Raw genomic sequence first — 87094 nt, 5'->3', positions numbered from 1 at the left:
GCCCTTCGAGGCTCGTCGCTTGCGCTCCTCGCACCTCAGGGAGCAGGGGTTATGCGGTTCTTTCGGATTAGGGACCAGGGGTTATGCGGTTCTTTGGGCCCAAGGAGCACAAGGAACTCCATCGCTGCCGAGCTAGGTGACCGTGATTCCGCCGTCGACGGGGAGCGTCTGACCGGTGACGTATCCGGCGGCAGCCGAGGACAACCAGATCGCGGTGGCCGCGATCTCCTCGCCGTGTCCGGTCCGGCCGAGCAGGACCCGCGGCATCTGCGAGTCGAGGTATCCGGGCTGATACGTGTCGGTCATCTCGCTCTCGAAGAAGCCGGGGGCGATGGCATTGACCCGAATGCCCTTGCGCGCGCCCCATTGCTGGGCGAGGTCGCGGGTGAGGCCGATGACGCCGGCCTTGCTCGCGGCGTACGCCGCCTGCGGCAACCCGGCGGTGGTGATGCCGAGGATCGACGAGATGTTGATGATCGCGCTTCCCGGCTGCATGACCCGCCCGCAGGCCTGGGCCATCCAGTACGAGCCGTTCAGGTTGACGTCGATGACGCCTCGGAACTGTTCCGGGGTCTCGCGTGTCGCCGGGTAGGCGGTCCCGACGCCCGCGTTGTTGATGAGTACGTCGACTTTGCCGAACGTCTCCATGGCGGCGTCTACTACGCGCTGGCACTGTTCGGGTTCGGCGACGTCGGCGGGCACCACGAGTGCCTTACGGCCCAGGGCCTCGACGGCGGCCGCGGTGTCGGCGAGCTTCTCCGCCCGACGGGCGGCGAGGACCACGTCGGCGCCCGCCTCGGCGAAGCCGCGCGCGAACGAGACGCCCAGTCCGGACGACGCGCCGGTCACGATGACCACCTTGCCGGTGGTGTCGAACAGATCCATCACGGACATCGTTGTCTCCCTTGCATACTCGCCGATGGGCCGGCGCGGTGCGCCGGCCGTGGGGTGGAACTCGTCAGAACCAGGCCGGTTCGACGTCGAGTGTCGTGCTGTCGAGAGCCGTCAGCAGGTCGAGCTGCGGGCCGGTCTTGGGCAGTTCGTACCGGAAGAAGTACTGCGCCGCAGCGCGTTTGCCCTCGTAGAAGTCGCCGGTGCGGCCGTCGGCGGCCAGGAGTTGCTCCAGCCACACCCACGCCAGGACGATGTGCCCGGTGGTCTCGAGGTAGATCGTGGCGTTGGCCAGCGACAGCTTCGGGTCGCCGGCCGACCAGATGTGCGCGGTCACCTCCACCAGGCGGTCCACGGCGGACTGCAGGGTGTCGGCGTAACCGGAGGCCGCGTCGACCTCGCGTGCACGAGTGATCGTGGCGCCGATGGTCTCCGCGAGCGCGGCGAGTCCGGCCCCGCCCTGCATGATCACCTTGCGGCCGAGCAGGTCGAGCCCGTGGATGCCGTGTGCGCCTTCGTGGATCGGGTTCAGGCGGTTGTCTCGGTAGTACTGCTCGACGTCGAATTCGCGCGTGTACCCGTAGCCGCCGTGGACCTGGATCGCGAGGCTGTTGGCCTCGAGGCACCACTGCGAGGGCCAGCTCTTCGCGATCGGGGTGAGCACCTCGAGCAGCAGGTTCAACCGGTCGCGCTCATCGGGGTCGGTCGCGGTCGCGGCCTCGTCGACGAGGGTGCTGCAGTACAGACCGAACGCGAGCGAGCCCTCGACATAGGACTTCTGGGCGAGCAGCATGCGGCGCACGTCGGCGTGCTCGATGATCGGGACCGGCTTGGTCGACGGGTCCTTCTGGTCGACGGGCCGGCCCTGGGTGCGCACCGTGGCGTAGTCGACCGAGGCCCGGTAACCGGCGTAACCCAGTGCGGTGGCGAGGAATCCGACGCCGATACGGGCTTCGTTCATCATGTGGAACATGTAGGAGAGGCCGCGGTGTTCTTGGCCGACGAGGTAGCCGACAGCGCCGGGAGCGGGCTGGTCATCTACAGCGCCGGGAGCGGAGTCGGAGTCGAAGGTGCCGTCGCCGAAGTTGAGCAGGGTGTTGGTGGTGGCTCGGTTGCCCATCTTGTGGTTGAGGCCGACGAGTGCGACGTCGTTGCGGGTGCCGTCGGCGAGGTACTTGGGCACGATGAACAGCGAGATGCCCTTGACGCCGGGGCCGCCGCCGGGGATCTTCGCGAGCACGAGGTGGACGATGTTCTCGGTGAGTTCGTGGTCGCCGGCCGAGATCCACATCTTGGTGCCGGTGATCCGGTAGGTGCCGTCGCCGGCCGGTTCGGCTTTGGTGGTGATGTCGGCCAGCGACGAGCCGGCCTGCGGTTCGGACAGGCACATGGTGCCGGAGAAGCGGCCTTCGACGAGCGGACGGACCCAGGTGTCGCGTTGCTCGGGTGTGGCGTATTCGGCGAGCAGGTTGGCGTTGCCGACGGTGAGGAAGTTGTACGACGACATCGCGGCGTTGGCGGCCTGGAACCACACGGCGGAGGCCTGGCGGATGACCGTGGGCAGTTGCATGCCGCCGAGTTCTTCGTCGAAGGAGGCGGAGATCAGGCCCGCCTTGCGGTACTCGGCGAGTCCGGAGACCACCTCGTCGGGGAGGACGACCTTGCCGTCGTCACCGATGTAGGGCTCCTGGGCGTCGCCGATCTTGTTGGCCGGTGCGAAGCACTTCATGGCGATGTCGGCGCTGAGTTCGAGGACCGCGTCGAAGGTGTCGCGTGAGTGCGCGGAGAAACGGTCTCGTGAGGTCAGCGCCTCGACGTCGAGCCATTCGTACAGCAGGAATTCGAGGTCCCGCCGGGACATGGGTGTGGTCATCGCACTTCCTCGTCGATCGGGCGGACGGACGCTGGTCGCGGGTGGCCGTCGCCCGTCCATCATGCCCCGGCCCGACGCGACCGCTCGAGACACCCCGGCTGGTTCGTCACCCGTCGTCAGACGTCGATGCCGAACTCCTTGATCTTGCGGTAGATCGTCGCGCGGGAGATGCCCAACGCATGGGCGGCGGCCAGTTTGTTGTGACCGTTCTCTTCGAGGCTGCGCACGATGGCGTCGCGTTCGAGCGCCTCGATGCGGGTGAGGGTGTGCCGGCTCTGCGCCCGGTAGGTCGGGGGGAGTTGTTTGACGGTGATCGTTCCGGATCTGTGGTGCGTGACGACGTCGCGCAGGGCCTGCCGTAGTTCGGCGACGTTGCCCGGCCAGGTGTACTTGCTGAGCTGGCGCATCGCGTCGGGGGCGACCGGGAGTTCTTTGCCGCGGGTGAGCTGCCGCAGGATCGTCGGCACCAGGACCTGCAGGTCTTCGATGCGGTGCCGGAGCGGCGGCACCTCGACGGTGTGAGAGAAGAACGGCAGCAGTGTCGCGCCGAGGGCCGGTAGCGTGTCGACGGCGCTGAGTGTTATCCCCAGCCACCCCGCGTGCTCGCGACCCTGCAGTACATCGGCGACGTCGAAGAGCATGTCGTCGTCGAACTCGTCGATGTCGCGCAGGATGATGGCGAAGTCGTCGCGCTCGATCTCGGCGGTGAAACTGTCGAGCGTGTCGGCGTCGGAGAAGTCCTCGGCGGAGAAGACCCGGATGGTTCCGCGGAGGTACTGTCCGGCGGCTGCGCGCAACACCGCGGCCCGACCGCTTCCGCGCTCGCCCGACACCGCGATCCACCGGCCAGCGCCGACGTGCTGGGCGATGCGATCGCAGCACTCCCGCCACGACGAACTGCGGCCGACGATGCCGGGGAGCGTCGCCGCCGTCGCCGGTCGGCGTCGGGGCTCGGGAGACGGCCCCGGATCCATCAGGTGGACGTGGAAGACCGCGATGCCCGCGTCGGTGTCGGAGAACTCGGCGACCGGTGCGAGTCGGAGGGTGCGGCCGCTGGGCAGCGTGTTGACCCGGCGGGCGGCCGTGGCGTCGAGGGTCTGGTCGACCGCGTGCTCGAGCATCGACACCTGGTCCTGCGGGTCGATGCTCTGGCGCAGGCGCCGGTTCATCAATACGACGTCGGCGGCCAGCGCCAGGACCATCATCTGGGGCGCCCGTCGGCAGGTGGCGAGATAGGCTGCGAGAAGCCGGGATTCGCGCTCACTGGCATTTGCCAGCATCTGCTGCTCGATCTGGACGGTGGCCGATTTGGCCAGGGAGAGCAGCAGCGAACCGCCCTCTTCCACCCAGCCGGTGAGGTCGAGAGCGCCGACGATGCCGCCGGAGAACGGATTACGGATCGGGACCCCGGCACAACTCAGCTGGGCGAGGCAGCCGGCGTAGTGCTCGGCGCCGGTGACGAGTGTCGCCTGCCTGGTCTCGAGTGCGGTGCCGATCCCGTTGGTGCCGGCATGCTCTTCGCTGTAGCTGTACCCGGGAGCCAGGGATACGGCATCGAGTTGGCCGAGGAGTTCCCTGCTGCCGGCCGCACGGGACAGCACGACGCCGTCCGGGGAGGTGAGGATGATGCTCACCGGTTCCGTGGACAGGTCCACGGCGAGCTGGTCGAGCACCGGGCGGGCCGCGCTCATCAACGGGCTGTCGGTGTTCGGTTCACGGACGAAGGGGAGCTCGAGCCGATCCGCCTGCACCTTGAACGAGCGCGACCGCCGCCAGGAGGTGGAGATCGCGTCTCGGACGGTGCCGTCGACACGGTCGTCGGGCGTCCCGTCCTCGCTCAAGAACCGTTCGCGCGCTCGCGCGACGTAAGTGATCGAGTTCCGGGCCCGGGCTGTGGGCTGATGGTTCACCGGGGTGGACAACTCCCTACTGTGATGTACGTCTCACATCACCCGCAGTGTACAGAATAGGTGCTGGTGGCGGGTGTGAATCCGGTACCGAGTCGGTCGAAACCGGCCGGTGGGATCCACTCGGCAGTGGGCCGGCCGCGATCGACGCCGAGAACGAATTCCGATCGCGACCGGCCCCCGTCACCGTTGTGTGGTGACGTCCCCGCCGGGGTCGGTGGCCACCGGCCGGTGCGGGCCGGCCGGTGGCGGTGTGCGGGGTCGGTGTGCGGGTGGTGGCCGGCTAGTAGATGTTCGAGGGTCGGACCATCCCCTCGGCGAGGTCGCCGAAGCCGGGTGCCTCGATGGCGCCCGGGTGGGTGAGGACCTCCTCGACGACCGCGGTCTCGGTGGTGATCAGCAGGGCTGCGATGGACGCGGCGCTCTCCAGTGCCGCCTTCGTGACCTTCGCCGGGTCGATGACACCCTCGTCGAACATGTCGCCGTAGTCACCGGTCATCGCGTTGAAGCCGTGCCCCAATGGAAGGCCGCTGACGACGCGGACCACCTCGTCGCCGTCGAACCCGGCGTTGGTGGCGATCCAGAAGAGGGGTTCGGCCATCGATCGCCGGACCACGTCGACACCGACGCCCTCGTCGCCGGTCACGTCGGCGAGCGATTCCAGGGCCCGGTGTGCCTGGGCCAGGGCCGTGCCGCCGCCCGAGACGATGCCGTCCTCGACGGCCGCGCGCGTGGCGGCCAGTGCGTCCTCCACGCGGAGCATGCGCTCTTTGAGTTCGACGCTGGTGACCCCGCCGACCCGGATCACCGCCACCCGTCCGGTCAGCCGTGCGATCCGGAGTTCGAGGCTGTCGCGGTCGGCGTCGATGCGGGCGCGGGCGTGCTGTGCCTCGAGTTGAGCGACGCGCGCATCGACGAGACCCTGGTCGCCACGGGCGCCGACGATCGTCGTGGCGTCCTCGGTGATGGTGACCCGGTCGCACGTGCCGAGCTGTTCGACAGACACCTCCGACAGCTCCAGTCCGGTGTCCTTGGCGATCACCTGACCACCCAGGGCGACGGCGAGGTCCTCGAGTTCGGCGACGCGCCGGTGACCGAAGCCCGGGGCGCGGACCACCACCGACTGCATCGTCTTGTGCATGTTGCCGCCGACGAGAAGCTGCAGTGCCGGACCATCGACGTCCTCGGCGAGGACCAGCAGCGGCCGGTCGGCGCGCTTGGCCGCCTCGATGCTGGGCATGATCTCCTGGACCGTGGTGATCTTTTTGTTCGTGAGCAGCACGACCGGGTTCTCGAGGACGGCTTCCATGCGTTCGTGATTGGTGACCATGTAGCCCGAGATGTATCCGTGGTCGAACTCGATGCCGTCGACGACGTCGACCCCCAGCCCGAGGGTGTCGCTCTCCTCGGTCGTGATGACGCCGTTGCGCCCCACGTATTCGACGGCCGACGCGATCGCCGACCCGATCACCTCGTCGTCGCTGGCTGCCAGGGTGGCGATGCGCTCGAGGTCGCTGCGGCCGCCGAGCGCGACGGACTGATCCGACAGCGCCTCGATCACGGTGGCGATGGCACGCTCGATGCCGCGGCGCACCCGCATCGGGTTGGCGCCCTGCTCGACCGCGCGCAGACCTTCGCGAACCATCGCCTGCGCCAACACGGTTGCGGTGGTGGTGCCGTCGCCGACCACCCCGTTGGTCTTCATCGCCACTTCTTTGACCAGTTGGGCGCCCATGTTGGCGAACGGGTCGCGCAACTGGATCTCGCGGGCGATGGTCACCCCGTCGTTCGTGATGGTGGGAGGGCCGGTGAGCTTCTCCAGGACGGCGTTGCGTCCCTTCGGTCCCAGCGTCACCTTGACCGCGTCGGCGAGTGCATTGACCCCTCGCTCGAGCCGCAGCCGCGCTTCGGCGTTGTAGCGCAACTCCTTGGCCATGGTCGTCCTGCCTTTCGTTCGTGGTTCTCGGCTGTGTACTGCGTGAAAACGGTTGTGCTGGTTGCCCTTCGTGGCTCGCTGCGCTCGCACCTCAGGGAGCAGGGGCGAGTGGCTGCGCTCGCACCTCAGGGAGCATGGATTTCGGACACTCACGAGTGTTCTTTCGTGGTCCACGACGGCCGCCAGGCCGCAGAAACTGAGGTGCGATAGCGCCGCTCCTTCTTTGCTCCCTGAGGTGCGAGGAGCGATAGCGACGCTCCTTCTTTGCTCCCTGAGGTGCGAGGAGCGATAGCGACGAGCTCGAAGGGTCAGGGGACGAGGATCGCCCGCCCGCGGACCCGGCCGGCGTCGAGGTCGTCGAGGGCCTGCTGGAAGTCGTCGAGGGCGTAGGTGCTGGTGTGCAACGTGACCTTTCCCCGCGCGGCGAGGTCCATCAGTTCCCCGAGGTCGTTGTAGGAGCCGACGAGGTTGCCGATGTAGTTGATCTCGGTGGAGATCACGTCGATGGTCGGCACGTTGATGTTCTCGCCGTAACCGACGACGAAGAAACTGCCCGCGCGCCGCAGCATCGCGGTGCCCTCGGCGGTCGCGCCACCCTCGCCCACGAAGTCGAGCACGGCCTCGGCGCCGTGCCCGCCTGTCAGTTCGAGGACCTTCTCGACGTGCGAGCCGTCGGCGACGATCCCGACGTCGGCCCCGATCTGCTGGGCGAGTTCGACCGCATCGGGGTTGCGATCCACCACGACGATCCGGACCGCGGAGATGGCGGCGAGGACCTGGATTCCGATGTGGCCCAGACCTCCTGCGCCGATCACCACGCATGTGTCCCCGGGTCGCGTCATGCGCGCGCCCTTCGCGGCGGCGTGATAGGCGGTCAGTCCTGCGTCGGCGAGCGCGGCGACGTCGGCGGGTTCCAGCGAGTCGTCGATCCGTACGACGCTGCGGGCCGTGGTCTTCAGGTACTCGGCATACCCGCCGTTGGTGTCGATGCCCGGGAACTGGCTGTTCTCGCAGTGCACGTCGTCGCCGAACCGACAGGCTCGACAGAGCCCGCAGGTGATGAGCGGATGCAGGATCACCTTGTCGCCGACGGCGACATTCGTGACCGCGTCACCGATCGTGTCGACCCACCCGGCATTCTCGTGACCGATCGTGTACGGCAGTGCCACACCGGATTTCTCTTCCCACTGGCCCTCGAGGATGTGCAGGTCCGTGCGGCACACTCCGGCGCCACCGATCTTCACGATCACGTCGAGTGGGCCGGTCACAACCGGCGCGGGAACCTCGTTGAGTTGCAACTTGTCGTGGTACCCCACGACCTGGACTGCACGCATGGTCTACTCCTGTTCCGTTCGGGTGGTGCCGCCGCGGGTGGTCCGGATATCGGTGATGACGGGGCCGCTCCGGCCGTCGCAGGCGGTGTCGTCGGCGTAGCGGGTGGCGAGCAGGCCTCGGCAGAAGTGGCTGTTGCCCTCCATCGAGATCCGTACCGAGCGGGCGAAACGCAAACGCATCGGCACCTGTTCGGCCGGCAACGCCCGGCCCTCTTCGTCGACGACGACCAAGCTGTTGGGACAGACGCTGAGCCCTAGCTCCATCCGCCGGCGCAGCAGCGCCGACTTACGGTGACCGCGGGGGAGATCGCGCAGGGCGAGGCGATCGACCTCGGACACCAGGACGCGTCCCGCGGTGATCTCGGCAGCGACACAGCGTTCCATCGCGGCGGTGTGGGCCTTGCGCCGGAACGTCAGTCGCAACTCGTCGAGGCTCTCGAGCGCCTCCACTCCGAAAGTGCCCCTGTAGCCGGCGTGGGCGTCGAGCCCGGAGTTGATCTTGTCGCTGTCGTGGTGATCGTCGAGCAGGACCCGCACCTGACCGATCCCGTCGATGTCCTCGAGCGCGTCGAGGGCATCCGAACCCATCAGGTAGGCGAAGTTCGGTGAGCAGAACGACGTGGGCAGACGCAGGTGCACCGTCGTCCCGGCATCGTCGATCAGGATCGACCGGACGAAATTGAGATCGGTGATCGGCTCGTCGAGCTCGGGATCGAGGACCGTGTCCAGCGCGGCGAGTATGTCGTGCTCGAGTCGGATCGCGCGCCCGATGCCGGGCGCCGGGCGATGGTCGAGCGCGGTCATGCGTTCACCGCATCCTTTGCGCCGGCTGCCACCTCGGCATCCGGATCGGCTGCGCTGGTGGGCAATCGGAGTTCCTCGGGCACCTCGATGTGCGGGTAGAGCGCGGCCGCGTTGAGGCCGAGGATCTTCTTCTTCTGCTCGACGGTGATCGGCGCGTACTCGGTCATGTCCTCCGGGATCTGGAAGTCGACGAACTTCTCGACCAGCCACTGCGGGGTCCACAGGGCGTAGTCACTGGCGAAGAGGATCTTGTCCTCGCCGATCCAGTAGAGGAGCTCACCGATGATCTGGGCGAAGTACCGCGGGCGGGTGTGGATGAACGGGATGGCCACGGCCAGGCCGCCGAACACATTCGACTCCTGGGTAGCGATCCAGCAGAAGTCCTCGAGCCGTGGGAGACCGACGTGCTCGACGACGAAGTTCAGGTCCAGGTAGTCGGTTGCCACCTTGTCGACGTCGGCGACGTCGAAGGCGTCTCGGTCCAGCGGCCGGATGGTGGGGCCCTTGTGGATGTGGACGTTCTTGATGCCGAGTTTGATGCACTCCTCGAGGTAGCGGCGCGACCAGGCGTCGTCGAGCTTGTAACCGCGTGAGTCGCCGAACCATTCGGCGGTGTAGAGCTTGACCCCCTTGAGGTTCATCACCTCGGCGTCGCGGCGCAACTGTTCGAGACCCGCCTCGCCGTGCCGGGGATCGTAGGCGTGGTTGTAGGTCAGCAGACCGGGATTGTCCTCACACAGCTTCAGCGAGTCGTCGACCTGTGCGAAACCGTTGACGTAGAAGTCGCTCAGCATGGTGGCCTGGAAGATCGCGTGGTCGGCCGGGCCCTCCTCGAAGAGGTCACGCATCAGCCGCTCCGGGCCGTAGTAGGTGTAGGTGTCGTAGTCCCACACCTTGTCCTCGGGGCTGAGGTTGCGGTGATAGTCGTAGAAGCAGTCGATGAACTGCTTGCCGTGGATGTTCTTCTGGTTGGATTCGCGTCCGTCCCAGAGGTGGACGTGGGCGTCGACGATGAAGTACTGGTCGCCGTTCTTCTCGTACATCGTGTGCTCCTGACGATCGTGGGCTGTGGTCTCGGCTGCTGGGCTGGGCTGTGTCGAACGGGGCTGTCTCGGATGTGGCAGGCGGGGCGGGGAATCGGTGGGCGGGGAAACGGTGGGCTGGGACGGGGTGATGGGGTGGTGTACGTCGTGACCGCCGGGAGCGGTCCGCCGGCGGTCACGACGCGGGCCTGATGCGAGCTCTCAGCTCTGGGCGGTGAGGTCGAACCCGATGTACTCGGCGGCGTCCTCGGGGCTGGCGAACAGGAAGGTCCGGTCGTCGAGATGCACCATCCGCCCGTAGTGGGTCGAGCTGATCTCCTCGAAGATCGATCCGTCGAAATCCTGGCCGAGTGCGTCGGTCAGTTCGTCGTAGTCGAATTCGAGCCGGTTGACCCCGTCCACGCGGATCATCGACGGGTACTCGGTGAGTTCCACGCCGTCCTTCGCTCCCATGACGTCGGCGACGACGCGGCCGATCGGGGTGTTCATCAGGGTCACGCCGCACATGTTGGAGAACTCGGTCTCCGCACCGAATTGCATGGTCACTTGCTCAACTCCTCGGGGATGGCGACATCGATCGATGTCAGCAGGTCGGTGAACTTGGCGGTTGCCGCGTCCAGGCTGGTGGCGAACGTGATCGACTTGTCCGCCGGCTGCGACCAGATCGGCTGCAGCGCACGGGCCGCCTCCAGGCACCGGGGCACCCACACGGCGAGCCACTGCCCGAACAGCTCCTTGTTCTGGTCGCCGAATTCCTCGTCGCGCGTGAGGATTCGGAACAGGCTCCGCGTGTAGGCCAGGTCGCGGTCGTAGTCGTACTCACCGGTGCCGACGATGGTGGGGGTGATGTAATCGCCGTTGCGGGCGGCGACCTGCATGACCAGCTCGGAGCGGAACAGCGATCCGACGAGCTGCTCGAAGACGATGTTGGTGGCGAAGAGGAGCTCGCACCAGTCGCCGACCGCCGTCAGACGTTCGACCACCTCGCGGGTCGGCTGCCATTCCGGCGCCGCCTGCCACACCTCCTTGTGCGCCTCGCCGTCGAATTCCTCCTCGGCCTCGGAGAGGTCGAGGTTGAACAGAGCGAGATCCTGGGCGAACCGCATCTTGTGCGCGGCGTTCACCGCGACGGCGGTGTTGATCATGTTGGTCGGCCCGGACCGCTGGATGGAGGTGAACACATGCAGCGCCAGGCCGTTCTCGGCGTGCATCCAGGCACCGAGGTTGCGCTCGATGAACTTGAGCCACGGCGAGTTCCACGAATCGTAGGCGCGCGCCCGCTTGGCGTTCTGCAGGCACAGGTCGACTTGGTGGACGACCGCGGAGTTGTTCCGGTAGATCGTCTGGTCCCACTCCTCGTTCGGGTCGAGGAAGGCGTGCCAGTTGCCCGACTTCGCCGCCGTCCACTCCTGCGGGTAACCGCCCGGGCCGTTGCCGAACCCGTAGATCCAGCCCTGGCTCAGGTGCCGTTCGGGATCGGGCTGCACGTCGACGGTGACGTCCTCGTACATCGTCGCGCGCTTCTTGGCCGGTTGGTAGTAGCTGTACTTGCGGCTCTTGGAACTCGGGAAGTCCTTGGCGCCGGCCTCGGCGTCGGTGAACTCGATGGACGGGAAACTGCGTTCCCGCTGATTGGGTTTGGGTGCGGTGGGTGCGGACATACTGCGCGCTCCTCGGGGTTCGGCGGCTGTCAGGGTCTGGGTGGCTAGTCGAATGCCGGGCTGGTGAAACTGTCGTAGAAGATCTGGTCACGGGGCACCGAATGTTGTTCGGCGAGAGCCAACGCCGCGTCGACCATGGGTGGGGGTCCGCAGAAGTACACCTCCGTTCGGGACAGATCGGACTCGCATCCGTTGACGATGTCGGTGACGTTGCCCTCGGCCACCGAGACGCCTGCGGGTGCGTCGGCGGCGGACTCGGACAAGCATGCGGTGAAGCCGAAGTCGGTGATCTTCTCACCGAGAGAGGCGATCTCGTCGAGGCAGAAGAGGTCCGCCGCGGTGCGGGCGCCGTAGTAGAAGCGCACCGGACGTTGGATGCCGGCTTCGCTGATGTGCCGGAGGAGGGACAGCAGCGGTGCCATCCCGGCGCCGCCGCCGATGCAGACGAGCGGGAGCACGTGCCCGTTGCGGAGGGTGCATGACCCGTACGGACCGTTGACCATGATCTCGGTGCCCGGTTCGAGTCCGTTCTCGAGCATGCCGGCGAACACGCCGCCCGGGTACTTCTTGATGAGGAACTCGAGTTTGTCGGGGGTGGATTGTGTGGTGGCGATCGAGAACGACCGCTTCTCCTGCGTTCCGGGGATCGAGAGGTCCACGTACTGGCCGGGCTTGAACTCGAAGGTCGCCGGCTCCACGACATCGAGACGCAGGGAGACGATGTCCTTGGTCATCGACTCGACCGCGGCAACGCGGGTTCGGACATCCTGAATCGGTGCGCCGCCGAGCAATTCGTCTTCATCGAAGTTCAGCAATTCGATGTCGCAGTCGCTGTAGGCGTAGGTGCGGCAGAGCAGGACGTAACCCTCGGCCTCTTCGGCGTCGTTGCAGGCGAAGGTCGAATAGTCGTCCATCTGGACGTCGCCGTCGAGCATGTAGGACTTGCACGCCGAGCACCGGCCCTCCCGGCATCCGTGCATGAGGTGGATGCCCTGCCGGAATGCGGCGTCGAGGATGGTCTCGTCCTCGCCGACCTCCATCTCGATGTCGACGGGGGCGAAGTTGATGCGATGTGTGTCGGCCACTGTTTCTCCAGTTCGGACTTCGGGTGCGGGGTTGTCGAGACGCGTTGCCGACCCTTCGTGGCTCGTCGCCAGCGCTCCTCGCACCTCAGGGAGCAGGGGTGACGCTTCGTTCCTCAGGGAGCAGGGGTGACGCTTCGTTCCTCGGGGAGCAGGGGTGTCGCTCCTCAAGGAGCAGGGAATGGCTTGCGGGACATCACCCGCTCCCTGAGGAGCGCTCGGAGCTTGCGGAGAGCGCGTTCCCACCCGCTCCCTGAGGAGCGCTCGGAGCTTGCGGAGAGCGCGTCCCCACCCGCTCCCTGAGGAGCGCTCGGAGCTTGCGGAGAGCGCGTCACGAAGGGTCGACGCGACTCAGGCCGGCACGGCCCCGTTGGTGTTGGCGCGGTACGCCGCGACGTGGGCGTCCCGCTCCTCGTCGGACATCTGGTTGAGCAACACGTTCGGACTGTTGAAGACGTTGCCGCGGACATCGTCGAGCGTCCACATCTTCTTCGGGTCCAGATCGAGGTGCGGCTGCGGGATCAGCGTCTTGCCGTCATCCCGGACGTAACCGAGGTCGGTGATGATGTCGGCGAGGTCCTTGCCGTGGTGGAGTGTCTCCCATTCGCGGAAACCGGTGAGGCGACCCATGTTCGGGGTCTCGCGGCCCTCGTACTCGCCTCGGAACGCCACCGCGTCGGTCCAGTAGCAGGTCTCCGAGCAGTAGGTGCGCCACTGGTTGTCGACCTTCTCGGTGACCATGTCCTCGCGGATGAGGGCAGGCACCATGCAGGTCCAGCACCGGTGCGGGTACTCATAACCCACCTCTTCGAAGGCGATGGGCTTGTTGCGGCCGGGGTAGGCGAGCCGGTTGTAGTTCTCCCACCACTTGCCGAACTTGTTGTACCAGCCGGGGTACTTGTGTTCGAACCACTCGAAGTCCTTGTCGGTCATGGCGTCGATGCGCCAGTAGTTGACCGGCCAGCCGGTGGCGAAGAAGCGGGCGACCTCGTGCACATAGTGCTTGTTGGTGATCCGGTTCCACGCCTCCTCGACGAGATCGTGCGGGATGGTGAGCCCGTACTTCTCCAGCGGCAGAAGGTAACTGCGGTAGTAGTCGTCGTAGATCCAGCGACGCCACATCTCGGCGTAGCTCTCGCGGTCCTTGCGACGGTCCTTGGTGCCGTATTCGATGAAGGTCCCGATGGCGGCGTCGACGACACAGTGGTTGTTCCACCATGCGTAGCGCAGGTCGCGCTCCAGCAGCGGGCGATTGCGCTCGTCGGCGAGTGCCATGAGCAGGATCGAGTAGCCGTTGGAGATGTGTCGCGACTCGTCGGACTGGACGGAGTGGAACACGGTGGGCAGCAGGTAGTCGCCGTTGGCGGCGGCCTCGTCGGGCATGGCGACGAAAAGCGTGTTGGTGAAGGCTGTTTCGGCGACGACCGTCAGGTAGATGTTGGCTGCGGTGATGGCATCGCCGGTGATGAACCCCTCGCCGAACTGGCGGCCGATGGTGCCCGCGTAGTTGTTCGCGAACGCCTTCTCGGTGATGTCGAAGCCGGCGGGGTCGATGTAGTTGTTCATGTAGAGCTTCTTGAGGTTCATCTGGATCGTCGAATGACGAACCTCGTCGATCATCTGCACGGCCAGGCCGTTGTGGATCTCGGGGTTGGGGACGGCGTCGATGGCCATCGGCATCGCGCGGGCCGCGGAGATCTCGGGGAACGGGATGATCGACAGGAACAGCTTCTGCCATTCCAGCCAGCGTTCCTGCACCTGGCGGAACATGTTGCCGCGGATGGCGCCGTCCATGGCGCCGTACACGCGGTTGTCCTTCTCCTCCTCCATCGGGAAGTACGACCGCATGATCTGCTTGAGCGGATCCTTCTTGGGGGCCTTCTCGAATGTGTAGTCGGTACCGAACCGGGTGGCCGGGGTAGCGAAGGTGGGCTCCCAGGACAACTCGGTGATTTTCGCATGGGCTTTTGTCAAGCTCTGCCTGCTCAAAGTGCGCCTCCTCGGTGGAGAGCCGGCGGACTGCCGGCCCGCTTGGACTGGAGCGACTTCGATACAACCCTGTGACGTGGGTAACAAACGTCTCACTGTGAGACGACGGCGACGAACCCGCCGCGTGCATCGCGCACGGGGCGGGTTCGAAAGAGGAGAGCTGCTAGTGCGCGCTGTCAGAGGCGGCGAACGACCCGGACGGCAACACCGGATCGTTGAGACGCTGCGCGTACTGATCGAAGTAGATGCGGGCGATCAGCTCGCGCCTGCTGCGGACGCCGGCCTTGTCGAAGATGGATTTCAGGTGGTCCTGCACCGTGTAGGCCGACACATGCAGGGCCGTCGCGATGTCCTTGGTGGCCACACTCTGCAACACCATCTGGGTGACGTCACGTTCACGGGCGGTGAGCCCGAAGGCCTCGACGACGAGCGGGATGATCTCGGGCGGACGGGCCTCCTCGATCGTCACCACGACCTCACCCACCCGGCCGTCGGCCGACGACAGCGGCGAGGCGTGGATGACCAGCCACATGCCCGAGGCGCCGCGCACCCGGAGTCGCGGCGGGACCGTGGACTCGCCCGTCCCGTAACGCCGCGCCGCGCCGATGAGGCCGTAGATCGGGTTCATCACGGCCGCACCGTTCGGGCCGGACGACAGGTCGTCGATGCGTTCGCGGCTGCCGGCGCTCATCTGGACCACTTCGTTGTCCCGGTCGATGATCAGCACCGCCGGACCGTGCACCGCCGCCGGAACGGGAGCAGGCGCGTTCGGCATGTCGGCGACCACGCTGCTCAGCAGACCGACCCGGACGCCGTGCGCGAGTGTGCGCGACAGCGAGGCCAGGAACTCCACCTCGTCGGAATCGAACGGTCGGCATCCGGAGCCGCTGCGGAACAGCGAGATACCGGCCCACGCCCGGTCCCCGTCACGCAACACGAGCCTCGCCTCGTCGTGGAAGCAGTACTCCGGGATCATCAACTGCGACATTCGGTTCGACTGCTCTGCCGCACCTCGCTCCAGCAGCTTCATCCCCACGGCGTCGCGCCTCTCGGCGACCATCTGGCGAAACGCGGTCGGCTCCACCTGGCCGTATTCGAGGAGACCCCAGTCGGGGTCGCGGTGGTCCTGGCCGAGCAGCGCACCGTATTTGCGGGCGCTGGTCAGGAGCACGGTGTTGGGATCGAAGGTGCCGATGCAGAAGGCATCGGCGGGCACCGCGCGGCCGAGCGAGGCCACGGTCTCGGCGAAGAAATCGTCGAGCGTCAGGCCGGCGTGGGCCACGACCTCGATGTCGCGGCGCACACGCTCGGCGGTCAGACTCGATGTCATTCGACAATTGTCGGCGTGAGCTGCGGTGATGTCTATCCCACAATCGTGGGATCACTCGGTTGGAGGACACCGCTCGGGTCGTGGCGACGCCGGATGGTCTTCAGCCGCATCCGCTGATCGGCGGGCCACAGCGCGGCGCGTTCGGTGGCGGATCGTCCGGAGAAGTTCAGCAGCGCCCCGCACGCATGGTCGGCGAGCGCGTCGTTGACGGCGGCCAGGTGCGTGCCGACCTGGTCGCCGAGCGGCCCCGCGGGTACACCGATCGCGAGTGCGACGAACGCGGCGTCCCGGCCGGTGACTGCGTTGGGCACGCGCTGGGGCTGGCGCAACCGGCCTCCGAGCAGTCGGATCTCGACGATGGCGAGCGGGCTCGCCACGTGGGGCCCGGCGACGGCGATCAGGGAGTCGACAGCGGCGGCCGGGAGGTCGACGAGTGCACACCCGCGTTCGGCACTCGGCATCGGCCCGGGCGGATCCATGTGCACCGCGTCGAGCGCAGCCGTCGGCAGGACGTCGATGTTCTCCAGCAGGATCGGGCCCGCCGAGCGCATCGGCGCCAGCAGTGCGGCGGCTGTCGACGGGTCACCGGTGTGGGTGTACCGGAGGTGCACCGCGATCTGGCCCTGGAGCGGTGCGGGCAGGTTGGGGTCCGGGGGAAGTCGCAGGATCGCGATGGATGTCCCGGCCTCCTCGGGAAGGGTCGGCGCCCATTCCCGCCACGCGTGCAGAACGTCTGAGGCGGCGGAGCCGGCGAAGAAGATGCCGCCCCCGTAGAAGGTGGGGAGGTCGACGAGATCGAACTCGATGGCCGTGACGATGCCGAATCCGTCGCGGCCGCCCAGGAGTGCCCAGAACAGGTCGGACCCGGCAGATGCGTCGACCGTGCGGATGATGCCGTCCGCGGTGACGAGTTCGATGGAACGCACATGGTCTGCGGCATAACCGAATCGACGACCCAGTGGGCTGAGGCCGCCGCCGAGGGTGTAACCCACCACGCCCACCGAGGACGAGGAGCCGACCAATCCGGTGAGACCATGCGGCGCGGTCGCGGCGACCACGTCGCGCCAGCGCGCGCCTGCTTCCACCCGGGCCGTCCTGCCCGCCGGGTCCACCTCGACCGCGGTCATGCGTGACGTCGTCACGACGAGCGTGCCCCGTCCCTCGATCGGCATTCCGTGCCCGGTGGCCCGCGCACTGACGCGCAGTCCGTTGGAGCGCGCGTACCGCACCGCGGCAGCGACGTCGGTGGCGTTGGTAGCGCCGACGACCACGTCGGCGGCCGGGATCGCCGCGAGGTTGAAGCCGGAGAGTTCGCCGGTGTAGCCCTCGTCGGCCGGCGTGAGGACGGGGCCGGTGACCGCGGACAGCAGGGCGTCGAAGTCGGTGGAGTCGACGGGTTCGGAGGTGATGGACACGATGATTCCTTCGGGGTGGGGGAGTGCTGGGTGGTGGTGCGCCGGAACCGGCTGCTCCATGTGACTCAGAGTGGCTGAGACCCTTTTGTTCCCGCCATCCCTCGAACGCGGGAAATGCCCGCGCCAGAATTCTGGAGTGTTGTCGTCCCAGAAGTCTGGGGGTGTGTCGGGCCGCGACGGTCTCCGCTGAGAACCGCCCCCGAAAACCGCCCCTGGGAGGGGTGCCGTCGACTATTTGTCGGAGGTGACGTTCTGACGGGTGGTTTTCAGAGGGGGCGGTTCAGGCCAGAAGGGCCCGGTACGTGGCGGTTTCGAAGTCGAGGTAGCCGTCGACCGACGCGGGGTCGACGAACGGGAAGATCTGGGTCGCCCAGAAACCGCCGACGCGAGTGTGGGGGTCGATCCAGAAGTAGAGGTTGGCCAGGCCTGCCCATGATTGCGATCCGGCCCGACGGCCGGTGGGCGCGTCGGCGTCGTTGACCATGAACGGGTACGACCACGACTTCGGTGTGCCCGGGAAGAATTCGACGTCGTGACTCAGCGGCGGGATCACCCCGGGCAGCCGCCGCACCACGAGGCCCCCGATCTGGTTGCGCAACGCGGCGTCAACGGTGTCCGGCCGCAGGATCTGCTCGCCACTATCGGAACGTCCGCCGCGCAACCACATTCGCAGGAACGTCAGGTAGTCGGGGACCGTGGACCAGAGTCCCTGTCCGCCCATGTCGATCTCGGGATCAACGGGCTGTTCCCAACGGTGATTGGGTACGAGCTCGCCACGCTTGCGCATGTGCAGGACGGCGCGCCTGCTCCGGGCGTCATCGGACAGCGCGAATCCGGTGTCGCACATGCCCAGGGGGTCCAACACCCGATCGGCCATCACCTGACGGAGACGACGACCGGTGACGGCCTCGATGACCTGCCCTACCCAGTCGAGTCCGGAACCGTACTCCCAGTCCGTGCCGGGATCGAAGAGCAGCGGGGTCCGCAACGACGCCCTGGTCGCTGTGGCGACGGGAGGCACGCCGTGGTCGGCGGTCAGACGCCGGTAGGTCTCGTTGAAGAAGTCATATCCGAAACCAGCGGTGTGCGTGAGCAACTGATGTGTCGTGACATCGGAGGCGGGCGGCCGCAGGCGCGGCCGGCCGTCGTCGTCGAAGCCCTCGATCACCTGGAGCTCGCCGAGGGCAGGTACGTAGGACCGCGCCGGCGCGTGTAGGTCGAGGTCCCCGTCCTCGACGAGCTGCAGCGCTACCGTCGCGGTGACCGCCTTGGTCGCGGAGAACAGCGCGAAGACCGAGTCGACGGTCATCGGCTGCGGGTCGTCGAGGGCACGTACCCCCGCGGCGCCCAGGAACACGGTCTCCTCGTCGGTCGTGACACCCGCGACCACGCCCGGCACCCGTGGATCGCCCTCGGTGCGTGCGGTCAGGATCGGGCCCAGCCCGGCGGCGAGGCGGTCGGAACGGACGGTACCGGCGGCACGGGAGCTCATGAGAGCGTTCTCCTCATCGAAGTGGGGGTCGACCGGCGCCGACGAACGAGCGAAGTCGTTCGATGGCAAGGGTGAGGTCGTCGGTGGATGCGGCATAGGACAGGCGGACGTATCGGTCGGCGCCCGCGACCCCGAAGTCATTGCCCGGGGTCAGGGCGACGTGGGCGTCGGCGAGCACCCGGTCGCAGAACTCGGCCGACGTCAGCCCGGTGGAGCCGACGTCGAGGTAGACGTAGAACGCGCCGTCGGGAATGACCGGCACGTCGAGTCCGATACCGGCGAGCCCGTCGACGACGAGTTGCCGGCGCCGGGCGAACTCGAGGCGGTTGCGTTCGGCGACCGCGAGGGAGTCCGGCGTGAAGCAGGCCAGCGCCGCGTACTGCGACGGTGTGGGTGGGCACACGTAGAAGTTCTGCGCGAGCCGTTCGAGCACGCCGATCAGTTCGTCGGGGACGATGCACCATCCCAGCCGCCAGCCGGTCATCCCGAAGTACTTGGAGAAGCTGTTGATCACCACGGTCTCGGCGACGCCCGGCGAATCGGCGGCCAGGACGCTACGCGGCGGCCGACCGTCGGGTCCGGGATCGGACAGTCCGAGGTAGATCTCGTCCACGATCGACCATCCGCCGCGCGCGGCCACCAGGTCACACATGGCCACGAGTTCCTCGTAGCGCATCGACGTGCCGGTCGGGTTCGACGGGGTGGCCACGATGACCCCGCGCGTGGAGTCCGTCCACGCGTCGGCGACCTCGGCGGTGGTGAGTTGGAACCGGTTGTGCGGGGTGGTCGGCAGGAGTCTGACCCGCGCGCCGAAGGCGTGTGCGAACTGGCGGTTGCACGGGTAGGAGGGGTCGCCGATGAGGACCTCGTCGTCCGGGTCGATCAATGCCGCGCAGGCCATCAGAAGCGCGGCCGATGCGCCGGCGGTGACCGCCACCCGAGCCGGATCCACCGAGGCCCCGAAATGGTGGCCGTAGAAGTCGGCGATGGCCTCGCGCAGTTCCGGGAGACCGAGGGCGCCGGTGTAGGCGAGGGGTCGTCCGGTCGCCTCGCGGGCGGCGGCGAGGACCGCCGGCGGCGCGCCGAAGTCGGGTTCGCCGATGTTCAGCTTCACGACGGAATGGCCCGCAGCCTCGAGTTCGGCGGCCCGCTTCGCGAACTCCATCGCCTGGAACGGCGCGATCCCTTCGGCGCGTCGGGAGATCCTCATGGGTCACATTGTGCGCGGCGCGGGATTCCGCGCCCGACCCGCACCTCCCGACGATCCCGGACCCCTACGGGCAGGATGTGGGGGTGCCCATCCCCGAATTCATCCGCGATCTGCGAGCCCAGGTCGGTCACCGCGAACTCTGGCTGTCCGGCGTCAGCGTCGTCGTCCTCGATGACTCCGGCCGGGTGCTGCTGACCCGGCGCGTCGACAACGGACAGTGGGCCGTCGTGTCCGGCGTCCTCGAACCCGGGGAGGAGCCGGCGCGGGCCGCCCTGCGCGAGGTGCGCGAGGAGACCGCGGTGGGCGCGGAGATCGTGCGCCTGACCAGTATCGACGTCACACCGCTGATCACCTACCCGAACGGCGACCAGACCCGCTACCTCGATGTCTGCTTCCTCGCGCGGTACGTCGACGGCGATCCCCGGGCCGCCGACGACGAGAACTCCGACGTGGGTTGGTTCGCCACCGACGCACTGCCGTCCGATCTGACGGACACGTCCGCGTTGCGAATCGAGAAGGCGCTCAGCGGCAACGCCGAGGCCTGGTTCAGGCGGTAGGGGCTCTCTCAGGGAAGTCCCTGAAGTTCGCCCCAGAAGTGCCGTCGACCATCGCTTTTCGGCTTCGTCGGGCGCAGACTGGGCGCATGAGCACATCGACGAACCCCACCGGCATGACCTTCTGGAAGGTCCTGGGCGTCATCGCGGTCGCGCTGATCGCGCTGGCCGTCCTCGGCCCGCTACTCGAGGGACTCTTCTGGATCGCTCTCATCGCACTCGCCCTCTACGGCGGCTACATGCTGTTCCGTTCGAACAAGAAGGGCACACCGCCGACCAGTTACTGATCCCTGCCCACCGATCCGGCGGTGCTATCCGCCGAACAGCAGGTACAGGCCGAGGAACGTGTAGCAGACCATCGTCACCATCATGGTGAGCTGTCCGGTCAGCTGGTGCCTTCGGGGTAGGAGCCGCAGCGACGCGTCGTGGGCGGCGGCGACACCCAGCAGGTGTCCGCCGAGCACGAACGCCACCTTGAGGGTCACGGTGACCGTCGGATGGTCCGACATCACGTAGACCGGGTGAGCATTGCTGAGCCACAACACGTTCCATCCCCGCCCCAGAGGATCGCCCAGCGCGAGCACGGTCTCCTGGCCCTGCTCGACCAGCGACTGCAGATAGTGGGCCATTATGTAGCCGATCACGATCGGGACGAGCGAGTGCGCCATCAGTCCCGGCAGGCGGCGCCGGAGGTCCGGTTGCACGCCGCCGACCGCGCGGGCGGCAGTCCAGAAGGTCAGGGCGACAACGCCGATGAACACGAGTAGACCCGCGGTCGAGGCCAGCGTGGCGATGGCTTCACTGCCGTCCGCGTGCTCGGCGACGAGGTCCCGCCACAACGGAATCGCCGAGAAGCTGTCGAAGGCGGTGGAGCCGAGCAGGATCGCCAGGACGGTGACGGTGCCCGGCAGCACCGGTAGCGTCGTCAGCGAGTTCATCGGACTCCGGGCGATCACCCGGCCCGCGGTGTTCCGTGCGAACGGGGAGAGTCGCGAGGCCACCGTGCTGTAGACCGCGAACGGGTCGGCGTCCTCGGTCCAGCGCAGCCCGTAGACCACGCCGCCGACGAGGGTGATCACGAGGTAGCAGAGCAACCAGACCCGCACCGACGACAGCGAACTCGGGTCGGGCGATGCCAGTTCGAGCCAGACGAAGGCGAACAGTCCCACCGCCGCCGGCCACCACCCCAGACGGCGGGGGTAATCCCGCCGGCCGACGATCCGCGGGCCGGTGAGCCGCCGAATCATCCGGAGGACGGTCCGGACCGGCGACAGCAGCCGCCAGACCGGTCCGAGAAGCGCCGACAGTACGGGCAAGCCAACCCAGAGCAGCACATAGAACGCGCCGGGTAGGGGATTCTCGTCGGTGTCGGGGCCGAAGGCGGCCGCGATCAGCCACGCCGTCAGGGCCACTGCGATACCGCTGAGCACACCGCGAACCCACCGGTTGTCCACGGTCGACGTCACCCATGAGGGGAGCTGGCGACCGGCGTCGGCTCTCCCGTAACGCGGTGTGCGCCAAGCGAAGGCGATCACCGCGAATGAGATCGTCAACGCCCAGGCGCCGCCGATCAACACCGCGGTCAGCGGGACGGGGAGATACTCCGAACCACCGAGCCCGTGGGCGAGCAGAGCGTCAGTCGGCCTCACGGGCGGGGTCATCGGCCTCGTTTCGGGTCGGGGGAGCGGTGTTGCCGAGTTCGCCGGAGCCGTCGTCTCCGTCGTCGCCGTCGTCTCCGTCGGAATCGTTGTCTCCGTCGGAATCGTTGTCTCCGTCGGAATCGTCGTCTCCGCGACGGCGGTCGGCGATGGCGATCGCCACGACCACGCCCACCACGAGGAACGCGGGGATCACCGCGGGCAGCGCCAGGATGAGCGGGTGCGTCGCCAGGTGTTGGACGGCGGGGGCCGCAGCGAGACCGATCATTGCTGCGGCTGGAGTTCGGGCTCCCGCGCGCCGGAGGTCGCCTCGCGGGCGTTCACCCGGCCGGCTCCCCACGACAGCGCGGCGATCAGCAGCAGGGAACACACGAGCACCACCAGTGATGCGGCGCCGAACAGCCAGGCCGGATGGTCGAAGCTGCGCTCACGCTGCAGGATCGAGATCTCGGCGACGAACGGCTTGGTCGATGACTGTTGCGCAGGTTCGCCCTCCGCACCGATCGCGGGGTCTGCCGGGAGGTACACCGGCACGCCCGCCATCGTGGTGCCGTCCTGCACGCGCAGGATGGTCTTCCACGAACCCGACACCGGCATCGGTGCGGTGGATCGGAAGTGGTTCGGTCCGACCCGGTCCAGTCGGTCGATGACGATGCCGCGATCGTTGTCGATGCCGCCCTGCCAGGACATCAACGTGACCCACTCGGGGTCGTCGCTGAGCGTGTCGGCGGGGTCGAGGAAGACCTCGGCCGTGACGTTCTGCTCGGCGGCCTCGTTCGGGCCCGCCGGCGTCAGCACGATGCGTGCGGTGGTGTCCGCGGGCACGGAGACACGCAGACCGTTGGCGACGGCGCCGCCGATCACCAGGACGGAGAGCACGACAGCGGTGACGCTGATCCAGCGGCTGGGGAGTCGTTCGCCGACGCTGACGATTCCGAGCAGTCCGCCGCACACACCGGCGACGACGCCCACCGGGATGGCCATGGTCAGTGCCTCGACCCACATGCCGGTGACCCACGGGAAGGGGTAGGCCGCGGCGATCCACCAGGACTCGATCCAGAGTCCGAGCGTGGCCACACCCAGACCGGCCACCGCACCGAAGAGAACGCGGCGTCTGAGGAGCGGGGTCAGCGCCAGCAGTTCGATGACCACCGCAGCGCCCAGGTAGAGCGGGAACACGTTGATCGGTGCGCCCAGTGCCGGCCCGACGACGACGGCGACGACGCCGCGCAACAGGAGCGCGAACACCGCCGCGACGAGTGCGGCGCCCGGCCCGAGGCTGATCCGGGCGGCGACGAGGGCGAATGCCCCGGCGCCGGCGATCATCATGGGCTGCAGCACGAGTCGGAACTGCTCGACGCCGAAGTCGTATTCGATCTGGAAGACCGACATGCCGATCACGAGTCCACCGAAGGCCAGGCAACGCACGAGCCACTGACTCCGTCCGTCCTGCGGGGCGTCGGGACCCATCGCGGCCCGGCCCTCGCGGTCGAGGATCACGACTGCGATGAGCGACAGGCCGGCGCCGCCGATCAACATCAGGTGCGTCGGTCCCCACAGGGTGACGTCCTGACCGAAGATGCGATGCCAGACGTCATCCAGCGGGAAGCCCAGCAGTGCGTAGAAACCACACCCGGCCAACAGGATTCCACCGACCGGTGCGTACCAGTGGCGGGTGATCCGGACTGCCGAGCGGCCGGGTTTGTCGAACGGCAGGAACACCGACAGCATGCCGGAGATGAACAGCAGGAACAGGCCCACCAGGATGAAGTAGTGGGCGGGATTCGCCAGCGGACCTTCGTCGCGGCCGTCGCCGATGTGCAGGCTCACGTCCCAGAGAAAGCCGAAGAGGGCGCAGATGATGGTGCTGGTGAACAGGAAGATCGGCAGGGCCGCCCACGGCGGGCGGTTCACGCGGCGCGCGGCCCACTCGGACAAGGTGGTCAGCCAGGTGATCTTGCGCGTGCGATGCAGGTAGCCGATCCAGAGCAGGCCGACCGACACGACGGCGGCCACCGCGGACATCAGGAAGACCTGGTCGAGCGCCGCTCCGCCACCTTCGGCGGCCAGATGAAGAGGCGTGACATCGGTTGTTGGCATGGTCGAAGTATGCACAACCGCACCCGGGTCTCGTAAGGGCATTGCCCAAACCGGCGATCTCGCGTCTCGCCGGGCGGTGGCGTCGTAGGCGACGGAATGCCGGTTCGAGGGCCCGATGACGATTTCCGGCATCGTGGCGAGGTCGACGGAATCGATCCCGGTCGTCGTGCATGGAATTCGTATTCCGGGTCAGCGGGTCGGCACGGTGTGATTGTCGGTCGCCTCTACCGGGCCCGTTTCTCCCGGTCGGCCGTGATTGTCGAGAACCGCGCCGACGGTGTGACCGCATACTGCGCGGTCACACCCGTCGGGTCATCCGATGGGCACGCAGGACGACGTCGTACAGATCTCGTCCGGCAATTCGATGGCCGGGAGTCCGGGGATGTTCGGCAGTCCCGGGATGCTGGGCAGGCCGGGAGCCGCCGGGGCGTCAGGTCCCGGGGCGGGGGGTGTTGCCGCCCCACCCGGCACGGTCACCCGGAGCGGCTCGGCGACCGTGGGGGTCGTACCCCTCAGCGGCGGATTGGTGCCCCAGAACTCCTCGGCCGCCCCGGTGCCCGGTGGCAGCGTGATGGTGGTGCAGCCCCAGTAGATGTCGTAGGTGCCGTCCGGGATCGTCGTCGTTCCGGTGGGGGCCGGCGGCGTACCTTGAGAGATCTTCAGCGGCAACGACTTCGACGAACCCGGAGCGATGAGTGCGCCGAGCTCCTCGGGTGTCTGATAGCCGAAGACGACGTTGGTCGGGGCTCCTCCGGCCGGGACGCCGACGATCTCGCAACCGATGCGCTTCGCTGCCTTGTTCGTGACCGTCAGGGTGACGGTGCTCCCGGACACGGACGGGGTCGCGGTGACATCGGCGGGTGCGGCGTCGGCGACGGGGGCGAGGGCGGCGCCGAATGCCGCCGCGGCGCAGACCGCCAGGCCGGCGGTGGCCTTCCGGACTCGGGTGCTCATACGGTGTCCTTCCACGTGGTTGTCTCGGGGCCGGGCCGGAGCGCGGCACGGCCCTGGGCGGGAGTAATCGAGGTGCATGGTCGGCGGAATTCGTGGATATCGCATTCCGGCGAATTCGCGCCGACTTTTGTTGAGTCGTTGTGCCCGGTCTTCGAACCAGCTGGTCGGATTCACGGAAATCGCCGATCAATGCCCGACTCGGCCATTGTTACAGATTCCAGGAATAGCTGCAGAATGAGGTCGGAAATCGATGCTCTCGCCGGGTCGGCCGTCGAGGGCGAAGTGCGCGGGTGCCGCGAGGACCTGAACATCCGGTGGCGTCGGCGCCGGCTCGGTAATCTGACTCGCGACGCAGACGACCGAACAGACCGGGGACACATGCCGACGGTGATCGCGACCATCAGCCTCAAGGGCGGGGTCGGGAAAACCACGCTCACGGGAGGTCTTGCCGACTTCCTCGCCGGTGTCTTCGGCAAGAAGGTGTTGCTCGTCGACCTCGACGCGCAGACCAACCTGACGACCATGATGATCGGACAGGAGCACTGGCTGGCGTGCAATGCCAGACGGCACACCGTCGCCACCCTGTTCGCCGACGTGCTCGACGGCACGCGGTCATTCGATCTCGAGGGCAGCATCCAGCGCGACGTCTCGACCGTGGACGGGGTCACGGGTATCGACCTGTTGCCGTCGTCGCTGGACCTCATCGAGCTGGCCGAGGAGCTGAGTGCACACCGGGTCGCCGCCGACGACCACCTGGCCGCCGTCGAGGTCCTGACGAACGCGCTGACCCCGGTCGCCGCGAGATACGACTACATCCTCATCGACTGCCCACCCAATGTCGGGCCGTTCAGCCTCAACGGTCTGGCCATGGCCACCGGGTATCTGATCCCGACCATCCCGGATGTGCTGTCCACCTACGCGATCCCGCACATCCAGCGGCAGGTCGCCGATTTCGGTGCCGAATTGGGGCGCGACATCGTCGAATTGGGGGTCGTGATCACCAAGTACCGTGCGGCATCGGCACTCCATCAGGACACGGTGCGGCGGCTGCGGAGGGATGCCACGATCCAGAACGTCCTGCCGACCTACCTCCACGAGGCCAACGCGATCGGAGCGGCCGCCGACTACGCATCCTGGCCGAGCCTGCACGCGAAGTACGGGTACCACGGGCATTACGAGCAGTTCCGCGATCTCACCCGCTCGGTCATGGTCGAGGCCGATGCCAAACTCCCCGCGACCCTTCCGGGTTCCCGCGCCCCATTCGATCAACCGACGCCGAAGCGCAGCTCAGGGGTCTAAATTCATCTCAGCCGCCGACCGGTGGCACCTCGTCGACTCCTCAGGAGCTCACATCATGCGCAAAGTGCACATCACCTCGGTTCTCGGCGCCGCGGCACTGGCCGTCGCCCTCACCGCCTGCGGTTCCGACGACTCGGCGTCGGGTGGCACCGACGCGGAGGCCACGGTGACCGTCGACGGTCAGGAACTGGAACTGGCGGACAAGACGGTCGGGTGCACGGACACCGCAGGCAAGGTGACCATCGGGATCGGATCGGGTTCGGGCACCTCGGGAATCGGCGTCGTGCTCACCTCGGGCGATTCGCCCGAGGTCGAGTCGGTGGGTCTCGGCTCACTGGACGGCGTGACCTTGGGTTATCAGAAGGGTGCCGGTGGGGGTAGTGCCGACGTCACCAAGGACGGCGACACCTACACGGTGAGCGGCGAGGCCTCCGGAATCGACCTGGCCAACCCGACCGAGCAGGTGACCAAGTCCTACGAGATCAAGGTGACCTGTCCCTGAGTCGGTCCCTCTCCGCCCTGGTCTCGGTCTGTCCTGGTCTCGGTCCGGTGACCGGACCGGTATCGATGTGTACACATTTTGTGCGGGGACTGTTTGACGGGGTGCCGAGCTGGGTACGTTGCGCTTTGTAGCGATCCGGGAAATTGCTATCCGATCGGATCGCACACCGGATCAACGACGACCCTAGGAGGCAGACATGCTGGGACTTGGCATCATCGCGTGGATCATCATCGGCGGACTGGCCGGCTGGATCGCCAGCAAGCTCATGAAGACCGACGCGCAGCAGGGCATCATCCTCAACATCGTGGTCGGTGTCATCGGCGGCCTCCTCGGCGGCTGGTTGCTGACACTGTTCGGGGTCGACGTCGAAGGCGCCGGCTGGATCTTCAGCTTCATCACCTGTGTGGCGGGTGCGTGCATCCTGCTGTTCCTCGTCAAGCTGGTGACCGGACGCGGCCGTACCCGCGTCTGAGGTCGCTACCCGCACCGCTCGACTCCGCCCCGGCTCGCGTTCGCATCGAACGTCGACGCCGGGGCGGAGTCGTGTCCGGGTGCGGTGCATGTGCGTACGTTGGATTGGGTACGAGGACATGACTGCCCGCACAAGTGAGCAACCGAAAGTGAGCATCCAGTGACTCGAGTGGCGATCATCGGCGGACACGGCAAGATCGCGTTGCGACTGGCCCGCATATTGACGGCCCGCGGGGACGAGGTGACCTCGATCATCCGCAACCCCGAACACGCTGAGGACGTCGCGGACACCGGCGCCGTACCCGTGGTCGCCGACGTCGAGACCCTCGACACCACCGGTATCGCCACCGCGATCTCGGGCCACGACGCGGTGGTCTGGACCGCGGGCGCCGGCGGCGGTGAGCCGGCACGGACCTACGCCGTCGATCGCGATGCCGCGATCCGGTCCATGGACGCCGCCGTGCGCGCGGGAGTCCGTCGGTACGTGATGGTGTCCTACTTCGGCGCCGGTCCCGACCACGGTGTGCCCGAGGACAACTCGTTCCATGCCTATGCCGAGGCCAAGGCAGCGGCGGACACGTACCTGAAGTCCACCGATCTCGACTGGACGATCCTCGGACCCAGCAAGCTGACCGACGGTCCCGGAAGCGGCAGCATCGTGCTGGGCGGCGATCGGGTCGAGGGTGACGAGGTCAGCCGGGACAACGTCGCCCAGGTGGCGGCAGCCGTCCTCGAACGGCCCGCGACCGTGCACGAGGTGGTCGAGTTCAACGACGGCGACACCCCGATCCCCGATGCGCTCCCCTCGTCCTGAGGATTCCGATCGTCCATCGGCCGAGCCGGGACCGAACCGTTCCCCGGACGTCGACGGCCTTCTGCCCTCGCTGCGCGGGATCGTCGGCGAGGCGCATGTCCTGACCGACCCGGATGCGATGGCCGGTTTCCTCACCGATTGGACCGGCCGATACCGCGGTGACGCCGAGGCGGTGGTGCGCCCCCGGACCACCGACGAGGTCTCGCGAGTGGTCGCCGAGTGCGCCCGCTCGGACATCCGGATCTGTGTGCAGGGCGGTAACACCGGGCTCGTCGGCGGCTCGGTCCCACCGGCGCGCGCCGAGGCGGCCGACCCCCGGATCGTGTTGTCGACGGTGCGCATGACCGACGTCGACGAGGTGGACACGATCGGTCGTTGCGTCGGAGCCCAGGCCGGCGCCACCGTCGAGTCCATGGACCGCCACGCGGGTGCAATCGGTCTGTCGCTCGGCATCGACCTCGCCTCTCGGGAGAGCGCGACGGCAGGCGGGGTCGTGTCGACCAACGCCGGCGGGACGCGGATGATCCGCCGGGGCAACGCCAGGTCGCAGATCCTGGGGATCGAGGCGGTCCTCGCCGACGGCAGTGTCCTCCGCCGGTGGACCTCGCTGGTCAAAGACAATGTGGGATACGACCTCCCGTCCCTCCTCGCCGGCAGCGAGGGGACTCTGGCGGTGATCACCCGCGTCCTGTTCAGGCTCGTCGTCCCACCGTCGGCCGCCACCGTCGCTGTCGCATCGGTCGAGCGTGTCGAGAACGCGATCGACCTGATCGGCGCCGCGCCGTCGGCCGGACTGACCATCGAGGCCGCCGAGTTGATGACCGAGGCCGGGGTCGCGCTCGTGGCCGACCACGGGCACCGCCGACCGACCGCGACGCCGGGCCCGTTCTACGTTCTCCTCGAAGTGTCGGGGACCGGCGACATCGAGTCCGCGGCGGCCGAGCTCCTCGGCTCCGCGCCCGGGATCGTCGACGCGGTACTCGAACCGGCGCCGGCACGCGCGCTCTGGGCCGGGCGTGAAGGCCACACCGAGGCCATCGCCCGCTCGAGTTCGACACCCGTCGTCAAACTCGACATCTCCGTGCCCATCCGGGCCCTGCCCGAGGCGTTCGCGGAGTTGTCCCGAGTGGGTTCGGAATGCGACTTCCCCTGCCGGCCGATTCTTTTCGGTCACGTCGGGGACGGCAACATCCACGTCAACCTGCTCGACGTCCCCACGGAGCACTCGAGCACGGTGACCGATCACGTCTTCGGGATCGTGGCTGCCAACGGAGGCAGCATCAGTGCCGAGCACGGGATCGGGCGCGCGAAAGTCGCCTGGATGCATCTCGGCCGCGATCCCGCCGACCTCGCGACCATGCGCGCGATCAAATCGGCTCTCGACCCGCGAGGTCTGCTGAATCCAGGGGTGATCTTCGGGTGGCGAAGCCTTCGATGACGCCGCGAAAGCCCTCGATGACCTGAGGGCCCGACGCGCCGAGGCCGAGGTTGAAGCGGCCGTCGGACACGAAGTCCAAGCCGGCCGCCGTCACCGCGGTACGCGACGGGTCCGCGCGTGGCGACACCGGCTAGTCACCGAGCTCGGCGAGGATCTCCTCAGAATGCTGTCCCGGCGCGGGTGGTGGGGAACCCAGCGCCGTCGGCGTCCGAGAGAACCTGGGGGCTGGTGCCGCCTGAAGGCGACCGTCCCTCTCGACGAGCGTCCTGCGAGCCGCCACGTGTGGGTGGTGCTGGGCGTCGAGCAGGCTCAGAACCGGGGAGGTGCAGGCCATGGAGTTCCCGAACACGTCCTCCCACTCTCTGCGGGTCCGAGTTGCGAAAATCGCCGCCATGCTGTCGCGAAGCGCCGGCCAACCCTCTCGGTCATTCCGCTCTTCCGGGTCAGCGTCCAGTCCCAACCGATCGAGCAGCTCTCGATAGAACTGTGGCTCGCCCGCACCGACGGCCATGTACTTGCCGTCCGCGGTCTCATAGACGTTGTAATGAGGCGCGGCGCCATCCAGGATGTTCTGACCCCGCTCGTGGACCCATGCTCCTGCAGCAATCATTGCGTGGGTACCAGTGAGCAGATGCGCAGCACCGTCGACGATGGCCGCATCCACGACCTGACCCGCTCCGGTTGAGGCCACCTCCACGAGTGCGGCCAGGACACCGGCCACCAGGTACATGCCGCCACCGCCGTAATCCCCCACCAGGTTCAGCGGAATGGTCGGCCCCTCACCGGCGTGACCGATGGCGTCGAGCGCACCGGTCACAGCGATGTAATTGATGTCGTGGCCAACCTGCTGCGCCCACGGGCCCTCCTGACCCCAACCCGTCATACGCCCGTACACCAGTCGAGGATTGCGCTCCAAGCACGTCTCGGGCCCAATGCCCAGTCTCTCGACGACACCCGGCCGGAACCCCTCGACCACCACGTCCGCGCGGTCGATGAGTCGTAGCGCAACTTCGACATCGTCCGGAGACTTGAGGTCCAGCTCGATCGACCGCTTGCCCCGGTTGAGGAGGTCGTCACGCGGATCACCGGGGAACTCACCTCGATGGTTACGCCGATCGATACGGATGACATCCGCTCCCATGTCGGCCAACGTCATCGTCGCAAACGGTCCCGGACCGATTCCTCCGATCTCCACGACCTTGACAGTGCGCAGCGGCCCGGTTCGAACCGCGCGCTGACCCATTTCAACCACAGTGCGCTCCCGCATTTTTATTCGCTGTTCAGATATCTCAGCGAGGTCGCACCGCCGACAAGACCGCCCGCGGAAGTGCCGGAGGCGCTCATGTCGACCCTCAGCCTGCGTAGAGTGCTTCGATGGCTTCCGCATATCGCTCGGCGATGGGCTTGCGCTTGAGCTTCATCGTCGGTGTCATCGTGTGACTGTCGGGAGTCCACTCATCGGGCAGGATCGTGAACTTCTTGATGTTCTCGACGCGCGAAAGGTTGCGGTTCGCCTCGTCGACTGCCGCCTGGAACTCGGACCGAACCGCAGGGTGCTGGGACACGGCGGCGACCGTCACGTCCTCGATGCCATGCTTGGCAGCGAGAGCAGCCGCGCCCTCCGTGTCGATGGTCAGTAGCGCAACGAGGTAAGGCCGGCCGTCGCCGACGGCCACGACCTGGGCGATGTGAGTATTGGCCTTCTTGACCTCCGCCTCGATGTTCGAGGGCGACATGTTCTTGCCCGTCGCGGTGATCAAGAGTTCCTTCTTCCGGTCGATGACCTTGAGGAACCCGTCCTCGTCAAGCCAACCGACATCTCCGGTGTGGAGCCAGTTGTCCTCGTCGAGAGTCGTCGCCGAAGCATCCGGTTCTTTGCGGTAGCCGACCATGTTCATCGGGCTGCGCAGTAGGACCTCGCCGTCCTCGGCGATGCGCACTTCCACTCCCGGCAAGGGCTTTCCGACCGTTCCGATCTTGAAGTCGTTCAAACGTGGCCAGCAGGCTCCGAAGGCTGTCGCCTCGGTCAGGCCGTAGGCCTCGAGCAGGGGAACACCCATCGCCAGGAAGAAGACGATCACGTCCTGCGGCGGCGGAGCGCTGCCGATGAACGCCGCCTTCAGGTTGTCGAGGCCCCAGGGCGCAAGGATCTTTTCGTTCAGTAGTCGCTTGGCGGCCTCATGGCGCTCGACCAGCTCACCACTCGGCGCCTCGCCTCGCTGATCGAGTCCGACACGTTCCAAGCCGACAGCCAGCGCGTTCTGCACGGCCTCGCGTTCTCCGGCGTCCTCGATACCGTCGATCTGCGCCTGGATCGCGCTCCGCAGCTTGACCCAGGTTCGCGGCACCGTTGCCAGAAAGTCTGGGTGGGACTCCTGGACGTGAGCCAGAACTTCCTGATAGCTGGGACATGTTGTCACCGTTGCTCCGCGTCCCAGCGGCATGTAGTGGGTCAGCATGCGCTCACCGGCGTGCGCCATCGGCAGATACGACACCGCCCGAGTCGGCAACGGAATCACTTGAGCCCAGCTCCGAAGCATGGACATGACGCCGTTGTGCGACCACTGGGCGCCCTTGGGCGGACCGGTGGTGCCGGACGTGTAGATCACGGTGACGAGGTCGTCTGGCATCACCGACCGCCAGGCGGCATCGAACGAGAAGTCCTCGGACGCGGCAGCGATGACGTCCTCGGTGGAGAGGACTCCCTCCTCATGACTGTCGATCACGATCAGGTGGCGGATACCGTCATAGTGGTTCAACGCGTCGCGCACGGCGGGCAAGAACTGCTGCTCGGTGATCAACACGGCACAGTCGGCGTTTGTGAGGCGGTCCACGATCTGGGCCGGGCTCGACGTGTTGTAGATGCCGAACGGTACTGCCCCGATGTGCACCGCCGCCATGTCGTACTCAAAGAACTCGATGCAATTGTGCAACTGCGTGGCGATCGTGTCTCCCGGCTTGACACCAAGGCCGGCGAGTCCTGCGGCAAGCTGTTCGACCCGTTGGCCGTACTCGTGCCATGTGACGACGCGACCGTCGCCTCGTGTCCGGAAGGCGGTCCGGTCGGCATGAAGCTCGACGGTCCGCTGGAACGCCGCGCAGACGGTCGGCGCCATTTCCGGGGCCTCAGCGGGGGTGAAGTCGACTACTGCCTGTTCTGTCATTGAACGCTCCTGGGATTGTTGGGGTGAGCGGTGGCGCACGGACAAAGCGCTGGAAGCGCGAGATGTGAGTCCGCCCGGCTGACGCCACAGCCGCCGCGAAGAATGCCGGCGATTTCCTCCGGCGCCGGCAGCGTGTCGTCGCCCCGGCACTGCTGTTCTCGATGACGGCCGGGTCAACCTGGCCGTCAACGGACCTGCGCTGATCAGTCGAACTGCGCGGTTGCCTCGAAGCCAAGCTTCGCTACCCAGTCATCGCAGTAGTCGCGCCACTCGGCGATCTTGCCGTCGCGGAGGACAACGACGCCCACGACTGGAACCGCAGCGAGCAGCGAGCCGTCGCCGAGATAGCTGTCGTCAGACCGTTCGATCACCACGAGATCATTGCCGTCTGAGACGATCGACTTGATGGGCACCAGAACGTGATCCACGTTAAGAGCCTGGTAGAACCCCCGAATCGCCTCGAGGCAGGCATCCAGACCCTCGACTGCTCCACGCGCGCTGTTCCACCACACGAGATCGGGGGCGGCGTGGTCGCGCCATGAAGCGATGGTCTGCTCGAGACCACCCGCCCACATGCCGACGACCGTCTTCACAAGTTCCTCTTGCTGAGTCATCAGAAACTCCGTCGTCTCGGGGACCCGGGGCCGACACGAACAGCGGCCAAGGGGGTCCAAGGTTGCTCGCCGGTGCGAGCGCCACACGCGCCAGACCGGCGACCTTTTCTACGTTAGTTTAAAAATGTGATGGGCGCAACGGTCGGGTTCCTCCGAACGGCCTCCGTCCAGGGTTCTTCTCCTCGACATCTGCACCCCTCACTGCGAGCCGGCGCGACGCCGGCCCTGCGCGGCTCACGCGTACCAGGCCGTACTGCTCTTCCCGGCGGTCTCGCCCCGCGTCACCACGGTGATGTCCAACCGAGATGTCCATGCACTGGGTAGGCCTGGGCCGTCAATGCCTCGAGGACCAATGCGAGTCGGCGAGGTTGGTCGTAGGACGGGAGCGCAACACTCACCAGCGGCGTCGACGAGGTGTCGACGACGAGGTCCCAACGGCTGTCGGACACAATGCTCCGTCCGCCGTCGAGTCTGATGAGTCTTGACTGCCGGTGGCGCGCACGGCAAAGGCACCGAAATGCTGCGATCATGCACGGGTGGCTGATGTGAACCCCGACCGGTTGTCCGCACTGGCGCATCGCTACGGCGTCGCCACCAGCTATGTCGGCTGGGGCGAGAAGCGTCACGACGTTGCTCCCGAGACCCTGGTCGCGGTCCTGCGGGCGCTCGAGGTGCCGGCGGGGTCGTCCGACGAGATCGAGGAGTCCATCCGCGAGATCGACGAACAGCCGTGGCGCGAATTCGTTCCCGCGGTGACGGTCGTGACCGAGGGCTCGGGCGACACGTTCGCCGTCCACGTCCCGCACGGTCATCTCGTCAAGGTGTGGATCGTCAGTGAGACCGGCGACGACGTGGCGGCCCCGCAACTCGACGTCTGGGTCGAACCGCGCGAGGTCGACGACGTGCTCGTCGGACGCGCGACGTTCGCCGTGCCCGCCGACCTGCCGCCCGGGTACCACCAGATCAAGGCGCTCGACCTCGACGATTCGTCGGCGTCCAGTGCACCCCTGATCGTGACGCCCCGTCGCCTGCACACCGCGGACCGGCTGATCGGACGCAAGCGGTGGGGACTCGCCGCGCAGCTGTACTCGATCCGGTCGGCGGACTCGTGGGGCGTGGGCGACTTCGCCGATCTCGCGGGGATCTGTGAGGTGGCCGCGAGCGCGTACGGCGCCGACTTCGTCCAGGTCAACCCCTTGCATGCAGCCCAGCCGCAGGCACCGATCGAGGCGTCGCCGTATCTGCCCGTGACGAGACGTTTCGTCAATCCGCTCTACATCCGGATCACCGACATCCCCGAACTGGACGCGCTGCCGAAGTCGCAGCGCAAGTGGGTCAAGGCCACGGGACGCAGCTTCCTCACCGAGAACACCTCCACCGACAAGATCCGGCGCAACAAGGCCTTTCGCGCCAAGATGGAAGCGCTCGACCTGATCTTCGAGGCCCCGCTCGCCCCGGCGCGTGCTGGTGCCTACCGAGCGTTCCGGCGTCGGGAGGGTAAGGGCCTCAAACGATTTGCGACGTGGTGCGCGCTTGCCGAGCGCTACGACGCCGACGACCCGCGCTGGGGTGGCAAGTTCCTGGACCCGGCGTACATGAAGAAGAAGCGCCGGAAGTTGGCCCGTCGCATCGACTTCTACATGTGGCTGCAGTGGATCTGCGACGAGCAACTCGCCACTGCCGCACACGCGGCGCGATCCGCCGGGATGGAGGTCGGCGTGATGGCCGACCTCGCCGTAGGGGTCGCGCGCCACAGTGCCGACGCGTGGGCACTCGGCGATGTACTCGCCTCCGGTGCGACCGTGGGAGCGCCGCCGGACGGCTTCAACCAGCAGGGCCAGAACTGGGACCAGCCGCCGTGGCATCCCCGACACCTCGCCGAGGCCGGGTACGAGCCGTACCGCGACATGATCCGCACCGTTCTGCGCCATGCGGGTGGTGTTCGTGTCGACCACATCCTGGGACTGTTCCGGCTCTGGTGGATTCCCGACGGGAGCAGCCCGGCGCACGGAACCTATGTGCACTACGACAGCGAGGCGTTGATCGGCATCCTGGCGCTCGAAGCGGAACGTGCCGACGCAGTGGTCGTCGGCGAGGACCTCGGGGTGTTCGAACCGTCCGTGCAGGAGTCGCTGCGCGAGCGCGGGATCCTCGGCACCTCGATCCTCTGGTTCGAGCAGGGCCCCGACGGGGCGATCCCGCCCGAGGACTACCGCGAGCTGTGCCTGACGTCGGTGACCACGCACGATCTGCCCCCGACCGTGGGGTATCTGGCGGGCGACCACATCACGCTGCGGTCGCGCCTCGGTCTGCTCGCCTCCGGTGAGGACGCCGAACGTGCGCGCGACGCGCGCGAACGCGACGCCGTCCTCGAGCTCGCCTACGAACGCGGACTGCTGTCCCGGGACACCCCACTGAGCGACCCGAAGGTCGTCGACGCCCTCTACGCGGTGATCGCGCGCAGCCCGTCGGTGCTGTTGAGCGTCGCACTCGTGGACGCGGTGGGGGAGCGGCGGATCCAGAACCAGCCGGGCACCGACAGCAGTCAGTATCCGAACTGGTGTGTCCCGCTGGCCAACTCCGAAGGTGACGTCGTGCTCGTCGAGGATCTCGTCAGCAGCGTCCGGTTCCGGCGGCTCGTGTCGGTACTCAACGGATCCGGGTTCAACGGGTCGGGCGGGCCAGGTTCCTGACGGACACGATGGTCAGCACGAGTGCGATGAGGGCCAGCACGGCGACACCGCAGTTGAAGGCGATGCCGGCCGGCCGGAGGCCCCAGTGCTGTGCGGTGATCCCCTGGCCGACGATCGGGATCGAGATCGCGACGTAGGCGACGACGAAGTAGGTGGAGGTGACCTCGGCCTTGCGGCCCGCGGGAGTCGCCGCGACCACCGACGCCAGGCCCTTGCTGAAGGACATGCCCTGCCCCACACCGCAGATCACCGCACCGCCGAGCAGCGCGGGGGTCGACGCGGCGACCAGTCCCAGGATCGACAGGCCCGAACCGAGGATGAGGGTGGCGCAGCCGGCGATCAGGGCCGGTTCGGTGGCCATACGGCGCACGACGATCTGGGTGACCGCCGACGAGGCGAACAGCACGAACACCAGGAATCCGGTGAACGCATGGTCGTCGATGCCGAGGATGTTCGTGACGAACGAGGGCATCACACCGGTGAAGGTGCCCATCACCGCGAACCCGGCGAACGCCGCGATCGACGCGCGGACGAAGACGCCACGGATGTCGGCCGGGACCGAGAGTCTCTGCACGCTCAGCCGGGCGCCCGGGACGACATCCACCGTCTCGGGCAATCGCCAGATGCCGATGAAGACGAGTACCAGCAGCGCGAGGTCGAGGATGAACGGGGTGTGCAGCGGGGACGGTGCGTACTCGGCGAGGATTCCGGCGATCAACGGGCCCAGTCCCAGTCCGCCGATGTTGGCGGCGGTCGCGACCGCCGGCGCGCGCCCCCGCCACGAGGCGGGCGCGAGTTCGATGACCGCGGTGGTGGCGGCGCCGGCGTAGATGCCGGCGGACAGGCCGGACAGGACGCGGCCCAGCAGCAGCTGCCAGACCGGGCCGGCGGTCAGGAACACGACGGCGCTGACCGCCGACAGGATCGCGCCGGCGATGAGCATCTTGCGCCGGCCGATGACGTCGGACCAGCGCCCGAAACCGATCAGGGCGCCGATCACACCTGCCGCGTACACGGCGAAGATCACGGTGGTGGTCGTGACGCCGAACCCGAGCTCCTCGCCATAGATCGCGTAGAGCGGGGTGGGCAGCGTGGTGCCCAGCATGATCACCGCGAACGCGTAGACGGCCGCGGCGAAGGACGCGCCGGTCGGGGCGGGGGTGACGGGGGAGTTCGCACGGTCGGTCATGGCAGCTGACACGCTACCGCCGCGGTCCGGGTGGCTCGGGCCTGGTCCAGCCCTGTGTGCTGAGTTACAGTAACTGTTGGTAACAGTAAAAGTTCGGGAACAGCAAGGTGGGGTGGCGGATGCAACCAGAACTCGACGTCGTGATCGTGGGTGCCGGCTTCGGTGGAATGGGTGCCGCGATCGAACTCAAGCGTCAGGGCTTGGACAACATCGCGATCCTCGAGCGGGAAGACGACCTGGGCGGGACGTGGCACGTGAACCACTACCCCGGACTGGCAGTCGACATCGCCTCGGTCACCTACAGCTATTCCTTCGAACCCAATCCGTATTGGTCCCGGCTGTTCGCGCCCGGTGCGGAGCTCAAGCGTTACGCCCACCACGTCGCGGACAAATACGACCTCAAGCGGCACATGGAGTTCGGCACGGTCGTCGAGTCCACCTCGTGGGACCCCGACGACCAGCTGTGGCGTGTCCGCACCGGCGACGGCGGCGAGCGCACCGCCCGCTATCTGGTGACCGCGACGGGATTCCTCTCACAACCGCACGTCCCCGATTTCCCCGGGATCAAGAACTTCGCGGGCACCATCCTGCACACCGCTGCCTGGGAAGACGGATTCGACTTCACGGGTAAGAAGGTCGCCGTGATCGGTACCGGCGCCACCGCGGTGCAGCTCATCCCGGAGATCGCCGCTCGTGCCGACGCCCTGACCGTCTTCCAGCGCACCGCGATCTGGGTGGTCCCCAAGGTGGACTTCGCGATCCCGTCCGCCGTGCAACAGCTCTTCCGACGGATTCCGCTCACGCAACGGGCTGCCCGGCTGGTCAATTCGTCGCTGCTGGAGCTGCTGATGGTGTTCGGCGTGCTGCACTTCAAGCAGGTCAAACCGGGCAACCGGCTGGCCGCGGGCCTGGCCAAGGCACATCTCCGACGGCAGATCGACGATCCGGAACTGCGGCGAGAGCTCACGCCGGACTACGACTTCGGGTGCAAACGCCCGACCTTCTCCAACACCTACTTCGCGAGCTTCACCAAGCCGAATGTGACCCTGCAGACCAGCGGCATCGCCCGCCTCGAAGCCGATGCGATCCTTGCGGCCGACGGCACCCGGACCGAGATCGACACCCTCGTCCTCGCCACCGGGTTCAACCTCTGGGACGTCAACTTCCCGGCCTTCGACATCGTCGGCCGGGATGGCCGCAACCTCGGAAAGTTCTGGCGCGAGAACCGCTTCCAGGCGTACGAGGGCGTGACGGTCCCCAAGTTCCCGAATCTGCTGTCCCTCAACAGTCCCTACTCCTACAGCGGGTTGTCGTACTTCACGACCATCGAGGGACAGATGAAGCACATCGCCCGGCTTTTCGGCGAGATGCGACGCCGCGGGCAACACACCTTCGAGGTGACCGAGGCGGCGAACGAGGCCTTCCTCGACGAGGTCACCGATCGCCTGCAGTCCTCGGTGTTCTACAACGGAGACTGCGCGACCTCACGCAGCTACTACTTCAACCAGCACGGCGAGGCGACGCTCCTGCGGCCGGCCTCGACGTTGCGGACCCTGCGCGAGATGAACTCGTTCCCGTTGCGCGATTACGAGTTCAGCTGAGCCCATCGGGTACGCCGGGGAGACTGCTTGTCTCACAACGGGTTCAGCAATTCCGGACCGTTGTTGGCCACGCGGTTGACCAGTGGCGCGACCTCACGGATCGCGATGGCGTCGACCAGTGACCGAGCGGGCGGGGCGAACAGTTCGTCGGGGGCACGGCCATCCGGATCGAGCCAGGCATCCCAGCTGTCGTACGGCATGATCAGCGGCATCCGGTCGTGGACGCCTTGCAGGTCACCGACCGCATCGGTGGTGAGTATGGAGCAGCTCAGCAACGGCGGGGCCTGGTCTGGCGTGTCGCGGTCGGCCCTGGGGTGCCACACCGACCACAGGCCGGCCATGAAGAGTCGGGTTCCGTCCTGCGGGGACATGAAGAACGGGATCTTGGTGGGTTTGCCCTTGCTGTCGGCCGGACCCTTCTTCCACTCGTACCAACCGTCCATCGGCACGAGGCACCGCCGGGACTTGACCGACGAACGGAACGAACTCTTCTCCGCGGCACTCTCGGCGCGTGCGTTGAACAGCAGTGGACCCTTGCCGACCTCCTTGGCCCATGGCGGGACCAGTCCCCAGCGCATCGCCCGGATGCGCAGCAACGGGTCGTCGTCGGGGTCGTCGGGCGAGTGTCGCTTCACGACGGTCATCACGGTCGTCGTCGGCGCGACGTTGTAGTTCACCCCCGGCGAGCGCGGGGCGGCGTCGAGATCGGTGGAGTCCTCACCCGCCGGCTCGGGAACCTCGTTGACGGCTTCGATCTCGGCTGCCAGCTTCGCCGGGTCGGTGGTCACCGCATAGCGTCCGCACATGGTGTCCATGCTGCCCTAGTGGTCCGACAGGGGCTGCCAGACCGCGGCGATGGGCTAGCCGACGGCGATGTCGGCGACCACGGCCTCGGTGACAGACACCAGATCGGCCGGGGCCAGTTCGATCTCGAGCCCGCGCTTGCCCGCGCTGCAGAGCACCCGCTCGAAGTCCATTGCCGAGGTGTCGATCACCGTCGGCAGCAGAGTCCGCTGGCCGATGGGCGAGACGCCGCCGAGAACGTAGCCGGTGGTCCGGGTGACCGCCTTGGCCTCGGCCATCCTCGCCTTCGACGCACCGAGAGCAGCCGCAGCCGACTTCAGCGACAGTTTGCCCGGCACCGGGACCACCGCTACCGCCAGACCGGACCGATCCCCGCCGATGAGTTCGATGACCAGGGTCTTGAAGATCTGCTCGGCGCGTACACCGAGGGTCTCGGCCAGGGCGGCGACGGCCCCGGCGCCATAGGCCTCCGAACGCGGGTCGTGCGCGTAGCGGTGGACGGAGTGGGGGATCCGTGCGCGTTCGAGCGCGGCGATCGCCGGGGTGGACGCCATGATCGATTACCTCCTGGTGGTGAGCAGGCTCGTACGGGTGACGTGGGACGCAGGACGGTATCGGCCCGCCACGATCGCAATGCCGACCCGGGAACAAACCGCCCGTCGTGCTCTGTTGGGACTGTTCGGACAACGGACGTAGGAAACGGACACGAAGGAGGTCGGGAGGCATATGAGCACAGCGGCCGTGATGGAGTTCCCGCAGCGCATCGAACCGAGGCCTCTCTCGGTGGGGGACGGGTCGGTAAGCTTGATCGACAACATCTCCGTGATGCCTCCCATCGAAGGGATCGTAGTGTCCGACACAGAAGCATCCGACGCAGAGTCATCCGACGCAGCGCAGTCGGGGGCCGGACGGTCCGGGTCCGCCAAGGCGCCTCGCCGGGCCGACCCGAACGAGTCGCCGGAGCAGCTGACCGAGCGATTCGAGCGCGACGCGCTGCCGCTGCTCGACCAGATGTACGGCGCCGCACTGCGGATGACCCGCAACCCCGCCGATGCCGAGGACCTGGTCCAGGAGACCTACATCAAAGCGTTCACCGCATTCGCCTCGTTCCGGGAGGGCACCAACCTCAAGGCCTGGCTCTACCGGATTCTCACCAACACCTACATCAACGGCTATCGCAAGAAGCAGCGTCAGCCGGCGCAGTATCCGACCGACGAGATCACCGACTGGCAGATCGCCGCGACCGCCGAACACACCTCACAGGGGTTGCGATCGGCGGAGATCGAGGCGCTCGACGCCCTTCCCGACGACGAGATCAAGGCTGCGCTGCAGGAACTGCCGGAAGACTTCCGGATGGCCGTCTACTACGCCGATGTGGAAGGCCTGCCGTACAAGGAGATCGCCGAGATCATGGACACCCCGATCGGTACCGTCATGTCCCGCCTGCACCGCGGACGCCGACAGCTGCGTGAGCTGCTGGCCGATGTCGCGCGTGAGCGCGGGTTCAATCGTTCTGCACGCGTGACCGATGCGGAGGTGGCCCGATGAGCGACGTCGATCCGGAGCTCACCCAGCTCGACTGCTCCGCCGTCATCGCCGACGTCTGGCTCCTGCTGGACAACGAGTGCGACCAGAACGCCCGCGAACGCCTCCAGGGTCATCTTGACTCCTGCCCGTCCTGCCTGGCGCACTACGGCATCGAGCAGCAGCTCAAAGCGCTCGTCAACCGCAAGTGCGGCGGCGATCAGGCGCCGCAGAGCCTGCGCGACCGGTTGCGCATCGAGATCCGCAAGACCGTCATCGTGCACGAGGTCTCCGAGTCCGATCGCTGACCGCGTCGTCGAGAACACACGAGAAAGCCCGGGCGGCCTGATGGCCGTACCCGGGCTTTTTTCGGCTGCTCGCTCGCCGAGACCGCGTTGTGCGGTGATCAGGCGTTGGGGCGCTTGCCGTGGTTGGCAGCACTCTTCTTACGAGCACGCTTCTTGCGTCCGCGCTTTCCCATGACGCATCTCCTTCATTGCGGGGCGGGCGCGGTGAGACCGGCCCGCCGTGTACTGGTTTCAGCCGTGTGCTGAGACAACCCTGGTGTCACCCGGGGAAGACATCCCTGGTGATCGGGACATCACAGTGTCTCAGGGATTCTCCCACGCGCCAAAAACGGTCTGCCGCACGCCCCGGCACCCGGCCTTCTGCGTACGACCGCGTGGGCTAATTTAGGTGCATGGCAGAAGACGTGGTGGCAGAGATCGTCGCGAGTGTCCTCGAGGTGCGCGTCGCCTCGGGCGAGCAGATCGAGGTCGGCGACACCCTTGTCCTGCTCGAGTCGATGAAGATGGAGATCCCCGTGCTGGCCGAGGAGCCGGGCACGATCGCCGAGGTCAAGGTCGAGGTCGGCGATGTCATCCAGGCCGGCGACGTGATCGCCGTCTTCGAAGAGTGATCCGCCCACGCCGGTCCGTCGACGCCTCCGTGTCCTGAGATGTCGACCCTCTCCGACCTTCTCGCCGAACACACCACCCTGTCCGACTCGGCCGCGGCGCACCTGCAACGACTCGTCGCCGAATGGCAGCTCCTCGCCGATCTCTCGTTCGCCGACCTCCTGCTGTCGGTGCGGACGGAGTCCGGGGCGGTGGTCACAGTCGCTCAGTGCCGTCCCAATACGGCCTCGACGGTCTTCCCGACCGACGAGGTCGGCCGCGTCATCGACACCGAGGCACATCCGCAGGTGCTGCGCGCCTTCACCTCCACCCGCATCCTGCGCGACGAGGACCCGACCTGGTTCGGCGCGACGGCCATGCGCCAGGAGGCGGTCCCGGTCGGATACGACGGCGAGGTGATCGCGGTCGCGACCCGCGCTGTCGATCTCACCCACCCGCGCCTGCCGTCGCCGCTCGAACTCGCGTACCAGGACTCCGCCGACGACCTGTGCCAGATGGTCGCCGACGGGAGCTTTCCGCATGAGGAGGGCAATCCGCGCGGGTTGTCGACACCGCGGGCGGGCGACGGCTTCGTCCGTCTCGACGGTGAGGGCATGGTGATCTACACCAGCCCGAACGCGCTCTCGGCATTCCACCGGATGGGGTGGACCGCCGAGCTCAACCACACGCGCCTGTCCGACGTCGTCAAGCAGCTCATCACCGAGCCGTTCGAAGCCGACGACGTGGCCCTGATGCTCGACATCGCGGCCGGCGTGACCGAGGTCCCGACCGGTCCCTATCGCGATATCGGGATGCGCGTGGAGGCCGACGCCCGCCGCGCGACTGCCCTGATCCGCGCGGTGCCGCTTCGGCCGCGGGGCGAGACGACCGGGACCGTGGTCCTCATCCGGGACGTCACCGAGGTCAAGCGGCGCGATCGCGCACTGATCAGCAAGGACGCCACGATCCGCGAGATCCACCACCGGGTCAAGAACAATCTGCAGTCGGTGTCGGCACTGCTGCGGTTGCAGGCGCGACGCACGTCCAATTCCGACGCACGCGAGGCGCTCAACGAGGCCGTGCGACGCGTGGCCTCCATCGCGCTCGTCCACGAACTGCTGTCGGGCAGTGTCGACGAAGAGGTCGACCTCGACGAGGTGGTCGACCGGCTCGTCCCCATCCTGGTCGATGTCGCGTCCGGGGAGGCGAGGGTGGCTGTGCGCCACCGTGATCGACTGGGGGTGTTGACCGCCGAACTCGCGATGCCGCTGGTGATGGTCCTCACCGAACTCATCCAGAACGCGATCGAACACGGCTTCGACGGGGCGCCGCACGACGACGCCGAGATCGCGGTCGTCGCCGAACGCGATGTCCGTGGTCTACGAATAGCTGTCCGCGACAACGGTTCCGGGCTTCCGGAGCAGTTCGACCTGTCCACCTCGGATCACCTCGGTCTGCAGATCGTGAAGACCCTGGTGTCGATCGAGCTCGGCGGCGAACTCGAGGTCCGTGCCAATCCGGGGGGAGTGGGAACCGAAGTGGGTGTTTACATTCCGCTGCGCTCGTGAGTGACGGACGCCAACCAGGTTGAGCGGCAGTGGCTTCCGACTGCCGGCGTGACCGCGGGCACGAAAAAACCCGGCCGTGGCCGGGTTTCTTCGAATCCGGAACAGTGCCGGCCGGCGAGGGCCTAGACGCTGCTCCGGGTACGCGTACGGGCGGTACGGCGCTTGAGTGCGCGTCGCTCGTCCTCGCTCATGCCGCCCCAGACGCCGGCATCCTGGCCGGACTCGAGCGCCCACGACAGGCAGTCGGCGGTGACGGGGCACCGGGCGCAGACGAGCTTCGCATCGGCGACCTGTGCGATGGCCGGGCCGCTGGTCCCCACGGGGAAGAACAGTTCCGGATCCTCGTCGCGACAGATGGCCTTGTGACGCCAGTCCATTCCTCTACTCCTTCGGGCGCGTTTGCACCACTCGATCGTCTTGCTGGTGATTGTTGGCTGTAACTCTCAGTTCACGCGGGGCACCAAATGTTTCCGCGTTGTTGCTTGTGAATACTTTCACGAATCGAGCCGAAGTCAATGGGTTTGCTTCACACGTGGGCAACATCACGTCGCCCGCCTAGCACTTCGGTACCGATCCCCCCGATGGGGGTGCGGGCACAGTGTTTCATGCCCGTGTAGTACCCTACTCGTTCCGCCGCGGTGCTGTCGATGACTTTCCGCAGGTCGCGACGCCGCGGTAGAGCAAAATTGCTCGTGACGTGGACGGATGCTCCGGGGTATTCTTCACCACATGCGCCGACGATGTTGATCCACACCGCCTGAGCGGTCCCACCGAAGGCTGACAGCCGCGGCGGTGGGTGCGGCTCTCCTCGAAGACCTCATTCCGCTCTATCCGTTGTACGCCGTCCTCTTCGCCGACCCCGGAATCCCGGGCGCCGGCCTCGGGCCCGCCGAGATCTCGGCGCTGTTCGTCATCTGGTCGGTGTCGGCGGTGATCGTCGAGGTCCCCACCGGTGTGCTGGCCGACCGCCTGTCCCGGCGGAAGTTGCTGATCGCCGGTCCGCTGCTCACCGCGTCCGGTTTCGCTCTCTGGACGGCGGCGCCCTCGTTCGTCTCCTTCGCCGTCGGATTCGTGCTGTGGGCACTCGGCGGTTCCCTGCGGTCGGGTACGACCCAGGCGCTGGTCTACGACGAACTGGTCCATCTCGGGCGTTCGCAGGACTACGCACGTCTGTCCGGTGCCATGAGGGCGGCCGCGGCCGTCGGGGTGATCGGTGGCACCGCCCTGGCCGCGCCCTTGTTCTCCTGGGGCGGTTACGACGCGGTGGGCCTCGCCAGCGTCATCGTGTGTGCGCTGTGCTCGCTGGTGTCGGCAATGCTGCCCGAGACGCGCGTGGGCCGGGGCACCGACGATCGGGGCCGGGCAGACCCCGACGACCTCGGGTCTGCTGACGCCGACTCGGCGCCGGGCTGGCTCGGAATCGTCCGGAGCGGCTGGATCTCGCTGCGGACCCAACCGGTTGCGCGGCGGCTGCTGCTGTTGGGCGTGGCCCTGACCTGGGTCGCGGCACTCGACGAGTACCTCCCGTTGCTGATCGGGTCGTTCGTGGGCGAGGCCGCGTCCACCGGCTCGGGTGGCACCTCCGGCGCCGATCCACGGGCGATCGCGCTGCTGATGATCGTGGTGTCGATGGGCGACATCGGCGGCGCACTCGCGGCCGGACGGTTCCGGTCGGTCGCCGCGATCGGGCCGGCCGTGGGGCTCGGCGCGATCGTGCTCATCGGGGCGGCGTTGTGGGGACATCCGGCAGGCGCGTTGGGCGTTGCGGTCGCGTTCGGGATCCTGGGCTGGGCGCGGGTCATCGCCGACGCCGCGCTGCAGGACCACCTGAGTTCAGCGTCGCGGGCCACCGTCACGTCGCTGGCCGGGATGGGGGAGGAACTGGTCGCGATCCTGGCCTTCGCGGGCTGGGCGTTGGGATCGGCGTGGTTCGGGCCGGCCGGACTGTTCGCCGTCGCCGCGCTGCCCTATGTTGGTGTGTCGGCGCTGCTGATCGGCGGTGCGATCACGGTCAGGGCCTCGCGGCGATGACGGAACCGCAGGTCGCGGAACGCCCCGATGTAGTCGCCGTCCATCTGCACATCGATCGGCGCCTCGGCGTGGAAGCGCACCTCGTCGACGTCGTCGTCGCGAAAGAGGTGACGGGCCTTGGGATCTGCCTGGGACAGGAGCCGGGTCGCCAGCGGGAGGTTGCGGAGCACGCCGGTGGAGGTCGCCACGAACACGCCGAGGCCGGTGTGGAATCCGGTGTCGGGGTTGGTGCGGATCTCGCGTGGTCCGAGATAGGTCCAGGGGCTCGTGTTCGACACGAAACCGAAACGGGCGCCGGTGATCCGGTCGCGACCGGGGATGTCGACGTCGAAGGTCGCCGACGAACCGGACTGCTTCAGAAAGCTGCTGATCGTGGTCCACAGGTACCGCGCCGGTGTCGCGGTCTTGCCCGCGTGGCGTTTGTCCTCCATCGCATGGATCACGACCGCGTCCATGCCCATGCCCGTGTTGAACAGGAACCACCGGTCGTCGGTGTGGCCGAGCCCGATCCGGCGGCTCTGTCCCGCGTCGAGGAGGCTGATGATCTGCTGGGTCGCCAGCAGGGGGTCCGGGTCGATCCCCAGTGTGCGGGCGAACACGTTCGCGCTGCCGCCGGGGATCACGGCGAGGGCGGGGCGCCCCTGGCCGGGGTCGCTGCTCGACGGGGGGCCGAGGAGTCCGTTGGCGGCCTCGTTCACCGATCCGTCCCCACCGTGCACGATGACGGTGTCGAAGCCCTCGGCGGCGGCGCGAGCGGCCAGTTCGAACGCGTGACCACGGTGGGTGGTGAGCTCGACGTCGAGGTGGAAGTGCGCGCTGAGGGTGTGCGCCAGCGCGTCGCGCCCAGCAGGACTGGTCGCGGTGGCGAACGGGTTGACGATGAGCATGACGCGCACGACACCCGAGGATATGGGGTCGGCCCCGCCCGCGCGTAATCGCGCCGGTGCGGGGACCGGGATTCCAGCGGCGCGGGCACCGTGGCCGTGGCCGTGTGCCCACCCGCGGGGAGGTTCGCGGTGGCACCAAATATCCTGGGGCGGTGAGCACCGAGAACGGCCGTCCGGAGTCCGACACCGATCCGCCGGTGACCCCGCGCCAGATCAAGATCGCGGGTGTGGTGACCACGCTCCAGGGTCTGGCCGGTGTTGCGGTCGCGGTGATCCTGGTGGTGCGCGGCCTGGCCGGGCACGAGGAGACCACGATCAGTGGTTACGGCACCGCGGCCTGGTTCGGCATCATCGGCGGCGGAGTGCTCGTCGGCGGACTCGCCCTGCTCTCAGGACGGCGTTGGGGCCGGTCGATCGCCATGGTGGCGCAGATCCTGTTGCTGCCGGTCGCGTATTACCTGTTCACGAGCGGGTGGCCGGTGTTCGGGGTGCCGCTGGGGCTCGCGGCGCTCGCGGTACTGGTGATGCTGTTCAGTCCGGCGTCCATGCGGTGGCTCGTCGACGAGCTCGAGCCCGAGCGCTGACGGACTCTCCCGGGCCGCGGTCGGTGGTTCTCGACCGGCCGTACCCTGCGAGAGTTCGCCGCGCCACCGAGGTGGACTCTCATCCGAGGCGTCCCCGCCCGGGCGGTCGTACAGTGGGGCGCATGACGCGCATCCTGGCGATTGCCAACCAGAAGGGTGGGGTCGCCAAGACCACCACGGTGGAGTCCCTGGGGGCCGCCCTCGCAGACCTCGACGTCTCGGTGCTCGTCGTCGATCTCGACCCGCAAGGCTGTCTCACCTTCTCGCTCGGGCACGATCCCGACCAGCTCACTTCCTCGGTCCACGACGTGCTGCTCGGCGACGAGGAGATCGCCGACGTGCTGCTCGACACCGAGGACAAGGTCACCCTGCTGCCGGCGACCATCGACCTGGCCGGCGCCGAGGCGCTGCTGCTGATGCGTCCGGGGCGGGAGTACGCGCTCAAGCGGGCGCTCGCGGAGGTGAGCGAGGATTTCGATGTCGTCATCGTCGACTGCCCGCCGTCACTCGGTGTGCTCACTCTGAACGGGCTGACCGCGGCCGACGAGGTGATCGTGCCGCTGCAGTGTGAGACCCTCGCCCATCGCGGCGTCGGACAACTGCTGCGCACCGTCCGAGAGGTCCAGCAGATCACCAACCCGAATCTCACGATGCTGGGCACGGTGGCCACCCTGTTCGACGCCCGGACCACCCACAGTCGAGACGTACTCGCAGACGTGTCCGATCGCTACGACCTGCCGGTGCTCGACCCGCCGATCCCGCGCACCGTGCGTTTCGCGGAGGCCTCAGCTTCCGGGACATCGGTCATGCGGGGTCGAAAGAACAAGGGCGCCACAGCTTATCGCGCCCTCGCCGAGAATCTGTGGAAGCACTGGGAGGCGGGCGAGAAGGTGGGCACCTTCGAGGTCTGACGTCGCCGGTCAGCCCGGACCGAACGCCTCGATCCGCGGTCCGTGCTGTTCGATCACGACGTCACCGAGGACGCGCAGGCTCACCATCGGGGCGGGTGTCGCACTCCGGGTCAGCGGTACGGACCGGATCTCTCGTCCGGTCGCGACGTCCCGGACACTGATCCCGGTCGTACTCGGTAACAGGAGTTGTCCCGCCATCACCTGGCCGGGTCCCAGCGTGCCGGGGACCTGATAGATCGGGTTGAGCGTCTGTGCGTTGAGGACGACCGTCGCCTTGCCGGTCCAGTAGGTCACGATCCCGTCCGAGGAGATCGGGACGCTACCCGCCGGCGGTGTCGCATCGCCGGCGACCGTGTTGGTCCCGGCCGCGATGCCGTCGGTGTCGAAGCGGCGGATCGCCGGCCCACTCTCGGCGCCGATCGTCGGGGGTTCGGCCGGTGCGGCGCCACCGTCGTAGACGGCGATTCCCGACGACGACATCGCGATCAGCACCGGCGGAGGTCCGCTCACGTCGCCGGTGATGAGGCTCGACCCGTACTGCTCGACGTTCTCGTCACTCCCGAGCACCGCCCCGAGAACGGTGAGCCGGTACCCGGGATCGTCTGCGCAGCGTTCGACAACGGCGACGCGATCCCCGGACACCGCCGACGAGAACAATTCGCAGTCGGCACGGTCGGGCGCGTCCTCCGGGCGGACCGCCGCCTCTACCCGCCCGTACTCGATGCCGCGGACGAGATTGGAACCCCAGGTCTCCATCCGTCGCGACCCCTGCGCGACGACATAGCCCGAGTCCGTCGCGAGTCGGATCTCCGGATCGGCGTCGCTGGTGCGGGCACCCTTGCGACCACCGGTACCCGCGTCGAGGGCCGTCACCTCCGAGCATCCCCGGCTGTTGCGGTACACGGCCAGCGCCAGGTCCGAACTCGCGGTCCACGCGGTGCCGACGGTGCACAGGTCGAGATCGCGCTCGTAGGACCAGAGTTCACGGCCGGTCGCCGGATCGTGCCCGACGACCCGCCCGCCGTCGCCGGTGACGACGACAGAGGTGCCGACGGCCGGGGTGCTGGTGGCATCGGAGTCGGCCTGCCACCGGGCGACGAAGCGCTCCGGGACGACCTGTGCCTGTTCGACCACGGCGGGCTCGTCGTCGGCCTGGACGCTCGTCGTGTTGCGGACCGGGCTGAGGGCCCAGGCGGTGACGCACAATGCTGCGACGACGACCACGATGGCCGCGGTCACCGCGAGATCGATCGGGCGGCGCCGCTCGGGCCTGACTCGTGCCACGCGGGTCAGCCGATGGTCAGTCGGCGACGGCTGCCGTGGAATCCGACGCGCCCGCGTCGGACGCGGTGGTCTGATCGCCGGCGGGCTTGCGGTTGGCGCCACCACGACGGCGACGACGGCGACGCGGCTTCCCGGTACCATCACCGGCCGGTGTGTCGCCGCCGGCGGCGGTCTCGTCGGCGGTGGTCTCGGCGGCGGCCGAGGAGGACTCGGAAGCGGACTCCGCGGTCGTCGTGTTGCCGTCCGTGGAACCACCCCGGGTGCGACGGCGGGTGCGGGTCGAGCGCTTGCGGGGCTCACGGTCCGCGCGGGTCTCGCGCTTCTCGTCCGGGTCGCGCGCCGGCTTCGGCGCGGCGATGCGTCCCGTCTTCGACTCCGGGATCGACATGTCCTCGCGGAGGTTCTCCGAGGTCGAGTAGGTCTCCGGGGGCTCGGGGATGTTCAGGCCGAGTGCGTTGTTGATGAGCTCCCAGCGATGCAGCTCATCCCAGTCGACCAGGGTCACCGCGATGCCGGTGCGTCCGGCGCGGCCCGTCCGGCCGATGCGATGCACGTAGGTCTTGTCGTCGTCCGGGCACTGGTAGTTGATGACATGGGTGACGTCGTCGATGTCGATGCCGCGCGCGGCGACATCGGTCGCGACGAGTACGTCGATGGTGCCCTCGCGGAACTTGTTGAGGGCCTTCTCACGGGCGACCTGGCCCAGGTCGCCGTGGACCGCGCCCACCTTGAATCCGCGTTCGGCGAGGTCGTCGGCGACCTTCTGCGCGGTGCGCTTGGTGCGGGTGAAGATCATCGTCGCGCCGCGACCGTCGGCCTGCAGGATGCGGGCGACGAGTTCGGCCTTGTCGAGTGCGTGCGCGCGGTAGGCGTACTGCTTGGTGCGGTCGTGGACCGCGGAGTCGTTGGCGTTCTCCGCCCGGATGTGCGTCGGGCGGTTCAGGAAGGTGCGGGCCAGGGTGACGATCGGCCCGGGCATGGTCGCCGAGAAGAGCATGGTCTGGCGGGGGGTGGGCAGCGCGGCCATGATGCGCTCGATGTCGGGCAGGAAGCCCAGGTCGAGCATCTCGTCGGCCTCGTCGAGGACCAGGATCGACACCTTGCCGAGGACGAGGTGGCCCTGCTGGGCCAGATCGAGGAGCCGACCGGGGGTGCCGACGACGACGTCGACGCCGGACTGCAGTTCGGCGATCTGCGCCTCGTAGGGGCGGCCGCCGTAGATCGAGGTGATCTTGAGCGGGCGGGTGGTGCCGGCGTCATCGGCCAGGGTGACCTCGAGCGAGGGCGCGATGACCTGGAGGTCACCGGTCACCTGCACGCACAGCTCCCGAGTCGGCACGATGATCAGCGCACGTGGGGTGTTGTCCAGGGGACGCACGCCGGAGGTGTCGGCGTGGGCGAGGCGGTGTACCAGCGGAATGCCGAAGCCGAAGGTCTTGCCCATGCCGGTCCGGGCCTGACCGATGAGGTCGTGGCCTTCCAGCGCGAGCGGCAGGGTGAGTTCCTGGATTGCGAAGGTGTGGGTCTTGCCGTCTGCGGCGAGAGCCGAGACGATACGCTCGTCGACGCCGAGTTCGGCGAACGTGGGCGCGGTGTGGGTCTCGTCGACGATGGTCGTCTGCACGGCGGAATCGCTCATGTGCGGTTGTGTGCCTTTCTGGCCGGTTCTGCGCGCGATGTGTTTCGGTGCGCGCACGAAGAAGGCTCGAAAGTGCACGCGCAAATGTCGTAGTGGCACCGGGGATGTGACCGGGTATCGCGAGGAACTCGCAGGTCCCGCGAGGCAACTCGCGAGCAACGCCGTCGCCACATCCACACGCTCGCGCCGGCGAGCACGCGCGGGCGCGCAGCTCAGCGGGCAAGCGACGGGGGGTCCCGTCGGAGTGCACCGACGTCGAGTGTACTTGGTGCTCGTGGGCGGCCCGCTACCATCACCTCATGGCGCCTCCATCCGACCCCTCCGAGTCGATTCCGTCACCCTCGACGTCCACCTCGGTGGTGTCGGTCGAGATGCGCGATTCGGCGATAGGGAAGTTGTTCGCCGTGCTGCTCGCCGGTGAGTTCGCCGCATTCCACCGCCTGATCGAGGAATCGGCGATGGCGCCGGATGTGGCCAGTCGGATCGCGATCGCCCGGATGGCGGCCTCCGAGGTCGGACACTTCGATCGGCTCGCCGAACGGGTGGAGTCGATGACCGGACTCGGGGCTGCCGAGGCCGTCGAGCGCTACCGATCGGTGTTCGATCAGTACCACCGCGCGACCACACCGAAGACCTGGTACGAGGCGCTGGTGAAGGCGTATGTCGGCGACGGACTCGCCGCCGACTTCTACGCGGAGCTTTCCGACATGCTGCCGACGGACTCTCAGTCGGTCATGGCCGACGTGATGTCGGAGACCGCCAACTCGCAGTTCGCGCGAGACCAGGTCCGTGCGGCGGTGGAGGCCGATCCGTCGATCAAGTCGGCTCTCGTCCTGTGGGGCCGCCGGCTGCTGGGCGAGGCCATCACACACGCGCAGTGGGTCCTCGCCGCCGAGGAGGAGGTCACCGACCTGCTCTTCGCCGGAGCGAGCTCGCTCACGGGTGTCGCGGGATTCTTCGATGTCGTCGCGGCCAAACACGCCGAGCGGATGGCCGACCTGGGGCTCGCCTGAGTCACGCCTGACCTCCGTGGTTACCGCCGGTGTGTTTCGCTCTCAGCGGAGTGCCTGTTCGGCTGTACCCCGGCTGCACTAGCCTTGTGCGGCAAGCGTTTGTCAGACACCGAGGAGGGCGGCACATGGCCGTGGAAGTGAAGATCGGCATCACCGACAGCCCGCGGGAGCTGACCATCGCGTCGACCCTGACCAGCGACAAGGCCTTCGCCGAGGTCGAGGCGGCTCTGGGTGGCAAGCAGCAATTGCTGTCGCTCGTGGATGACAAGGGTGCCCGCTACCTCATCCCGGTCACCAAGATCGCCTATGTCGAGGTCGGGGCGTCGGAGAATCGCCGGGTCGGGTTCGGCTCCTGACCCGCCGGGGCCGGACGTAGATCGACGGTAGATCTACGACGAGGGGCCTGCACGCCGGATGGTGTGCAGGCCCCTCGTCGTCTGTCGAGCGCCGTGCCCGTTCAGGTGGCGGCGTTTACATTCGGCCCGCTCGCTCCGCTCCCGGCACCGCCGGCCTCGGGGTCGGCGATCGTGGGCTGCGCGTCGGTCGGCGTGGTCTGGCGCGGGACATGCGACAGGCCGCCCCACAACAGGGCGACCGTGGTGTCGACCGCGGTCTGCTTGTCGACGGGCCGCTTGGCCTCCAGCCAGTAGCGGGCGTTGACCTGGCTGGCGCCCACGAGACCCGAGGCGAGCATGCGCGAGCGGTACGGGTCGAGTCCGGAGTCGTGCATGACCAGCCCGTACACCGCGTCGACACACGCCTCGGTGGCGCCCTCCACGCGCCGGATGACGGCGGGGTCGGAGGCGTCGGAGGAGAAGATCAGCCGGTATCCGGAGTTGTCCTGGTCGATGAAATCGAAGAAGGCCTGCACCGCTGCACGTACGCGACGACGGTTGTCGGTGGTGGTCCGCAGGGCTGTGTTGACGTCGCTGACGAGCTTCTCGGCGTGCGATTCCACGACCGCGATGTACAGATCCAGTTTAGATGGGAAGTGTTGGTAGAGAACGGGTTTGCTCACTCCCGCGTGCACGGCGATCTCATCCATGCCCGCAGCGTGATAGCCGCGTTCGACGAAGATCTCACTGGCCGCGTCGAGCAACTGCATACGTCGTGCGCTGCGCGGCAGGCGGGTGCTGCGTCCAGGCACGGCGGATGCGTTGGTTGCGGTCGACATGCCCAAGAGAGTACTCGGGGGAGCTTCCTGCGCAGTATCGGTGGTCTGCTGTGAGAAAGTTGACCGGTGAGCCGCACAGAGGACGGTGGCCCCGGACCCGAACGCGGCCGGGTGCGTGCCAAGGATGTCGGCCCGAGATCGTCGGGACGCCCCAGACCGGACCAGCCGCTTCGAGCGCGCTGGGACCCGACCGACGACAGCGGACGGCCTCGCGTCGACCGCGATGCGCAGCCGGAGTACAAGAAACAGTCGGCGCTCGGCCGGTTCGTCTCGACCTACGGTTGGCGTGCCTATGCCATCCCGGTCCTCACGATCCTGACCATTGCGCTGATCGTCGTCACCATCCGGGACGGCCGCACCGATGCGCTCGAGCCGACCGCGGCCGCCAGCCCCGACTCCGCGGCCCGCAACACCGACATCAGCAAGGAGACTCGTCCGATCGGTGCGCCCACCGGCGACATCCAGGCGGCGGCGTTGCCCGCCGGGACGCTGCCGCAGGGCGGCCCGTTCACCGAGCGGGCCCGTAAGACGTTCCGGGTGCTGCGCGGCGGCGGTCCCCCGGTCGGCACCGGCGGTCAGGTGTACACCTACACGGTCGAGGTCGAGAACGGGCTCGACCCGCAGGACTACGGTGGCGACCCGACCTTCGCCAAGATGGTCGACACGACGCTGGCCAACCCACGCAGCTGGATCGGCGACGGCCGCGTGTCCTTCCGGCGGGTCGACCGCGGGGAACCCGATCTACGCATCACCCTCACCTCCACCGGCACCACCCGCGAACTGTGCGGTTATCAGATCCGACTGGAGACCTCCTGCTATTACCCGCCGCAGGCTCGCGTGACACTCAACGAGGCCCGCTGGGTGCGCGGCGCCCTGTCGTACCAGGGTGATGACGTGGCCTACCGGCAGTATCTGATCAACCACGAGGTCGGCCACGGCATCGGCTACGAGTCCCACGAGGCATGCCGCGAAGACGGTGCGCTCGCGCCGATCATGATGCAGCAGTCCTTCGGCGTCGCGAACTCCGAGATCATGGCTCTCGATCCACAGATGAAGGCCAACCGCACCTTCGTGTGCCGCCCCAACCCGTGGCCGTTCCCCACTCGCTGACCGGGGAATGTCGCCACGAGCCGATCCGTTGTGCCTTGAGTCAGTGATAAGCCTGAACAATGGAGGCGTTCGTGTCGCAAGGGTTGGCCACAGGGTCGCTGCCGCCGCTGGTGGAACCGGCCGCGGAACTGAGCAACGAAGAGGTGGCCCGCTACAGCCGTCACCTGATCATCCCCGACGTGGGAATGGACGGTCAGAAGCGGCTGAAGAACGCCAGGGTGCTGGTGATCGGTGCCGGTGGCCTCGGCTCGCCCACCTTGCTGTACCTCGCTGCGGCGGGGGTCGGCACGATCGGCATCGTCGAGTTCGACATCGTCGACGAATCCAACCTGCAGCGCCAGGTCATCCACGGCCAGTCCGACATCGGACGGCCCAAGGCCGAGAGCGCGCGGGACTCCATCCTGGAGATCAACCCGTTCGTCACCGTCAACCTGCACGACCAGCGACTGGAGCCCGAGGGCGCGATCGAACTGTTCGCGCAGTACGACCTCATCCTCGACGGCACCGACAACTTCGCGACCCGGTACCTGGTGAACGACGCCGCTGTGCTCGCGCACAAGCCCTACGTGTGGGGTTCGATCTACCGATTCGAGGGTCAGGCGTCGGTCTTCTGGGAGGACGCCCCCGACGGTCGCGGACTGAACTATCGCGACCTGTATCCGCAGGCGCCGCCGCCGGGAATGGTGCCGTCGTGCGCTGAGGGCGGGGTTCTCGGCATCCTCTGCGCCTCGATCGGTTCCATCATGGGTACCGAGGCGATCAAACTGATCTGCGGCATCGGCGAACCACTGCTCGGCCGTCTCATGGTGTACGACGCGCTGGACATGACCTACCGGACGATCAAGATCCGCAAGGACCCGGAGGGTGAGCGCATCGCCGGCCTCATCGACTACGACGACTTCTGCGGGGTCGTCTCCTCGGAGGCGTCCGATGCCGCGGCGGGCTCGACGCTGACGGCCGTCGAACTCAAGCAGAAGATCGACGCGGGGGAGAAACTGGCGATCATCGATGTCCGGGAGCCGGTCGAATGGGACATCGTCCGCATCGACGGTGCCACGCTCGTCCCCAAGGGCGACATCCTCTCCGGCGAGGGTCTCGCGCAGGTTCCGCACGACCGTCCCACCGTCCTGTACTGCAAGACCGGTATCCGGTCCGCGGAGGCCCTCGCCGCGCTCAAGCGAGCCGGCTTCGCCGATGCGACCCACCTGCAGGGCGGCGTGACCGCGTGGGCCAACCAGGTCGACAAGACGCTCCCGGTCTACTGATCTCGGCCATCGTTCGGGGCCACTGCACGCCGTGACTGCCGCGTGCCTTCCCGAAGCGGACAACCGCGCTCGGTAATCTGGCCGACGTGAACACCGTCGAGCCGCCCGAACATGTGTTGAACACATTCGGGCTCACCGCCCACCCGCCCATCGCGATGGGGGAATCGTGGGTCGGCGGGTGGCGGGTCGGCGAAGTCGTGCTGTCTCTGGTGCCCGATCACGCGCGTGCCGCATGGTCGGCGTCGGTGCGGGAGTCGCTGTTCGTCGAGGGAATGCGCATCGCGCGCCCGTTCCGCGCCACCGACGGCCGTTACGTGGTGTCCGGCTGGCGGGCGGACACCTATATCGCGGGGACTCCCGAACCGCGGCACGACGAGGTCGTCCTCGTCGCCGACCGTCTGCACGAGGCGACCGCCTCGCTCGAACGTCCCCGGTTCCTACTGCAGCCACCGGCCCCGCCGCACACCGACGTCGATGTCTTCACCGCTGCCGATCGCGCGGCCTGGGAGGACGTACCGCTGCGCTCGGCCCGCGCCGCGGGGATGGCCGAGCCGACCGCGCCGGACGCCGTGCAGAGCGTCGAGATGTTGAGAACCCTTGCGAAACTTCGCAAACCGGTGAATCTGCCGTCTCAGGTCGTGCACGGCGACCTCTTCGGCACCGTCCTGTTCGCGGGGGCTGCCGCGCCCGGCATCACCGACATCGTCCCGTACTGGCGTCCGGCTCCGTGGGCGGCGGCAGTGGCGGTGGTCGACGCCCTCGCGTGGGGCGGCGCGGACACCGAACTCATCCAGCGGTGGTCCGATCAGCCGGAGTGGCCGCAGATGATGCTGCGGGCGACGATGTTCCGGCTGGCCGTCCACGCCCTGCACCCGCGGTCGACCTCGGGCGCACTGCCCGGGTTGCAGCGAGTCGTCGAACATGTACGTTTACTCGTATAACCGCAGTTCACAGCCCTGATTGACCTCCGACAGGGTTCTCACAACGCCTGTGTGACGGAGTGAGGACAACGTGACCATGCGGTCACCTCGCGGAAAATCCGCGCAACACGCCCCCTCCACACTTGGTCTCGAGTCGCACGACATCGGTGTCGGCGTCCCACACGACAGCCACCACTGCACATACAGCCCCACAGTGCATGGCAGTGACACCACGTAGACCACCGAGCATCGGAGGCGGAGCCTTGGCATTCGCAGACCTCACCGCGAACCTGAAACGAGACCACACCATCACCGACTGGGATCCCGAGGATCGGGAGGCCTGGGACAACGGCAACGCCGCGATCGCCAAACGCAACCTGATCTGGTCGGTGATCTGCGAACACGTCGGCTTCTCGATCTGGTCGCTGTTCTCGGTGATGGCCCTGTTCATGGGTCCCGAATACGGCATCAGCATGGACCAGAAGTTCATCATCGCCGCGACCGCGACCCTGGTCGGCTCGTGCCTGCGCATTCCCTACACCCAGGCCACCGCCCGCTTCGGCGGCCGCAACTGGGCGATCTTCTCCGCCGTCGTGCTGCTCATCCCGACCGGGCTGACGATGATGCTGATGATGAACCCGGGTGAGTTCGGGTTTGGCTGGTTCCTCGCGGTCGCGGCGATCACCGGTTTCGGTGGCGGCAACTTCGCGTCGTCGATGACCAACATCAACGCCTTCTACCCCCAGCGCCTGAAGGGCTGGGCGCTCGGACTCAACGCCGGCGGCGGCAACATCGGCGTGCCGGTCGTGCAGGTCATCGGTCTGGTGGTCATCTGGCTGGCGGCGGACAACCCGGAAATCGTCTGCGCCATCTATCTCGTGGCTCTCGCGGTGGCCGGGATCGGCGCCGCCGTCTACATGGACAACCTGGACCACCAGACGGCGAGCGGGCGGGCCATGATCGACTGCCTCAAACACCGTGACACCTGGCTGATCTGCCTGCTCTACATCGGTACGTTCGGTTCCTTCATCGGCTTCGGGTTCGCGTTCGGTCAGGTCCTCAACATCAGCTTCACCGAGGCGGGGGTCGCCAAACCGGCGCTGGCGGCAGCACAGATCGTCTGGATCGGTCCGTTGCTGGGATCGGTCATCCGTCCCTACGGCGGCAAACTGGCGGATCGCGTCGGCGGCGGCAAGGTGACGCTGTACACCTTCATCGCGATGGTGTTCTCCGCGGCGATCCTCGTCGTCGCCGGCACGATCGCCGACAACAACGGCAAGACGATCACCGGTGCCACGTTGACGGCCTTCATCATCGGGTTCATCCTGCTGTTCCTGCTGTCGGGCCTGGCCAACGGGTCGGTGTACAAGATCATCCCGACCATCTGGGAGCACAAGGCGCAGTCCTTGAGCGGACTCAACTCGCACGGCAAGACCAAGTGGTCACGCAGCATGTCCGGTGCGCTCATCGGGATCGCCGGTGCGGCAGGCGGTCTCGGCGGTGTGGGCATCAACCTGGTCTTGCGCGCGAGCTATCAGTCCAACAAGTCGGCGACGATGGCCTTCTGGGTGTTCATGCTCTTCTACATCCTGGCCGCGGTCGTGACCTGGTGGTTCTATGCCCGCCGCCCGATCGTCATCGCGGAGACCACGGATCTGTCGGTGGCAGGCACCCCGCAGGGTGTCGCTGCGGCCGGCACCGAGGCACCGGGTGGTGTCGAACCCGAGGGCACCGACAAGCAGGCAATCAAACAAGCGCTGGCCTGATCGACGTGAGGACACCGGCGAGGCAAGGGAGTCAAGAGCAGTGAACAGCGAAACCGCAACGCGCACCACGAAAACGGTCGTGGTGGTGGGCCACGGTATGGTCGGCCATCGCTTCGTTCAGGCGCTCCGCGAGCGCGACGTGACCGACCGGTGGCGGATCGAGATCGTCAGCGAGGAGATCGACCCGGCCTATGACCGAGTCGGACTGTCCTCGTATGTCGGTGCCTGGCAGCGTGATTCGCTCGCATTGGAGGGCAACACGTATGCCGGCGACGATCGGGTCGTCACGCATCTGGGCGAGATCGTCACCGGCATCGATCGCGACGCCCGCCGCGTCGTCACCTCGAGTGGTCGCGAGATCGACTACGACGCGGTGGTTCTCGCCACCGGCTCGTATGCCTTCGTCCCGCCGGTTCCCGGCCATGACAACGATCGGTGCTTCGTCTACCGCACCCTCGACGACCTCGACGACATCCGGGCCGCGGCGCAGGCCGCCGGTCCGGGTGCGACGGGCGTCGTGGTCGGCGGCGGTCTCCTCGGACTCGAGGCCGCCAACGCGCTCAAGCTGATGGGGGTGACCCCGCACGTGGTGGAGTTCGCACCGCGCCTGATGCCGATGCAGGTCGACGAGGGCGGCGGCGCGATCCTGAAGAACCTCGTGACCGATCTCGGACTCGAGGTCCACACCGGGGTCGGGACGTCGGAGATCGCCGACGCCGAGGACGGCGGCCTGCGGGTGACGCTGTCCGACGAGTCGTCGATCGAGGCATCCCTGGTCGTCTTCTCCGCGGGTGTCCGGCCGCGCGATCAGCTGGCGCGGGAGTCGGGACTCGCGGTCGGCGAGCGCGGTGGCGTGCTGGTCGACGCCGGTTGTGTCACCGACGACGAGAACATCTACGCCATCGGCGAGGTCGCGGCCGTCGAGGGCCGCTGCTACGGGCTCGTCGCCCCCGGATATTCGACTGCCGAGGTGGTCGCGGATCGTCTCCTCGGCGGCGCGTCGGAGTTCCCCGGTGCCGACCTGTCCACGAAGCTGAAGCTCCTCGGCGTCGACGTCGCCAGTTTCGGCGACGCGTTCGGCGCCACCGAGAACGCGCTAGAGATCACCTACCACGACGCCGTCGCCGGCCGGTACGCCAAGATCGTCGTCAGCGACGATGCGAAGACGCTGCTCGGCGGAATCCTGGTCGGCGACGCGTCGGCCTACGCGATGCTCAAGCCGATGGTCGGCCGGGAGATCCCGGGTGACCCGGCAGCGCTGATCGCGCCCGAGGGCGGCGCCGCGGTGGGTATGGACGCGCTTCCCGACGACGCCGAGATCTGCTCGTGCAACGGAGTCTCGAAGGGCACGATCTGTTCGGCGATCGCCGCGGGCGCGTGCGAGATCGCCGACATCAAGAAGGAGACCTGCGCCGGTACCACCTGCGGGGGATGTCTGCCGAGCATCAAGCAGCTGCTCGCCGCCTCCGGGGTGGAGCTGAGCAAGTCGCTCTGCGATCACTTCGCCCAGTCCCGTGCGGAACTGTTCGAGATCGTCGCGGTCACGGGCATCCGGACGTTCTCCGAACTCATCGAACGGCATGGCACCGGTCAGGGATGTGAGATCTGCAAGCCGACGGTCGCGTCGATCCTGGCCTCGACCTCCAGCGAGCACATCCTCGACGGTGAGCAGGCCGCGCTGCAGGACACCAACGATCACTTCCTGGCCAACATGCAGAAGAACGGGTCGTACTCCGTCGTACCGCGGATGCCCGGCGGCGAGGTCACGCCCGAACAGCTGATCGTCATCGGTGAGATCGCCCGCGACTTCGGGCTGTACACCAAGGTCACCGGTGGCCAGCGCATAGATCTGTTCGGTGCGCGCGTCGACCAGCTGCCCGAGATCTGGCGGCGTCTGGTCGACGCGGGCATGGAGTCGGGGCAGGCGTACGGCAAGAGTCTGCGGACGGTGAAGAGTTGCGTCGGTTCGACGTGGTGCCGCTATGGCGTGCAGGACTCGGTTGGGATGGCCGTCCTGCTGGAGAAGCGCTACCGCGGGCTGCGCTCACCCCACAAGATCAAGTTCGGCGTGTCGGGGTGTGCCCGCGAGTGCGCCGAGGCCAGGGGCAAGGACGTCGGCGTGATCGCCACCGAGCACGGCTGGAACCTCTACGTCGGCGGCAACGGCGGCCAGAGCCCGAAGCACGCGGTGCTGCTCGCCAGCGGAGTGGATGACGAGACCCTCGTCGCCTACATTGATCGGTACCTCATGTTCTACATCCGAACCGCCGATCGACTGCAGCGCACAGCGCCGTGGCTGGAGTCGCTCGAAGGTGGTCTCGACCATCTGAAGGACGTCGTCTGCGAGGACAGTCTGGGACTCGCCGCCGAACTCGAGGGCGCGATGGCCCGCCACGTCGGCGGCTACCAGGACGAGTGGGCGGCGGTGCTCGCGGACGAGGACAAGCTGAAGCGGTTCGTCTCGTTCGTGAACGCGCCGGACGTCGTCGACCCGACCATCCGGTTCTCCGACTACGAACGGAAGGCGCCGGTGCTGCTCGATCTGCCCACGGTGCGGTCCGGTCAGGACGATCCGATCTCCGAACCGGTGAAAGAAGGAGTGCCGACATGACCATCGCACCAGAAGAGGCCGGTCTCGTGGCCGAGGCCCGGGACGGTTCCTGGGTCCGTGCCTGCCCGCTCGACGACCTGATCATCGGCCGTGGCGTGGCCGTGCTCGGCCCCGTCGGCGTCCAGGCGGCGCTGTTCCGGCTGCCCGCCGCCGAGACCGACCGCGAGGCCGCTCCCGGGCGTTCGCGCCTGTACGCCATCGGCAACATCGACCCCTTCGGGCGCGCGGCGGTGATGTCGCGCGGACTCACCGGCGACCGCGGGGGCGAGCCCACCGTGGCGTCGCCGCTCGGCAAGCAGGTCTTCGCGCTGCGCACCGGGGTGTGCCTCGACGACGAGTCCGTGTCGGTGCCGAGCTTCGGGGTGCGCGTCGTGAACCGGATGGTCGAGGTGTTCTTTCCCGCGTGAACACCACAGACCCCACCGGTGCAGAAACAGCCGGTGCGTCATCCACAGAGCCCGATGCCCTGCCGTTGGCCGGGTTCACCATCGGGATCACCGCGGCACGTCGTGCCGAGGAGTTCGCCGTGCTCCTGGAACGGCGTGGAGCGCAGGTCATGCAGGCGCCGACGATCCGCATCCTGCCGCTCGTCGACGACACCGAACTCGAGCGGGTGACCGAGGAGCTCATCGCCTCGCCCCCGGAGGTCATGGTCGCCACGACCGGGATCGGCTTCCGCGGCTGGGTCGAAGCGGCCGACGGGTGGGGTAATGCCGAGGACGTCATCCAGGCTTTGTCGAAGAGCCGACTGATCGCGCGCGGGCCCAAGGCGAAGGGTGCCATCCGCGCCGCCGGTCTGCGTGAGGAGTGGTCCCCCGAGAGCGAGTCCTCCTCGGAGGTCCTGGACAAGTTGCTCGAGGAGGGTGTCGAGGGTGTGCGGATCGCGGTCCAGCTGCACGGTGCAACGAGCGAATGGGAACCGCTGCCGGACTTCTGCACCGTGCTGCGCGCCGCCGGCGCGCAGGTGGTGCCGATCCCGGTGTACCGCTGGAACATGCACCCCGACGTGGCGCGTATCGACAAGATGATCGCCGCGGTGGTCCGCGGGGACCTGGACGCGATCACCTTCACCAGCGCCCCCGCCGCGGCGTCGATCCTCACGCGTGCCAAAGAACTCGGCAAGCTGCAACAGTTCATCCACGCGTTACGGACCGCCGTGCCGGTCATGTGCGTGGGTTCGGTCACCGCGAGTCCGCTGGAGGCGTTGCAGATCCCCACGATCTACCCGCGCCGGTTCCGGCTCGGTGCGCTCGCGCGACTGATCACCGACGAACTGCCGCGGCGCAGCCATCTGCTGCGGGTCGCCGGTCACGACACCGCGATCCGCGGGCAGGCCGTCGTGGTCGACGGTGAGCTGCGCGAGATGTCGGCGACGAGTCTGCTCCTGCTCAAACTGCTGGCCCGCAATCCCGGGCGGGTGGTCTCGCGGCAGGAGCTGCTCGCGGGATTGCCCGGTGACAGCTCGGACACCCATGCGGTCGAGGTCGCCGTCGCGCGACTGCGTGCCGCACTGGGGGATTCGAAGATGGTGCAGACGGTGGTCAAACGAGGGTACCGGCTGGCCGTCGACCTCGAGTACGACGCCGAAGTCGAGTGAGAAGGAAGCGAGAACACATGAACGACAACCATGTACGGCTTCCGCACGGTGACCGGTTACAGGGGTACAGCCCCGTCCTGGTCGCACATGGGACCCGCAACCCGCACGGGGTCAACGTGATCGCCCAGATCGCGGAGGCGGTCAGCGATCGGATCGGGCTCACCCGCACCGCATTCGTCGACGTTCTCGGGCCGACGCCGAGCGAGGTCATTGCCGACCTGGACCGTCCGGCCGTGCTGGTGCCGGCGTTCCTCGCTTCGGGATACCACGTCCGCAAGGACCTACCCGAACACGTCGCGGCCGCCGGCCGAGAGGACACCGTGGTCACCCGGGCGCTGGGGCCCGATCCGGCCATCGCCTCGGTCGCGCGACTCCGCCTGGCCGAAGCGGGCTGGGAACCGGGCGACGCGGTGGTTCTCGCCGCCGCCGGATCGTCGGATGAGAGTGCCTGTGGCCAAGTGCATCTGGCTGCGCGGCAGCTGGAATCGCTCATCGGTGGACGGGTCGAGGTCGGGTTCATCACCACCGCGACGCCCACGGTGCCCGAGGCGCTCGAGCGGGCCCGACGATCGGGTCGGCGCGTGGTCATCGCCAGCCACCTTCTCGCCCCGGGGCTGTTCCATCAGCGTCTGAGCACCTACGGCGCGGACGCGGTCGCCGCACCGCTGGGACCGGACCCGCGGATCGTCGACCTGATCGTCACCCGGATGCGTGCGGCCATCAGTCCGTATCGGCGGACCGCCGCATCCCGACGGGCTTAGTGGTGTCAGGCGGAAGTGTCCCAGCGGCATCCACGCAGCTGAACCCGTCCGTCGGTGATCGGAACACCCTCCGCGCGTAGGCGTTCCAGTTGTCGGGTGGCGAGATGTGGTGCCGGCCGGCCACTGGCGGGCACCACCCGGTGCCAGGGCAGATCCGCGGTGTCGGTCCGCATGATCCAGCCGACGATCCGAGGGCTGGACAATCCGGCCGCCGTGGCCAGGTCGCCGTAAGTGCTCACCTGGCCGGCGGGGATCGCCGCCACGAGTCCGCGGACCCGTTCGACCTGTTCCTCGGTGATGGCGGCCATCGGCGTAAACCCCTTCGTCTCGCGAGGTCGTCTCGAGAAGCGCTGTGTCAGAGCAGTGATCGGATGAGCGTGGCAGCGAGCTCGGGTTCGAGGAACGGCACCATGTGTTCGCAGTCGGCATGGTGGACGCTGACCTCGGCTCCGCGTTCGCTCGCGCACGCATCCAGGAAGGCCGGCCGCACGAACGGCGGCTGCACCTGACCGGCGACCACCACGTGGGTCGGCACCCCGGGTGGCGGAAGCACTGCGGGTCTTGCCATCTCGCTCCACGACGCCGCTGCGGCGGGGGCACTGACCCGCCAGCCGACCCGGCCGCGAGGCCGGGGGGTCAGGTGCTCGGCGAGTTCGGCCTCCATGAGCGCATCGGGAACCGCAGCCCAGCCCTCGGCGCGTTTCGCCGAGCGGGCGGCGTCGGCGTCGGCGTAATCCCAGTTGTCGAGACTGTCGGTCGCCACCTGGAGTGCGAAGTCGGGGTCGAGGCCCTGCGCGGGGTCGAGCAGAACCAGGCCCCGGACCGCGTCCGGGCGGCGGTTGGCCAGGTGCAACGCCAGCGCGCCGCCGAACGAGTGACCCACGACGACCACCGGCTGCTCGTCGGCGGGGATGTGGTCGTCGATCACCGCGGACAGCGCGCGGACCTGGTGTTCGATGCTCCACGGCGGGCGCCACGGCGAACGGCCGTGACCGATCAGATCCGGTGCGACGAGGCGGACGCCGGGCAGGTGATCGGTCAGTGCCGCCCAGCGACGGCCGTGGCCGGTGAGTCCGTGAACGGCGAGAACCGCAGGACCGCTGCCGAAGACATGGGTGTTGAGAGCTGCCACCCGTCCATCCTGCCGTACGGCGGACGACGGGAAGCGACGCAGGTGGCGGGCGCGGTCGACAAGACCGTCGGTGGACCATGATTCGATGGGGGCATGAGTCGGAAGTCGGGTGCCCAGACCCCGCGCAGCGCGCTGCGTGCGCGGCTGGTCGCGGCCCCCGACCCGGCCGACCGGCCCCGGCACTGGCCGCGCTCGGTGGCGCAGGTGATCGACCCGCCGACGAGCCGGCCGGCAGACGAGGAGCAGGCGTGGCGTCCGGTGCGGGTGCACGGCGGTCCGGGCAGCGGGAAGACGGCGTTGATCGTCGACGCCGCGGTCGCCCGCCTGCTCGACCCGGCCACCGATCCCGAATCCGTCCTCGTATTGGCGTCGAGCCGACGCGCAGCCGTCGCGCTGCGCGAGGAGATCACCCGGCGCGTCCTGTCTGCCGGGTCGAGCGGTCGCCGGGTCCTCGGCGGAGCGTTGCGCGAGCCTCTCGTGCGTACCGTGCACTCCTACGCGTTCGCGATCCTGCGCCTGCAGGCCCAGGCCCACAACAATCCGCCGCCACGCCTCATCACCGGATCCGAACAGGACGTCGTCCTGCGCGAACTCCTCGCCGGCGACATCGAGGACGGCGCCGAATACTGGCCGAAGCACCTGCGGCCCGCACTGGGCACCGACGGTTTCGCCCAGGCGTTGCGTGACCTGATGATGCGCGCCGCCGAACGCGGGGTGGGTCCCGAAGAGCTTGCTGCGCTGGGGCGTACACACAAGCGCCCGGAGTGGACCGCGGCTGCCCGGGCGTACGCGCAGTACGAGCAGAACATGCTGCTGCGCGGGGCCGTCGGTCTCGAGACCCCGGGTGCCTCGGCGCCCGCGGTCGATGCGGCGGAGCTGATCGGCTCGGCCCTGTCGGCGTTCGCCACCGATCCCGACCTGTTGAGCGGGGAGCGCCGCCGCATCCGACATCTACTGGTCGATGACGCGCAACATCTCGATCCCCAAGCTGCGCAACTCATCACGCTGGTCGGCACCGGCACGCTATCCACGATCGTCGCGGCCGACACCGATCAGTCCGTGTTCGGCTTCCGGGGTGCGAGTCCGCGCTTCGCCGACGGGTTGGCCGAACCGGGCAGCCCGCTCGACATCCGCTTGGAGCATGATTTCCGCGCCCGTCCCGAACTGTCCCGGCTCGGGCGTGCGATCGCCGCCCGGTTGCCCGGCGCCCGCCCGCACCCCTATCCCGAGCCCGTCTCGGATCCGGGAGCGCCCGACCGGCCATCGGACGGTGGAGGCGGTGCGGCCGCGGTGCGGGTGTACGGGTCGGCGGCCAAGGAGGCCACCGCCATCGCCGACCTCCTGCGTCGTGCTCATCTCTTCGACGGTGTCCCGTGGTCGCAGATGTCGGTCGTCGTACGGTCGGTGTCCCTGGCGTTGCCGCCGTTGCGCCGAGCCTTCCGTTCCGCGGGGGTACCCCTGACGACACCGGCAAGCGACCTGCCCCTGCATCGGCAACGCGCGGTCATCGGGTTGATGCTGGTGCTCCGCGCGGTCGCTGCGCGCGCGTCGGCTCCTGCGGGCCCCACGGACACGTCCACCCCTGATGGGACCACCCCCGACCCGCTCCCCGATGCACCATCGGACCCCGCGCGGTTCGCCACCGACCTGTTCACCACCGACCTGTTCACGACCGACCTGTTCACGACCGAGGACACGCTCACATTGCTGTCCGGTCCGATCGGAGCCGCCGATCCGGGTTCGATGCGTCGACTCCGGCGTGGTGTACGGCGCCTCGACGACGCCGATGATCCGGCGGGACAACCGGATTCACTCACGTCGCTGACCCGCGCCATTCTCGATCCGGAGGTCGGCGCGCGATATCGTCGCAGACTCACCGAGACCGAGGCGACGCCACTGGCCCGCGTGCTCGACGTCGTCGCCGCAGCCCAGCGAGTACACGACGCGCGCCGTGGGATCGAGGAGACCTTGTGGGCGGCGTGGCAGGCCACCGGGCTCGAACGGCGCTGGGCGGCATCGGCGGTTCGCGGAGGCCCGGCCGGCGAGCAGGCCGACCGCGACCTCGACGCGGTCATGGCGATGTTCGAGTCCGCCGCTGACTTCGCCGACACCTTGCCCGCGGCCGGACCCGCCGGGTTCGTGCACTACCTGTCCCAGTTGCAGATTCCGCGTGACACCCGAACAGCCGCCGCGGCAACCGAATCGGTGTCGATACTCTCTGCGCACGCCGCGGTGGGGCGAGAATGGGACGTCGTGGCCGTCGCCGGCGTCCAGGACGGGTTGTGGCCGTCGTTGCGCAGCCGCGGCGGTGTTCTCGCCACCGGGCAACTCGTCGACATCCTCGACGGCATGGACGCCGATGCCGTGGACACCGTCGCCCGCGGGGCGACCGCCCTCGCCGACGAGCGCCGGCTGTTCCTCGTCGCCTGCACCCGGGCCCGCAGCCGGCTTCTCGTGACCGCCGTCGAGGACGGCAGCGGGGACTCCTCGCCGTCGCGCTTCATCACCGAACTCGCGGATCTGGTGGAGGATCCCGATGATCCGGCCGAATCGGCCCGCGCCGAGGTCCGGCTCGATCCCGGCGTCGACCGGGTGCTGTCCCTGCCCTCTCTGGTCGCGACCCTGCGATCGGCGGTCATCGCCGGTGCCGACGAACCCGAGGCCCCCCGCGCGAGAGCCGCGGCGCGCCTGCTGGCCGAGCTCGCCGACTCCGACATCCCGGGCGCGCATCCGCGCGACTGGTTCGGGCTCGCCGCACCCAGCACCGACGCTCCGCTGTGGACGCCGGACTCGGGCGCGTTGACGCTCTCGCCATCCAATGTCGATGCGCTGACCCGCTGTTCGCTGCGATGGGTGCTCGAACGCAACGGTGGACGCGATGGCGACGGCACGCCGGCACTGACCGGCAGCCTCGTGCACACCCTGGTCCAGGCGGTCGCCGGGCAACTCGACCCGGCCGAGGTGACGGCGGCACTGCGCGGCATCTGGGAGCGTGTCGACACCGGGGCGGGCTGGTACTCGGCCCGCGAGCTCGAACGGGCCGAGGGCATGCTCGGGCACTTCCGGGAGTGGCTGCGCATCTCGCGCGCCGAACTCGAGGAGGTCGGGGTCGAATTGCCGATCGACGCGACCATTCCGGCCGAGTCCGGGTCTGAGTCCGACGAGCCCGCGGTCCGGCTACGGGGGCGCGTCGACCGCCTCGAGACCGATGCCGATGGCCGACCCGTCGTCGTCGACGTGAAGACGTCCAAGAACCCCATCACCAAGGCCGACGCCGACGAGCACGCCCAGATGGCGGCGTATCAGGTGGCGCTGGCGCACGGTGGGGTGCCGCAGTTCGGCGACGCCGCGCCCGGTGGTGCCCGACTGGTGTACGTGTCGGCTGCGAACCGGAATTCCGGTGCCGCCGAACGGGTTCAGTCGCCGCTCACACCGGAGTTGCTCGACGAATGGATCGGTGTGGTGCGTCGTGCGGCACGGGCGAGTATCGGTCCGACGTACCACGCGACACCCAACCCCGGCTGTGTGCACTGCAACCTCACCACGAGTTGCCCCGCCCAGATCCCGGGGAAGGCGGTGACCGATGACTGACCCGAACCCGGCCGGACGGCCGATCGTCGGGGCGAAGTCGCTGTCGGCCGCGTTGGGACTGCCTGATCCCACGCCCGAACAGGTCGCGGTGATCGAGGCGCCGATGGAACCGATGCTCGTCGTTGCCGGTGCCGGTGCCGGCAAGACCGAGACGATGGCCTCGCGTGTGGTGTGGCTGGTGGCCAACCAGCTCGTGGGCCCCGACGAGATCCTCGGACTGACGTTCACGCGCAAGGCCGCGAGCGAACTCGGCGCCCGAATCCGTCGTCGGCTCTCGATGCTCGCCGGGTCCCCGGCGCTGCGGAACTGGGATCCCGACGGCGCGTTGGCCGCCCGGCTGCGCGGCGCCGACCCGGAGGTGAGCACCTACCACGCCTACGCCGGCCGGTTGATCGCGGACTACGGGCTGCTCCTCCCGGTGGAACCGTCGTCGACACTGCTCACCGAGACCGAGCTCTGGCAGCTCGCCTTCTCGCTGGTCTCCGCATGGCCGGGCGAACTGAACACCAAGAAGGTCCCGGCCAGTGTCACCGAGGCGGTGCTCAAGCTGTACGGCGAGATGTCGGAGCACCTCGTCGACATCGCCGACCTCGCGCGGGCGGGATCGACGCTGTACGACCTCGTCGACACACTTCCGAAAGGTCCCAAGCAGCGCGACAAACCGACTCAGGCGCTGCTGAAGGTCCAAGAGGTCATCGACGAACGCCGGGAGCTGATCCCGATGGTGATCGCGCTGGGGGAGACGATGCGCTCGCAGTCCGCGCTCGACTTCGGCAGCCAGATGTCGCTCGCGGCCCGGTTGGTGGCGTCCAATCCCGAAGTCGTGGCGGCCGAACGCACCGCCTTCCGGGCGGTTCTGCTGGACGAGTACCAGGACACCGGTCACTCGCAGCGGGTGTTGCTGTCGACGCTGTTCGGCGGACACGGGCGCGTGCCGGTCGCGGTCACCTCCGTCGGCGATCCCATCCAGTCCATCTACGGGTGGCGCGGCGCCTCGGCGGCCAACCTGCCGCGGTTCGCACGCGACTTCCCACGACCCGATGGGACGCCGGCCCAGCGCCTGGAACTCCTGACCAGCTGGCGTAATGCGGCGCAGGGCCTTCGGTTGGCCAACCAGATGTCCGAAGAGCTCCGCCGCCGCGGTATCCCGGTCAGCGTGCTCCGACCCCGTCCCGACGCCCCGCACGGAACGGCGACGATCGCCCTGACCGAGACGGTCGTCGACGAACGGAACTTCATCGCCGACGCGATCGAGGAACGGTACCGGGCGGCCGAGACCGCGGACGAGGCGCCGCCGACGACCGCGATCCTCGTGCGGCGCAACGAGGATTCGGCGCCGCTGGCCGCCGAACTGGAGAGTCGGGGCATCCCCACCGAGGTGGTCGGCATCGGCGGGCTCCTGCACGTCCCCGAGATCGAGGACATCGTCGCGACCCTGCGTGTGATGGCCGACCCGATGGCCGGGACCGCGGTCATGCGCCTTCTCACCGGGGCCCGCTGGCGTCTGGGTGCCAAGGATCTCGCCGCGCTGTGGCGCCGGGCCACCAACCTGGCCGCGGAGAGTTTCGCCGAGGCGGGCGGTGTGGTCACCAGCAGAGAAGCGCTCGACGCAGCACTCGACGCGGTGCTGCCCACCGAGATCGTCGACCGGGCGGGTATCGCCGACGCCGTCGTCGACCCCGGCGACCCGACGGACTACAGCCCGGAGGGTTACGCCCGCATCCGGGCGTTCGGTGCGCAGCTGGAGTCACTACGTCGCCGCATCGGGCAGCCGCTGCCCGAACTCGTCGCCGACGTGGAGAACACGATCGGCGTCGGCGTCGAGGCACAGATCCGGGCGCGCCGGATGCGTGGCGCGATCACCGGCCGCGAGCACCTCGACGCCTTCGCCGACTACGTCAGTCACTATGCCGATCGCCAGGGTGCGAATCTGCCGGGCCTGCTGGCCTTTCTGGACGCCGCCGAGACCATCGAGAAAGGTCTCGAACCGGGACGCATCGAGGTGGCCGAACAGCGCGTGCAGATCCTCACCGTGCACGCGGCCAAGGGACTCGAATGGGATGTCGTGGCGATCCCACACCTGGCGAGGGGGATCTTCCCCAGCGCGAAGGCCGACACCACGTGGCTGGGCAGCGCGCGCGAGCTCCCGGCCGACCTGCGCGGCGATCTGGCCATCCCGGCCGAGGCGGCCGACGCTGCGCCCGAGGGTTTTCCGCTGCTGAAGATCGACACGGTCGCCGACCGGAAACAACTCGAGGACGCGTTGACCGATCACAAGGCCGCGATCGGCGAGCGTCGCCTCGAAGAGGACCGACGGCTGCTGTACGTGGCCCTCACCCGCGCTCGGCACGATCTGCTGATCTCGGCGCACCACTGGTCGGAGACCGGTGACAAGCCGCGCGGCGGTTCGGATTTCTTCGACGAGCTGATGGTCGGAATCGACGAGGCGATCACCGATCCGAGCGTCGACTCGACCGGTCTGTCGATCGCGGTGCGTACCCCGCCGCCCGAGCCGGACAGCCCGAACCCGTTGGCCGAGCGTGCGATCGCGGCGCCCTGGCCGCGCGATCCGCTCGCCGGACGCCGCGACCCGGTGCAGCGGGCGGCCGACCTGGTCACCGGCGCGATCACCGCCCGCGCGGCGCCCGCGCTGTTCGATGCCCCGGCCGACCCGTCCGGTTCCGCCACAGCGCCGCCGGCTGATCCGGCGGACGAGATCGGCGCGTGGGAGGCAGAGGTGTCGGCCCTGCTCGCCGAACATCACCAGGCCAATCAGGCGCTCGTCGAGGTGTCCCTGCCGACGCACCTGTCTGTCAGCCAACTGGTCGAACTCGACGCCGACGAGGCCGAGTTCGCCCGCAGGCTCCGTCGTCCGACACCGTTTCGTCCGAACCCGATGGCCCGGCGCGGCACCGCCTTTCACGCCTGGGTGGAACGCTGGTTCGGGGCGACACGTCTGCTCGACATCGACGAGTTGCCCGGTGCCGCCGACGCGACCGCGAGTCCGGACGCCGATCTCGAGGCCCTGCGCGCGGCGTTCCTCGCCTCGCCCTGGGCCAATCGCAGTCCCACCGAGGTGGAGGTGCCCTTCGAGACCGTCATCGGCGGGATCGTGGTGCGGGGACGGATCGACGCGGTCTTCGCCGAGAAAGACGGTTCGTGGACGGTCGTGGACTGGAAGACCGGTGTCGTGCCCGAACCCGCCCGCCGGGAATCGCTGTTCATCCAGCTGGCCGCCTACCGCTTGGCGTGGGCGCAACTGGCCGGGGTGGAGCCGACCGAGGTGCGAGCCGCGTTCCACTACGTGCGCGACGGGCACACCCTGGAGGCCGACGACCTGCCCGACGAGGCGACCCTCGCCGCCAAGCTCGCCAGATGAGCAGTCCCGCGACGGGGGCGGAGTCCCGCCAGATGCGTTGCGATGCCCCGCGGTGGGCTACATTGCAGCGTGTGAGCGAACTCCACGAGCGCGAGCGCGCCGGTGGCTAACCGCCTGCGCCGACGTTTCGCCGGTACCGAGCTGGCCAACCGGCCCGACCATGCACTGGTCGGCGTCGTCCGCATCCCCGAACTCCAGCAGAGTCCGAGCCGAGCGATCGGCCGACGCGTGTTCTGGGCGACGCTCGCGCTGCTGTTCACCTCGGTCGTGGTCTGGCTGGATCGTGCCGGATACCGCGACGCCCAGGACAACGAGCTGTCGTATCTGGATGCGCTGTACTACTCGGCGGTGACCCTCTCCACGACCGGCTACGGCGACATCACGCCGATCACCCCGTTCGCTCGTTTCATCAACCTCGTCATCATCACGCCGTTGCGTGTGCTGTTCCTGATCGTGCTGATCGGTACCACCCTCGAGGTGCTCACCGAGCGGTCCCGGCAGGCGCTCAAGATCCAGCGTTGGAGGAATACCGTGCGCAATCACACCGTGGTCATCGGCTATGGCACCAAGGGCCGGACCGCGGTGGACGCGATGCGGGGTGACGGCATCAAGCCCTCCGAGATCGTCGTCGTCGACGCCGACGCCACGGTGCTCGAGGCAGCCGCCTCCGACGGACTGGTGACCGTGCGCGGTGACGCCACCAAGTCGGACGTGCTCCGACTCGCCGGCGTCGCCCACGCCGCGAGCATCGTCGTGGCCACCAGCCGCGACGACACGGCGGTCCTCGCCACGCTCACCGCCCGCGAACTCAACCCGCGGGCGAAGATCGTCGCGTCGATCCGTGAGTCGGAGAACACCCACCTGATGCGCCAGTCCGGCGCCAACTCGGTGGTGGTCTCGTCGGAGACAGCCGGCCGCCTGCTCGGGATCGCGACGATGACCCCGTCGGTGGTCGAGGTGATCGAGGACCTCCTCACCCCGGATGCCGGTTACGCCATCGCCGAACGCGAGGTCGACCCGACCGAGACGGGCGGTTCGCCCTCGCACACCCGCGACATCGTTCTCGGCGTGGTCCGCAACGGCGTACTGCACCGCGTCGACGACAGCAAGGTCGAGCAGATCGAGGTCGGTGACCGCCTGCTGTACGTCCGCAAGAGCCCCAACGACGACTGACCCATCCGCCGTATCCGAGAAAGGCCAGTGCGACAGTGCATTTCGAGTTGCCTCAACCGCCGCTGCTGTCGCGTGCGGTGTTCGACCGCGCGGATGCGATCCGCGACGACACCGACCGGATGGCCGCCGGTTGGCCGACGGCGAAGGTGTTGCTTATCGACGCGGCCGGTCGGTACCCGGTCACCGATGCCGGTGCGTTGCACTGGGTCCCGGCGACGACCGTCGACCAGGCGCCGCCTGCGGACGCGGTCATCCTCGGTTTCGACGGGGCGGACGGCGACGGGGGAGCAGACCTGTGGACGCGGCGGGTGCACCACATCGACGGACCGACCGATGACGCCCGACGCGGTGCGACGCGGCTGTCCGCCGACGAGGCGGGCCTGCTAGCCACCGCGTTGGGAATACTGAACTGGCACGAGACCGCGCGTCATTCACCGGTCGACGGATCGGTCACGCAACCTGCACGTGGCGGCTGGGTCCGGCGCAGTGTCGACTCCGGACGAGACGAGTTCCCGCGTACCGACCCGGCGATCATCACCGTCGTCCACGACGGCGCCGACCGCATCCTGCTCGGTCGTCAGGCGGTGTGGCCGGACGGCTGGTATTCGACGCTGGCCGGTTTCGTCGAGCCGGGCGAGTCGCTCGAACAGTGCGTGCTGCGGGAGGTGCACGAGGAGGTCGGGATCGTGGTGCGCGAGCCGCGCTACCTGGGCAGTCAGCCGTGGCCGTTCCCGCGGTCGTTGATGCTGGGTTTCGCGGCGATCGGCGACCCGGCCGACGAACTGGCATTCCTCGACGGCGAGATCGGTGACGCGCAGTGGTTCCATCGCGACGAGGTCCGCGAGGCGCTCGCCCGTGGCGACGGCTGGTCGCGCGCCGAGGCGCCGGGTTCCGCCGATGCCGACCGCTTGCGTCTTCCCGGGTCGATCTCCATCGCGCGTTCGATGATCGAGGCCTGGGCGGCCGGATAGGCCGGCCCGCCTGGCCGATGGACTCAGACGGCCCGATGGACTCAGACGGCCCGATGGACTCAGACGGCCCGATGGACTCAGACGGCCCGATGGACTCAGACGAAGCCGGCCGGACTCAGACGCCCAGCTTGGCCTTGACGTCGGCGATCGACGGATTGGTGGCGGTCGTGCCGTCGGCGTAGAGAACGGTGGGGACGACGTGATTGCCGCCGTTGACGCTGCCCACGAACTCGGCGGCGTCCGGGTTCAGCTCGATGTCGATCTCCTGCCAGCTGATGCCGCTGGTCTTGAGTCCGCGCTTGAGGCGGGCGCAGAATCCGCACCACGACGTCGTGTACATGGTCAGTTCACCGGAGTCGGAGGTGCGGGCGCCGGCCTCGTCGTCGATCACGTTGCTCATGGGTCCCATAACACCATGTCCGGGCGCGCTGTTCCCGGCTGCGTCGTTCTCCTCTGCGGGCGGCGTCGGTGGTTGGTGACATAGTGGACGCCGTGCCTCGCCCGACTTCTGCCGTGAACCCCGAGTCCTCGCCGCGTGCCTCGGTGCCGGTGAGTCGTGGCGCGGTCGAGGGACTGGACCCCGAGCAGAGCGCCGCCGTACTCGCCCCGCGCGGACCGGTATGTGTGCTGGCCGGGGCGGGTACGGGCAAGACCCGGACCATCACCAGGCGCATCGCCCACCTCATCGACACCGGTCAGGTGAACCCCGGTCAGGTCCTCGCGGTCACGTTCACCGCCCGGGCGGCCGGGGAGATGCGCACCCGGTTGCGCAGCCTCGGTGTCGGTGGCGGTGCGGGTGGCAGCGTCGCGGCGCAGACCTTCCATGCCGCCGCGATGCGCCAGCTGCGCTACTTCTGGCCGCGTGCCTTCGGTGACGCGCGGTGGGAACTCCTCGACAACAAGTTCCCCCTCATCTCGCGGGCGGCCCGCCGCTCCGGTCTCGACACCGCGACCGACACTCTTCGGGATCTGTCGTCGGAGATCGAGTGGGCCAAGGCCTCGTTGATCTCGCCGGAGAACTACGTCGAGGCCGTCGGTCGGCTCGGCCGTGAGTCCCCGGCACCACCGTCGAAGGTCGCGGCGGTGTACGGGCACTACGAGGACGCCAAGGTCTCGCCCGACGGCGATCGGCTGCTCGACTTCGACGACATGCTCATCTACATGACCCAGATCCTCACCGCCGAACCCGGCGCGGCGGATGAATTCCGTTCGCGATACCGGTGTTTCGTCGTCGACGAGTATCAGGACGTCACCCCGGTGCAGCAGGGTCTGCTCGACGCCTGGCTCGGCGAACGCGATGATCTGACGGTCGTCGGTGACGCCAACCAGACGATCTACACCTTCACCGGCGCCTCCCCGAACCACCTGCTCGATTTCAGCCGCCGATTCCCGGAGGCGACAGTCGTCCGGCTGGAACGCGACTACCGCTCCACCCCGCAGGTCGTCGACCTCGCCAACCGGGTGATCGGTGCCGCCCGCGGACGGATCGCCGGCACCCGGTTGCGGCTCATCGGGCAGCGACCGGCCGGTCCGGCGCCCCAGTTCGCCGAGTACGACGACGAACCCGCCGGCGCGACCGCTGTCGCCATCGAGATCAAACACCTCATCAGAGCCGGGGTTGCGCCCGCGGAGATCGCGATCCTGTATCGCGTCAACGCACAGTCGGAGAACTACGAGCAGGCGCTGACCGAGGCGGGCATCCCGTACCAGGTCCGTGGGGGTGAGGCGTTCTTCTCGCGCACAGAGGTCCGCCAGGCCATGCGGCAACTCGCCACGGTCGCCGGCCGCGAGGTCCGACCCGACGTGGAGATCCTCGACGTCGTGCGGGCCGTTCTCGGCGAACTCGGGCTCTCCGAGGAGGAGCCGTCGGGTGCCCAGGCGCGTAGCCGCTGGGAGTCGTTGAAGGCACTCGTCCAACTGACCGAGGACATGGTGGCCGAGAACCCCGAACTGACGCTGCCGCAGCTGTCCGCCGAACTCGCGTCCCGCGCCGAGTCGCGTCACCCCCCGACCGTGCAGGGCGTGACGCTGTCGTCGCTGCACGCGGCCAAGGGACTCGAATGGGATGCGGTGTTCCTCGTCGGACTCACCGACGGGTCACTGCCGATCAGCCAGGCGATCAAGGGGTCCTGGGAAGAGGTCGAGGAGGAGCGCCGACTGTTCTACGTCGGCGTCACCCGCGCCCGCGAGCACTTGCACCTGTCCTGGGCGCTGGCCCGCAACGAGGGCGGGCGTGCCCGTAGGCGCTCGCGATTTCTCGCCGACCTCGTTCCCGACGACTCGCCGGCCTCGCCGATCGCGAAGGAGCGGACACCGCGCCGCGGACCGACGTGCCGCGTCTGCGGTTCCCGGCTGATGGATTCGACCGCGACACTGCTCGGCCGCTGCGCCGGGTGTCCCTCGGATCTCGACGAGGGGCTGCTGGTCGCCCTCAAGGAGTGGCGTCGCGAGCGGGCCCTCGAGAAAAAAGTGCCGGCTTTCGTCGTCTTCTCCGACAAGACCCTGACCGCCATCGCCGAACAGCGACCCACCGATACCGCTGCGCTGGTGGCCATCTCGGGGATCGGGGCGAAGAAGGTCGACGAGTACGGCGAGGACGTCCTCGACCTCGTCAAAACTGCAGGTCAAAAATAGGTTGTGCGGGTTTCGGCCCAACGTCTAATCTGATTCCCGTCAGTACGGGGATGGGTCGAGTGCGTCCGTCACGCGGCCCCTGCACAGTCACCGACGACCGACGACAACGCGGAAAGCCACGAGACCAGAAGGGAGTGGATCAGTGAACGGAATCATCGTGCGCCAGGCCGGCACCTGCCAGTCTGCGGCGAACCTGAGTGCGGCGACCACGTATGCGACGTCATCGCATGCGGCGAAGCCGAACCAGTCGACCATCGCGCGTACCGGTCGCACCCGCTCCTGGATGCCGGTCGCCCGAGCGTGCACGAGCTTCGCACGCCCGGTCGCCCACCCGCCGGCGGCTCTGCATCTGGCAGCCGAGGCGCGCGTAGCGCGAATCGCCCCGCCCGCAGCAGCAGTAGCACCCGCGCCGCGTCGGTTCCCCGTTCTGTTCCGAAGTTCCCGGAGTTAGATCTCCGAGACAATCCGGGCCACGGGCGAATCGCAGAGGCGACACCCGTGGCCCTCTTTTTTCTGTCATCCCGATAGCCGCCCCGTCGAGGCGTTTCGGATACAGAGCCACATCGAGGACTCGGGTTCAACACCCCAAACGAGCAGATGTGGAGAATCCAATGACTGTCGAATGCGTACTCGAGTCCTGTCTGTCGGCGGACCGCGCAGCGACCGCCCGGCTCGACCTGCCCTGCCAGGTCGCCGACGCAGATCTGTGGTTCGCCGAAGACCCCCGTGATCTCGAGCGTGCCAAGGCCATGTGTGCCGAGTGCCCGCTGCGGAGCCAGTGCCTGCAAGCAGCACTCGACCGGTCCGAGCCCTGGGGGGTCTGGGGCGGTGAGATCTTCGAACGCGGCGCCGTCATCGCGCGCAAGCGTCCCCGTGGCCGGCCGCGCAAGAACGTTGCGTGACAAAGACCGACGCCGCGAGCAGAACTGCTCGCGGCGTCGGTGTCGTGTCTGCGGAGAGGGGTCAGTCGCCCAGACCGGGGACCCACTCCTCCATGATGGCGCGGTAGGGGGCGTGCGCCTCGAGCTGGGAGGCGATGCCGACACAGCCGCCGAGGACGCGGAAAACCATCACGAAACGCTTGGGCACGTTCAGGTTTCGTGAGGTCTTGTACACCTCACCCCGGACGTCGGTGGCCTTGCCCGCGGCCCGCTGCATCCACTTGCGCGTGAAGTGGAACGACTCGGAGTACAGCGGGTCGACGTACGGACGGAGATAGGCCTCGATGTCGGCGCCCGTCACCTTGTTCGCGTGGGACGGGCGGATGAACTCCGCCTCGATCATGAGCTCTTTGAGTTCGTCGTACTTCTTGTCCCGTGCGAGCCGCAGGATCGGGCCGGTCTCGGGCGGGAGACCATCCGGGTAATGACCCACCGCGCCGAAGTCGAGCACGCCGAAGCGTCCGTCGGTGGCCACGAAGAAATTGCCTGGGTGCGGGTCGCCGTGGAGGAGCCCGACCCGATACGGGGAGCTGACCTCGAACTCGGCCATCTTCGCGGCGGCGGCGTCGCGGGTCTTCTGGTCGCCGGTGGTGATGATCTTCGACAGCGGGACGCCGTCCACCCACTCCGAGACGACGACCTTGGGCGCGCTCGCGACGACCTTGGGGATGAGGAAGTCGGGGTGTCCGTCGTAGGCCTTGGCGAAGGCACGCTGGTTGTCGGCCTCGCCGAGATAGTCGAGTTCGGCCTCGGTGCGGTCGATGAGCTCGTCCATCATCGCCTTGACATCGGTCCCGGGGGACAGGCGCTGCAGGAGTCCGGACATGCGGGACAGGGTCTTCAGATCGGCTTTCAGGGCGTGATCGGCGCCGGGATACTGCACCTTGACCGCGACCTCGCGCCCGTCGGACCAGACTCCCTTGTGGACCTGTCCGATCGATGCCGAGGCCGCCGGCTCGTCGGAGAATTCCTGGAAGCGCTCACGCCAGCGGGTACCGAGCTGCTGATCGAGCACTTTGTGAACCTTGTCGGCCGGCATCGGCGGAGCGTCGGCCTGCAGCTTGGTGAGTGCTTCGCGGAAGGGCTCGCCGAACTCGTCCGGGATGGCGGCTTCCATGATCGAGAGCGCCTGGCCGACCTTCATGGCTCCGCCCTTGAGCTCGCCGAGAACGGCGAACAGCTGTTCGGCGGACTTCTCCAGAAGCTCCTGGTTGACCTCGTCCTTGTCCCGGCCGACCATGCGCTTGCCGAAACCGGCAGCAGCCCGGCCGGCCATACCGATCGGAAGAGAAGCCAGTTTCGCGTTGCGGCGACCCTGTCCTTTGGTGATGTCGGTCATAGCATCCTTTCCGCGTCACACAATAGACGAACTGTCTCGTGAATCCCGTGCGGGACGACAATCGCAGTCCGGGTGCGGCAACCACCGCTTGATGTCCAGTCGAGTCGGGTCATCGTGAAACTCCAGCACGCGATCCAGCAGCTGCGGATCGGGCGGGGCACCCGAGTGCGATGCCCGGTTGTGCACCGCTGCCACCAGACGCTCGGTCTGTGCGTGGGCGATCGCGGTGGTCATCGCCAGAACGGTCGGACTCGCCTGTCCCGACGTGCGGATCAGCTGGACGGCCAGCGCGGGCCACCCCGGGTCCGCGTCGGAACGGTGACGGTCGGCGCACATCAGGCAACTCGTCAGTCCGGGCAGAACCAGCGGCCCGACGATCCCCACTCCGTCGCGCACCCGGACCAGAAGGTGGGGGATACGGGCTCGGGTCAGCGCGAACACGACGCGGGGGTCGTGGACGACGAAGTCGGTCAGGATCACCAGGTCGGTGTCGATGGCGTCGAGCGTCCCATCGGGCAACCGGCGCATGGTCCGGTGAGCCGACAATCCGGAACCACACAGCGAACTCGTCAACTGCTCGCTGATCGGTCCCTGTCCGTGGATCAGGATGCGGAACGGGTCGGTGCGGCGATCGGCATCGACGACCGTGCGACCGGCGGCGACCAGACTGCTCAAGACGAGGTCGAGGTCGTCGTCGTGCAGACCGACCCGGCGGGCGCGGCGCGAGAGGGTGTCCGCCGTGCACGGATCCTCCAGCGAGCGCAGCAGGACGGCGACGGAGTGCGCCGACACCGACGCGTCGAAGTCGAGGAGCACGCTGTCGGCGGGATCTATCCCGACGCGGACCGAGTTGCCGTGGACGAGAACCGGTGTACCCGGACGCAGCCGGGGCACCTGGGGCCGACCCCCGACCGGAGTCGCGCGGGTGGAAGCCGAGAGGGCGCTGGAACTCGTCCGGGCTGGCGACATGCGGCAACTCTGCCAGCCGGCGACCGTCGCGGACGGTCGGCGAGCAGGTTATCCACAGCATGACCGGATCCTCCGGGTATCCCGGAGTTCTACGATCCGCCTCGCGGGGAGTCGTCACCGTCGCCCTCGTCGGTCCGCCGGTCGGAGTTCTGGGGATCTGAAGTCTGGGGGTCTGGGCCGGTGCCGCGCGCGCGTTCCTCGGCGATCGTCTTCTCCAGCTGCGCCATCGGGTCGTCGAGGTCGTCGCCGCCCAGGAGTCGGTCGATGAAACCGGCGGGATTGTCGAGGTCGTCGGAATCCGGCAGCAGATCCGGGTGGGCCCACACGCCATCCCGGGTCGCGACATCGGTGGCCTCCAGCGCACGGCGCCACAACTCCGACGCCTCGCGGACCTTGCGGGGTCGTAGCTCGAGACCGACGAGGGTCGCGAAGGTCTGCTCGGCCGGCCCGCCCGAGGCGCGGCGCCGCCGCATGGTCTCGGTGAGTGCCCCGGTGCTCGGGATCCGATCGCCGAGTGCCCGGGTCACGACCTGCTCCACCCAGCCCTCGATGAGCGCGAGGAGTGTCTCGAGACGCCCGAGCGCGGCCTTCTGCTCGGGCGTCGTCGTCGGCTCGAACGACGTCGAGGAATTGATGATCTCCTCGAGTTTCGAAGGGTCGGAGAGCAATTGGGCCGGATCGATTCCAGCGGTGGCGTCCGTGATCCCGCTGAAGTCGATACTGATCCCGCGCGCGTACTCCTCCACGGTGGTGAGCAGTCGCTGACGCAACCAGCCGACGTGGGTGAACAGGCGCACGTGCGCGGCCTCACGCGCGGCGAGGAAGACGATGATCTCCTGTGCCGGCTGTTCGAGGCCCTCGGCGAATTTCGCGATCGCTTCCGGGAGCAGGACTGCGATGCCCTCGGGGGCCAGCGGCAGTCCGACGTCGGTCGAGGTCAGCACTTCTTTGGCGAGCTGTCCGAGGCCCTGGCCGAGCTGCGTGCCGAACGCCATGCCGCTCATCTGGGTCAGCATCCCGATCATCGGGCCGGCGAACTGCGCGGCCTCCGCGGGGAGGTTGTTCTGCCAGGTCCGGGCCAGCTGCTCGGCAACCGGATCGCACAGACCCTTCCAGGTGTCCATCGACTCCTCGAGCCACTGGACCGGAGTCCACGCCACCGTCTGGGTGACCCCGCTGGGGAAATCCGTCGCATCGTCGAGCCAGACGTCGGCGAGCCGGACCGCGTCCGCGGATGCGGTGTTCTCCTTCTCGAGGATCGGGGTGAACGAACCGATCTGCTGCCGTGCGAGATTCGTCGCCACCTGATAGTTGACCGGGCCGTCCCCGCCACCGGCCATCCCCGCACCCATGCCGCTGAACATGCTGCCCAGTTGCGAGAACATCTGACCGATCATGTTGGGATCGAACTTCGACGGGTCGAAGTCGCCGCCCGGTCCGCCTCCGAATCCCTGACCCCCGCCGAATCCGAACGGGTTGGACCCGCCGAACGGGTTGCCGCCGGGATTGTTCCTGTCGCCGCTGTTCTTGTCGCGGTCGTCGTCGTCGGAAGACGAGAAGCCGAAGGGCAGATCACTCATGGGTTCCACCGTACCGCCCGGTGAGGCGCGGTTACGGCGTCGACTGTTCGCCCTGCGCGTAGTCGGCTCATGGTCGGGTTCGTCGTCCCCGGCGCGGCCTGCTTCTCGTGTCCGCGGGGCACTATCGTGTGCGGAATGAGTTCGAGCCCCCGCTTCCGGAGAATCGCCGCGGCCGCGGTCTCCACCGTGGTCCTGCTGGCGTTGCTGGTGCTGGGCACACAGGTGCAGGTGCCCTACGCCGCGCTCGGACCCGGCCCCACGCTGAACACCCTCGGCACGACGAAGGTGGAGGACGACGGCGCGGTCGTCGAGCGCAAGGTGGTTCAGATCGACGGGGCGGCAATCGATCCCACGACCGGTCACCTGAACCTCACCACCGTCTCGGTCCGGGACGGGATCTCGCTCTTCGACGCTCTCGGTATGTGGTTGTCTGGCACGTATTCCCTCACCCCCCGTGACCAGGTCTATCCGCCCGACCGCACCACCGAGGAGGTGCAGCAGGAGAACGCCCAGCAGATGACGGGCTCGGAGGAGAATGCGACGGTCGCCGCCCTTCGCCACCTGGACCGTCCGACGGCCCTGCGCATCGCGAGCGTCGGACCCGAGGGCCCCGCGGTCGGCGTGCTGCGTGCCGGTGACGATGTCGTCGCGGCGGGCGGCGTCCCGGTGGAGACGGGCGAGCAACTGAGGAAGGTCGTCGGCGACAATCCGCCCGGCACCGAGTTGCCGCTCGAGATCATCCGTGCCGGCACCCGGCAGACCGTCTCGGTCACGCTCGGCGAGCACCCCGCCGAGGCCGGAGCCGGTTATCTCGGCGTCGTCCCCGAGGTCGTCAACGCCGATCCGCGGCTCGAGGTGACGTACACCGTGGGGGACATCGGTGGACCCTCGGCCGGGATGATGCTGGCGCTGGCGGTCATCGACCAACTGAGTCCCGGGGAACTGACCTCCGGCAAGTTCATCGCCGGTACCGGCACGATCACCGACGAGGGGACGGTCGGACCCATCGGCGGCATCACCCACAAGACCCGCGCCGCCCGCGACGCGGGTGCGACGGTGTTCCTCGTCCCGGCTCGCAACTGCGCGGAAGCGGCTTCCGAGCGACCGGACGGCCTCGAACTGGTCAAGGTGGAGACCCTCGACGGTGCCGTCGACGCGCTCGGCGCGATCGGTGCGGGTCGTCCGGCACCGACCTGCTGACGAGGCGAGCCACCGCGATCGGGTGGCGTCAGTTCCGCCCGGATGCCTCCGGCTCGTCGGGGACGAAGGTGTCGTGCAGCGCGGCCCGCAGTTCGAGGGCCAGTTGGGGATGGGTCAGCAACTCGGGTTCCTCGTCGGGAACCGGACGCAGCCGCAGCAGGGCGAGATCGGCCCCGGTTCGCAGCACCCCGACGACCAGGCGTGCGACCTCTTCGTCCGGATGCTCGTCGCCGGTCTGGGTGACTTCGTAGCGAGGAGTGCCGTCGTCGTCCGCGCCGGGCGGCGCGACGATGATCTCGATCGCGACGGCTGCGCCTGCGACCGCCCGGGGCCAGATCGCGGTGGCCAGGAACTCATCGAGGTCGTCGAACTCCTCCTCCACCGGTGTGAACACCGGGCCGTCCGCGGAGATCACGTCGGGGAGCTGCTCGGCGAGCAGAGCCGTCGGCGCCAACGCGAACACCGCCGGTGGTTGTCCCCAGCCGCGCGTGTCGACATGTTCCATGATCTCGCTCAAGGCGCTGCCGAGGTCGTCGGTGGAAAAGGTACGCGGGGTGTTCGGGTGGTCGGGCACGTGCTCATCTTGCCTCGGAGGGCGGCGCGACATCGAGCCCGTGGCGTGGGGCGGGAACCGCCGAGGTGTCGCGATCGTTGAGCGGGCGCCCCGAGTGAGTAGGTCACTCAGGTGGTGCCAGTACAGTGGGCACCACGCCCAGCAGGCAATCGTGTGTGGGTGGTGTCCGTATTGAGAGCTTTGGAGAGTGGGTCTGGTGGGCGTCCGAGGGCCGGCGGGAATGCCGACACTGTCACGCAGGAGCAAGATCATCATCGGACTCGGCGTGGCCGTCCTGGTGCTGCTGCTCGTCGGACCACGCCTGATCGGTCTCGCGACCGACTGGCTCTGGTTCTCCGACGTCGGGTACGCGGGCGTCTTCACCAAGGTGATCTGGACCCGCGTGATCCTTTTCCTGATCACGACGGTCGTCGTCAGCGTGATCATCTTCGGCGCGGTGTCGCTCGCGTACCGCAGCCGTCCGGTGTTCGTCCCGACCGCGGGACCGAACGATCCGCTCGCGCGCTACCGCACGGCGATCATGGGCAAGGTGCGGTGGTTCGCCATCGTCCCGGCGGTGATCATCGGCGCGCTGGCGGGCCTGGTTGCACAGGGTTCCTGGGCGACGGTCCAGATGTTCCTGCACGGGCAGTCGTTCGGACGCACAGACCCGCAGTTCAATCTCGACATCGGGTTCTACGCCTTCGACCTGCCGTTCTTCCGCTTCGTGCTGAACCTGTTGTTCGTCGTGGTCGTGGTGGCCTTCCTGGCGAGCCTGGTCACGCACTACCTCTTCGGCGGTATCCGTCTCGGGCAGGGCGGCGGTTCGGTCACCACCGCGGCACGCATCCAGCTCGCGGTCCTGGCCGGCACCTTCCTACTGCTGAAGGCCGCCGCCTACTGGCTCGACCGGTACACCTTGCTGTCCAGTCAACGAAAAGCCGAGATCTTCCCGGGAGCGAGTTACACCGACATCAATGCGGTGCTGCCCTCGAAGCTCATCCTGATGGCGATCGCGATCATCTGTGCGGTCGCGTTCTTCGCCGGGATCGTGCTGCGCGACCTACGGGTGCCGGCACTCGCCACCGTCTTGATGCTGTTCTCCGCGTTGCTCATCGGTGTCGGCTGGCCGCTCACGATGGAGCAGTTCTCGGTCAAGCCGAATGCCGCGCAGAAGGAAGCCGAGTACATAGACCGCGCCATCACGTCGACACGTGAGGCGTATGGGATCGGGCCGGAGAAGGTCGTCACCCAGAACGACTGGACCGCCCGGCCGGCAACGCCTGCGCTGGTCAACAGCGACGTACCGACGCTGTCGAACGTACGCATCCTCGACCCGAACGTCGTGTCGCCGACGTTCATCCAGCAGCAGCAGCGGCAGAACTTCTACGGCTTTCCCACGCAGCTGGCGGTCGACCGCTACCGCATCGACGGTGAACTGCGCGACTTCGTGGTCGCGGTCCGTGAACTCGACCCCAGCCGCTACCTCGAGAACCAGCAGAACTGGCTGAACAAGCACCTCGTCTACACCCACGGCGACGGGTTCGTCGCAGCTCCGGCCAACCGGGTCAACGAGTCGCGCGACGTCAACGACATCGACGGCGGTGGCGACCCGTTCTACTACGTCAGCGACACCTCGAACTACCAGTCCGAGGAGTACAAGCGCGACGCACCGATCCAGGTGAGCCAGCCCCGCATCTACTTCGGCGAGCTGCTCGCGAAGATCGACCCCGACTACGCGATCGTCGGCTCCGACGACGGTCAGGCACGTGAGCACGACATCGGTGACGACAAGTACACCTATCAGGGGCCGGCCGGGGTGTCCCTGGGCAACTGGTTCAACCGGGTGCTCTATGCGGGCAAGTACGCCGAGCGCAACTTCCTGCTGTCGGGTGAGATCAACTCGGCGTCGAAGATCATCTACAACCGCGACCCCCGCGACCGTGTCGAACAGGTGGCACCGTGGCTGACCGTGGACTCGAAGACGTATCCCGCGGTCATGGAGGACGGCTCGATCAAGTGGATCGTCGACGGATATACGACCCTCGACAACTACCCGTACTCGCAGCCCACCTCGCTGCAGAGCGCGACCGCCGACGCTCAGGACCTCAACCCGGGGCAGACCGGACGCACGCAGATCAACAAGACCGTGTCCTACGTCCGCAACTCCGTGAAGGCGACCGTCGACGCATACACCGGCGAGGTCGAGCTGTATCAATTCGACACCGAGGACCCGGTGTTGAAGACGTGGATGGAGGTCTTCCCGGGCACGGTGCAGTCGCGCGCCGACTTCGACGCGCAGACATCGTTGCGGGATCACGTCCGCTATCCCGAGGACATCTTCAAGATCCAGCGGTCACTGCTGACGCGCTATCACGTCGATTCGCCCCAGACGTTCTTCCAGGCGAGTGATTTCTGGTCGGTGCCCTCCGATCCGACCGACCCCGACGCCGATCAGCGCGGACTGGATCAGCCGCCGTATTACTTCGTCGCCTCCGATCCGGAGAGCGGCCGGCCGACGTTCCAGTTGACCTCGGTGCTGACCCGACTCAACCGCCCGATCCTGGGCGCATATGTGACTGTCTCGTCCAATCCCGAGAACTACGGGCAGATGACGGTCAAGCAGTTGCCCGGAAACGCGCAGCGGTCGGGACCGAAGCAGGCCTTCAACCCGATGCGGACCGACGGACGTGTCGCCGAATCGCTGAAGTCGCTGGAGAACACGGCGACGGTGACCTTCGGCAACCTGCTGACACTTCCGGTGGGGGACAACGGGATCCTCTACGTCGTCCCGATGTACGCGCAGGCACAGGGTGAAGAAGCGTTCCCCCGCCTGTTCCGTGTGATCACCCGGTACGAGCCCGCCGAGCGGGAGGCACGGATCGGTTATGCGCCGACGACCGCCGAGGCCCTGCGGCAGGTGGGTATCACACCCGCTGCCGGGGTGGTCCCCGACGATCAGCAGCCGACCGAGCCGGACCAGGCCGGGACGCCCGAACCGGACGATTCGACGCCGAATGAGCCTCCGCAGCAGGGTGATTCACCGGAGCGTGACGCCGCGGCCAAGGCCATCGGTGATGCGATCACGGCGTTGCGTCAGGCCCAGCAGGGTGGCGACTTCGCCGCGTACGGCCAGGCGCTCGACCAGTTGAGTCAGGCGGTTGCCCGGTACGAGTCGCTGGCGACGCCCAACTAGTCCAGGCCCGGGCTCTACACCGAGCGCTACGTGCGTGAGGTACCGCTATCCGCGGTACTTCCGCAGGTAGCGCTCGGTTTCGTTGGGGGTGTTGTCGGGGAGCACCGGACTGTGGTGATGCCGGTGGCCCAGCGAGAAGAAGATCGACACCGCTGTGGCGAACGCGGCAACCATGAGCAGTCCACAGAGGATCGCGGTTCCGACATTGCCGACGGCCATGTGAACGAGCCAGAGCGCTGCCATGGCGAACCCGCCCAGTGCCAGGACGAAACCGACGAAGCTCATCGGATGATTGCCGTGGCTCTCGTGTTGGAAGTGGTGAGTGTTCATGGTTCCTCCTCGGCGGGGGCTTCGCGTGTGCCGAGTCTACGCCTGATGTGATCGGCATCACATCCGTCGAGTCCGCCCGAGTGCCTTCGGCAGGCGTCGCACGACCTGCGAATACGCGGCTGGTAGTGACCGGCATCACTGCCGTTTCCGCAGGTCGGGGTAGGTAGGGGTATCGATTTGCATCGCTGACGAACCGGTGTGTAACGTTGTGTTCACCAACGCGGGGTGGAGCAGCTCGGTAGCTCGCTGGGCTCATAACCCAGAGGTCGCAGGTTCAAATCCTGTCCCCGCTACCAACACCAAGAACCCCCGCCCGGGATATCCCGGGCGGGGGTTCTTGCTATGTGCAGACCGGGCAGTCGGTAAGAACCCGGGTGTCGATGCGCGCCGATGTCGGGAACCCGTGTGCGCGCCGGCGCGGCCGGCTCCGTGGAACCGGCCGCGCCGGGCTGTGATGTCGGAGCCGGCGCAGACGAGCGTCGAGCTGGGCGCGCAAACTTCTGGCGGTCGGTCGGCCGCCATCCGCCGGGAAGGTGTTCGACGGGGTGGCCGGCAGGTGGAGTCCGCGTCCCCGATGGCCGACGCGGCAGCCGCGCCGGCCTTCTGACCAGGCGATTTGACGTCGGGTGGCACGGTGCGTAACTTATGTCGAGTCAGCGCGCCACGGCGCCGCCCCGGAGGGCCTGGAAGGGTCTGGTTGGGGAGTGGAGATCGGGTTTTGTGTTGACCGCCCCTGAATGTGT

The 87094-nt window shown here is 67.9% G+C and carries 75 protein-coding genes, 1 tRNA gene and 1 pseudogene; 35 read left to right on the top strand and 42 right to left on the bottom strand.

Annotated elements, in window-relative coordinates; all coding sequences use genetic code 11:
• Positions 1-132 precede the first annotated feature (132 nt).
• The 15 genes from ACFW3F_RS14960 to ACFW3F_RS14890 form a co-directional block, all read right to left on the bottom strand.
• The gene (locus ACFW3F_RS14960) at positions 133-894 is read right to left on the bottom strand and encodes an SDR family NAD(P)-dependent oxidoreductase (RefSeq protein ID WP_388058605.1); all 762 of its coding nucleotides are present in this window, start codon (positions 892-894) and stop codon (positions 133-135) included.
• A gap of 64 nt (positions 895-958) precedes the next feature.
• Positions 959-2764: an acyl-CoA dehydrogenase gene (locus tag ACFW3F_RS14955; RefSeq protein WP_388058603.1), complete on the bottom strand. Its 1806-nt coding sequence runs from the start codon at positions 2762-2764 to the stop codon at positions 959-961.
• Between the two features lie 116 nt (positions 2765-2880).
• Positions 2881-4686, bottom strand: coding sequence for a sigma-54-dependent Fis family transcriptional regulator (locus tag ACFW3F_RS14950; protein WP_388058602.1), 1806 nt, complete (start codon positions 4684-4686; stop codon positions 2881-2883).
• Between the two features lie 268 nt (positions 4687-4954).
• Entirely contained in the window at positions 4955-6607 is a 1653-nt protein-coding gene (gene groL, locus ACFW3F_RS14945) for a chaperonin GroEL (RefSeq protein WP_388058600.1), read from the bottom strand.
• A 308-nt stretch (positions 6608-6915) separates the two neighbouring features.
• A complete protein-coding gene (locus ACFW3F_RS14940; protein ID WP_388058599.1) occupies positions 6916-7941 on the bottom strand; it encodes an NAD(P)-dependent alcohol dehydrogenase in 1026 nt (341 codons plus the stop codon).
• A gap of 3 nt (positions 7942-7944) precedes the next feature.
• Entirely contained in the window at positions 7945-8745 is an 801-nt protein-coding gene (locus ACFW3F_RS14935; RefSeq protein WP_388058597.1) for an iron-sulfur cluster assembly protein, read from the bottom strand.
• Positions 8742-9788, bottom strand: a complete 1047-nt coding sequence (locus tag ACFW3F_RS14930) for an amidohydrolase family protein (protein WP_388058595.1) — start codon at positions 9786-9788, stop codon at positions 8742-8744. Before ACFW3F_RS14930 ends, ACFW3F_RS14935 begins: the two co-directional genes overlap by 4 nt.
• 201 nt (positions 9789-9989) lie before the next feature.
• A complete protein-coding gene (gene mimD / locus ACFW3F_RS14925) occupies positions 9990-10328 on the bottom strand; it encodes a propane 2-monooxygenase effector subunit MimD (protein WP_014927755.1) in 339 nt (112 codons plus the stop codon).
• 2 nt (positions 10329-10330) lie between these two features.
• The gene (locus ACFW3F_RS14920) at positions 10331-11449 is read right to left on the bottom strand and encodes an aromatic/alkene monooxygenase hydroxylase subunit beta (protein WP_388058593.1); all 1119 of its coding nucleotides are present in this window, start codon (positions 11447-11449) and stop codon (positions 10331-10333) included.
• Between the two features lie 44 nt (positions 11450-11493).
• A complete protein-coding gene (locus ACFW3F_RS14915; protein ID WP_388058591.1) occupies positions 11494-12534 on the bottom strand; it encodes a 2Fe-2S iron-sulfur cluster-binding protein in 1041 nt (346 codons plus the stop codon).
• 348 nt (positions 12535-12882) lie between these two features.
• Positions 12883-14520: an aromatic/alkene/methane monooxygenase hydroxylase/oxygenase subunit alpha gene (locus tag ACFW3F_RS14910; RefSeq protein WP_388058589.1), complete on the bottom strand. Its 1638-nt coding sequence runs from the start codon at positions 14518-14520 to the stop codon at positions 12883-12885.
• Between the two features lie 163 nt (positions 14521-14683).
• Positions 14684-15850 (bottom strand): helix-turn-helix transcriptional regulator, encoded by a 1167-nt coding sequence (locus tag ACFW3F_RS14905; RefSeq protein ID WP_388058587.1) that lies wholly within the window; start codon positions 15848-15850, stop codon positions 14684-14686.
• 32 nt (positions 15851-15882) lie between these two features.
• Positions 15883-17265, bottom strand: a complete 1383-nt coding sequence (locus tag ACFW3F_RS14900; protein WP_388058585.1) for an FAD-binding oxidoreductase — start codon at positions 17263-17265, stop codon at positions 15883-15885.
• Positions 17266-17545: 280 nt separating this feature from the next.
• A complete protein-coding gene (locus ACFW3F_RS14895; RefSeq protein ID WP_388058583.1) occupies positions 17546-18757 on the bottom strand; it encodes a serine hydrolase domain-containing protein in 1212 nt (403 codons plus the stop codon).
• Between the two features lie 13 nt (positions 18758-18770).
• The gene (locus ACFW3F_RS14890) at positions 18771-19967 is read right to left on the bottom strand and encodes a pyridoxal phosphate-dependent aminotransferase (protein ID WP_388058581.1); all 1197 of its coding nucleotides are present in this window, start codon (positions 19965-19967) and stop codon (positions 18771-18773) included.
• 83 nt (positions 19968-20050) lie between these two features.
• On the opposite strand from ACFW3F_RS14890, the gene ACFW3F_RS14885 reads away from it, so the two are divergent.
• Together ACFW3F_RS14885 and ACFW3F_RS14880 are read left to right on the top strand one after the other, a co-directional pair.
• Positions 20051-20524 carry an NUDIX domain-containing protein gene (locus ACFW3F_RS14885; RefSeq protein WP_388058579.1) on the top strand — a complete coding sequence of 158 codons (474 nt, stop codon included), beginning with the start codon at positions 20051-20053 and terminating at the stop codon, positions 20522-20524.
• Between the two features lie 86 nt (positions 20525-20610).
• Positions 20611-20808 (top strand): hypothetical protein, encoded by a 198-nt coding sequence (locus tag ACFW3F_RS14880; protein WP_388058577.1) that lies wholly within the window; start codon positions 20611-20613, stop codon positions 20806-20808.
• Between the two features lie 24 nt (positions 20809-20832).
• On the opposite strand, the gene ACFW3F_RS14875 is transcribed toward ACFW3F_RS14880, so the two are convergent.
• The 4 genes from ACFW3F_RS14875 to ACFW3F_RS14860 form a co-directional block, all read right to left on the bottom strand.
• Complete coding sequence (locus tag ACFW3F_RS14875; RefSeq protein WP_388058575.1) at positions 20833-22182, bottom strand: hypothetical protein; 1350 nt, start codon at positions 22180-22182, stop codon at positions 20833-20835.
• The gene (locus tag ACFW3F_RS14870) at positions 22157-22447 is read right to left on the bottom strand and encodes a hypothetical protein (RefSeq protein WP_388058573.1); all 291 of its coding nucleotides are present in this window, start codon (positions 22445-22447) and stop codon (positions 22157-22159) included. Before ACFW3F_RS14870 ends, ACFW3F_RS14875 begins: the two co-directional genes overlap by 26 nt.
• Positions 22444-24279 carry a hypothetical protein gene (locus ACFW3F_RS14865; protein WP_388058571.1) on the bottom strand — a complete coding sequence of 612 codons (1836 nt, stop codon included), beginning with the start codon at positions 24277-24279 and terminating at the stop codon, positions 22444-22446. The genes ACFW3F_RS14870 and ACFW3F_RS14865 overlap by 4 nt, the downstream gene beginning before the upstream one ends.
• 312 nt (positions 24280-24591) lie before the next feature.
• Complete coding sequence (locus ACFW3F_RS14860) at positions 24592-25233, bottom strand: hypothetical protein (protein ID WP_388058570.1); 642 nt, start codon at positions 25231-25233, stop codon at positions 24592-24594.
• Between the two features lie 378 nt (positions 25234-25611).
• Here ACFW3F_RS14860 and ACFW3F_RS14855 point away from each other — a divergent pair, with 378 nt between their 5' ends.
• The 5 genes from ACFW3F_RS14855 to ACFW3F_RS14835 all read left to right on the top strand — a co-directional run bounded on the left by ACFW3F_RS14855 (position 25612) and on the right by ACFW3F_RS14835 (position 29757).
• Positions 25612-26532, top strand: coding sequence for a ParA family protein (locus ACFW3F_RS14855; RefSeq protein WP_388058611.1), 921 nt, complete (start codon positions 25612-25614; stop codon positions 26530-26532).
• Positions 26533-26587: 55 nt separating this feature from the next.
• The gene (locus ACFW3F_RS14850; protein ID WP_388058569.1) at positions 26588-27034 is read left to right on the top strand and encodes a lipoprotein LpqH; all 447 of its coding nucleotides are present in this window, start codon (positions 26588-26590) and stop codon (positions 27032-27034) included.
• 196 nt (positions 27035-27230) lie between these two features.
• Positions 27231-27506 carry a GlsB/YeaQ/YmgE family stress response membrane protein gene (locus ACFW3F_RS14845; protein WP_388058568.1) on the top strand — a complete coding sequence of 92 codons (276 nt, stop codon included), beginning with the start codon at positions 27231-27233 and terminating at the stop codon, positions 27504-27506.
• 159 nt (positions 27507-27665) lie between these two features.
• The gene (locus tag ACFW3F_RS14840; RefSeq protein ID WP_388058566.1) at positions 27666-28319 is read left to right on the top strand and encodes an SDR family oxidoreductase; all 654 of its coding nucleotides are present in this window, start codon (positions 27666-27668) and stop codon (positions 28317-28319) included.
• The gene (locus ACFW3F_RS14835; RefSeq protein ID WP_388058564.1) at positions 28300-29757 is read left to right on the top strand and encodes an FAD-binding oxidoreductase; all 1458 of its coding nucleotides are present in this window, start codon (positions 28300-28302) and stop codon (positions 29755-29757) included. The genes ACFW3F_RS14840 and ACFW3F_RS14835 overlap by 20 nt, the downstream gene beginning before the upstream one ends.
• Here the strand turns inward: ACFW3F_RS14835 and ACFW3F_RS14830 are convergent.
• The 5 genes and pseudogenes from ACFW3F_RS14830 to ACFW3F_RS14810 form a co-directional block, all read right to left on the bottom strand.
• A pseudogene (locus tag ACFW3F_RS14830) lies at positions 29756-29866 on the bottom strand (LLM class flavin-dependent oxidoreductase); the annotation flags it as partial. The gene ACFW3F_RS14835 and the pseudogene ACFW3F_RS14830 overlap by 2 nt on opposite strands.
• 21 nt (positions 29867-29887) lie before the next feature.
• Entirely contained in the window at positions 29888-31000 is a 1113-nt protein-coding gene (locus ACFW3F_RS14825) for a CaiB/BaiF CoA transferase family protein (RefSeq protein ID WP_388058562.1), read from the bottom strand.
• Positions 31001-31109: 109 nt separating this feature from the next.
• Positions 31110-32921, bottom strand: a complete 1812-nt coding sequence (locus ACFW3F_RS14820; protein WP_388058560.1) for an AMP-dependent synthetase/ligase — start codon at positions 32919-32921, stop codon at positions 31110-31112.
• A gap of 203 nt (positions 32922-33124) precedes the next feature.
• On the bottom strand, positions 33125-33514 hold the full coding sequence (locus ACFW3F_RS14815; RefSeq protein ID WP_388058558.1) for a nuclear transport factor 2 family protein: 390 nt from the start codon (positions 33512-33514) through the stop codon (positions 33125-33127).
• A gap of 302 nt (positions 33515-33816) precedes the next feature.
• Complete coding sequence (locus tag ACFW3F_RS14810; protein ID WP_388058556.1) at positions 33817-33984, bottom strand: hypothetical protein; 168 nt, start codon at positions 33982-33984, stop codon at positions 33817-33819.
• A gap of 96 nt (positions 33985-34080) precedes the next feature.
• On the opposite strand from ACFW3F_RS14810, the gene malQ reads away from it, so the two are divergent.
• Complete coding sequence (malQ, locus tag ACFW3F_RS14805; protein WP_388058609.1) at positions 34081-36228, top strand: 4-alpha-glucanotransferase; 2148 nt, start codon at positions 34081-34083, stop codon at positions 36226-36228.
• Here the strand turns inward: malQ and ACFW3F_RS14800 are convergent.
• A complete protein-coding gene (locus ACFW3F_RS14800; protein WP_388058554.1) occupies positions 36200-37417 on the bottom strand; it encodes an MFS transporter in 1218 nt (405 codons plus the stop codon). The two genes, malQ and ACFW3F_RS14800, sit on opposite strands and share 29 nt — an antisense overlap.
• A gap of 119 nt (positions 37418-37536) precedes the next feature.
• Here ACFW3F_RS14800 and ACFW3F_RS14795 point away from each other — a divergent pair, with 119 nt between their 5' ends.
• Positions 37537-39018 (top strand): flavin-containing monooxygenase, encoded by a 1482-nt coding sequence (locus tag ACFW3F_RS14795; RefSeq protein ID WP_388058552.1) that lies wholly within the window; start codon positions 37537-37539, stop codon positions 39016-39018.
• Positions 39019-39050: 32 nt separating this feature from the next.
• On the opposite strand, the gene ACFW3F_RS14790 is transcribed toward ACFW3F_RS14795, so the two are convergent.
• Entirely contained in the window at positions 39051-39824 is a 774-nt protein-coding gene (locus ACFW3F_RS14790) for an SOS response-associated peptidase (protein WP_388058550.1), read from the bottom strand.
• 54 nt (positions 39825-39878) lie between these two features.
• Positions 39879-40376 (bottom strand): Cys-tRNA(Pro) deacylase, encoded by a 498-nt coding sequence (gene ybaK / locus ACFW3F_RS14785; protein ID WP_388058548.1) that lies wholly within the window; start codon positions 40374-40376, stop codon positions 39879-39881.
• A gap of 172 nt (positions 40377-40548) precedes the next feature.
• Here ybaK and ACFW3F_RS14780 point away from each other — a divergent pair, with 172 nt between their 5' ends.
• Both ACFW3F_RS14780 and rsrA read left to right on the top strand, forming a co-directional pair.
• The gene (locus ACFW3F_RS14780; RefSeq protein WP_388058546.1) at positions 40549-41370 is read left to right on the top strand and encodes a sigma-70 family RNA polymerase sigma factor; all 822 of its coding nucleotides are present in this window, start codon (positions 40549-40551) and stop codon (positions 41368-41370) included.
• Positions 41367-41654, top strand: a complete 288-nt coding sequence (gene rsrA / locus ACFW3F_RS14775) for a mycothiol system anti-sigma-R factor (protein WP_055475556.1) — start codon at positions 41367-41369, stop codon at positions 41652-41654. The genes ACFW3F_RS14780 and rsrA overlap by 4 nt, the downstream gene beginning before the upstream one ends.
• 98 nt (positions 41655-41752) lie before the next feature.
• Here the strand turns inward: rsrA and ACFW3F_RS14770 are convergent, their stop codons facing one another.
• Entirely contained in the window at positions 41753-41827 is a 75-nt protein-coding gene (locus ACFW3F_RS14770; protein WP_109239415.1) for a 50S ribosomal protein bL37, read from the bottom strand.
• Between the two features lie 219 nt (positions 41828-42046).
• Between ACFW3F_RS14770 and ACFW3F_RS14765 the strand changes: the two genes are divergently transcribed.
• On the top strand, positions 42047-42265 hold the full coding sequence (locus tag ACFW3F_RS14765) for a biotin/lipoyl-binding carrier protein (protein ID WP_388058545.1): 219 nt from the start codon (positions 42047-42049) through the stop codon (positions 42263-42265).
• 39 nt (positions 42266-42304) lie between these two features.
• Positions 42305-43810 carry a sensor histidine kinase gene (locus tag ACFW3F_RS14760; protein ID WP_388058543.1) on the top strand — a complete coding sequence of 502 codons (1506 nt, stop codon included), beginning with the start codon at positions 42305-42307 and terminating at the stop codon, positions 43808-43810.
• A gap of 122 nt (positions 43811-43932) precedes the next feature.
• Here ACFW3F_RS14760 and ACFW3F_RS14755 read toward each other — a convergent pair whose 3' ends face one another.
• A complete protein-coding gene (locus ACFW3F_RS14755) occupies positions 43933-44187 on the bottom strand; it encodes a WhiB family transcriptional regulator (protein WP_004023450.1) in 255 nt (84 codons plus the stop codon).
• A 415-nt stretch (positions 44188-44602) separates the two neighbouring features.
• On the opposite strand from ACFW3F_RS14755, the gene ACFW3F_RS14750 reads away from it, so the two are divergent.
• Positions 44603-45841, top strand: coding sequence for an MFS transporter (locus ACFW3F_RS14750; RefSeq protein WP_388058541.1), 1239 nt, complete (start codon positions 44603-44605; stop codon positions 45839-45841).
• On the opposite strand, the gene ACFW3F_RS14745 is transcribed toward ACFW3F_RS14750, so the two are convergent.
• The gene (locus ACFW3F_RS14745; RefSeq protein WP_388058607.1) at positions 45778-46728 is read right to left on the bottom strand and encodes a diacylglycerol/lipid kinase family protein; all 951 of its coding nucleotides are present in this window, start codon (positions 46726-46728) and stop codon (positions 45778-45780) included. The genes ACFW3F_RS14750 and ACFW3F_RS14745 overlap by 64 nt on opposite strands.
• A gap of 152 nt (positions 46729-46880) precedes the next feature.
• Here ACFW3F_RS14745 and ACFW3F_RS14740 point away from each other — a divergent pair, with 152 nt between their 5' ends.
• Both ACFW3F_RS14740 and ACFW3F_RS14735 read left to right on the top strand, forming a co-directional pair.
• On the top strand, positions 46881-47312 hold the full coding sequence (locus ACFW3F_RS14740; protein WP_388058539.1) for a hypothetical protein: 432 nt from the start codon (positions 46881-46883) through the stop codon (positions 47310-47312).
• A 122-nt stretch (positions 47313-47434) separates the two neighbouring features.
• Entirely contained in the window at positions 47435-48223 is a 789-nt protein-coding gene (locus ACFW3F_RS14735) for a ParA family protein (protein WP_388058537.1), read from the top strand.
• Between the two features lie 9 nt (positions 48224-48232).
• On the opposite strand, the gene ACFW3F_RS14730 is transcribed toward ACFW3F_RS14735, so the two are convergent.
• Together ACFW3F_RS14730 and ACFW3F_RS14725 are read right to left on the bottom strand one after the other, a co-directional pair.
• On the bottom strand, positions 48233-49507 hold the full coding sequence (locus tag ACFW3F_RS14730; RefSeq protein ID WP_388058536.1) for a hypothetical protein: 1275 nt from the start codon (positions 49505-49507) through the stop codon (positions 48233-48235).
• A 16-nt stretch (positions 49508-49523) separates the two neighbouring features.
• Positions 49524-51146 (bottom strand): DEAD/DEAH box helicase, encoded by a 1623-nt coding sequence (locus ACFW3F_RS14725; RefSeq protein ID WP_388058534.1) that lies wholly within the window; start codon positions 51144-51146, stop codon positions 49524-49526.
• A gap of 299 nt (positions 51147-51445) precedes the next feature.
• On the opposite strand from ACFW3F_RS14725, the gene ACFW3F_RS14720 reads away from it, so the two are divergent.
• Complete coding sequence (locus tag ACFW3F_RS14720; RefSeq protein ID WP_388058532.1) at positions 51446-52159, top strand: ferritin-like fold-containing protein; 714 nt, start codon at positions 51446-51448, stop codon at positions 52157-52159.
• Between the two features lie 125 nt (positions 52160-52284).
• Positions 52285-52515 (top strand): DUF3107 domain-containing protein, encoded by a 231-nt coding sequence (locus ACFW3F_RS14715; protein ID WP_004023442.1) that lies wholly within the window; start codon positions 52285-52287, stop codon positions 52513-52515.
• 101 nt (positions 52516-52616) lie between these two features.
• Here the strand turns inward: ACFW3F_RS14715 and ACFW3F_RS14710 are convergent, their stop codons facing one another.
• Positions 52617-53333 (bottom strand): TetR/AcrR family transcriptional regulator, encoded by a 717-nt coding sequence (locus ACFW3F_RS14710; protein ID WP_388058530.1) that lies wholly within the window; start codon positions 53331-53333, stop codon positions 52617-52619.
• 66 nt (positions 53334-53399) lie between these two features.
• Here ACFW3F_RS14710 and ACFW3F_RS14705 point away from each other — a divergent pair, with 66 nt between their 5' ends.
• The 8 genes from ACFW3F_RS14705 (at position 53400) to ACFW3F_RS14670 (ending at position 63363) form a co-directional block, all read left to right on the top strand.
• On the top strand, positions 53400-54443 hold the full coding sequence (locus ACFW3F_RS14705) for a DUF3152 domain-containing protein (protein WP_388058528.1): 1044 nt from the start codon (positions 53400-53402) through the stop codon (positions 54441-54443).
• A gap of 59 nt (positions 54444-54502) precedes the next feature.
• Complete coding sequence (gene moeZ, locus ACFW3F_RS14700) at positions 54503-55708, top strand: adenylyltransferase/sulfurtransferase MoeZ (protein WP_388058526.1); 1206 nt, start codon at positions 54503-54505, stop codon at positions 55706-55708.
• A gap of 86 nt (positions 55709-55794) precedes the next feature.
• On the top strand, positions 55795-56649 hold the full coding sequence (locus tag ACFW3F_RS14695; protein ID WP_388058524.1) for a TIGR02569 family protein: 855 nt from the start codon (positions 55795-55797) through the stop codon (positions 56647-56649).
• Between the two features lie 242 nt (positions 56650-56891).
• Positions 56892-58394: a nitrate/nitrite transporter gene (locus tag ACFW3F_RS14690; protein WP_388058522.1), complete on the top strand. Its 1503-nt coding sequence runs from the start codon at positions 56892-56894 to the stop codon at positions 58392-58394.
• 40 nt (positions 58395-58434) lie between these two features.
• Entirely contained in the window at positions 58435-61005 is a 2571-nt protein-coding gene (nirB, locus tag ACFW3F_RS14685) for a nitrite reductase large subunit NirB (protein ID WP_388058520.1), read from the top strand.
• Complete coding sequence (locus ACFW3F_RS14680; protein WP_388058518.1) at positions 61002-61412, top strand: nitrite reductase (NAD(P)H) small subunit family protein; 411 nt, start codon at positions 61002-61004, stop codon at positions 61410-61412. The genes nirB and ACFW3F_RS14680 overlap by 4 nt, the downstream gene beginning before the upstream one ends.
• Positions 61409-62602: a uroporphyrinogen-III synthase gene (locus ACFW3F_RS14675; protein ID WP_388058516.1), complete on the top strand. Its 1194-nt coding sequence runs from the start codon at positions 61409-61411 to the stop codon at positions 62600-62602. The genes ACFW3F_RS14680 and ACFW3F_RS14675 overlap by 4 nt, the downstream gene beginning before the upstream one ends.
• Positions 62603-62619: 17 nt before the next feature.
• On the top strand, positions 62620-63363 hold the full coding sequence (locus ACFW3F_RS14670) for a sirohydrochlorin chelatase (protein ID WP_388058514.1): 744 nt from the start codon (positions 62620-62622) through the stop codon (positions 63361-63363).
• A gap of 5 nt (positions 63364-63368) precedes the next feature.
• Here the strand turns inward: ACFW3F_RS14670 and ACFW3F_RS14665 are convergent, their stop codons facing one another.
• Entirely contained in the window at positions 63369-63671 is a 303-nt protein-coding gene (locus ACFW3F_RS14665) for an MGMT family protein (RefSeq protein ID WP_388058512.1), read from the bottom strand.
• Positions 63672-63718: 47 nt separating this feature from the next.
• The gene (locus ACFW3F_RS14660; protein ID WP_388058510.1) at positions 63719-64495 is read right to left on the bottom strand and encodes an alpha/beta fold hydrolase; all 777 of its coding nucleotides are present in this window, start codon (positions 64493-64495) and stop codon (positions 63719-63721) included.
• 93 nt (positions 64496-64588) lie between these two features.
• Between ACFW3F_RS14660 and ACFW3F_RS14655 the strand changes: the two genes are divergently transcribed.
• The 4 genes from ACFW3F_RS14655 to nudC all read left to right on the top strand — a co-directional run bounded on the left by ACFW3F_RS14655 (position 64589) and on the right by nudC (position 73609).
• Positions 64589-68086: an ATP-dependent helicase gene (locus ACFW3F_RS14655; RefSeq protein WP_388058508.1), complete on the top strand. Its 3498-nt coding sequence runs from the start codon at positions 64589-64591 to the stop codon at positions 68084-68086.
• On the top strand, positions 68079-71465 hold the full coding sequence (locus tag ACFW3F_RS14650; protein WP_388058506.1) for an ATP-dependent helicase: 3387 nt from the start codon (positions 68079-68081) through the stop codon (positions 71463-71465). The genes ACFW3F_RS14655 and ACFW3F_RS14650 overlap by 8 nt, the downstream gene beginning before the upstream one ends.
• Positions 71466-71567: 102 nt before the next feature.
• The gene (locus ACFW3F_RS14645; protein ID WP_388058504.1) at positions 71568-72638 is read left to right on the top strand and encodes a potassium channel family protein; all 1071 of its coding nucleotides are present in this window, start codon (positions 71568-71570) and stop codon (positions 72636-72638) included.
• Between the two features lie 35 nt (positions 72639-72673).
• A complete protein-coding gene (nudC, locus tag ACFW3F_RS14640) occupies positions 72674-73609 on the top strand; it encodes an NAD(+) diphosphatase (RefSeq protein ID WP_388058502.1) in 936 nt (311 codons plus the stop codon).
• 115 nt (positions 73610-73724) lie between these two features.
• Here nudC and ACFW3F_RS14635 read toward each other — a convergent pair whose 3' ends face one another.
• Entirely contained in the window at positions 73725-74009 is a 285-nt protein-coding gene (locus ACFW3F_RS14635) for a mycoredoxin (protein ID WP_388058500.1), read from the bottom strand.
• An 83-nt stretch (positions 74010-74092) separates the two neighbouring features.
• Here ACFW3F_RS14635 and ACFW3F_RS14630 point away from each other — a divergent pair, with 83 nt between their 5' ends.
• A complete protein-coding gene (locus tag ACFW3F_RS14630; protein WP_388058498.1) occupies positions 74093-76243 on the top strand; it encodes an ATP-dependent DNA helicase UvrD2 in 2151 nt (716 codons plus the stop codon).
• Between the two features lie 87 nt (positions 76244-76330).
• Here the strand turns inward: ACFW3F_RS14630 and ACFW3F_RS14625 are convergent, their stop codons facing one another.
• The gene (locus ACFW3F_RS14625) at positions 76331-76549 is read right to left on the bottom strand and encodes a hypothetical protein (protein WP_388058496.1); all 219 of its coding nucleotides are present in this window, start codon (positions 76547-76549) and stop codon (positions 76331-76333) included.
• A gap of 305 nt (positions 76550-76854) precedes the next feature.
• On the opposite strand from ACFW3F_RS14625, the gene ACFW3F_RS14620 reads away from it, so the two are divergent.
• Positions 76855-77145, top strand: a complete 291-nt coding sequence (locus tag ACFW3F_RS14620) for a WhiB family transcriptional regulator (protein WP_388058494.1) — start codon at positions 76855-76857, stop codon at positions 77143-77145.
• Positions 77146-77206: 61 nt separating this feature from the next.
• Here ACFW3F_RS14620 and ACFW3F_RS14615 read toward each other — a convergent pair whose 3' ends face one another.
• The 3 genes from ACFW3F_RS14615 to ACFW3F_RS14605 all read right to left on the bottom strand — a co-directional run bounded on the left by ACFW3F_RS14615 (position 77207) and on the right by ACFW3F_RS14605 (position 81072).
• Entirely contained in the window at positions 77207-78523 is a 1317-nt protein-coding gene (locus ACFW3F_RS14615; RefSeq protein ID WP_388058493.1) for an ABC1 kinase family protein, read from the bottom strand.
• Between the two features lie 15 nt (positions 78524-78538).
• On the bottom strand, positions 78539-79492 hold the full coding sequence (locus tag ACFW3F_RS14610) for a hypothetical protein (protein WP_388058491.1): 954 nt from the start codon (positions 79490-79492) through the stop codon (positions 78539-78541).
• A gap of 89 nt (positions 79493-79581) precedes the next feature.
• The gene (locus ACFW3F_RS14605) at positions 79582-81072 is read right to left on the bottom strand and encodes a zinc-dependent metalloprotease (protein ID WP_388058489.1); all 1491 of its coding nucleotides are present in this window, start codon (positions 81070-81072) and stop codon (positions 79582-79584) included.
• Between the two features lie 135 nt (positions 81073-81207).
• Between ACFW3F_RS14605 and ACFW3F_RS14600 the strand changes: the two genes are divergently transcribed.
• Positions 81208-82272: a PDZ domain-containing protein gene (locus tag ACFW3F_RS14600; RefSeq protein ID WP_388058487.1), complete on the top strand. Its 1065-nt coding sequence runs from the start codon at positions 81208-81210 to the stop codon at positions 82270-82272.
• A gap of 28 nt (positions 82273-82300) precedes the next feature.
• Here the strand turns inward: ACFW3F_RS14600 and ACFW3F_RS14595 are convergent, their stop codons facing one another.
• Positions 82301-82846: a PPA1309 family protein gene (locus ACFW3F_RS14595; RefSeq protein ID WP_388058485.1), complete on the bottom strand. Its 546-nt coding sequence runs from the start codon at positions 82844-82846 to the stop codon at positions 82301-82303.
• A 220-nt stretch (positions 82847-83066) separates the two neighbouring features.
• Between ACFW3F_RS14595 and ACFW3F_RS14590 the strand changes: the two genes are divergently transcribed.
• Positions 83067-86021, top strand: coding sequence for a UPF0182 family protein (locus ACFW3F_RS14590; protein ID WP_388058483.1), 2955 nt, complete (start codon positions 83067-83069; stop codon positions 86019-86021).
• A 45-nt stretch (positions 86022-86066) separates the two neighbouring features.
• Here the strand turns inward: ACFW3F_RS14590 and ACFW3F_RS14585 are convergent, their stop codons facing one another.
• The gene (locus ACFW3F_RS14585; protein WP_388058481.1) at positions 86067-86351 is read right to left on the bottom strand and encodes a hypothetical protein; all 285 of its coding nucleotides are present in this window, start codon (positions 86349-86351) and stop codon (positions 86067-86069) included.
• A gap of 219 nt (positions 86352-86570) precedes the next feature.
• Between ACFW3F_RS14585 and ACFW3F_RS14580 the strand changes: the two genes are divergently transcribed.
• Positions 86571-86647, top strand: a tRNA-Met gene (locus tag ACFW3F_RS14580).
• The last annotated feature ends 447 nt before the right edge of the window (positions 86648-87094 follow it).

The organism is Gordonia sp. NPDC058843 (genome assembly GCF_042743165.1).
Lineage (GTDB): Bacteria > Actinomycetota > Actinomycetes > Mycobacteriales > Mycobacteriaceae > Gordonia.
The sequence above is the reverse complement of the archived record's forward strand: the minus strand, read 5'-3'. Positions and strand labels throughout refer to the sequence as shown.

Coding starts and splice junctions, on each gene's coding strand:
- groL (WP_388058600.1), bottom strand. CDS start 6,607: ATGGCCAAGGAGTTGCGCTACAACGCCGAAGCGCGGCTGCGGCTCGAG.
- ACFW3F_RS14670 (WP_388058514.1), top strand. CDS start 62,620: ATGAACGACAACCATGTACGGCTTCCGCACGGTGACCGGTTACAGGGG.
- ACFW3F_RS14650 (WP_388058506.1), top strand. CDS start 68,079: ATGACTGACCCGAACCCGGCCGGACGGCCGATCGTCGGGGCGAAGTCG.
- ACFW3F_RS14935 (WP_388058597.1), bottom strand. CDS start 8,745: ATGACCGCGCTCGACCATCGCCCGGCGCCCGGCATCGGGCGCGCGATC.
- ACFW3F_RS14710 (WP_388058530.1), bottom strand. CDS start 53,333: ATGTCGACCGCAACCAACGCATCCGCCGTGCCTGGACGCAGCACCCGC.
- ACFW3F_RS14930 (WP_388058595.1), bottom strand. CDS start 9,788: ATGTACGAGAAGAACGGCGACCAGTACTTCATCGTCGACGCCCACGTC.
- moeZ (WP_388058526.1), top strand. CDS start 54,503: ATGGAGGCGTTCGTGTCGCAAGGGTTGGCCACAGGGTCGCTGCCGCCG.
- ACFW3F_RS14865 (WP_388058571.1), bottom strand. CDS start 24,279: ATGCCAACAACCGATGTCACGCCTCTTCATCTGGCCGCCGAAGGTGGC.
- ACFW3F_RS14890 (WP_388058581.1), bottom strand. CDS start 19,967: ATGAGGATCTCCCGACGCGCCGAAGGGATCGCGCCGTTCCAGGCGATG.
- ACFW3F_RS14755 (WP_004023450.1), bottom strand. CDS start 44,187: ATGGACTGGCGTCACAAGGCCATCTGTCGCGACGAGGATCCGGAACTG.
- ACFW3F_RS14860 (WP_388058570.1), bottom strand. CDS start 25,233: ATGAGCACCCGAGTCCGGAAGGCCACCGCCGGCCTGGCGGTCTGCGCC.
- ACFW3F_RS14590 (WP_388058483.1), top strand. CDS start 83,067: ATGCCGACACTGTCACGCAGGAGCAAGATCATCATCGGACTCGGCGTG.
- ACFW3F_RS14820 (WP_388058560.1), bottom strand. CDS start 32,921: ATGACAGAACAGGCAGTAGTCGACTTCACCCCCGCTGAGGCCCCGGAA.
- ybaK (WP_388058548.1), bottom strand. CDS start 40,376: ATGGCGTCCACCCCGGCGATCGCCGCGCTCGAACGCGCACGGATCCCC.
- ACFW3F_RS14920 (WP_388058593.1), bottom strand. CDS start 11,449: ATGTCCGCACCCACCGCACCCAAACCCAATCAGCGGGAACGCAGTTTC.
- ACFW3F_RS14825 (WP_388058562.1), bottom strand. CDS start 31,000: ATGGGTCAGCGCGCGGTTCGAACCGGGCCGCTGCGCACTGTCAAGGTC.
- ACFW3F_RS14765 (WP_388058545.1), top strand. CDS start 42,047: ATGGCAGAAGACGTGGTGGCAGAGATCGTCGCGAGTGTCCTCGAGGTG.
- ACFW3F_RS14795 (WP_388058552.1), top strand. CDS start 37,537: ATGCAACCAGAACTCGACGTCGTGATCGTGGGTGCCGGCTTCGGTGGA.
- ACFW3F_RS14620 (WP_388058494.1), top strand. CDS start 76,855: ATGACTGTCGAATGCGTACTCGAGTCCTGTCTGTCGGCGGACCGCGCA.
- ACFW3F_RS14870 (WP_388058573.1), bottom strand. CDS start 22,447: ATGATCGGTCTCGCTGCGGCCCCCGCCGTCCAACACCTGGCGACGCAC.
- ACFW3F_RS14960 (WP_388058605.1), bottom strand. CDS start 894: ATGTCCGTGATGGATCTGTTCGACACCACCGGCAAGGTGGTCATCGTG.
- ACFW3F_RS14735 (WP_388058537.1), top strand. CDS start 47,435: ATGACGCGCATCCTGGCGATTGCCAACCAGAAGGGTGGGGTCGCCAAG.
- rsrA (WP_055475556.1), top strand. CDS start 41,367: ATGAGCGACGTCGATCCGGAGCTCACCCAGCTCGACTGCTCCGCCGTC.
- ACFW3F_RS14665 (WP_388058512.1), bottom strand. CDS start 63,671: ATGGCCGCCATCACCGAGGAACAGGTCGAACGGGTCCGCGGACTCGTG.
- ACFW3F_RS14905 (WP_388058587.1), bottom strand. CDS start 15,850: ATGACATCGAGTCTGACCGCCGAGCGTGTGCGCCGCGACATCGAGGTC.
- ACFW3F_RS14780 (WP_388058546.1), top strand. CDS start 40,549: ATGAGCACAGCGGCCGTGATGGAGTTCCCGCAGCGCATCGAACCGAGG.
- ACFW3F_RS14875 (WP_388058575.1), bottom strand. CDS start 22,182: ATGACCCCGCCCGTGAGGCCGACTGACGCTCTGCTCGCCCACGGGCTC.
- ACFW3F_RS14835 (WP_388058564.1), top strand. CDS start 28,300: ATGCGCTCCCCTCGTCCTGAGGATTCCGATCGTCCATCGGCCGAGCCG.
- mimD (WP_014927755.1), bottom strand. CDS start 10,328: ATGCAATTCGGTGCGGAGACCGAGTTCTCCAACATGTGCGGCGTGACC.
- ACFW3F_RS14715 (WP_004023442.1), top strand. CDS start 52,285: ATGGCCGTGGAAGTGAAGATCGGCATCACCGACAGCCCGCGGGAGCTG.
- ACFW3F_RS14845 (WP_388058568.1), top strand. CDS start 27,231: ATGCTGGGACTTGGCATCATCGCGTGGATCATCATCGGCGGACTGGCC.
- ACFW3F_RS14680 (WP_388058518.1), top strand. CDS start 61,002: ATGACCATCGCACCAGAAGAGGCCGGTCTCGTGGCCGAGGCCCGGGAC.
- ACFW3F_RS14955 (WP_388058603.1), bottom strand. CDS start 2,764: ATGACCACACCCATGTCCCGGCGGGACCTCGAATTCCTGCTGTACGAA.
- ACFW3F_RS14855 (WP_388058611.1), top strand. CDS start 25,612: ATGCCGACGGTGATCGCGACCATCAGCCTCAAGGGCGGGGTCGGGAAA.
- ACFW3F_RS14800 (WP_388058554.1), bottom strand. CDS start 37,417: ATGACCGACCGTGCGAACTCCCCCGTCACCCCCGCCCCGACCGGCGCG.
- ACFW3F_RS14745 (WP_388058607.1), bottom strand. CDS start 46,728: ATGCTCATCGTCAACCCGTTCGCCACCGCGACCAGTCCTGCTGGGCGC.
- ACFW3F_RS14610 (WP_388058491.1), bottom strand. CDS start 79,492: ATGTCGCCAGCCCGGACGAGTTCCAGCGCCCTCTCGGCTTCCACCCGC.
- ACFW3F_RS14790 (WP_388058550.1), bottom strand. CDS start 39,824: ATGTGCGGACGCTATGCGGTGACCACCGACCCGGCGAAGCTGGCAGCC.
- ACFW3F_RS14725 (WP_388058534.1), bottom strand. CDS start 51,146: ATGAGCGATTCCGCCGTGCAGACGACCATCGTCGACGAGACCCACACC.
- ACFW3F_RS14895 (WP_388058583.1), bottom strand. CDS start 18,757: ATGAGCTCCCGTGCCGCCGGTACCGTCCGTTCCGACCGCCTCGCCGCC.
- ACFW3F_RS14880 (WP_388058577.1), top strand. CDS start 20,611: ATGAGCACATCGACGAACCCCACCGGCATGACCTTCTGGAAGGTCCTG.
- ACFW3F_RS14605 (WP_388058489.1), bottom strand. CDS start 81,072: ATGAGTGATCTGCCCTTCGGCTTCTCGTCTTCCGACGACGACGACCGC.
- ACFW3F_RS14655 (WP_388058508.1), top strand. CDS start 64,589: ATGAGTCGGAAGTCGGGTGCCCAGACCCCGCGCAGCGCGCTGCGTGCG.
- ACFW3F_RS14585 (WP_388058481.1), bottom strand. CDS start 86,351: ATGAACACTCACCACTTCCAACACGAGAGCCACGGCAATCATCCGATG.
- ACFW3F_RS14940 (WP_388058599.1), bottom strand. CDS start 7,941: ATGCGTGCAGTCCAGGTCGTGGGGTACCACGACAAGTTGCAACTCAAC.
- ACFW3F_RS14760 (WP_388058543.1), top strand. CDS start 42,305: ATGTCGACCCTCTCCGACCTTCTCGCCGAACACACCACCCTGTCCGAC.
- ACFW3F_RS14720 (WP_388058532.1), top strand. CDS start 51,446: ATGGCGCCTCCATCCGACCCCTCCGAGTCGATTCCGTCACCCTCGACG.
- ACFW3F_RS14600 (WP_388058487.1), top strand. CDS start 81,208: ATGAGTTCGAGCCCCCGCTTCCGGAGAATCGCCGCGGCCGCGGTCTCC.
- ACFW3F_RS14635 (WP_388058500.1), bottom strand. CDS start 74,009: ATGAGCAACGTGATCGACGACGAGGCCGGCGCCCGCACCTCCGACTCC.
- ACFW3F_RS14615 (WP_388058493.1), bottom strand. CDS start 78,523: ATGACCGACATCACCAAAGGACAGGGTCGCCGCAACGCGAAACTGGCT.
- ACFW3F_RS14850 (WP_388058569.1), top strand. CDS start 26,588: ATGCGCAAAGTGCACATCACCTCGGTTCTCGGCGCCGCGGCACTGGCC.